A 110,216-nucleotide genomic window follows, 5' to 3' on the forward strand; every position below is an offset into this window, starting at 1 on the left:
TTCATACTGTCAGATGAATCAGTGTTGGCATTCAAGAGATTGACGAACAACATAAGAAACTGGTCAATTTGATTAACCGACTTTATGAAGCGATGACTCTTGGCGAAGACAAGGTTGCTGTGGCCAAGGACGTGTTGAACGAGCTGGTCCAATACACCATCATCCATTTTGCCGTGGAGGAGTGCCTGTTCCGTATTTTTGAATATCCCGATTACAGAGCGCATTGCGACATGCATGAAGATCTTCGGAACCAGGTGTATGAAATTAACAAAAAGGTTCAGGATGGTGAGCGTCTGATTACGCCGGAACTGCTCTTTTTCCTGCGCAAATGGATTACCAACCACATCATGGTGGAAGATAAGAAATATGGCCCTTTCCTGCTCAAAAAGGGAATGAAAAAGTCATTGGGGAGCAAATTCGGCTTGAGTAAATTCTGGAGACGCAATTGATCTGAATCTCACAAGGGTTCTTGTGAGAAATTCGGTTTAAGCTCTAAAAATTTTCGGGGGCAGCCTTTCCAAAAGGCTGCCCCCGATGTGATTCAAGACGATTTTTTAAAAGCTCTTATGCCAGTTCAATAAAATCGTGCATGTCTGCTCGCAGCAGATGGTCCAGCTCTTCCTGCTCATCGGACAGGGTATGGGCAAAGACAATGCCGAACACCGGGTAATTTCGATAATTCACCTTGCGCAGTTCCACCGGTTGCTCCAGTTCTTCCAAAACCGCCACATAGTCAAATCCCTTGATTTTATCAACAGGCACATCCGCCGGACGATCAAGAATAACGAAGCTGGTCAGGCGGTCACCGCTGAGGGCGGCAATTTGCTCCCAGTCCGGCTTCTGATTGTCAAAATAGTAAAAATAGGGATTAATGCCATGAGCATGATAGGCGATATCCGTCGTACACCAGCCGGCAAAACGCATGGGATTCAGTTCAATCGGCACAACCTGTCCTTCTGGCGTAATGCGCACTTCGAGGTGGACAGGAAAATGACTCAGCTCGGCTGAGGTGCCAATCACACTCAGTAATTCGTTCAGCGCATCGTGAAGTTCAAAGACCATCTCAGCCGAGGTGGTGTAGATCCGATCGCTGACATCATCCCCGCCCGTGAAACGGTGGTGAAGTACGTTGAGAATTACCGGTTCGCCCACATCATTATAGTAGGCATCAATCGCGTATTCTTCGCCCTCAATACATTCTTCAACGATAAAGCGACTGGCATCCAGTACCTGTTGCGGGTATTCCGTGCGAAACACATCGATTTCGTTGTGGATTTTTTCGACGATGACAGGCCACTGGTCGGCATTGTCAACGCGATGAACCGCCATGCTGAAAAAACCAACGGCCGGTTTGACGATGATTGGCCAGGACCATGTCGATGTATCTGTCTGTGCCAGTTGTTCAGCGGGAATCTCGGCATAGAAGAAATCTGGAAAAGCATCTTTAAGAAGATCGCGAAACGCACATTTGTCTTTAAATAAACGGATTTTCTCCGGCAAGGGCGTGTTGCTGAGGTGGTCACTGATCCAGCCAATCGAATTTTCCGAATTGCATAACAAGCGTGTGGATGGATCTGAGGACAACAGCTTGCTCGCTTCAGCCGTTGAGATGGTGTCAGGCTGTTGGGGCAATTGGAGTTGCTGAAGCTCTGGCGTGTCGATCGCGGCGATATGATGCTGTTGAAGGCTCTGCAGCAAAAAAGAGGAAACATAGGGGCGGTCAAGAAGGATCATGAGAGCAGCTTTCGGCAAAAGAGTGAAAAGATAAGAGGTCAGTATACGGTGACCGCTGTGGCTGGGCAAGTCGCATGGCGAGTGTAAACCACTTTTCCTGTGACGACGCTGGCCTGAAAAGCATTGCGACGCGTTGTGATAAGTGCTATAGAGGCGCAGCCTGAGACCGAAATATTTATCCGCATCCTTCAAGATTTGAGAAAGTTGTTGTTATGATCAGCGCCAGCAATATCTGCCTTGCCTACGGTAAGCGCACCATTTTTAAAAACGTCAATATCAAGTTCACTCCGGGCAACTGCTATGGTCTGATCGGGGCCAATGGTGCCGGGAAATCCACCTTTTTGAAGATTCTCGCCGGTGATGCCGATGCCGACAAGGGGGAAGTGACCATCGATAAAGGGATGCGTCTGGCGGTCTTACGCCAAGACCAGTTCGCCTTTGACGAAGAGACCGTGTTCAACACCGTCATCATGGGCCACGAGCGGTTGTACAAGGTGATGGCCGAACGCGAGGCGATCTACTCCAAGGGAGAGTTCACTGAGGAAGACGGGATTCGCTCCGGTGAACTGGAAGCTGAATTCGCTGAAATGAACGGCTACGAGGCCGAATCGGAAGCCGCCGTGTTGCTCAATGGTCTCGGTATTGGCGAAGAGCTGCGTCATAAAAAAATGAAAGAACTTGAAGGCGGTGAGAAGGTGCGCGTGCTGCTCGCTCAGGCGTTGTTTGGCAATCCCGACATTCTGCTGCTCGACGAGCCGACTAACCACCTTGATCTTAAATCGATTCAGTGGCTCGAAGAGTTTCTCGGCCGTTTTCAAAATACCGTCATTGTCGTGTCGCACGACCGGCATTTCTTGAATCAGGTGTGCACCCATATTGCCGATATCGATTTCAGCACCATCCGCACCTATGTCGGTAACTACGATTTCTGGTATGAAGCCAGCCAACTGGTGTTGAAACAGAAGCAGGATGCCAATAAAAAAGCCACCGACAAAGCCAACGAACTTAAAGCGTTTATCGCCAGGTTCAGCTCCAACGCCTCCAAGGCCAAACAGGCCACGGCACGGAAAAAGTTGCTCGATAAAATCGATATTGAAGAGCTGCCGGTGTCGTCGCGCAAATATCCGTTTGTCGTGTTTAAGCCGGAGCGCCCCTGCGGTGATATCATTCTTGAGGTGGAGGGTCTGACCAAGAGCATTGACGGCGTCAAAGTACTGGATAATGTCAGCTTTGTGGTCAACAAAAACGACAAAATCGCTTTTGTCGGCGGCGACGGCCTGGCCAAGACCACCTTGATGCAGATTCTGGCCGGAGAGATGAAGCCCGACAGTGGTTCCTTTCGCTGGGGCGTCACCATTACCAATGCCTATTTCCCTAAGGAAAACAGTGCTTATTTCGAAAAAGAGATGAGTCTGATTGATTGGCTGTGTCAGTTTCCCCCGCATGAAGGGGAGAGTTTTGCCCGTGGCTTTCTCGGTCGCATGCTGTTCTCCGGTGATGAAGCCACCAAGATGACCACAGTGCTCAGCGGTGGCGAAAAGGTGCGCTGCATGTTGTCGCGCATGATGCTCAGCAGTGCCAATGTGCTGCTGTTCGATGAGCCGACCAACCACCTTGATCTCGAGTCGATCACCGCTCTCAACAACAGCCTTGTTCAGTTCCCTGAAGTGATCCTGTTCACCTCCCATGACCACAAATTTGTTGCCACGGTTGCCAACCGCATTATCGAACTGACGCCGGCTGGGATTATTGATCGGGTGATGAGCTTTGACGATTATCTGGAGAGTGCTGAAGTCAATGCCTTGCGAGAACAGCTTTATGGTCAGGAGGCCGATCTGACGTTGTAATCAAGCTGTTCTCGGCAGAAATAATAATCCCCCGAAAGAGGCAACGCTCTTTCGGGGGATTTTTTATTTCGGGAACTAGAGCGAATTAACGTATCTCTTCCAGCAGTTCGTAATAGGCTTCGAGGTTATGAATCGATTGCAGGGTCATTTTGTACAGCAACCAACTAACAACGACAATAGCCACTGTTGAGAGAACCTTCCACTTGCGCGCCATGGTCGGGTGCCACCAGATCATCGGCAGCGCCAGCGGCCCGACACAGGCCAACGCCACCCAGATTGACGAGGTGCGAAAGTACCATGGCACACTGTTTGTCGGCGGTGAGAACTGAAAATTGCGGTTACGCCCGTCGAGAAACTCGCCGCAATGCTTGCATTTAATCGCTTCGTCTTGAATCAGCTCAGCACAAAAGGGGCATTTTTTCATCGGCAACTCGTTGTGTAGGAGAGAGGTGGCGACCACTTGCTTTTTAAGCGGGTCACCTTCCTTCTATTAAGTCACTGTCGCCCGGAGTATTCAAGCCTTGCATCCGGCAAAGATGGCGATGGGGTAGGAGAAGTGGATCTCATTGCCGACCTGCCGGGTGTTCATGCCCAGTTGATTTTCCCCAATATCGTCACGGAACAGAGCGCGGATCTTTTCCTCATCTCCCGGATTGGGAAATGACGCCTGCAACTGTTTCTCCAGCTCCATCTCCACCGTATAATGACCGCGCTTGAGGTCTTTCAGGCCGGACTGGCCGAGTGACTGTTGCCACTCTTCCAGAGCCAGGGCGCGGCTGTGAGAAGGATCGCGTAGTTTTTCCAGCCGATTGTAGGCTTCAACATTTTCTTTCGGCGGCGCTGCATCCGCAATCACGATCCGGCCACCCGGCTGGCAGACTCGAATCATTTCGTCCAGAGCCGCTTGCGAGTCGAGAAAGTGGTGAAAGCTGTACCGGGTTACTACGATGGAAAAACTGTGGTCCGCGTAGGGCAGGGGCTGGGCCGTACCGACCTGCCAGCTCAAATTGGTCAAGCCGAGTTCCTGCTGATGGAGTCGGGCCTGATCAATCATCGCCTGAGTCAGGTCAATGCCGGTGACGTGCTGGGCAGTTTTGGCAAACTCGCAGGCCACCAGCCCCGGCCCGCAAGCAACATCCAGCACATGATCTTTGTTGGTAACGTTGCTCATGGCAACGAGCATTTCAATGGCGTCCAGGTGGCCGGGAAGCTGGGTGAAGGGGATCGCCTGACGGCTGAATTGATCAACAATGGTGTCGTGGTGGCTTTGTTTGGCTTGGGTCATGAGACTTCTCCTTTGGCAAAATGCTTTAGCAGGGTGTTGAAAAAGTCCCATCCGGGGCCTTTTCAACGACGCAAGCCGAAAATGCGATTTCCGTCTTGCTTACAAAATCAAGCACTTGAAAACATGTCCTTGATTTTGGTCGCCCGTCCATGGGCTCCATAGGCTGTTTTTCAACAGCCTGTTAGGAGTAGTGTGACCGATATGGCAGACGTTATCTTGTATGAGACTGACGGGAATCCAAAAGACTTTTGCGGTAGCTGGCCGGACTGATCTGGAAAATCTCCTTGAACACCCGGCTGAAGTGGCTCTGGTCGTAAAAGCCACATTCCAGGGTGATCTCGGCCAGCTCCTTGCCCGAATCGATCAGCGCCTTGGCCTTGTTGGCTTTGCGATTGAGGAAATAACTCTGCATGGACAGGTGGTAGCTGCGGCGAAAGATCCGGTTGCAATGTTCCTTGCTGTAACCACACTGGCGGGCGATCTCATCATAAGGCGGTGTTTCTGCCTGACAGTGATCCAACTGCTCACGAATCGTCACCGCCAGTGGCTCGGCCATTGTGCTGCTGTCGATGCAAAAGGGGTAGCGGTTGAAGTGCTGGTGTAAATACGGCCCCAGCCAGGCGTTCAACAAGGCTGTTCTTTCAGCGTTGTCGCGTTCATCCAGCAGTTGCCGGCACAGCGTTATGAACTCCGCGTAGACCTGGGGCGTGGTCGTAACGCTTTGACCGAAGATCGACCACTGTGCTGGGGAAACTTGCTCATAGTCTGCTGGCTGTTCAAAAATTTCCAGCACATATACCCCGGAAAAATCTGCTGAAAAAGCCTCGACACAATGGACCACCTGTGGACCAACCGCAACAACCCGGCCCGTGGTCAATTCGACCCCGTTTCCGTTAATTTGTAACCTCAGTGCTCCTGCAGTAATGGCAGAAATGACCAGCGACGTGTGACTATGAGGACGTTCGCAGCCACGCGCCTGATCAATAAAGCGCACTTCGAATTGGTTGGCAATGTTAACGGCTTGAATCGTCATGATGGTCTCGTGGTTGAGAGTGTGTCTATTAAATGACGGAACTCTCTGTCGTTTGTCAAGAAAGCCTTTGCGATAGGGGGGGCGCCCGTTTGCTCCATTCGTAACATCTTGTATCTAATGACAGTTTTACCTGTTTATCACTGTTTGGCAAAGACTCCTGTGCTAAACTTGTGGTTCAGGGAGGAACGCTTATGTCACGCTGGATGAAAAGATCACTGATCACCGTTGCTGTTATCGTCGGGTTGTTGCTGTTATCGATGTTGGTCGTACCCTGGCAAGTTAAAAAACAGGGAACCGCCTGGATTGCCGAAAATACCGAGCGGACTCTTACCATTGAAAAGGCTTATTTCAATCCTTTTACCTTAAAGCTCGAACTTTCCGGTGTCACCCTGACCGAACCGGCCAGTGATCAGCCGTTTGTTTCTTGGGATCGCCTGATGGTGGCCGTCAGTCTGCGCTCGATCATTGATCAGGCGTTGATTTTGCGCCGCATTGAGATTGATCACCCCTATGTCAAGATCGACCTGCTCGGGGAGCAGCAGTTCAACTTCTCCGATTTTATGCACCTGGGCGACGATGCGCCTCCTCCGGTTGAACCTGTGCCAGAAGAAGAGTCCGGCCCGTTCCTGTTTTCGTTTAATAACATCGTCATCAGCGATGGCGAGATCGACTTCAATGATCAGGCATCGCCGCAAAGCTCTCACCATGAGATCCGTCAACTGGCCCTGAGCGTGCCGGTGATCGGCAATGTGGAATATCTGGCCGATGAATATGTCACGCCGGAGCTGGCCATGCTGCTCAATGGCGCTGATATTCATGCCGAGGGCCAATCCAAGCCGTTTGATAACTCTCTCGAAACTAACCTGTCGCTGGCGTTTTTTAATACCGATCTGGCGTTTTATGCGCAGAATGCACCGGTGGCGCTGCCTGTCGATGTGCAGAGTGGCATCCTTGATTGCGAGATCAATCTCACCTATCTGGTCACCAAGGATGAATTGCCTAAGCTGCTGGTTAACGGTGATTTTGCCCTCAGTGAGCTGGTGGTCAATGAGCCGGATGGCAAGCCGCTGTTTGCCATGCCGACCCTGCTGCTCGACGTTGAACAGGCCGATGTGTTCAAGCAGGATTTTACCTTATCCCTGATTGCCCTATTTGAACCCCATCTGTGGCTCAGCCGCGATGAACAGGCGCAATTGAACCTGACGCGGTTGTTCGCTTCCTCCGAGCCACAAAGTGAAGAGCCTCCGGCGGTGGAGGGTGAGGGTGAAGGGAGCATGCCCCTGTTGCTGATCCGTTCACTGGCACTGCATAACGGGCAACTGTCGTTTGATGATCAGTCACTCAAAACACCGATTGCCGAACGGATTCATGGTATCACTCTGACGGTGGACAATTTTTCCACCCATCCCGACCAACAAGCCACGCTTGATCTGCGCCTGCAGACGGATCATCAGCTGGATGTTGCCATCAATGGTCAACTCGGTGCCGTGCCCGCTCAGGCCGATCTGGCCTTCAGCGCCAACGGCTTACAGCTTGAACCTTATTATCCCTATCTTGAACAAGTGCTCACCGCACCGCTTTCCGGTCAGGTCGATGCCGCAGCTCAGCTTGTTTATGCCGATGGCAACACCCTGGTGCACGATGGCGCGGTGACGCTCCGTGATCTGGTGGTGCCGTTTTCCGGTGAGGATCGTTTTACCCTCAAACAATTGCAGGTGAACGGCACCACGGTGGATGTCAACGCGCAGCAGGTCAATCTGGGGCAGCTCAGTCTGACTCAGGGTGATATCAAAGCGACTCGAATGGCCGATGGATCGTTGTCACCGGAAAAACTGCTGCGCCCGGCACAACAGCAACCCCCGCAAACGACTGCAACACAACAAGATTCAAAGCCGTGGAATATCAACCTGGCCAGCTTCGACCTCGGCCCGTTTAAGCTGCAATTTCGTGATGACACCAGCGAGAAAAAACCGCTGCTTGTGGTCAACCAGATTGGTGTGCATGCCGAGAATCTCAGCTTTCCCAAGGCGACAAAGAGTCCGTTCAAGTTGACGGCTAAAGTGGGCAAAACAGGAGATGTGCGGGTTGATGGCTCCGTGGTGCACACGCCGCTGAATCTGGTGGCAACATCGCGCATCAAGGCGTTTCCGTTGGATGACTTCAACGACTTTATCCCTGCCGATCTGAAACTCAAGGTCAAAGACGGGCAACTGTTCTCCACGATCACCACTCGCCTCAATCAGCAGGGCTCTGACCTGAAAGGGACATTCTCCGGTGATGTCGCTGTCCACCGCTTTAATCTTCTCGATGGTTTCGGCGGTGAAATGGTGCGTTGGGACGGCCTCAACCTGTCCGGCATTCAGGGCGATGTCGCGCCGTTTGCCCTGCATATCAAAGAAGTCGCTCTCAACGACTATCAGGCCAATATCGAAGTGGCTGCCGATGGCCAGGTTAACCTGACCAGTGTTCAGGCTTCTGAGGCGGCTGAGACCGAAGGGGAGGCGGCTGTTGAGCCTAAGCCGGAACCGGCGGCTGTGGCCGAGGCGATGAAACCGGAATCCAGCGAGCCGCCAGCGGATATCCGCATTGATGCCGTCACCTTGCAAGGGGGCACGGTTTCCTTCACCGACCGCCATCTGCCCAGCACCTTTGCTACCACCATGTACGATCTGGGCGGGCGCATCTCCGGTCTGGCCTCCGATGAAGAGATGCAGGCCGATGTTGACCTGCGCGGTCAATTGGAAAACAACTCGCCACTGACCATCACCGGTAAACTCAATCCGCTCAGCCAAGATCTGTTTGCTGATCTGACCATCAGCTTCAAAGATATCGACCTATCGCCGATGACGCCGTATTCCGGCACCTATCTCGGCTATGCCATCGACAAGGGCAAGCTGTATCTTGACCTCAACTACACCATCGAACATCAGCAGATTGAAGCTGACAACAAGGTGATGATCGACCAGTTCACCTTTGGCGACTCCATCGACAGCGAACAAGCGACCTCGCTGCCGGTCGCCTTTGCCATCTCACTGCTCAAAGATCGCAACGACGAGATTCATCTCGATATTCCCATTTCCGGCAACCTCAACGATCCCGACTTCAGCCTCGCCAGCACGATATTTACCGTTTTGCGTAATCTGCTGGTGAAAGCGGCCACATCACCGTTTGCCTTGCTGTCGTCACTGATTCCCGAAGGCGAAGATGTCAGTAGTATCAGCTTCACTCTGGGGCGCTCCAATATCAGTGCAGATCAGACACATGTTCTCGACAGTCTGGCCGAAGTCCTCACTAAACGGCCATCGCTGATTCTAGAAATCAGCCCCTATGCCGATCAAAATAACGATCCTGAAGCGTATCGGCGCCAACAACTCACGGAAATGCTCCAGGCAGTTAAGTGGGAAGATATGGATGATGATGAACGTAAAAATATGACGGTTGGCGATGTGCAAATCACCGACGAGGAATATCCGGATGTACTCAAACAGGTCTACAAAAATGCTGAATTTCCCCGACCGCGTAACGTGCTCGGTTTCCTCAAATCCTTGCCACCGGAAGAGATGGAAAAACTGTTGCTGGCCAATATCCGCGCTGGCGATGAGGAGATGGCCGCTCTGGCCAAGGCGCGCGCCATGGCTGTGCGTGATGGCATCTTGGCTATCAATCCCGAATTAAAACCTCGACTGTTTTTGATGACCACGGAGATTTATGCTGAGCCTGAATCTGGCCCAGCCAGTCGGGTGGAATTTGGGATTAATGCGAAGTAGGGGAGCAGCGATTCTGGTTTAGGCGGTTAGATCTAAGCAGAATGTAAGCGCGCAAAATAGGACAAAAGAAAGCGGGGTCATCCAACAATGACCCTGCTTTCTTTGTTTTTATTATAGCCATCGAATAGACAATTAGAATTGTAGATTGTTTCATGTGAATTCGTTATTTTATGGGTCGTGTAAATCACGGACTGTGAGAGGCTTTTATCTACTTTTCACGACAATAGATGTGATTTTGGGTGAATTAATCAATTCTGCCTAGCACGGCGGTTTTTTCTAAAATGTGCAGATATTTTCTGTCTATCACGTTTTCTTCGAAGATGGGGAGTCGAGGTAGTGGATTGTAATTACAGCGGATATGCGTATCTAGCACGCTTAGATTCGAAGATTTAAACTTGCTAGGCAGAATCCGTCAATATGGTGATAGGCGGAAACGTTTCTGCCTAATACACTGTTAGCGAGATAAAATATGATATTTTCACGACCCAAAATAACTGAAGTGTTCACGCCAAGACGTGCTGAAGTGAACCCTAAAATGTATGTCAATCGTCCTTTTCACGAAAAGACGTTAAAGCGATCTGTCGATGGTTCACTTCATACGATCATTTCAGGCGAAAGTGGCAATGGGAAAAGTTGGTTATACAAGAAAGTCGCCTTAGACCAAAACTGGAAAGTATTTCCTGGCAATTTTAGTAATGCAGCAAGGTTAGGTTCACTAACAGCTGAAATATTTAATGCTATTGTCCCTAAAGGTTCCAAAGAATGGATTGCACATGAAGAAACAATTAATGCTGAGTTATCGGCGTTAGTAGCTAAGGGGGGAGCAAATGCAAAACGCTCCTACTCAATTAAGACAGCTGAGTTGCTTGAAAAATCTTTTGAAGTAGGAAGAAGAGAAGCTGGGAATCGAACTGCAGTACTTGTTTTAGATAATTTGGAGGCAATTTTTACCAAAAAAGAACTTATGACAGAGCTCGGCAATATACTGTTGCTACTTGATGATGAAAGATACGCTCAACACAAAATAAAAATATTAATAGTCGGAGTCCCTGCTAACATTGTTGAATACTACCAAAGTATCGAAAATTTAGAGCCTATTGGAAATCGAGTTGAAGAACTATTTCATGTCCAAAGCCTGAAAGAGGAGCAGGTAAAAATATTCTTGATTAAAGGTTTTCAGGAGCAACTCAAGGTAAAATTAAGCGACACTGCACTCGATGAATGGTCAAAGCACATATATAAATCAACTCTCGGCATAGCACAAAGGCTCCATGAATATTGTGAGCGCCTCTCATACATAATTGAAGATAATGGGTGGGAAATCCCATCTCATATTTTGGATGACGCAGACTGGGAGTTTTCTGCAAGTTCACTATACAAGGCATACTCAGTAGTTGATAAATGTATGAATGAACGTGAAACTCGCACTGCGAGAAGGAATCAAGTTTTATATGCCTTAGGCTGTATTGACCAAACGTCGTTCGACTATTCACTTGTTGAAAAAATTGTCAGGCAAGAATTTCCAAAGACAACTAAAGGAGTATCCCTAGGGATAAGCCAGATACTTTCTGATTTATCAAAAAGCGAAATGCACCTTCTCCGAAAAACTGCCAAAGGAAATGCTTATAGGTTTACTGATCCTAAGTATTTGATGTGCATTAGATTAATGCTCGTAATTGATAAAGAAAAAGAAACTATATCAAAGAAACATCTTAAAAGATAAATGGCTGAACTTCAGTGGAATAAAGAACGAACCGCTAACAAAAGCATTCACCAGACGGCAAGAAGCGCGGCGGCACTGACGCGGAAAGTTTGGGTGGGCCGCTGGTGATGCAGGTCGTTATGCGTAAAGGTGATGCGCGAGTCTTTTCCTCGGCAGCGTAGATTTGGGTAAAAATATGGCAAGTGATCTTTGGCAATGGAATTTCGTGGTTAACGACCTTCTTCATGAACAGATAAAGCTAAAACGTAAGATATGGCTGAAGAAGGGGGAGCTATTTCTAGAGAAGAAAGAAGATAAGCTTCAAGCTTTTTTGCTTGGTAATGATGAGGATAGATTCTCTCTAGATGAAACACTTACTTCCTACTTCAAGGAACCAAAGGGGTCAAGACCAAAGGGGTCAGATCTACGGTTGACTGATGCTGACAGGATTTGCTTAGATTTTTACTCGTCAGCGACCATTTTTTTAAATCGCAGCAGAACCTCTTGTGCAATCTCACGTGTTGGATCTCGTTCGTCGTCGAGAATTGGTGCATTGGTGTTACACAATACGGCCACGGTGGTTTGGGTGTGAGGGTCATGCCAGGCGTCGGCATGAAAGCCGATCACCGTACCGTTATGGCCAATGCCGAAGCTGTCATCTACCAGAATCCCTGCGGCATAGGTCACGCCTTGGGCAATTGGATAACCGGGAAAGTTTTGCGGTTGAAATTGGGATGTTAGCAGATTACCACTGGCCAGAGCCTCCATCCATATCGCAACATCCTCAGCGGTGGCAGCGAGACAGCCCGCCGACCAGACATAGGACATATTCATGTTTGTCCAGTCTTCATAGTGTCCGTCTTCATCAAAATCGTAGTAGCCACGTACAAGCTGTTGGGGTTGGTCGTCATCTTCCAGGACGAAGGTGTTTTGAAGGGCCAGCGGAGTCAGCAGGGCCTGCTGCAGATAGTCGTGATAACTTTGGCCGGAAACGGTTTCAATCAGTTGCCCAAGTAGAATGTAATTGGTGTTGTTGTAGCTGAACTCGGTTCCGGGCGGGTAGAGCAGTTCCGGTGAATTGAGCAGGGCGTTTTCGACTAGTGTGTGCGGTGGGTAGTCGGTTAAAGGCTGTGGCAGGACTGAATCGGTCAGAAATTGAGGGCTAAGGTATTCACCCAACCCGCTACTCATGGTTAATAGCTGGTTAACACTGATCTGTGCCAGCACTTCGGCATCGTACTGTTCGCCCAGGTAGTCGCTGATCGGGGCCTCGAGGTTGATCAGGCCATCTTGGGTCAGTTGGAGGACTCCGGTACCGGTGAAGCTTTTGGACAGACTGCCGATGCGAAAGCGGTGAGCGGCCGTTACCAGCGTCTTGGTGCTAAGGTCGGCATATCCCCAGGTTATGGCAAAATTGCCGTAGTCGGGCGAAATGATATAGACAGAGGCTCCTGGTACGCCAGTTTCTTGGCACACCGTGGCGACCAGGTCGTTCAACTCGCTGCTGAGTGTCGGCCGGTTGTTGCTGTCTGAAGAGCAGGCCGCAATTAGCAGCAGGCAGTATGAAATAAACAAAGTCCTGAAAAAAGTTCTCATCCTCTTTTCCTCTGAAAATGGCAATTTGATACCCCCGTAATTCCCACGTTGAAAGAAGTGCGTAGAAAGGGGAGGTCGATCATTGAGGTGCCCCGAAAAACAGGCAATCGTCAGATTTCTAAACTCCAGAGCGCCAGGTAAGAGTGATAAATTCACCGCCCACAGTCATATTGAAAAAATAAACCGAATAGGTCAAGTCTACGGTGGACTTATCGTTGTTGACTGAGGGTCACCTGAAATGGCAAGGCTGCTGATTTTGTGGATGAAAGTTGGTTGCGTGCAAGGTGAAATGAGTTCAGACGCAAGAGATCGCCCTTCTCGTAGGCCGTCCTGTGGCGGTAGTCAGCAACGCCCTTCGGCTGGATAAGGAAAATTGGTAAAATAGAGGCGAGCTGGTTTAAAATCGGTAGCGGCAAAACGTTCAATGATTTAACCTGTGGACTGGTGCGTAAGGGATTCGACATCCTTATCGCCAAAGATGTTTTTTTCCTTAAAAAATTCTGGTCAAAGCGAATGTGTTTCGGACTGGGTGGAACGTGACTGATGATAGCTATGAAGTTACAGAACGTTTCTGGAGAGTTTCTCAAATGGTCAAGCAGTTACCGTTCGTGAAACTCCAAGTTAAGGCGTTTTGGGAGATTTTGTGATGTTTGAAATCATAGAGAAACATATCAATGTCGACTTGCCTCTCGGTGATCCTTTGTACTACATGGTTTGCCAGCTTCCCAATCATTTGGGCTTGGCCGATTTTTCCTGTCGGCTGGCCAATCCTAAGAATAAGTGGGATGAACTGAAGACAGTGTTCGAGCTCGTTGCTACGGGTGAAGGCAACCTTAAAAAATGCCATTTTGTGGCTTTCCCAGAAGCGGCTATTCCCGGTGAATATGTCGACAGTGCACTGACATTTATCGAAGAAAGATTTCGGCCGAATTCAGTGACATTTTTTGGCGTGGACCATGTGCCACTGGTGGAGTACCGGGAGTTGCTGGAACGCTACTCTGATGACAACCCTGAAGCGCTGGCTTCGGTTATTCAGGATCTCGATAGCGGTGATATCGATGAGCTTCCAACCAACTGCAGTATTACCGCGGTCAAGGAAAATGATGGCAGGTTCAGGGTCTTCATGCAGGCCAAAAGTCATCCGTATGTCGGGGAGGAGCACCTTGATTCGCAGCACAACCTTTACCGAGGTAAGGTTTTCCCACTGTTTCATTGTCAGCCGACCAGTTTCACTTTTATGAGCCTGATCTGTTTCGACTATGTTTACCGCGATCTTCACCAGTCGAACATCAGCGCAATTGTCGACAAAGCCAATCACCTGTATTTTAATAGTCGCCAACAACTTGACCTGTTGATGGTTTTGGAATGCAATCCAAAACCCGAACACACGGCCTTTCGTGATGTGGTTAATGGTTTTTATGGCGAATATATGCAATACACGCCGGGAGTCCGAAATACCGTCACCGTATTTTGCAACACCTCGGCAGAAACGAGTGGCCTACCCAAAAAAGAAGCGTTGAGCTTCGGCCATTCGTCAGTTTTTATCCATAAGAGCCACAAAATGTCATCGGCAGACACCCCTGAGTACCTGGTTGACAATTTCGCTGGATTACCGGTCTGCCGTCTACGTTTCGGGGAAGAGACCAGACTGTACTATTTCAGCTTACCGATGTTTCACGAGCTTGACCCCCGGACCACTCGTACACCGATGAAAGTACACGGGATCTTCAAATCAATGAACAACAGTTGGCAGCGGATAGAAGATAAAGTCAGCAATTTTAGCGGAACAAAATCATGAGCTTGAAACGGATGTAAACAGTTCAATAAGCCAACTGAAAAAATACCATCATAAAAGGTTTCACATGCCGCGTACCCTATTGAGACCGCCTCTCAACGTCCTTTTCTTTTAAGAATTTTCTCTCGGACTCAAAAATACCAAAAGGGAGCAAGCCTGCGGTGGACTTACTCTTGTTGGCAAATGTTTAGCGTCCGGCAAGGGTTCCAGCCAGGCTTTGATGGTCTCGGGAGCGCTTTTGATCATGGATACCAAATCCTCTAATGTCTCTTCTGAGCCGTTCATCCGTTTGACCCGGTCGATAAAATTGTGACGTTTCGTCAGTTGGCGGGTTTGCTCAACCCCTAGTCCGTCGCTTGTGGAGTGCGTGGGGGGAAGATTAAAAGAGTCCCTCTGTGCTGAGGAATAAATATAAAACAAGAGAAGGCCAGGGCATCCTGTAATGCTCTGGCCTTCTCTTGTTTTTGAATCTGGATTAACGATTCTATCGTTTGCTAAAAGAGGGGGGATTGATTAAACTGCGAGATAGCAGTAAAGTCTCTATCTGTCTATTTTCACTAAGCAACTTTAGTGATAGAAATGAACGTTTTTTGAGGATGTGCCAAATGCGGAAGTCAATTTACATTGCGATTTTGTTTGTTCTCCTCCAAACCTCTTTGACTTTTGCTCAAAATAGCATCGACAGTGCCTCAGGACGTCCTATCAACAGTGAAGAAACACTGAATGTAACAGCATCTCTTCTGGAGTTAACAAACGAGGAAATAGCGTATCTTGCACAAAAAAAGACGATTAAAGTTTGTGTTGATCCTGGCTGGATGCCCTTTGAGGCGGTCTCTAATAATAAACATGTCGGAATGAGCGCAGACTATCTTGATTTGGTCGCACAAAAATTAGGAGTAAACTTTCAACTCGTTCCAACGGAGTCATGGCCGGAATCACTTGAGAACGTGAAATCTCGGAAATGCGATATTCTGCCACTGGCCATGGCAACGCCTGGAAGAAAAACATACCTGAACTTTACAACGCCCTATATCGTTATTCCTCTTGTCATTGCCACAACCAAGGAAAAGCCCTTCATCGCAGATCTGCCAGATGTGCTTCATCATCGCATGGGGCTTGTGAAAGGCTATGCTTTTACAGAATTTCTGAGGATGGAATATCCTGAAATGGATATTACAGAATTTGATACGATTTACGATGGCCTTACTGCACTTGAGAAAAATGAAATCTACGGATTTATCGACAACCTGACAACCATTTCATATGAAATTACCCATTACTTTTCATCGTCGATCAAAATTTCCGGACGGATCAATCGAAACTGGGAGCTTGGCATTGCCGTCAGAAATGACGATCCTGTGCTGTTGCACATCCTTGATAAGGCGGTTAAAAGCATAGGCAGTAATCCGGTCCAGGAAATTCACAGCAAATGGATTGCTGTCACCTATGAACATCAGTTTGACTATTCAATATTTTGGAAAGTGGTGGCAGCTGTCGGTGTTGTCGGTTTTTTGTTTCTCTCTCGCTATCGCAAGGTCAACAGGTTTAACAAAACACTCCAAGACCTCAATATGCGGTTAAAGGAGAGTGAAGAGTCTTTTCGCAGCCTGGTCGATAATGCCCATGAAGGGATTGTTGTCGTACAAAATAAGCGGTTGGTGTTCGTAAATCCGCGTGCGTGTGAAATGACTGGTTACGATCATGATGCACTGCTGAATATGGAAACCTTTTTACCTCTGATCGCCCCTGAAGCACGTGAGACAATGATGGCCAATCATCTGAAACGGCTCGCCGGTAAAGAAGCTCCTGTTCGTTATGAAAGCCAGTTTCTTAAGCGTGACGGGACTGTCTACCCGATAGAGCTGACGGGAGTGTTGATCCGTTGGAAGAACAACCCGGCCACCCTGAACATCCTTTCCGATATCAGTGAACGCAAGGCTTCAGAAGATGCCGTGCGGTTTATGGCTCTTCACGATAATTTGACGCGTCTGCCCAACCGTTACTTGTTGATGGAACGTCTGGAACAGTCTCTTGCTCAAGCACGGCGCTCCCGGCAGCCGATGGCCGTACTTTTTATGGATCTGGACGGTTTTAAACAGGTCAATGATACCTATGGGCATGATGTTGGCGATAAACTTCTCAAGGGTGTTGCGCAGCGGGTGCAGAAGCTGATGCGGGATTCAGATACTCTGGCACGGATGGGCGGTGATGAGTTTGTCATCCTTTTGCCTCAAGTCGATCACTTGTCGGGTGTTGAGACCTTGATTAGCCGTATCGATAAGGCACTGCAATTGCCATTTCAGTTCGATTCTTTAGAAGTGAAGAGCCGGGCAAGTGTCGGGTTTTCCCTTTTCCCGGAGAATGGGGAGACGGCAGAGGAGCTTTTGCGTGTTGCTGATCAGAACATGTATGTCGTTAAACAAAAAGGGCGGAGTAAGTCTGCATAATTCAACACGATTAAGTAGTCGTGCGAAGCATCGTTAAAAATGCCAAAAGGGGGGCAAGTCTACTTGGCTTACCTCTGTGAGCAAAGGATCAGCCTTTGCGCCCAACGACAATAATATGATGATTAACGAAGCTCGTTTCTATTCCACCGAAATGATCAGCATCCGGAAACGGTTTTTGCCAAGCCTTAACGGCATTGGGAGCGTTTTTCATCATGGCAACCAACTCATCAAGCGTTTCCTCCGTGCAGTTCATCCGTTTGGCCCAGTCGATAAAATTGTGGCGTTTGGTCAGTTGACGAGTTTGCTGGACCTGTAGGCCGCCAAGTTCAAACATCTGTCGCCACTGCTGCTCGGAATAGGCGCGAAAGTGGGATGGATCGCGCAGGCGTTCAAACTGATCCACATAGAGTGCGTGATTTTCTTCTGCTGGTAACACATGATCCTGCACTGCCAGCAACCCACCTTGTTTTAACACCCGAACACTCTCCGCAATAAACTTCTGACAAGCGGGAAAATGATGTGCCGCGATCCGGCAGGTGACGAGATCGAAGCTGCCATCCTCAAAGGGCAGGTTTTCGGCATCCGCCAGTTGGAAGGTGACATTGGTCTGGCCTTTTTCGTCGCAGACAAATTTCTTCGCCGTTTCCACCATGTTGGGTGTCAGATCGACGGCAATCACCTGTTGAACATACGGAGCCAGTATTAAGGCGGTATGGCCGCCGCCGGTGGCCACATCCAGAACCTTCCAGTCTTTTTGCGGCTGGACCATATTGAGAAGATAGTCGAGGTCAACGCCTTTGGCGTGAGTTTGACTGCGCACGTAAGCATCGCCGACCTGGCTGTACTGATCTCGACTCATTTCTTTGGATGTTTTATCCGTCATAACTGTTCACCGTTTTATTTTGATTCTGGTTCTATGGCGTCCATTTTTGCGGCCATATGTTCCGGCATCTGAACCGCGATCACTTTGCCTTGCACACAAACCTCTCCATCAGCACTGACCGTCACATTGACCACCACTTTGCGGCCTTTAAGTTCGCTGATTTTTCCCCTGATCTCAAGGGGGCCACCCAGCGGTGTGGGACGCAAGTAATCGACCTGTAACGAAGCGGTGACAAAGCGCAGCGGTGGGGCGGTGTCCATAGCGCGGCCCTCATTGCGGTAGGCGGCTGCTGAAGCCGTTCCCGTGCCGTGGCAGTCGATGAGCGATGCAAGCAGGCCGCCATACACGTAACCGGGAACCGCGATGTGGTAAGGCTTGGGTTGAAATAGGGCAACGGTTTCGTCTCCATCCCACGAACTTTTGAGTTGCAGACCGTGTTCATTGTGACGTCCACAGCCATAGCAGTAGCTGAGTTCATCGGGATAGTGATCCTGAAAGTTGTCGTTTTGCATGAGATGATCCCTCCTGTTGGTTCACTAGATAAAAGCATAATTTTAGCATCGAACATGGTAAAACCCGCATTGTTTTTCTTTGTTGCGTCTGAGAGTGGTCTGTTCTGCCAACGCGGACCTTTCTTATCCGATGAATGAAGTTATTGAATGATTCACTTTTGAAGTGTTGCCTCCCATTTTAGAGTTGTGATAAAACATTAAAAAAAGTATAGACAAATTAATGTTTATGGCTTGCCGAGAGCGTCAGCAATTTCTCGTCTCAATCTTGTGGTGTTGCATCCTGAATTGAACGAATTGAGCATATATGCGAACTGAAAATTTTGAAAGGCATCAACGTGTCATTATCGGGCCGGGCGAGCAGTATGTCTCGAATGTTCCTGTGACGATTACGACACTTCTTGGCTCCTGTGTTGCGGTGTGCCTTTATGATCCTGTCAATCACGTGATGGGGATGAATCATTTTTTGTTGAGTTCCAATCAGGCTGTTAATCATGGGCCGATCTTCCTGACGGAAGCAGGGCGCTATGGAATCCATGCTATGGAACTGTTGATCAATGAGATGTTGAAGCTTGGTGCGCGTCGCACCTGCCTTAAAGCGAAAGCATTTGGCGGCGGAAATGTGTTAAAGGATCTTCGTTCCATTCAAAACAACATGTCTGTTGGGGATGCCAATGTGGAGTTTGTCCGTGAATTTCTCGAATGCGAACAGATTCCACTTGTGGCGGAAAGTCTTGGTGGTGAAGATGGACGGGTGATTCACTTTTCTTTTGGCAGTTTTAAGGTCTATGCGCGTAAGATCAAAAACGTGAATCAGGAAAGACTGATTGCCCAACGAGATCGTGACTGTTGGCTTCACGCCATCCGCGAACAGGAAGACTATTTATCCAAGCCTGATCGTATTGAATTGTGGAATACGCAACGGCACCTTTCCAGATAGAACGCCTTGTCAATTATCTTGCAGAGATAATTCCTCACTGTTCCGCCCCTTCTTGGCGTCCGCCCCACAGTGATATCACATTCTTAATCTTCCACTTTTCTGCGGTTGCACCACAGATAGAGCTTGCTGCTGTGTTGTTTTATCGCGGTGGGCATTTTGCCGCTGTTACTGGGGCAAATCAGTGCGTCTATATTTTCTCTGGATAAGACTTTGCTCTCGTGGAGTAACACGAAAATAAAACCCCATGCAATTTTGACCACATGCAGCATTGTTTTTACCTATATTAGCTATTGGCACGTTTAATGATAGCTTTTAGTGCGAATGTTAATGAACAATGGTGTTTTGTGGGATATCCCCCGTGTTTATAGGTATGGGGGCATTTTTTTGTGAGGGGGGAGCGATGTTTTTAACATCGAGACGTGTGATTATTGTCGTGTTTGTCAGTGTCGTGGTGCTTTTGGTGCTGGCCCCAGATGTTCAGGCGGCGGTGACCGGCGCATGTTCTAACTGTCATACCATGCACAACAGTCAGGATGGTTCAGTTCTTGATGCAACCGTTAACGATACGTTGCTGGTGTCGAGCTGTATTGGCTGTCACTCTTCTTCGGGGAGTGAGACGATTGTCAACTTTGGGCCAACGCGTATTCCGATTGTTTTCAATACCACGGGTTATCCGACTAAGCCTCTGGCCGGGGGGAATTTTTATGATGTGGCAGCAGCTGGTGGCAACATCGACAGCCATGGCCATAATGTCTATGGCATCAGTAACCAGGATAGCGACTTGGATCATGCGCCGCTTGATCTTTGGGGTGGCGGGTGCACCAATTCGTGTCATGCGTCTCTGGCCATGCCCAAAAGCAGTATGACGGATACCCAGATTGATGGCTGTAAGATCTGTCATCAAAAATATAAACACCACGGCACTGATATTGCCGAGGGCAGCATGGAAACCGAGGAGAGTGGTTGGTATCGTTTTCTTGGTGGTCATGATGCGCGCTATGGCGGGGGGATTGTGATGCTCACCTCGTATGTTGCTGGAATTGAAGATGCTGATTGGGAGCAGGACCCTACTTTGGGGCACAACAGATATCAGGGGGCGGTGACAAACCACAACGACAATGTTCTGTTGCAAACCACCCATAGTATCAGCGCTTTTTGCACCGGGTGCCATGCCCAGGCTCATATGAATACGGAAGATGCCGCATCAGGGGTGTGGTTACGGCATCCGACCATGATCCGTTTGCCGACGACTGGTGAATTCGCCGACTACAATCCTGAGACCGACTACGATGCGAGTGTGCCGGTCGGCTGGCTTGATCCCACCACGCCAACCCGTAGTGATGCTGTGGTAACCTGTTTGTCTTGCCATCTTGTTCATGGTAGCCAGTATCCCGATATGTTGCGCTGGGATTACAGCGCCATGACTGCCGGTGGCGGTGATAATGAGACAGGCTGCTTTAAGTGTCATTCCAGTAAGGATAGTTAAAAACACTCTTTGGCCTGAGGGACGTGGAGAAGAATTGAAAGCGATGGTCACGCCTTGTTGAAACAACTTTTCCGCTCTATTTTGATTTTTTCGAAGCCTTGGACACTGTTGTCAGGCAGTCAACCAGATCAAAATATTTTTCGTCATCATAGGCCATCAGAAGATAATCGATGTCTGCGGCGGAGACACCGTGTACGTTTTTGAAATGTGGCTTGTTTTTTGATTGAATACGGGATTGGTTTTCCTTTGTCTATTGCCTGAGCCAAGTTATCCATTTTTGCCGTGAGCTTTATTGTCATTATATGGTAATAATTCTAATATTTGGAGTGCGTTATTGGCCTTCCAATGACGATGTTGACGGCACAGGGGCTTGTTGTGCTTCTACCGCGATCATTATCGTCACAATCTATCCGGATCACACAGGCAGACTTTTTATGAACTCTCTTGCACGAAGCTTACGGCTTCTCTTGTTTGTCGCATTAATTTTTCTCTGCAACGGTTGCTCGACGCTCCAAACTAAAAGCAGCCATCCCAGCCATGTCGGCCAGCCCTATTCAGGTGTTAAGAAAGCCGCAAAAAGTTTTGAGGACGGCCCTCCGTCAAAGCATGTCAACCATGACCCGAGTGGCCCCATCGGTGTGGGCGCCTTTTTTATCCCGGTGCAAGAATGCGTCTCAGGCGCCTTTTTTTATCTCTACACGACCATTGACTTGGTTTGCTCCCTGGCAGGCGATACGCTTACTCTCCCGGTCGATCTGATGTATCTCAACGATTTTGAAATCAACAAGGCGGTCAGCACCCAAGATATTCAAATGCTGCTTCAGCAGTATCAGATGCATAAGATCAGCGAACCGCCCCTTATTGGCGCCATTATGGCGGGAGATCATCAGAAAATTGCCACCCTGTTGCAGACTGAACCCGCGTGTGTCAATGACACGGGACCGCTTGGATTCAGCCCGCTCTTTTATGCGACTGCCATTGGCGATCAACCTGGCATTGATCTTCTTGTTCACGCGGGTGCCGGGCTAACCCCAGCCTATGCTGGTGTTGTGATCGCCTATGTAAGTGACGAAACGACGTTGCTTTACCTAATGGATCAGATGGATGTCGATCTTTCTTCAGTGGCTCCTGACGGCCCATTTCACGGTTCCAATCTGCTCACTGCGGCTTTACGTAACGGGCATCGGAAGCTGGCGCTGAAGGTTTTTGACGATGGCGGCAGTGATCTCAACTATCGGGATAGCGACGGCATGACGTCGCTGCTTTGGGCCATCCGCGCCGCAGATCTGGATCTGGCCGTGCAACTGTTGGAGCACGGTGCCACGCTGCAGGATACGGATAGACTGATGGAAGCCGCACTCGAACAGGAGGATCGCCGTTTTTTTGACCTTTTGCTCGACGAGGGCGCGTCCTTGCCCGTCAATGCGCTTTTGCTGGCGGTGGAGAATGACGATGTCACCTTGATGCAACGGCTTATTGAGATGGGCGCTGACCTCAATGCCCGCGATTATGCCGGTAATTGTGCACTTCACCTTGCTGCGTCGGCCAATAAGCCAGCGATGATCCAACGTTTGGTCGATGCTGGCCTGAGCATCAATTCGCGCAACGAGCGTGGTGCCACGCCGCTATGGACGGCTGTGCACGGCCACAACCCGGAAGCCGTGCAGCTGCTTCTGCAGCTCGGTGCCGACCCGAAAATCCCCATGAAAAGTGCTTCACGCGGTGATATCCGGCCCATGAAGGAAGCTCTGCGCCCGTTGTTCTCGGCGTATCAGAGCCCTGAGAATAGTGAAAGGCGGCGCAAAATCATTCAAATGCTGATTCCAAAAGCCGCCACGTACGATGACTTAACTTATGCCGTGCGCATAGGTGATCGTGCCGCTGTAACGTCATTAATCGATAGTGGAATCGACCCCAATGCCGGGGTTGCCATTTACTATGCTGAAGATGATGGTGTGCTTGACCTCCTGGTTGGCCATGGTGGTGATGCCAATGACCGCAAGCGTTTTTCCGCCTGCGTTGAACGGTGGCGAACCCAGTTCGCTAATACTTATTATTCGGGCACACCTGAAGAGAATTGCGAATACCATTGTCAACAAAGAACGGAAGGGTTTTGTCCCTAGGGGGCATTCGTTGTTTTCTGCCCGCGCCAAACCGTTGGCCGCACTTGGTTAAAGGTGTGGCCAACGGTTTTTCAGCACAAGTCTGCAGCTGGTTTAAAAGGTGACCACCTCGCCGTTAAAGCAGCACTCAAAGATCTGTTTCATCTCTTCTTCACTCGGCTGACGCGGGTTGGTGCCGGTGCACGGGTCGGCCAGAGCGTTGGTGACCATGGCGTCAAGCTTTTCCTGCCATGCTTCAGGCGTCATGCCATACGCTTTGAAGCTGTCTTCGATACCCACGGTCCGGCGCAGTTTTTCCACTTCGGTGGCAAACTCTTCAGCTGTTTCTTTGCCCAGCTCCTTGGCCATCAATTCATATTTATCAGTGGCGCGGCTGTTGAAGCGGATGACATTCGGCATCAGGATGGCGTTGGCGCGTCCGTGGGGAACGCCAAACATGCCGCCAATCTGATGAGAGATTGAGTGGATGATACCGAGGATGGCATTGGAAAAGGCCATTCCCGCCATGCAGGAGGCATCGTGCATGGCCTGACGTGCTGCCATGTCTTCGCCATTGGCGCAGGCTTGGGGCAGGGTGTCAAAAATCGTCCGGATGGAACGCAGCGCCATGGTGTCGCTATAGGTGCTTGCCAGGGCCGCAACCACAGCTTCTACATCGTGAGACAGGGCGTCCATGCCGGTGTTGGCCGTGATATCGGCAGGCATGCTTTTCGCCAACTCACCATCGACAATGGCGATGTCGGGGCAAATTTCATACGACACCAGCGGATGTTTGATCCCTTTTGCCGTGTCGGTGATAACGGCAACGCAGGTGGCTTCGGTTCCGGTGCCGCTGGTTGAAGGGATGGCAACGAAGCGCGCCTTGTTTCGCAGCGGTTTGATGGTGAACGGTGCCGTGATCTCCCCGAATGTCGCGTCGGGATACTCATAAAACACCCACATGGCTTTGGCCGCATCAATGGCCGAGCAGCCGCCCAGCCCGACAATCAGGTCGGGGTTCTCACGGTTGCACAGTTCCACACCTCTCATGACCGTCTCAACCGACGGGTCTGCTTCCACCCCTTCAAAAACCACCGAAGAAATACCGGCTTCTTGCAAGAGGTTGATGGTTTTATCGAGAAAACCAAGTCGTTTCATCGAACCACCACCGATAACGATAAGGGCTTTTTTGCCGGTTACTTGTTTCAGGTTTTCCAGAGAACCGGGGCCATGATAGATCTTTTGCGGAATGGTGAATGAAGCCATTGTTTTCTCCTTGATGTTGTCAGGGTGTTGTTTTCCCTGCTTGGTTGAAAAGGGGGATGGCAATGCGCTGTTGCCGTTAAAAGTGAGGGAACTGTACGTCCATTGACCGGAGAATGAAATGTCTGTTTCTGCTTAAAGTGTGCCCAATTCTGTCAAAGTTTGATTTTAAATGCAGTTTACGAGTGATTTTTATGACCAAAACTACTATGGTGATGGCCTGTAATTGATTTGGTGTCAGTTGTGGGGCATGAGTTCCAATCGTGTTTCATGAGTACGCGTGGCTTGGTGCCCACGTGACGCGGGCTTCCGCGCCCGCACGTCGGGTCCCTTTTGCGTCGTCAAAAGGGACGGAAAAACGACTCCCGACATTGCGCCCTGCGGGTTCCCTCACTTCAGTCGCTTACGTCGTGATGTCGGCAAAACTCGGTCTGTTTTCAACAGTCTTCAAACAGTTGCCGACGACCATCACGGCGACGCTCCTTGCGCTCGGCGCTGCTGAACGGGAGAGCTTGGTTGCGATCTGAAAAAAGAGGCGGATCAGCGGTAAGGATAGGTACACATATATAAGAGGAATGTGGCATGAATGAGATGGTCAAGCTGATAGAGCAATTTGAGTTGAAGGAGTTGTTTAACAAATCCCGCTTGAAAGGGGTGCGTTTTTTTAAATCCAGCAGCCATATTCCCCGCTCACCATTGCTTTATGATCCGGGGATTTTTATCGTCGCTCAGGGTCGTAAAATCGGCCATTTGGGAGAGCGCAGCTTTCAATATGATCCCAACAATTATCTGGTCACATCCGTTCCCATTCCGTTTGAGTGTGAAACGTTTGCGGATGCAGACGCGCCGTTTCTTGGTTTGTATGTCGATATTGATATGCCGGTGCTCCACGAGTTGATGGGATTGTTGGGGCAGAGCAGGGTGGCCGCTTCTGTCAGAATACGCGATATTCCCAAAGGGGTGGCTCCGGCTGAGATGGATGCGGCCATGCACGATGCGGTGATTCGGCTGTTGAAGTGCCTGCATTCAGAAGCGGATGCGCTGGTTCTCGGGCCGGGGCTTATCCGTGAAATCATTTATCGTGCTCTGTGCGGCACGCAGGCGTCTTCGTTGTATGCCCTTGCCGCCCAGGACGGCAGCTTTGCCCGCGTCTCAAAAACCCTGCACCTGATTCACCGCGAGTGTTCACGCAAACTCGATGTCGATCAACTGGCGAGTGTCGCCGGGATGAGCGCCTCAACGTTTCACCGGGCATTCAAAGAGATCACTTCTGAATCTCCCATTCAGTATCTGAAAAAAGTGCGCCTCAACAAGGCGCGTGATCTGATCGAACGTGAGCACATGAAGGTCTACATTGCGGCGGATAAGGTTGGCTACGAAAGTAGCTCGCAATTCAGCCGTGATTTCAAGCGTTTCTTTGGCGTGAGTCCTGCTGAGATGATGAGGGGGGCGAGGTAAGTGATACTTCTGTCATTCATCCAAGAAGTCTCAGAGGCGAAGCCGTTCAGCTTATCGCGAAAATCGGTTAGTTCGGTTATCCTTTTTGGCGTTACTTTATGAGTTTGCGCCGGATCTTTCATGTCTCTTCCTAATCCTTCAGCATCATTGAAATTGTCTCTTGTCGGAGCGGCTTCAGCCGCGAATTCCCATCATGAAAAGGATCCATGACCAGAACAATTCGCGAATAAATTCGCTCCTACAGGGGGTCACTCCGATGACAAAATTGACGGTGTTCAAGTACGAGTGACCAGATCCTGCCACACTTTTCGGCAAGCTGCACATGCACAACAGTGCTGTTCTGCAAGCCGAACCGGGCGCGGGTAAGACCTCCCGTGCGCCATTTGCCTTGCTCGAGGCCAAATGGTTGCAGGGCCAGCGTGTCATTATGTTGGAGTCGAGCCACCTGCCAACTTGAAACGGCTCAGCATGTGTTGTAAATACGCTGCTTGGCTGGAGAGTTCTTCGGAGGCTGCGGCAGATTCTTCAGCTGTTGCCGTATTCTGCTGTACCCCTTCGTCTATTTGTCCCAGCCCCTGATTAACCTGGGCGATGCCTTGGGCCTGTTCGTTGCTGGCTGCGGCAATTTCAGCGACTAAGTCAGTTACTTTAGTAATCGAGCCGACGATGTCCTCCAAGGCTTTGGACGTTTGTTGAGCAATCTGGGTTCCATTTTCGGTTTTTGTTACTGAGCCTTCGATCAACTCGGCGGTCTCGGAAGCGGCTTTGGCACTCCGTGCTGCCAAGTTGCGGACTTCCTCCGCAACTACTGCAAAACCTTTACCGTGCTGACCTGCTCGGGCTGCCTCGACAGCGGCGTTCAGTGCGAGAAGATTTGTCTGAAAAGCAATTTCATCAATCGTCTTAATTATTTTGCTGATGTTTTGACCTGACTCACTGATCTCTTCCATCGCTGCTACCATGGCCGCCATCTGATGCCCGCCGTTTTGCGCGGCCTTATTCGCTTCGCTTGCCAATTGGTTCGCGGTGTTGGCGTTATCAGCGTTGGTCTTGGTTTGACTGGCCATCTCACTCATGGAACTGCTGATTTCTTCAAGAGATGCTGCCGTTTGAGTGGCTCCTTGCGAAAGTGTCTGGCTTGAATCAGAAACTTGACTGCTGGCAGAATCAATTTGTTCTCCCGCAGACTGGATTTGTGACATGACGTCAGTTAATGACCGGTTCGCTCGACTCAGTGGATCTTTTATAAGGCCGCTGGCCACAAAAGTGAGATCACCATCGGCAATCTTATTGAACGCCGTGACCACCTCATCTTGCAGGTTGTCAGCAAAAGCGTCTAAGGTTTTTGCCATTTCCCCCATCTCATCTTTGCGGACCATGTGCAGGCGGTGACTGAGATCTCCTTTTCCAAGGTTGTTCAGCATTCGGTTGACCTCTTTTAACGGATTGACGATGCTGCGGGTTGTGAAATAGGCCATCACCAGCATGGCAAAAATCGAAAGCAATAGCGCTGTATAGATCGCGTTTTTTGATCTGGATGCAGTAGATTCGATATCCGATTCAATTGCGTGCATGCGCTTGGTACTCGCAGAGTGAATCAATGCCGCGTTGTTAATCAGTGCCCGGATTGACTCTTTTAACGGTCCCATAGCCTTGTTGCCAGCTTGTGGCGTTCTGATTTCTCCGGCCTGTATTCGTTGAAAAATCCCCTCAAATCCTTGCTTATATGATTTTGCTCCACTGGCCATTTTTTTTACGGCAGCTTGCTCATCCGGTAGATAGGCAACCTTTTCCAAAGCCGTAATGCTCTTGGTCAGCTTGGTATACTCCTGTTGCCATTTGTCAAAATAGGTGGAAGTTTTTTCTGTTTTACTGATGTTGAGAAAAATATCTTTCTCATAACGCCTCAGGCCCAATGCCTGGCTGGACGCTGTGGCAATATGTTCGGCGATAGCGCCATCGGTTTCAAGAGTCGTGATGATCCGTTTCGAAAGGCTTGTCGAGCCCCAGATGCCGGTCCCACCGGCGATCACTAAAAAAAGAAGTAGTGTGCCGAAGCTGCCGCTGAGGCGTATCCAGACTCGAAGGTTGTTAAGATTCATGATTTGCCTCCTTGGGATGTCCGCTGGAAGTGGGATGAACATTGCTGGAAAACTATTTACAGCAACAGCGTTTCTGCGCAGTGTGTTGTTCGATATAAATTGGTTGAGACGTTATCCTTTGCGTTGTGAAACATTCGTTGTGCAGAGAGTAAATGTTAGCTGGGTGGTAATTGTTAGTTTGTTTTTCATGAAGCTATAGCTTTTGCAGGTTTGGTTTTTGTTAGGATGTGAATTTTTTTGTAAATAATGTGTTGTGTTTGTTTAGTTGGTTAAATGCGCGTTTGATCAGGTACGATGAAAGGGTGTCGCGAAATTTTCTTGATTTGGTTACACTTCCGACATTTATTTGCGCTATTGACCGGATTTTATGATGCCCCTTCCCATAGACCATATCCTGCCGCAATTGCTGGCCGAGCTGCAAACGCACGACAGCGTTGTTCTGCAGGCCGAACCGGGCGCGGGTAAGACCACGCGGGTGCCGTTGGCGTTGCTGGATGCCGAATGGTTGCAGGGCCAGCGGATTATCATGCTGGAGCCGCGCCGTCTGGCTGCGGTGCATGCGGCGCGCTATATGAGCCGTCAGCTCGGTGAGGAGCCGGGGCAGACCGTGGGCTATACCATTCGCCATCAGCAGGCGGTGAGCAAGCAGACACGTATTGAGGTGGTGACCGAAGGGGTGTTGACGCGACGCTTGCAGAATGATCCGACTCTGGACGGGGTAGGTCTGATCATCTTTGATGAATTTCACGAGCGGGCATTGCAGGCCGATCTTGGCATGGCGCTGGTTGGTGATGTGCGGGCGGCCTTGCGTGATGATCTGAAAGTGCTGGTGATGTCGGCGACGCTTGATGGCGCGGCATTGGCCGATTACTTCGGCGGTTGCCCGGTGGTGCCGAGCGACGGGCGCTGCTATCCGGTAGAGGTGTTTCACCTCGGCGATGATGATCGGCTGGAAGTCCAGGTGAGTCGGGCGGTACACAAGGCGGTGGCGGAGCAGCCGGGCGATGTGCTGGTGTTTTTGCCGGGGGCGCGGGAGATTCAGCGTTGTTGTAATGCTCTGGCTGGACGGTTGGATGGCGATATCTTGGTGTTGCCGTTGTACGGTGCTTTGCCGTTTGAACAGCAACAGCAGGCCATTCAGCCGACAACTCGGCGCAAAGTGGTGTTGGCCACCAACATTGCCGAAACCAGTCTGACCATTGAAGGGGTTCGGGTGGTGATCGACAGTGGTTTGGAACGGCTGATGACCTTTGAACCGCGCACCGGCATGAACCGGCTGGTGACGCGGCGTATTTCCCAGGCCAGCGTGCGCCAGCGCAGTGGCCGGGCCGGCCGGACCGCTGCCGGAGCCTGTTACCGGTTGTGGTCGCCACAAGCGGAGGCGGCCATGATCGATTATGTGGCACCGGAGATTTTACGCAGTGATTTGACGTCCCTGGCTTTGGAGTTGATCGCCTGGGGCGTGACCGAGGCCGATGCGTTGCCGTGGGTGGACGCGCCGCCTGCGGCCCATATGAATGCCGCCTTCAACTTGCTGCTCCAACTGGATGCGATTGATGAACAACGCCGTCTGACCACAGTTGGTCGAGCCATGACCCGCTTGCCGCTGCATCCCCGGTTGGCGCGGATGCTGGTGGCGGCTGAAGATGAAAATGAGCAGGTTTTGGCGTGTCAGTTGGCCGTGGTGCTCGAATCGCCGCAATGGTTTCGCAGCGGGCAGAGCGATACGGTGAGTGACAGTGATCTGCTTGACCATCTGGAACAGTGGCAGCCGCATGGCAAGAAATCTTCGTCGCGCATCTCACCATTAGCCCATCAAAGCTATCGTCAACTGTGCCGACGTTTAGGTTGCTCGCCGACCACAACCCCGAGCCGTAATAGCGTTGCTTTGGGGCGTTTACTGATTGCCGCTTACCCGGATCGGGTTGCCCAGAAGCGGGATGGCAGTATAGAAGGCAGCACGGATCACTTCCTGCTCAGCAATGGCCGTGGTGCCCGCCTGTCGCCGCGCTGCCGGGTACGGCAGCATCGTTGGCTGGTGGCGGTGGATGTAGAGTTTTCCGCTTCTGGTGAGGCCTTGATCCATCGTGCTTCGGCGCTGGATGAGCGTCAGTTGGACAACATGTGGCCACACCCTGTGAACTGGCAGATGGAAACCGTGTGGGATGACAGCGGACAACGGGTGGTAACGCGGGAAGCGCGGCGTTGGGGAGCGTTGCTCCTGTCGTCACGTCCGCATGCACTGGATGCGGAACAGGCTCTGCCGATTGTGCTCGAACAGATCCGCTCTGGTGGTTTGGAGCGACTCAATTGGACCAAAGAGACGCTGTGTTTGCGTCAGCGGATGGCGTTTGTGCAACAGCATCAACTGGTCGATGATTGGCCACAGGTTGATGATGCGGCACTGCTGGATTCGTTGAATGTCTGGCTGGCACCGTGGCTCAATGGCATGAGTCGTCTGGACCAGGTGGCCAAGTTGAACCTGCTCGAACCGCTCTGCAGCCTGTTGAGTTGGCCGCAGCGTCAGCAACTGGATGAACTGGCCCCGGAGCGTTTGACGGTGCCCAGTGGTTCCAGGATTGCCGTGGATTACAGCGATCCGCATCAGCCGGTGTTAGCCGCGAAATTACAGGAACTGTTCGGTTGGCAGCAAACGCCGCGGATTGGCAAAGGCCGCGTGCCGGTTATGCTGCACCTGTTGTCACCTGCCCGGCGTCCCATGCAGACCACCACGGATTTAGCCAACTTCTGGGCGACCACCTATGATGAAGTTAAAAAGGAACTCAAAGGGCGTTACCCCAAACATCCGTGGCCGGATGATCCGCTGCAGGCTCCGGCGCAACGCGGTGTGAAGAAACGGTCAGATCGCTAACGTCCTGTCCCGGTTCGTTTTTTTTCTTGGCGGTAGCGCCAATTGCCGTTACACTGGCGCCTCTTTTGACATCACGAACAGAGCCCAACAAATAAAAGGAGTCTACTCATGGCCATTGCCAGTGCACGCCACATTCTTGTTTCCAGTGAAGAGAAATGCCTTGAACTCAAATCGCAGATCGAAGCCGGTGCCACCGACTTTGCCGAATGCGCCCAGAAATTTTCCCAATGTCCGTCCGGTCGCAAAGGCGGCGATCTCGGTCAGTTTGCTCCCGGCCAAATGGTCAAAGAGTTTGACGAAGTGGTGTTCAGCGGCGAAGTGGGCAAGGTACTCGGCCCGGTGAAAACCCAGTTTGGCTATCACCTGATTGAGGTGACCAAGCGCTCCTAAAGGTGTTCACCGCGGAGGCACAGAGACACGGAGAAAGATCAAAACCCAGGGTTCTTAGGTCTTCTCCGTAGCTCCGTGTCTCTGTGGTTCATAGGTTTTAAAGCTTAAACTCACCAGAAAATTTAAAGAACCACTGAAAAGCCGGAGCAGGGAATTCCTGTTGCGGCTTTTTTTGTGTTGACGGGCCATGATTTATTTAGTAAGTAAACGTTTACTTACTAAATGGAGAACGCCATGGGACGACCCAATTTGAAAAAAGAAGTGATTGAGGAAGCGGCCATTCGCCTGTTTGCCACTAAGGGGCTGGCGCGCACGGTGATTCGTGATATTGCCCGCGAAGCCGGGGTGACGGAAGGTGCCTTGTATAAGCACTATCCCAGCAAAGACGCGATGGCCTGGGCACTGTTTCAGCGTGAGATAGACCGGTTTACCGCGCCGTTTGCCGAAGTTCTTGCCGAGCAGATCCCTGCATCACAGCGGCTGGTGAAAGCGATCCATTACACCTACGACTATTATCTGCAATTTCCCACTCGCTTTACCTTTATCCTGCTCACGCAGCACGGTTTTCCTGAGGAAGATCTTGAAGCGCAGACCAACCCCAATGATGTCATCATCCGTTTCGTTGACGAGCTGCATGGCGAGAAGCAGGGCGATGCCGTTTTAATGGCGGCCATGGTGATGGGCGCTGTCATGCAGCCACTGGTGATGCACCGTTATGGGCGGATTCCCTTGTTGACCGAAGAGGTGATTGATCACGTGAGTCGAGTCGTGTGTCGGATGCTGGAGGTGGATGATGCGCACTGAGACCAAAGCGTGGGTATGGCTGACGCTGTGGCTGGTGTTTCCGGCCCTGGCGACCTGGACCTCGTTTACCTTGCAGTGGTGGCCGCAGGTACTTTATCCGCTGTCCAAGGTGGTACTGGTGGTGGCTCCGTTTGTCGTCTGGCGTCTTCGTTCGGTGATCGTGGCGTCACGTCAGGCTGGCGTGAAGAAGACACATGGACTTTGGGGCCTGCTCAGCGGTGCTGTGCTTGGTGTGGTGATTTTTGCCGCCTGGCAGGGGCTGTTTCAGGGCCAGATTAATGGTGACGCCATTGCTACCAAACTGACTTCCCTTAATCTACTTGACCATTACTGGAGCGTGGCGCTGTTTATCGCCATGATCAATAGCCTGCTGGAGGAGTGGTATTGGCGTGGGTTTGTCTTTGAACGCCTCAAAGAACGCAATTTGGCAGCCGTGTGGGTTGTGTTGCTGGGTGGTGTGGGGTTTGGTTTTCACCATTATTTTACTTTAATTGTTTATTTCTCGTTGCCGATTACGTTATTTTTCACCTTTGCCACTATGGTCGCAGGAGCTCTGTGGAGCTGGATGCGATGCCGTGGGGTTTCACTTGTCGACTGCTATATCAGTCACCTGATTGCCGATGTCGCTCTGTTATGGATCGGCTGGCAATTACTCGGAGGGACTCATGTCATATGACCCGCACGTTCAGGAACAGATTCGCCAGGGACGCAGCAAGTTTATTGCCATGGCCGCGACCTATTTTCTCGGTGCCTTTAACGATAATTTCTTCAAACAAGCTGCGTTGCTGCTGGCCGTCAGCACGGCCATGACCCAATTGCAGGGCACGGCCACCACCTTGTTTGCGCTGCCGTTTATCCTGTTTTCCGCCGGGGCTGGTTGGTTGGCCGATCGTTACAGCAAGAAGCACGTGGTGATTGGCGTCAAGTTTCTCGAACTGTTGGCCATGCTGGTGGGCGCCTGGGGCGTGATTACCCTGCACTGGAACGGAATTCTCGCCATGGTGTTTATCATGTCATTGCAATCGACCCTGTTTGGCCCGGCCATCAATGGCTCTATTCCGGAACTCTACCCCAGTACCTATGTGACCAAGGCTAATGCGGTGCTCAAGCTGGTGACCACTCTGGCGATTCTTATGGGGATTGCCTTAGCCGGGATTGCATTGGATCGCGGTATTGCCGAGGACCATTTTTACGATGGACGGCTGGTGGTTGGTATCGGTGTGGTTGTGGTGTCTCTGATTGGCGTAATGTGCAGCTTTGGTGTGGTTAAACGTCCGGCACAGGGCACAAAGACACCGTTTCCCTGGCTGGGACCGTGGCATTCGGCTTGTGATCTGTGGCGGCTGCGTCAGGACCGACCCTTGTTTCTGGCCATTATCGGTGATGCGTTCTTTTATTTCATGGCGTCGCTGGTGGTGCTGGTGATCAACACCCTCGGTGTTCAACAGTTGGGCTACAGCTCAACGTTGACCAGTCTGCTGATCGTTGCTTTGATGGTGGGGATCTGTGCCGGGTCGTTCCTGTCCGCACGGCTGACCCGAGTCGATCGTTGGACTCATGTGGTGGTGCCATCAGCGGTGGGGCTTGGCATTGGGTTGACGGTCAGTGGTCTGGCACCGCTTTTACCTCAGGTGGTTCAATTGCCGGTGCTGTTCGTGGCCCTGTCGGTCAGCGGCTGTTGTGGCGGCATTTTTATTATTCCTCAGTCCAGTTTTATTCAGGTTCGGCCTGCCGATCATGAACGCGGCCGGGTGATCTCGGTGTCCAACTTTGGCGCGTTCAGCGGCATCCTGTTTTCCGGTCAGTTGTTCACTTTATTAGACGCGACCTTGAGTCCCGCCTGGGGCATGGTAGTGTGTGGTATGTTAACTTTGACAATGGCCGTGGTGTTTTTTCAATTGCTCACCAAGGAGGCATGGCGTGTTTAGATCATTTATCCTGTTTATCTTGCGCACCCTGTTGCGCTTGCGCTATCGCATTGACATAAAAGGTCTTGATAGAATTCGTCGTGACGGCAAGGTGGGGATGTTGTTTTTGCCCAACCATCCGGCATTGGTCGATCCACTGATTGTCAATGTGGCACTGCAGCAACATTTTAGCGTACGCCCATTGGCAGACCGGGCGCAGGCAGATCATCCGGTGACCGGGTTTCTTCTTAATAAAATGCAGGCGTTATTGATTCCCGACCTGAGTCAGCAGAGCAATCAGGGCGAGCGTGGTGATGTTGCCGAGGCGTTGCAGTTGATGGAGCGCAGCCTGGAGCAGGGCGAGCATTTGCTGGTGTATCCGGCTGGCCGGATCTATCGTGGTCCCAATGAGGAGTTGCGTGGCAGTAGTGCCGTCGATCGTCTGGTCAAAGCCGTGCCTGAAGCACGGGTGGTACTGGTGCGTACCTCGGGATTATGGGGCAGTCGTTTCAGTCGTGCCCACGGCGACAAACCCCATTTCTTTAAAACGTTGTTGGCTATGTTGCCGAAACTGCTGGTCAATGGTCTGGTGTTTATGCCCAAGCGCACCGTGACCGTCGAATTTATCGAAGAGGCGGATTTTCCGCGCCAGGGCAGCCGCCAGGAGATCAATGGGTATCTGGAAACCTTTTATAATGAGGTGGCGCAGCCGGCTTTTACCGTGCCCGATTATTTCTGGCAGGGCAACCAGACCCGTGAGTTGCCTGCACCGACTCAAGCGCAGTTTTCCAGCGATGCCAGTCATATTCCAGCGGCCACACGGCAACTGGTGGAAGAAAAACTCAAAGAGATCAGTGGGCATCATAAGATTAAAGATGACATGACCCTGGCCTACGATCTGGGACTCGACAGCCTGGCGGTGATGGAATTTTTGACCTGGCTCAATGAGGAATTCAGTGTTGATGTTGAAAATCTCGATGCGTTGCAGCGGGTCTCCGATTGTCTGCTGGCGGCGCGTGGCGAAGGTCTTGGTTTTTCTGCCGAACCACTTAAGCCGGTGGCGGATGGCTGGTTTGATCAGCGTTCGGATAAAACGCTGGCGTTTCGTCAGGCGGATAACCTTGCCGAGTTGATCCTGTATCAGGCCAAAAATAACCCGGATCAAGTGATCGTCGCTGATCAGCAAGGTGGGGCGAAGACCTGGCGGCAACTGTTGACCGGCGTGTTGGCGCTGCAGCCGTTATTGCGTGAGATTGAAGAGGATTCCATTGCCATCATGCTGCCGTCATCGGTAGCAGCTTGTCTGTGTTGGCTGGCCGTGGTGTTCAGCGGCAAGCGGCCCGTGTTGCTCAATTGGACCACCGGCGAACGCTATATGTCCCATGCTTTGGAACAAACCGGCACAACCCGCGTGTTGACATCGGCCCTGTTGATCGAAAAACTCAGGACACGTGGGGTTGACGTGGGCAAGGTGAATGCCGTGTGGCTGGCCATGGAAAACCTGGTGGGTCAGTTAACTCTGGTCGATAAACTTAAAGCGCGGTTGAAAGGTCAGTTCTTCAGCTTCTTTTTATCCACCAAAAAGATTCATGATACCGCTGCCGTGTTGTTCACCAGCGGCAGCGAAGCGTTGCCAAAGTCAGTATCGCTGAGCCATCGTAACATCCTCACCAACATGGACGACATGACCCAGGTGATTCCGCTCAAAGAAAGTGATCGCCTGTTGGGGATGCTGCCGCCGTTTCACTCTCTCGGTTTATCCGGCACCATTGTCATGCCGCTATGCCTGGGACTGCGTACTGCCTATTATCCTAACCCGACCGATGGGGCGATTTTGGCGCAACATGTGGAAGCCTATCGCTGCTCGGTGGTGGTTGGCACACCAACTTTTCTGGCGGCTATTGCCGGTTCAGCCCATGAAAACCAGTTGCAGAGTCTGCGCATGATCTTTACCGGGGCGGAGAAGTGTCCGGAAGCAACCTATCAGCTACTCGCCGAACGTTGCCCGCAGTCCATTGTTTGTGAAGGCTATGGCGTAACGGAGTGCTCGCCGCTGGTCAGTGTGAATTCGCCGAACAACCCGGTGCCGGGCACCATCGGCCAAGTGATGCCGTCGATGGACTACCAACTGGTTCATCCGGAAACCCTGCAGCCATTGCCCGAGGATCAAGCCGGTATCTTGGTGGTGCGCGGGCCCAATGTGTTTAACGGCTATCTTGAGAAGAGCGTCAAGTCACCATTCATCGTGCTGGACGGTAAAGCCTGGTACAACACCGGCGATCTGGTTCGGCGCAACAAACAGGGGGGATTGACGTTCTGTGGACGGCTCAAGCGTTTTGTCAAACTCGGTGGTGAGATGATCTCTCTGCCCGCGATTGAGGAAATCATTGCTTCTGCTCCTGAACTGCAAAGTCGCTCAGTTGAAGGAGATGGACCGCTGATTGCCGTGGAAGCGATCAATCCGGATAGCCATGCCGAGTTGGTGTTGTTCAGCCGAGTTCCACTGGAACGTGAGCAGGTGAATCAGGTGATTCGTGATGCCGGGTTGTCGCCGCTGCATAATATCCGTCAGATTCGTATGGTGGATGAGATTCCCGTGTTGGGGACCGGTAAGACCAATTATAGGGCTTTGCGGGAGATGTTGGCGGAGTAGGGGATTGTTGAAATAGAGGAAGGGGCAGGCAGAGAGGATTGATTCAGCTCTGCCTGTTTTTGTTTTGGAACTATGTGCGCTGTCGAGCGTCTTCCGTTCGGCGCTACTGAACGGGAGGACTTTGATGCTAAATAACCCACTGCTGAAGGGTGGGCTCCGCCCCACCCGTTTGATCGGTGCCACGGAAGAAGTAGAACGAGCCGGGCGGTTGTTATCAACGTTTTACGCCATGGCTGTCGAGACGCAAAATTCGCCGACCTAAAGGGCGGCGAGCCGAATTCGTGAAGCATTACGGAAACAGATTCATTGTCGGTTGATCTAGGTTCAGGAGGTGTTCAGCTGGCTTTTGCATACTTTTGAGCGGCTAGTCAAAAGTATGTCGGCCGCCGGGACGAGACCCGGCGGTCTTGACTTTGATCTTCAATGGTTCGTCATTCGGAAAGGATTGCTCTGTCTAACCTCATCCGTTTGCAATGATGGTACCCACATGACGCGGGCTTCCGCGCCCGCCCGTCGGCTCCCTTTTGCGTCGACAAAAGGGAGGCAAAATCGACTCCCAAGGGGTTGTCATCAATCAGGTTCACGGCGCTATTGCAGATCTTTTTCACGTCTGCGGCGTTATCAGTCGTCGCCATAGAATGACTATGGCTCCTTCTTCTGCCTTGCTGACGCAAAAAATCTCAAGCAACATCTCTCGTTCACCTGATTAATTACAACCCCAATGCGCCCTGCGGGTTCCCTCTCTCCATTCCCTTACATCGCGATGTCGGCAAAACTCGCTACGCTCAAACAGGTTGCCGACAACCATCGCGCTGACGTTCATTGCGTTCGGTGCTGCTGAACGGGAGGGCTTGGTTGCAAAATAACAGAGAGTAGAGATTTAAAAGAGAAGACTAACCGGAAAACTCCACAGACGTCACCCGATTTCGCCCCGTTTCCTTGGATTGATACAACGCCTCATCCGCTGTGCGAATCAGATGCTGTGGCTGCATGTCGCTTTGGGGAATAGTGCAGGAGACTCCGAGGCTCAGCGTGACATTGTCAGCGACTTCGGACGCTTGGTGCTCAAGAGCCAGTTGCTCAATGTTATTACGTGCTGTTTCCGCATGGGCGGTCGCTTCTTCCACCGAAGTGGCCGGCAGCAGAAAGATAAACTCTTCACCGCCGTAACGGGCAACCAGACCGCTACTCTGCTCAGACAGGGTCTGTTCCAAGGCTTGGGCCACACTGGATAGACAGGTATCGCCCTGTTGATGGCCGTAGGTATCGTTGTAACGTTTGAAAAAGTCGATGTCGCACAAGATGATGGAGAGCGGGGATTGCTCGACAAGGCTTTTTTGCCATTGCTCGGTAAAGCTTTCATCAAAAGTGCGGCGATTGGCAATCTGGGTCAGACCGTCAATGCGGGCGATGCGTTCCAGAGCAGCATGGGCTTTTTCCAGGGCCTGCTCGGCTTTTTTGCGGTCGGTGATATCTTTGTATTGGGCGAGGGTGCCGGGGGTGCCATCGAGGGTGACCAGTGGTGTTGTGGTCATGATAAAGTTGCTGACCTCACCGCCTTCGTTGGTGATTTCGATATCGGTCTGACTTTTTTTCTTATGGGAGTTTGCCAGTTTACATTCCTGCTCACTGAGCAGTTCCGTGCAGGAATGACCAATGACGTTTTCGCAACAACAGTCGAGATGTTCCAGCATGCTGCGGTTGGCGCGAACGATGATTCCGTCGTCGCGGATCACCATCATTGGATCGGCGCAGGCGGAAAAAATCTGTTCCAATTCCATATCGGACATTTCGGATTTGAGCAGTTGTTCGTTTGTCCGGCCGATATATTCTTCCAAAGCGGAGGTCATCTCTTCTAACTCGAGGCATTTTTCGCACACTTTACGGCCTTGAGTTTTTTTTTCCTGAAGAGACGAGGATGCTTCCTGAGGAAATGAAGACACTGTCTGCTCCTGCAATGAAAGAAATTCATTAGAACGCCTACTTGGTTGTTCTAGCATATTCGTCCTGGGTTTAACAACCGTGTTTTCATTTCGTAGAGAACAGACTCCTGCTACACTGCTGACAGTACTCCATGGCCCACAAACTTGACGAAATTGACCACCTTTTGCTGCTGGACAGGACCCGATTGACCATGAGTCTCAGTGAATTTGAAATAATCCGATTAAAGCGGCTGTTTAATGCCTATTGTGAGATAAGGATTCCCCGTGAATTGAATACGAAACTGCGTCTCGATTACCGGATTCGCGGTCGTCATCTGACCTTATATGAATCCCGTCACCACCATGAAAAGGTGGACTTGTGGTATTCCACGGCCATTGCCCGTTTTGAAAAAGATCCTCACCAGCAGGTCTGGCGGTTGTTCAGTGCCGACCGCAATGAAGACTGGCTTCCCTACCATCCGCACCCAGAGGATCGGGATATTGAACGGTTGCTTGATTGTGTCACCGATGATCCCACCGGCATTTTCTGGGGATGATGTTCTTGTGGCGGCATTACCAAAATCATTGCTTTTTTCTGCTTAAACTTTGAGCAGCTTAGCTGCCCTAAAATGAGGAAAATGGTCAGCCTTTGTGCATGCGCGTCCATCACTTCAAGATAAAAATGCGCTTTTTCAGGTGGTTATCTGAACTGGCCAGCCTTTTGCAGATATCACAGCACGAGTATTATTATTCTTCAGGTCGCCTGTTGCCGGTTTGGTATGGCGACCCTGTTCTGTTGACGGCATCCCCTCGGTTATTCCGTCAACAGAATGCCTGCGCAATGCAACCTTCCCCTGGTTGAGAGACTCAACGGCGCGTTTCTCGGCAAGAGGTTTAACGACTCTTGTGAAAGGACATGCTGTGTCTGATAAACCAAAAATTAAAGATCTGCTTGATGAAAGTGCCTGCGAGCACAACGCGACCAAAAAGAAAGCGTGCAATACGACAACGCCCGGTGCCACCAGTGGTGGCTGTGCGTTCGAAGGCGCGCAAATTTCCCTGTTCCCCTATGCGGATGCCGCCCATCTGGTGCATGGTCCGCTGACCTGCTTGAGTTCTTCCTGGGAAACCCGGGCCACTCCGACCAGTTATGAGGGCCGGGACATGACTCAGATGGGCTTTACCACGGCTGTCACCACCAATGATGTCATCTTTGGCGGTGAAGATAAGCTGTACGATGGCATCGTCTATGTGATGGAGCACTATGATCCGAAGGCGATATTTGTCTATTCCACCTGCGTAACGGCGATGATCGGTGATGATATTGATGTTGTGTGTCGCCATGCTGAGAAGAAATTTAACATCCCGATTGTGCCGGTGCATGCGCCGGGGTTTGTCGGCGGCAAAAACCTCGGCAGTCGTCTCGGTGGTGAAGCCGTGCTCAAGAACCTCATTGGGCGCAAGGAGCCGCAGGGCGATGTGAGCCATGCCATCAACCTGATTGGTGATTACAATGTCACCGGCGATATGTGGCAGTACAAACCGATTCTCGATGAACTGGGTATTCGTATCCTCTCCACGTTGAGCGGTGACGGTCGAATTGATGAAATCTGTACCGCTCATCGCGCCAAACTTAACGTTATTGTCTGTGCCAAATCCCTGGTCACGTTTACCCGCAAGATGAAAGAGCGTTACGGCATTCCGTTTGTTTCGGTGTCATTTTACGGTCAGCGCGATACCACCAACGCCATCATGGCGATTGCTGAGGGGATCGGTGATCCGGAGCTGATCGAACGTACCCGCAAGGTGTTGGCTCGTGAGGAGCAACGCCTCGATGAACAACTCACGCCTTACCGGGAACTGTTTAAAGGCAAAAAGGCGGTTCTCAACACCGGCGGTAACAAGTCGTGGTCGATTGCTTCGGCGTTGCAGGATCTTGGTATTGAGGTGGTTGCTACCTCAGTGCGCAAAGCGACGGAGGCCGATAAGGAAAAGGCGCGCGAATACCTCGGTGAAAACGGCGTGCTGATGACCAACCCCGGTGCCGAACAAGCCAAGATGATCGATAAGTTCAAGGCTGATCTGTTGTTGGCCGGTGGTCGCAGTCTGTACACGGCGATCAAAAAGGGGATCTCGTTCATCGACGTAAATCAAGAAAAAAAGAAAAGTTACGGCGCTTACAATGGACTGCTCAGCCTGGCTGAGGATGTGAAGAATGCGCTGGAGAATCCGGTATTCCGTTGTGTGCGCAAGGAGGTTCCATGGGAGAAATAATTCATAAAAATACCAAGCCGTTGCAGGTGAATCCGTTTCGTCTTACCCAACCGATGGGAGCGGTTCTGGCCTTTCTCGGTGTTGATCAATGTATGCCTCTGATGCATGGGGCGCAGGGTTGTACGTCGTTTACCAAGGTGTTCATGACCCGCCATTTTTGTGAGCCCATCGCTATTCAGACCACTGCGGTCAGTGATGCGGTGGCTGTGCTCGATGGTGGCGATTACAGCATCAGTGAAGCGGTGAAAAATATCACCGGAAAAATCTCTCCGTCTCTGGTTGGCCTGCACACCACCGGATTGCCGGAAACCAAGGGCGACGATATTCGCGGCGTGTCGAAATTGATTGATTTTCCCTTGGTTTATGTCAATACGCCGGATTACGAAGGGGCCATGGAAAGTGGCTGGGCGTTAACCACCAAAGCATTGATTGATCAGTTGACCGAAGAGCAGAGCGCCATCAATGAACGCAAGGTGGTGTTGTTGCCGCATGTCAGCCTGACACCGCTGGAGGTGGAGAAGATCCAGCAGTTCATTGCCGCCTTCGGTCTTGAGGTGGTCGCCGTTCCGGATCTGTCCACCTCATTGGATGGCCATCTCGGTGACGGGCAGGCCGCGTTGAGCAAGGGCGGTGTGACGGTTGACGCGATCCGCATTCTAGCCGATGCCGGTCATGTGCTGACCATTGGTGATTCAATGCGTGATGTGGCCAAAGCGCTGCAGAAAAAGAATCCGCAGGTGGCGCATGAGCATTTTCCCCATGTCAATGGGCTGGATGCCACGGATGCCCTGGCCGCGCATCTGTTGAAGATCACCGGCATGCAGCGTCCACCGCAACAGATTATCCGTTGGCGACAGCGGTTGCAGGACGCCATGCTCGACAGCCATTTTTCACTGGGACAGACCCGGTTTATTTTGGCGGGTGAGCCCGACCAGATGGCGGCATTGTCCCAATCGCTTTACGATGCCGGGGGGCGGATTCCTTTATGCGTGGTCAGCAGTGATTCGTCCATTCTTGATAAAATCAAAGCGGACCGTGTGGTGGTTGGCGACCTCGAAGATGTTGAAGTGGCATTGGATGAAGCCGACGTCGTGCTGAGTAATTTTCATGCGGAACGGCTGGCGCATCATGCCGGAAAAGGGTTGATGTTACGTGGGATGCCCAACTGGGAGCAGGTGGGTAATGCCCTGAAGGTTGACGTGCTCTACGAAGGGGGCGCGTACTTTTTATGTGAGGCGGCGAATCTGGCCGAAGAATGGCGTGTTCAGCATGTTCGGCGCCGCGACGAAGACGCTTTGAAAAAAGGATGTCAAAAATGACTGTGACTCAAGAACCGGACCGCTATGTGTCCTTCGAAGGGATCGATTGTGAAGGCAACTCGAAACTGTTGATGTGCATGCTGAAAAAACATCTGGAAGACCCCAGTAAAAACAACGCGTTCTGGGAGATGTTTACCGATAAACTCGGTAAGGCCGAACGGGGTGAGACCGTTAATGGCATTCAGATCGATGAGTTGTTCCTGATTCATGCCTACATCAATAATTTGCAGGATTTTTTCGAAGACCACGAAGATGATGTGGCCATGACTCTGTTGAAAAAAATTGAACGAGAGTGTTGTTGATTTTTTTTCGATAAGTTATGAAAAACAGAAATAATTATCGCTTATTGTGAAAAATGTCGCTGGAACAGTCGGTTCCAGCGACATTTTTTTTGAAAATAATCTTGACAAAAATACTCAGGTGTTTATCCTTGAAACCATGCATTAAGAGAGGCGTGGCGGCATGAGCCAAGCGCCCGGCAACCTGACAACCAAGGTGCCAGCATGTTTTGTGAACACGGTGTTTGCAAAACAGCGATGCGCCCCGTAAGGGGAAAGTTGACCTACCGTACACGTTGTACTTTCGTCATCTCTCGCGTCGCCTCTCTCGCAACATTTTTACCAGGCTTTTTCGGCCGTATCAAAGAGAGGATTCACCATGAGCACACACATTGAGACCCAGGTTCTCCACGCGGGCTATCAGCCTGATCCAACCACCGGCAGTCGCGCGGTTCCCGTGTACCGCACCAGTTCCTATCAGTTTCGTGATACCGAACATGCGGCCAATCTGTTTGCCCTCAAAGAGCTGGGCAACATTTATACGCGTCTGATGAACCCGACCACTGATGTGCTGGAACAACGGGTTGCCGCCCTGGAAGGTGGTGCCGGTGCTCTGGCTCTGGCATCGGGCACCAGTGCGATTTTCTACAGCATTATCAATCTGGCCCAGGCCGGTGACGAGATCGTCGCTTCCAGCCATCTTTACGGCGGCAGTTACACCCAGTTCAATGACATCCTGCCGCAATTGGGGATCAAGGTGGTGTTTGTCGACCCGGCCGATCCGCACAATTTTGCCGAAGCCATCACCGACAAGACCAAAGCCGTGTTTACCGAGGTGATTGGCAATCCCAAGCTGGATGTGGCTGATATCGAAGCTCTGGCCACCATTGCCCACGATCACGGCCTGCCGCTGATTGTTGACAGCACCTTTGCCACACCGTATCTGCTGCGGCCGATTGATCATGGGGCAGATATCGTTATTCACTCGCTGACCAAATGGCTCGGCGGCCATGGTGCCGGGATTGGTGGTATTGTTGTTGATGCCGGTCGCTTTGATTGGACGACGGGCAAGCATCCGTTGCTCAGTGAGCCTGATCCCAGTTACCATGGGATTCGTTATGCGACAGACCTTGGAGAACTCAATCCACTGGCCTATATTCTGCGCATGAGACTGGTGCCACTGCGCAACCTTGGTGCCTGCATTTCGCCGGATAATTCGTGGTTTTTCCTGCAGGGCATTGAGACCTTGCCACTGCGCATGGAGCGACACAGCGAAAATGCGCTGAAAGTGGCGCGTTTTCTCAGAGACCATCCGCAGGTGGATTGGGTGAGCTATCCCGGTCTTGAAGATGATCCGTCTTACGCCAAGGCGCAGAAATATCTGAAAAAAGGCTGTGGTGCGATGGTTGTCTTTGGTATTAACGGTGGCGAAAAGGCGGGCCAAAATTTTATTGAACGGCTGCAACTGTTTTCGCACCTGGCCAATGTCGGTGATGCCCGCAGTCTGGCGATCCACCCGACGTCGACCACCCATGCCCAGTTGACCACCGAGCAGCAGGCGTCTGGTGGTATTACGCCGGAGCTGATTCGTCTGTCGATCGGTGTGGAGCATATCGAAGATATTCTGGCTGATCTGGAGCAGGCTCTGACGACTACAGCTTGACGTACAAATAACCCCTCGGCCGCCCGCAGTGACTCACTGAATTGCGGGCGGCTTTTTTCTCTTGAAACGTATTATGGCGATTTCTCGTTATTGCTCAAAACTGGTTCTGCCCCATGCCCAGCCACCTTACCCTGATCTGGTGGCGTTTCTGGCCGGATATTTCCCTCATGTTACGTACGAGGAATGGGCCAGACGGGTGGACGACGGCAAGGTGCTTGACGCCGATCAACAGCCGCTGGGGCGTGACGGCTATCGCCCCCAACAGGTGATTTATTATTACCGTGAGGTGGAGGAACAGCCGCTGATTCCGTTTGCCGAAACCATCCTGTATCAGGATGATGCGTTGCTGGTAGCGTGCAAACCACATTTTTTGCCGGTGCATCCCGGAGGCCGCTATGTCACGGAAAACCTCGTCTATCGCCTGCGGCTGGCGACGGGAAACGATCAGTTGGCACCGGTGCATCGCATTGATCGTTTTACCGCCGGGTTGGTGTTATTTGCTCAACGCTCCGAAGATCGCGCGCGTTACAATGCCCTGTTCAGCCAGGGAAACATAAAAAAACGCTACGATGCCGTGGCGCATTGCCCTGAGGAACCGCAGCAGCGTCATTGGCAGGTGGCAAATCGCATTGAGCAGGGCGATCCCTGGTTCCGTTGGCAGGTGGTTGCCGGTGACGTGAATGCCCGATCATCCATTGAACTCCTCGACTTGCGCCAGGGCTATGGGTTGTTTTCTCTGCAACCGATCACTGGAAAAACCCACCAGTTACGCCTGCATATGAGTGGGCTGGGGTTTGGCCTGGTCAATGATCGCTACTATCCGAACCTGTTACCGGAACAGCCCGATGATTTTTCAACACCGTTGCAACTGTTGGCTAAAGAGGTCATTTTTACTGACCCGGTGACCGGGAAGCATCATCATTTTGAATCACCACGGACGTTAGCATGGGCGTTTTGATGCCATTGGCGAAACCATGATTTCTAACAGGTGGTTGAAAAACAGCCTGTGGAGCCCATGGACGGATGGCTAAAATCTAGGACAGGTTTTCAAACCCTTGATCTTGTAAGCAAGACGGAAATCGCATTTTCGGTTTGCGTCATTGAAAAGGCCCCGGATGGGACTTTTTCAACATCCTGCCAAGATTAAAGGTTGTGAAGTGGCCCTGGCGAGATAAAATGATCTATATGAATTATTTACTGCTGAGCGATCGATCCTGGTCGAAGGAGGGGGTATGAAATTTTATGCCATTGTTTTGGCTGTTTGTGTGGTCTCTTTATCTGGATGCAGCGTTTTAACACAAGGTGGGGATGGGAAAGCTCCTCTTGAAGAGTGTCGCCATCAAGGGGATTCGCCGGCTGTTGCGCCGGCTTAGCGTGAGGCTCAAATCCCTTTTTCGGAATTCCTGTTTCGATTGATCTATTTGCGCGGTTTGCTCACTATAGGATGTGAGTTTACACGCTCACGGGTCGGACCACTTTTGTGTCACAACGGTGGCGTACAATCGACTCCTGCCAGCGCTTCCTGTCTGGTTTTATCGCCTAAAAATATCTTACGGGCATCGCCGATAAACAGGCGACAATCCTCACGCAATTGCGAATAATGTCTCTCCAGTTCACCGTAGCCCTCTGCGAGTGGATTGTCATGGCGGATTCTTCCGGCGGTATGAATCAGAGCGCGTTGCATCACCGTTTTATCCCGGTAACTGGTGAGCCAGTCTTTTTCCACCATGCGTGGCAAGAGGGGCAGAAAGGTTTTCGGCAGGATATTCTGATGGTGTTGCAACGTGTGATAGAGGGATTGAGAGAAGTGCTCAAGAGGGACTGGATGGTAATCGTTCCAGTCCCGTGCGGTAAAATGATCGTAAAACAGGTCGATCATGATGCCGCGGTAGCGACCGAAGCGGTCGTCGAGACGGTCCTGACTGCGACAGAATGCCGGATGATCGTGGGCGAAGCGGTCAAGCTGACGATGTTGCTGCAACCCGTGTAACAGCCTGTCGGGAAAACGTCCTTGCGTCAGACGGCCTTTAACAAAGTCGCCCAGCAGGTTGCCTGCCCGGACCAGTGGGTCATCGTCACTGAGCAGGGCGTGCAGCAGGTAATTCACAGCGTGGTTTTGGCTTCGTCACCCGTGGTTTCTTCATCAGGTAACAGGGCCAGTTGCTGTTTGGCCTGGGTCAACTGTTGCATCAATTCGACGGTCAACTGATCAAATTCAGCCCGGTTGGCCTTGGAGATCGGCTTGGCCGGTTCCGACTTGATTTTGAGAGGGTTGATCGGTCTGCCGTGATGAAAGACCCGGAAGTCGAGATGCGGACCGGTGGCAATTCCGGTACTGCCGACGTAGCCGATCACTTCGCCCTGTTTGACCCGTTTGCCTTTTTTCATGCCGCGAGCGAAACGCACCATATGGATATAGGTGGTCTCGTAGTCGTTGGGATGGCGCAGACGAATCTTGTTGCCGTTGTTGCGGTCATAGCTCTTTTGGGTGATGGTGCCGTCGGCCACAGCCTTAATCGGCGTACCGGTTGGCGCGGCATAGTCGATGGCCAGATGGGGTTTCCATCTATTGAGCACGGGATGGAAGCGACGTTTCGTGTAGCCGGAAGAGATGCGGGTATAGGAGAGCGGTGCCTTGAGAAACGCTTTGCGCAGGCTTTTTCCGTCCTGATTGTAGTAGCCGCTGTCGGTGCCATGCGTGTAATGGAACGCATAGAAACTCTGGCCCTGATTGTTGAATTCTGCGGCAAGGATATCGCCATAGCCTGCCAGATTGCCATCACGATAGCGTTTTTCCACCAGGGCGGTAAAATAATCGCCTTCACGGATATCGCGGATAAAGTCAATATCCCAGGCAAAGATATTCATCAGCTCTGCGGCCAACTCTGAAGATTCTCCGAGTTGAGCGACTGTTCCGAACAGACTTGAGTTGATCACACCGCCCACTTGTTCGACATCAACCACATAGGGAATGGGTTGGCGCTCAATAAAGAATTCACCATCTTCCTGACGGATGATCAGTTGATCATCACGATTGATGTCGTAATAGAAGCTGACAAAGCTCTCGTTTTCCACCTCAATCTGGTAAGGGTGACCGGCGCATAGTTGGCTGAGAGGAAACACGTTTTCACTCTGGCGGGCGATGACGAGTATCTCCTGCGGGGAAAAATAGTGGCCGAGAATAGCAGTGATCGTGTCACCGGGTTGTACCGATTGACAGATGGTCTCCCGTTGGATCTGAATAACGTGCTCAGGTGCCGGTTCATGAAAGGCTGCCGGAGCGGGAAGGGTACTGTCAGTGGCGGTGGTGGGAGCGGAAGGACTCGTGAGTTTCGATAAGATAAAAACGACCAAGACAGCACTTGCCAGAACCAGAAGCAACGTCGTATTCTGCTTGCGCTGGCGGCGGGAGGTTGCCATGGATCGGAACGACCTGCGGTTATGACGCGACATGGGTATAAGTATCCGTCCTGTTGATCTGTGTAAGTGGTTGTGATCAATGAATCGGCTAAAGATAGCAGTTTTGGTTTACGGGTGTCCAGAAGTTGTCCATGAGGATCGTCCCATGTGAAAATGGCTTGTGGGTGAGGGGGCTGGTTAATGAAGTTTATGGCTCTGCTCTGGTTGAGAGCAGCTTAGGGAAAGAGTGGATATGATCAATCGACAGCGTATCAGTGATGAGTTTTTTCGTCTGGCTTCTATCTGCAGTCCGTCGTTCCACGAAGCGGAAATTGCTGATTATCTGGCTCAGCGCTTTCGCGAATTGGGCGCCGAGGTGGAGATGGATGAAACGGCTGGCGCCATTGGCGGTGAGGCGGGTAATCTGATTGCCCGTTTTGCTGCGCATCAGTCGTCGGCACCTCCGTTGTTATTGTCTGCGCACATGGATACCGTATCGCCGGCAGACGGGGTGCAGCCGGTGCTTGAAAACGGTGTGTTTCGCAGTGCCGGTGAGACTGTTCTCGGGGCCGACGATAAGTCGGGCATTGCCGAGATTCTTGAGGCAATCTGTGTTCTCAAGGAACAGAATCTGCCCCATCCGCCGCTGGAAGTGGTGATCACGGTGTGTGAAGAGGTTGGCCTGCTTGGCGCCAAGCATCTCGATGTGTCACAGCTCAGCGCACGCTTCGGATTGGTGTTGGATACCTCCGGTGTCGGTACGGTTGCCTACAAAGCGCCCTGTGCCAACAAACTGCGTTTTCTTATTGAAGGGGTGGAGTCTCATGCCGGTCTCGACCCGGAGCACGGTATTTCAGCTATCCAGGTGGCGGCCAAGGCGATCTCGGCCATGAAACTGGGGCGCATTGACGAGCAGACCACGGCCAATATCGGCATCATCCAGGGCGGTCAGGCGACCAATATCGTACCGCGCCATGTTCAGTTGCTTGGTGAAGCGCGCAGCTTTGATGAGCAGGCGTTGCAACAACAGACCGAGCATATGATCGATTGTCTGCGTCAGGCGGCCGATGCCAGTGTGGTGGAGATCCACGGTGAATCGACCCAAGCGCAGTTGACTACAGAAGTGATGGCCGATTATCCGTTGATGGATGTTCCGACGGATGCACCGGTGTTGCGGCGCCTGTGTGCGGCCGCAGAACGACTCGGCCAACCGCTGGAAGCGGGCAGCTCAGGGGGAGGCAGCGATGCCAACCTGTTCAATCAATACGGTATTCAGACTGTTAATTTGGCCAGTGGCATGCAGAAGGTGCACTCGGTCAATGAATTTGTCCTCGTCGATGATCTGGTGAGCGTGGCAGATCTGGTCGTGGCGTTTGTCCAAGACATGGCAGAAGTGTGATGAAGCGGTCCTCTCGCCTTGATGCTGTGACGTTTCCACCGATCACTGAGGTGAAAGGGTGGCTGGCTGGTCGTGATTTTCCAGCGGACAAGCCACTGGTTGATCTGTGTCAGGCGATTCCCGATTATCCGCCGCATGATGACCTTGTCGCTCATGTTCAGCAACGTATGGGCGCAGCGGAATGTGCTGTCTATTCACCGGATGAGGGCTTACTTGAAACGCGCGAAAGTGTCAGCCGCTGGTATCAGCGTCGCTGTGGGCACGGACCGACACCGGCGCAGTTGTGTCTGACCATTGGCGCCAGTCAGGCGTTCTGGCTTACTCTGCTGTTGCTGTGCGAGGACGGGGATGAAGTGATTGTTCAACTTCCGGCCTATTTTGATCATCCCATGGGCATGGAAGCGTTGGGGATCGTGCCGCGCTATGTTCCTTTTGATGCCGAACCTGAAGCGTTTGCAGAGGCTGTCAATGCACGGACCCGGGCAATTCTCATGGTCACGCCAAGCAATCCGACTGGGGCGATTCTCAGCCCGAAAAAAATAGATGCATTGTACGAACTGGCCTGCCGGCATGATATTGCTCTGGTGCTCGATGAAACCTACCATGCCTTTGTGCCGTCGGGACAAGCGCCACATACGTTGTTTTCACGCTCCGATTGGCCGCAGAACCTGATCCATTTTGCCTCGTTCGGCAAAACCTTTGCTCTGACCGGTTATCGTGCCGGGTGTCTGGTGGCTGATGAATCGCTGATTCGTCAGGCTTTAAAGGTGCAGGACAGCATGGTGGTATGCCAACCACGGGTCACGCAATATGCCGTGGCCTATGGTTGTGACAACCTGGATGACTGGGTGGCCGAGAACAATCATACGATGCAACAACGCCATGATCTGTTCTGCCGGCTGTTTGCGGAGCAGAACGCCTTTGACCTTTGTGCCAGTGGCGCCTTTTTCGCCTGGGTGCGTCATCCCTGGCCGCAGATGTCGGGACGTCAGGCGGCGCGGCGATTGGTGGATCATGCTCATGTCGCCTGCTTGCCGGGTGAGGTGTTTGGTCCAGGACTGGAAGGGTATCTGCGTCTGGCTTTTGGCAATGTCCGCCTTGAACAGATTCCCATGGCTGTCGATCGCTTCAAACAGGTTGATTCTACGTTATAAAACGCTACACTTGAAAGACATCTTTTCATCTTTTTAAGTGGAGCGCCTGCCTATGCCCCGAGCTTTTATCCTCGCCTGTTGTCTGGTTATGGCTTCGTTGTCCATGGTCTGGGCCGAAGCGGAACCCATTCCCTTTGCTGCTCCTGAAGAAAACTCAATTCCCGCCGGTCCCGATGGCGATCTGATTCGCCGTGGTCTTTTGATTCTCACCGATACTCCGCGTCAACTTCCCGATCTTGTTCACAGCCGCCTGCGTTGCAGCAATTGTCATCTCAAGGCCGGGACTGTTGCCTATGCCGCACCCTGGGTGGGGGTGACGACTCGGTATCCTCGCTATAGTCGCCGTTCTGCCGGTGATGTGTCGCTGCCGCAACGGATTCAGGGGTGTTTTCGCCGAAGTCTTAACAGTGAGGCTCCGGCAGTGGACAGCGAACCGATGCAGGCGATTGTCGCCTATATGACCTGGCTGTCTGAAGAGATATCAGAGGGGTATCGACTCGAAGGGTGGGGCTTCCCCCGTTTGGCTGAAATGCCGCCCGCAGACCGCCAGCGCGGTGAGCAGTTGTTTGTGCAGCGCTGTGCCGTTTGTCACGGCAAAGAGGGGCAGGGACGCCTTGATGAGACCCCTCAGCGCTATCCTTACGGTTTTCCCCCTCTGTGGGGCAAAGATTCCTTTAACATTGCCGCCGGGATGGCGCGGTTACACAAAGCCGCTGCGTTTATTCAGCGCAATATGCCGTTTTCTTCCGGGGGGATTCTGACCATTCAGCAAGCCTATGATCTTGCTGATTTTGTCATCCATCAGCCGCGGGAGGATTATCCGCCGAAAGTTCATGATTGGCCTGAAGGAGGAAAACCAAGCGATGCCCGTTATTAAAACCATCCTTTGTCTCGTGGTCTCTGGCGTTGTTTTGAGTGGGAGTGCGGTGTTCGCTCAAACTGAGTCGGAGCCCTCCTTGCAGGATCAGGCTCGCTTCTATTTTGATGTGATTCCTGATCAGGTGCCGCGCCAGGAGCTGGTGGACCATTTTGAGGAGAAAGTGGCTTTGGGGCAGCGATTATTTTTTGATCCCCGTTTATCGCTGAGCCAGACAGTCAGTTGCCATTCCTGTCATAATCTGTCGCTTGGTGGCGACGATGGTCGGTCGGTGTCCGTGGGGCATGGTTGGCAGACCGGTCCACGCAATGCGCCGACGGTTTTCAATTCCGTGCTGCAGATTGCCCAGTTCTGGGATGGTCGGGCGCGTGATCTGATCGAGCAGGCCGGGGCACCGATGACCAGCCCGGTGGAGATGGCCAGTACTGATCCCATGATCTGTGATGTCCTGTCGAGCATGCCCGATTATGTGGAATGGTTTAGCCGGGCTTTTCCCGACCGGAACAATCCGATCTGTTTTGCCACCACGCGTCATGCCCTGGCTGCTTTTGTGTCAACGTTGCTGACCCCGGATGCGCCGTTTGATTGTTATCTGCAGGGGCAACAGTCGGCGTTGACGCGTGTGCAGAAGGAGGGGTTGCGTCAATTTATCACACTGGGCTGCACGCAGTGCCACATGAGTACCAATCTCGGCGGCAACAGTTATTACCGCTTTGGGGTCAAGCATGAACCGGAGCAACGCTATCGGCCTGTGGCAGATCTCGGACGCCGTCAGGTCATGGAGACCATCCGTGAAGATTATGTATTTAAAGTGCCGACGTTGCGTAATGTCGCGTTGACCGCCCCTTACTTTCATTCCGGCAGTGCCTGGACGCTTGAGGAGGCTGTGGAGGTGATGGCCTGGGTGCAGTTGGATAAAAAACTGAACCCAACGCAGGTTGATTCCCTTGTGCTGTTCATGGACAGTCTGACGGGCATTCGCCCGACAGTGACGCTGCCGTTGTTGCCGGCATCAACCCCACAAACGCCACATCCTTCATATTAGGGGGATGACGCCGTGCGATTAAGCATTGTTTTGCCGGCGGACGCAGTTACGACCATCATGTTTAGCCTGATAGAGAGCGGCATCTGCACGGGAGACAACGCGGTCGATTTTTGTTTCACCCTGCCATTGGCTGACGCCAAAACTGGCGGTGACCGAAACGTTGCCCTCTGCAGTGGGAAACGATAGATCTTCTATGGCTTGGCGGATTTTCTCAGCATGGGTTTGCGCCCCATTGAGGTTTGTCGACGGCAGAAGAATCAGAAATTCCTCTCCACCAAAGCGACTGACTAGATCCGATTCTCGGCAGTGGCTGCGGCAGGTCTGGGCAACCTCCATCAAAACCTGATCACCCACATGATGGCCATAGGTGTCGTTGACTTTTTTAAAGTGGTCGATGTCCATCATTACCACGGACAATGGTGTTCCTGTCCGCTGGTTGCGTTTGATTTCCAGAGCGGCCTGTTCCAGGGCATAGCGGCGGTTGGCAATGCCTGTCAGGGGGTCTGTGGTGGCTTGCTGTTGAAGTTGCTGTTGAATGCGGAATTGTTCCTGTTGTGAACGAACCGTCAGAATCGACAAGGTGAACAAAATGGCTCCAACCACGAGGCCGAATCCTCCCATTAAGAGGCTGTGGCGTCGCCAGTCGGCAAAAAAATTATCTTCGTTGATGGAAACAGCCGCGATCATCGATGTGTCGCCGACCCGTTCAAGACTGGCGAATAAACGCTCGCCATTAATTGGTGAAGCGCCGTGGAATATCTTACTTTTTTTCAGATTGCACAGCAATTTAGTGCCACCTGGAAAATTTTGGCCGACCACCTGCTCATGGCCTGGAATCCGGGTATAGATTGTGCCATCCTCGGAGGAAATGGTGATGATCATATCTTCCGGCAGGTCGAGTTCTCGATAACGGCCATACAGGTGGTCGATGTCGATAATAGCAACCAGTATTCGTTTTAACCGGCCGTATTGGTCACGCTCCGCTTTACTGAAACCAAAAAACCACCGCTGGTTATGGACCTTGGAGAGTTGTGGCTTGCCGATGAAAAAGGCGCTGTTTTTATGATCAAGATGGTAGCGCAAATAATCGCGCTCCGTGATGTCCGGTGGCGCTTCCGACCTGCTCCAGTTGACGATCTCTCCTGATGGCGCAACGATAAGCAGGTCCATCAGGTAGCTGTTGTTAGTTTTGAGTCTCAGTAGAACATCGTTGATTCCGTTCAGATGCGTTTTATCGTTGTTGATCAGCAGGTTGTCGAGGCCGACAAACATCTGCTCGACACCGTAAAACATCCGTTCAATATCCATGGCCAGAAAACGCACCAGACCTGTTGTATCGGCGTAGGCTTCGCGAATCGCAACCTTGTGCGCCGAATAAATATTGCTGCCGATGAACGACATGGTCAGAATGATACTGAGAAATCCGAAAAAGCAGGTGCGTTTCACAACGTGCCTTCCTGAAAAAAGTCTACATAAGTTCATTATACGATATCGCTTCATAAAGCCCAGCGGAAAAAGCGTCTATTTTTCAATTACATAAGAGAAGGTTCATATGATGACGTTATTTATATATGGACATTAATCGGTAAATAAAAGACTTTTTTGGTAATATTTATCTTGACAAGAAGAGGGGTATTTGTAAAATAAGACGAAATTTGTCCTCTTTGCCAAGGCGGCAAAAAACGACAGCAAGATGCTGTAAATGTTAAAAATTGCGCTAGGCTATTTTTATCCCTTAATCAGTTTCATATCCGTGGAGAAGTCTGATGGTCTCAGTCCGTTCGGTCGTGAATTTTTATGTCGAAGGGTTCCGTTCCATGAAGCTGGGTAAGACGCTGTGGAAGATTATTCTTCTCAAGCTGCTTGTCTTTCTGACGGTTTTGAACCTGTTTTTTCCCGATTACCTGAATACGAATTTTGAAACAGACCAGCAGCGTGCTGATCATGTTTTAAACCATATCGCAGCGCTCCCTGCCACGGGACGCTAACGCTCAAAGGAGGTTGTCTGTGCTAGAACAACTTGATGTGTCACAATTGAATTGGGCCAGGGCACAATTTGCCTTGACGGCCATGTATCACTGGATCTTTGTCCCTTTGACTCTGGGGCTGTCCTTCCTGCTGGCTTTTTTTGAAACCCTGTATGTTAAAACCGGTAACGAGCAGTGGAAAAATATCACCAAGTTCTGGATGAAGCTGTTCGGTATCAACTTCGCGATCGGTGTTGCCACCGGTATCATCATGGAGTTTGAATTCGGCACCAACTGGTCGAACTACTCTTGGATGGTTGGCGATATTTTCGGTGCGCCTCTCGCTGCTGAAGGTATTTTTGCTTTCTTTCTTGAGACCACATTCTTTGCCGTTATGTTTTTCGGCTGGAACCGGGTTTCAAAAAAATTCCACCTGTTATCAACCTGGTTGGTCGCCATTGGTTCCAACATGTCAGCCTTGTGGATCCTGGTAGCCAATGGTTGGATGCAGCACCCGGTCGGTATGGCCTTTAACCCGGATACCGCACGGTTTGAGATGGAAAATTTCTGGGATGTGCTGTTTTCACCGGTAGCCATGAGTCATTTTGTCCATACAACAAGCTCCGGTTTCTTGCTGGCGAGCCTGTTTGTTGTTACCGTCTGTAGCTGGTATCTGCTTAAGGGGCGCCATGTGGACATGGCCAAGAAAAGTTTGGCTGTTGCCTGTACCTTTGGTGTGATTTCCGCCAGTTTCGTTGCCTTTACCGGTGATGAGTCCGCCTATGTCGCTGCCCAGGTTCAGCCGATGAAACTGGCTGCCATGGAAGGGTTGTGGGACGGTGATGTCAACGCCGATCTGGTTGCTCTGGGTATTGTTAATCCGGCCAAAAAACCGGGAGATGATCAGGATGCGTTCCAGATCGAAATCAAGATCCCTTACCTGTTGTCTTTACTGGCCAACCGCGAACTGGGCAGCTTTGTTCCCGGTGTCAATGATCTGGTTTATGGTAACGCTGAACACGGTGTCATCGGTACCGATGAGAAGATTGTTCTCGGCAAGCAGGCCATCCACCAACTGGCTTTGTATAAAAAGGCCAAGGATGAGGGGGATGATGTTGCCGCCGCCGCAGCCCTGGAGGAGTTCAATAAAAATCAGGAACACCTCGGTTACGGATATCTGACCAGTGCTGAAGAAGCGGTGCCCAATGTTCCTCTGGTGTTTTACAGTTTCCATGTGATGGTGGTTCTTGGCACTCTGTTCCCACTGTTGTTTCTTGCTATCCTGTTCTTCCTCTACAAAAAGAACCTCACCGAGCAGACATGGTTCTTGCGTCTCGGTGTTCTCTCGGTCTTTCTTGGTTATGTGGCTTCTCAGGCCGGTTGGGTTGTTGCCGAGGTCGGTCGTCAGCCCTGGGCGATTCAGGGCTTGCTGCCCGTGTCCATTGCCCGGACCAACCTGACCACGACCACGGTACAGATGACCTTTTTCATGTTCCTGATCATTTTCACGACGTTGCTGATTGCCGAAGTACGGATTATGACCAGACAGATCCAAAACGGACCGGAGGGAGAATAAAATGGGTAGTCTCGATCTTTCACAATTGCAACACCTGTGGTGGTTGCTGGTATCCGTCGTCGGTGCACTGTTTGTCTTCCTGATGTTTGTCCAGGGTGGTCAAGGACTTCTGTTGACCATCGCTCGTACCGAAACGGAAAAATCTTTGATTGTTAACTCTCTCGGTAAGAAGTGGGAGCTGACTTTTACGACGCTGGTATTGTTTGGCGGTGCTTTCTTCGCGGCATTTCCCCTGTTTTATTCCACCAGCTTCGGTGGTGCGTACTGGGTGTGGATGCTGATTCTGTTCACATTCATCGTTCAGGCAGTCAGTTACGAATACCGCAGAAAGCCGGACAATTTCCTCGGTGCCAAAGTCTATGAAGTGTTCCTGTTCATCAATGGCACGGTTGGTGTTCTGCTGATTGGCGCGGCTGTCGGTACTTTTTTTACCGGCTCCAATTTCAGCCTCAGCGACTATAATTTTGTGACCTGGGAGCATCCGGGGCGTGGTATTGAGGCAGCGTTCAGTCTGTTCAACCTGAGCTTTGGTATCTTCCTGGTGTTCCTGGCCCGTGTTCTCGGCGCTCTGTATCTTAATAACAACATTGAACATGAGGTGTTGATTGAGCGGACTCGCAAAGCAGCCTTTAAAAACCTGCTGCTGTTGCTGCCGTTCCTGCTCTATGTGCTGATCCAATTGCTGGTAATGGAAGGGTATGCCGTTGATCCGGCAACTGGTACGGTGTTCATGGAGAAAGGCAAGTATCTCAATAACCTGCTGGCCATGCCGGTCAATGGTCTCGGCTTCCTGCTTGTCGGTCTGGTGCTGGTGGTGTGGGGTGTTATTGCCACACGCTTCATGGCCAGTCGCAAAGGAATCTGGTTTGCCGGTCTCGGTACGGTGCTGGTGGTCTTGTCGGTGTTCTCCATTGCCGGGTACAACAATACAGCGTTCTATCCTTCCAAGTTTGATCTGCAGAGCAGCCTGACCATTGCCAACGCTTCAAGCAGTCACTATACGCTGACCGCGATGAGTTACATAGCGCTGGCGATTCCGTTCGTCCTGGCTTACATCTGGTATGTATGGAGCCTGCTTGATAAGCGCAAGCTGACTGAAGAAGATATTCTTGTTGAAGGTAGCGACGAAAAATACTAAGGAGAAAATCATGACGTTTCTTTTGATTGCCGGATGGTTCGCTGTCGTTGTCGGCTCACTGATTGCTTCAGAAATCGTACTTAAAAAACTCAATCTTCTTGATTGATTATCCTTCGGGCGGCGCGGATGTTTCGCGCCGCCCTTTTAAATTCCCTTGTAGTATGGCTGTGCGAATAGCGCTTCCCTTCATGATTTTTCCCTGCCTAGATCGTTTTATGAGTCAAACTCTGTTTGAAACCAGCTAGAAAAATTTGACACTTTCCCTTCGCTCACGTATACAAGACGACCAATATCTGACTGATACATATTCTCTTGAAAAGAGTGTTAATAAATCCCTGTCCAATAAAAAAGGTCTTACGATGAATTTAAAACCTGAGATGATTGAACAACTCGAACGGGTGCTCAGTTCTGTTGAGCAACTGCTCCCCAAGCCGGTCAAGTCAGTGGATTGGTCAACATGCCATGCGGCCAACTGGCGTCGTCACTCGTTTTCTGGATTTCTTGAGCCGGTCAAGGTGACGGATACCACCCGTTTAGAAGAGTTGCTGGGTGTCGAGGAGCAAAAAGAGATTCTGGTCAATAACACCCGACAGTTTATTGCTGGACTGCCGGCTAACAATGCCTTGCTGTGGGGCTCACGCGGCACCGGGAAGTCCTCATTGGTCAAAGCCCTGTTGAATGAGTATGGCGTTGAGGGCTTACGCGCTATACAGGTGGAGAAAGAGGATTTGATCTATTTGTCGGAGATTTTCGCTGCCGTTGAGAACGAGCCGTATCGCTTTATTCTGCTGTGTGATGATCTGACCTTTGAGGTGGGCGAGCTGAGTTACAAGATGCTTAAAAGTGCGCTTGATGGCTCGGTTTACTCCGCTCCGGAAAATGTGCTGATTTACGTTACTTCCAACCGTCGGCATTTGTTGCCGGAATACGAAGGTGACCATCTCGGCGGTAAATATGTCAAAGGGGAATTACAGCAAAGTGAAGCCATGGAAGAGAAGGTTTCTCTGTCTGACCGTTTCGGGCTGTGGATCGCTTTTCATGTTTTTACTCAGGAGCGTTATTTGGATGCCGTTCGCTTGTGTGTGGAGCGTTTCGGTCGTGAGCGCAACATCGATATTCCATGGAGTAAGACTCTGGAGATGGATGCCATCCAATGGTCGCATGACAAAAGTAAGCGCTGTGGTCGCACGGCCTACCAGTTTGCCAAAAACTGGGTTGGTCGTACCCTGTTGCAGCAACAGCAGCAGAGTGCGCAATAACGCAGCCATCATACTCGTCAGCTGCGAATAATGTCACGACAAGCCGCAATCTTTCGATTGCGGCTTTTTTTGTTCATCATTGTTGTCTAACACAGCTGAATTATAAGCTGTGCAGCGTATACTTGAGACTGATGATATGACAAGGGGGGAACTATGTCGGAAATTTATGTACGCAGTTGGTCGCAACTGCATGACATGTTGTTTGCAGAGTCATGGGATGACGAGATTGGGCGGTTTCGCTCGCGGTTGGCCTTTCGTGGTTTATCCGATGAGAATTATGAGCTGGCCACTACGTTGATGCGGCTCGGTGGCGATTACAGCATTCTTGAGCGCCATCTGCTGCGCAATTTTAAGAAATATGCCCACCGCAGTATGGTGGAGCGGGATTCGGTCTGGCACTGGTTGGCCCTGGCCCAGCATCATGGCTTGCCGACCCGACTGATGGACTGGACTTACTCGCCGTACATCGCGCTGCATTTTGCCACGGCCAATCTGGAACGTTTCGATTGCAATGGGGTGATCTGGTCGGTCAACTATCTGCTGGCACACCAGAAGTTGCCGGAGCGCTTTCGTCTCAAGCTGGACGAGGAGGGGGCGAATGTGTTTACCATGGAGATGCTCAGCCAGTGTGTTGGTTGCCTCAACGAACTCCCCAAAATTGGTGAGGGTGATTACCTGATTTTCGTCGAGCCACCGTCTATTGATGATCGGATTATCAATCAGTACAGCATGTTTACTGTGATGCCGGACTCCATCATGCTGGTCAACGATTGGCTGCAACAGCATCCCGAACTATGGCAGAAGATTATTATTCCCGCTGAGCTGAAGTGGGAGATACGCGATAAGCTTGATCAGGCTAATATCACCGAGCGGGTGCTGTTTCCCGGTCTTGATGGTCTAAGCCATTGGCTCAAGCGGCATTACAGTCCTAAGAGTGAATATGGGAGGTAGGTGAGTACGCGTTCCGAAAGAATGTGCATAAGGGACTGTTGGTTTTTTATATTTCATTCGTACGTCATGCTCTCACAATGCTTGGTACGCACGTGACGTGGGCTTCCGCGCCCACACGTCGGGTCCCTTTTGCGTCGTCAAAAGAGACGGAAAAACGACTCCCGGGCTTCGCGCTCTTCGAGTCCCCTCACTTCAGTCGCTTACGCCGTGATATCGGCAAAAACTCGCTGGCGCTCAAACAGTTTGCCGAAAACCATCACGACGACGCTCCTTGCGTTCGGCGCTGCAGTACGGGAGGGCTGAAGTGCAAAAAAACAAGCCTAGGCAGGGTGGGCACTGCCCACCCGTTTAACAGGTGCCACGGAAGAAATAGAGTGAGGCGTAAGACGGTTATCAACGTTTTACGCCTGTGCTGATGTGGCGCGCGATTTCCGTCTTGCGTTATTGGGAAACACAGGACGTGTTTATCCAATATTCTCCTTGTTGAGGCGAGCCGAATCTGTAAAGCAAGACGGAAATAGCCTCATTATCGGTTGATTCAGGTTCAGGAGAAGTTCAGCTGGCTTTTGCATACTTTTGAGCGGCTAGTCAAAAGTATGTCGGCTGCCGGGACGAAACCCGGCGACCTTGACCTTGCTTTTTAAAAGAGAAGAAGCCGTTACTCTTTGCTGCTCTCCTGATACAGGTGCACATCCCGCTGCGGATAGGGAATGCTGATCCCCTCTTCATCAAAACGGATCTTGACGGTTTCCATCAGGTGAAAGTAGAGATCCCAGTAATCCTTAGTGGCGGCCCAGGGTCGCACAACAAAATTGACACTGCTGTCACCCAGCTCGGAAACGGCAATGACCGGAGCCGGATCTTTGAGAATCCGCGTGTCAGACTCCAGAATCTCCTGAAGAATTTTCTTGGCCTTGCGCAGGTCATCGTCATAGCCAATACCAAAGACCATATCGATACGGCGTGTATGATTGGCGGAATAATTAATGATGTTACTGCCCATTAGATTGGCATTGGGGATGATCACCAGTTTGTTGTCCGGGGTGCGCAACTCGGTGGTGAAGATTTGGATCTGCTCGACCAGCCCGGCGACACCAGCCCCTTCGATATAGTCGCCGTTTTTAAACGGGCGGAAAATGATCATCAGCACACCGGCGGCAAAGTTGGACAGCGATCCCTGTAATGCTAAGCCGATGGCCAGACCGGCGGCACCGAGGATGGCAACGAATGAAGTGGTCTGAATACCCAGCTGGTTGAGCGCGGCAATGATGACAAAGGCCAGTACGCCCATGTAGGTGAGGCTGCCGACGAATGAGATTAACAGATCATCCACTTTGCTGCGTCTGAGGATCCGGCGCACCGCATTGCGGATGATGCGGGCGAACACACGACCAAGGATGAAAATGACGACGGCGGCGATAACCTTGGGGCCGTACTGAAACAGCAAGTCAAGAATGCGTGGTCCCAAGTGTTCCATATCGAGTAATTGAGAAAAATCCATGCTCCCCTCCATTGATTAAAACAGTTCGTTTCTCCATCATTATTTATCATAAAAAACTCTTAAGAACACCTCTAATTATTGCGGGAAATTGAAAGAGGGTCGCTTTTAAGGCCGTTAACGATTCCGACCCATTAGAAGCGTGTTCTGTCCGTTGGACCGTCATGGAAAATCGTTGATCGCGATCAGATGATTGTGCAGCCATTTTTGTTATGGCCGACACGCTTCTCTTTACACATTTGTGTTAGGATAACCCGCGAAAACAACGACACCGAACCCAGAGGTGATATGGAAGAGAACAGTACCGTAGAAAACAGCCACCCATTTCATGGCTTGACCCCCGATAGCGTGATGGATGCTGTGGAATCGCTAGGTTTTGTCTGTGACTGCCGGGTATTTGCGCTTAACAGTTATGAGAATCGCGTCTATCAGGTTGGTATTGAGGATCATGAGCCACTGGTGGTGAAGTTTTACCGGCCACAACGCTGGAGCGATGAGCAAATTCTTGAAGAGCATCAGTTCTGCTTCGAGTTGGTCGAACAGGAGCTGCCTGTTGTTGCTCCGTGGCGCAATGACGATGGCCAGAGCCTGTTTTCTTTCGGAGGAAACCGTCTGGCGGTGTTTGAGCGGCGTGGCGGTCATGCGCCGGAATTCGACAATCTGGACAACCTGCGCGTGCTCGGTCGCATGTTGGGCCGTATGCACGCGGTTGGTTCGCGATGTGCTTTTGACCATCGTCCCACCCTTGATTGTCACACCTTTGGTTCCAGCCGGGTGGCGCTGATCAGTGAGCACTTTATGCCGGTGGAATATCAGGCCACCTATGATGCGGTGACGCGGGATCTTCTTCAGGGTGTCGATGCCATCTTTGGTCGTCTTGAAGGTGCGTTAACACCAATCCGTGCGCATGGCGATTGTCATGCCGGTAATATTCTGTGGCGTGATGGACGCCCCAACTTTGTTGATTTTGATGATGCCCGCATGGCTCCGGCCATTCAGGATTTGTGGATGATGCTCAGTGGCGACCAAACCCGCCAACATCAACAGTTGCAGGCATTGATGGATGGATATGAGTTGTTTCAACCGTTTCCCGTAGCCCAGCTTCCGGCCATTGAGGCATTACGCAGCCTGCGCATGATTCATTACGCCTCGTGGCTGGCGGAGCGTTGGGATGATCCGACCTTTCCCGTGCATTTCCCCTGGTTTAATACCATGCACTATTGGGGAGAACATGTTTTGCAACTCAGAGAACAACTGGCGGCCCTGAATGAGCCGCCATTGTCTGTGCTTTACTGAAGCGTATCTTGTGGAACGGATTTGTGGATAGATCCGCTGCTTTTATTTACCAGGGAAAGTGGAGAACAACACGCGGGATCGGAGGTGCCGGAAGTACGATGGTTGTCCGCTGGTCACGATAGCCCCTTTTATAAATGTTGCAGGTTGGTTGACGGTGATGACGGTATTCGGCCAGATGATGACGGCGGTGGTGCTTGTTATGGCGGCTGACTTTAACCGCATGTTTGCCAGGGTGGCGCTGGTGTTTCTGATAGCGTTGGTCATGGCCGTGATCGTATCGGGCATAATCACGATGGTGTGAATTATACGTTTGAACAACATGTGGGCGGTTGCGAGAGTCCTCATCGCGATGATGTTTGGCAAAACTGGTTGACGCCATTACAGTGAAGGTCAGGGCTAAGGTCATGAGTACGAAAACGATGCGTCGCATAAGTTCCTCCTTTTTGTCGGGTACGAGTGAGTGATCTGATTGCATTGCGTTGTGTTGCGCTTTTGAGTCAAGCCTAGCCCCGGCAAAACAGGTTTGCATTCGACATCGCGGCAAATCCGGGTCGATGTCGGGTCGCATTTCTATGATTTCAAGTGGTTATGTTTGGCTGGTTCCCAGGTTGATTTTGATAAAAACGTTGTTGGGCAGGAAAGAATTCTATGAAAATCGACGAATGTTATCTCAATTTTAAAGCCGTTCGCTCGCAAGGTGCAGGGGGACAGCATGTCAATAAAACATCGACGGCGATCATGTTGAGTGTTGATCTGAAGGATTGTGGTCTGCCGCCGGCGGTGGTGGAACGGCTGCTGGCTCGGCGCGACCGACGCATCGATCAGGATGGTGTATTGACCATTAAGGCGCAGAACTCACGCAGCCAGGAGCGCAATCGCCAGGAGGCGTTGCAGCGTTTGGAGGAGTTGCTTGAGGAGGCGAGTCGGACGGTCAAGAAACGGCGGCCGACCAAGCCCAGTGCTTCGGCCCGGCGTAAGCGGGTTGACAGTAAAAAGCATCGCAGCAGTATTAAGCAGTTGCGGGGGAAGGTTGATCCTTCCTGACGGATCTACTTCTCGCTACCGCTCAAACAGGTTGCCGACGACCATCGCGATGACGATTCTCTTCGTTCGGCACTGCTGAACGGGAGAGCTTGGTTGCTCAATAACACACGACTGCAGGGCGGGCACCGTCCCGTCCGTTTGATCGGTGCCACACCAGAGATAGAGCGCAACTTAAGATTGTTATCAACATTTTACGCCAAAGATGATGAGTTGCATGATTCGCCGACCAAAAGGGCGGCGAGCCGGATCTGCAAAGCATAGCGAAAACAGACACAGTGTCGGTTGATTTGAGGTTCAGGAGGTGTTCAGCCGGTTTTTGCATCTGTAGTGGTCTACTAAACTTGGACACCCACAAAGGTGGTAACATCCACCTAAACGAGAAAGGGGTCTAAGGACTATGGGAAGAAAAATATTCACAAATGAATTCAAGGTAGAATGTGCCAGCCTTGTTTTGGATCAGGGATACAGTGTCCCAGATGCTGCCCGAGTTATGGATGTTGGAGAAACGGCCATGCGTCGTTGGGTAAAGCAGCTCAAACAGGAACGAGCTGGGACGACACCGGAAACTCCAGCCCTTACAGAGGACAAAAAGCGTATCCAGGAACTCGAAGCCCATATTCGTCGTCTGGAGAAAGAGAAGCAAATCCTAAAAAAGGCTACCGCTCTCTTAATGTCGGAAGACAAGCTTCGTTTGAGTTGATCAGTACATTGAGAGAGCATGACTGCGTTTGTGTCCTTTGCCGTCTTTTTGATGTTTCGCGTTCTAGCTACTATGCCTATTTGAATCGTCGAGCTCATCCAGATACTGAACGCATCAAGTTACGTATTCGGATCAAGGAGTTGTTCAATAAAAGTCGTTATTCAGCTGGAAGCCGCAGTCTTACCAACATGTTACGCAGTGAAGGTATCACCATAGGACGTTTCAGAGTACGTCGTCTGATGCGTGAGGCGAGCTTATTCAGTAAACAACCTAAACCACGTTTGTACAGAATTGCCAAAGTAGAACATCCAAAGATTCCGAACCTGTTGAATCGGGATTTTGATGCGAAGAGGAAAAACCAGACATGGTGTAGTGATATTACCTATGTTCGAGTTGGAAAACGGTGGATTTATGTCGCTGCGGTATTAGATCTTTACACTCGGCGTGTTGTTGGGTTGAGCTTATCAGAAAACTGTGACGCACAACTTGCAGTTAACGCTATCAAAAGCGCTTATCGGACAAGGAAAAAGCCAACTGGGGTTTTGGTTCACACAGACCAGGGACAACAATATGGCAGTGATTTGTTCTGTCTCCAGCTTCGATGCTATCAGATGAAACAGAGCATGAGTCGGCGAGGAAATTGCTGGGATAATGCACCAATGGAGCGTTTGTTTCGCAGTTACAAAAGCGAATGGATGCCAAAAGGTGGCTATCAAACGTTTGCAGAAGCACAGCTCGACATAGAGCACTATTTTATGAACTATTACAACTGGAGCAGACCTCATCAAAGAAATAAAGGAATGGCTCCGGCTGTAGCGGAAAAAGAACTTATATCTGTGTCCAAAAATAGTTGACCACTACAATCCTTTTGAGCGGCCAGTCAAAAGGATGTCGCCTGCCGGGGCGAGTCCCGGCGACTTTGACTGTGATCTTGATCTTCAGTGGTTCGTAATACGAAACGAATCGCACCAGCGAACTTCATCCGTTCGCGATGTTGGTACCCACGTGACGCGGGCTTCCGCGCCCGCACTTCGGGGCACTTTTGCGTCGACAAAAGTACCGCAAAATCGACTCCCGTCATTGCACCCTCCGGGTTCCCTCTCTCCATTCTCTTACATCGCAATGTCGGCAAAACTCGCTACCGCTCAAACAGGTTGCCGACAACCATTGCGCTGACGTTCATTGCGTTCAGTGCTGCTGAACGGGAGGGCTTGGCTGCTAAATGACACTCTGCCGCAAGAGTGGGCACCGTCCCGCCTGTTTGATCGGGGCCACACCAGAGATAGAGCGCGACTTAAGATTGTTATCAACATTTTCCATCAAAGCTGATGAGACCCGACCAAAAGGGCGGCGAGCCGGATCTGCAAAGCATAGCGGAAACAGACACAGTGTCGGTTGATCCAGGGTCAGGAGGTGTTCAAGCTGGTTTTTGCATACTTTTGAGTGGCCAGTCAAAAGGATGTCGGCTGCCGGGACGAACCCCGGTGGTTTGACTCTGATCTTGACCTTTGTTTTTACAACTCAAAACCTATCAAACACCCCAACAAACGCTTCCCCCTTGATGTTCTCGGAACAGCACGGTATAACCCGTGATGAATTTATCCCCGTTCATGACGACCAGGAAAGATTAATCCAGCATGTTGCAACTTAAAGACGTTGAAGTCGATTTCTCCGGACGCAAAATTTTTGCCGGAGTCAACTGGCATATCCGCCCCGGAGCGCGTATCGGTCTGTGTGGCGAAAACGGTGCCGGCAAATCGACCCTGTTAAAACTGTTATGTGGCATCAACCACTGCGATAAAGGCGATGTAATCGTCGCCAAAGGGACCACCTTCGGTTATTTGCCTCAAGATGGCTTGAGCTACAAAGGAAAAAGCCTGTTCGAAGAGGTGCGCAGTGCCTGCGCCGAACTGTTGGAGATGTCCGAGGAGATCAGCCGCCTGGAGACGCAGATCTCCCAGGACGCTGACGAAAAATTGTTGGAGCGTTACGCCCACCTGCAGGATCTCTACAGCCAGCGCGGCGGATTTACCCTGGAAACCGATATCGCCAAGGTGCTCAATGGCCTCGGCTTTTGCGAAGACGATTGGCAGAAACCCTGCGAACAATTTTCCGGCGGCTGGCAGATGCGTATCGCTTTGGCGCGCCTGCTGCTGCAGCGCCCCAATTTGCTGCTGCTCGACGAACCCACCAACCATCTTGACTTGCCGGCACGCAACTGGCTGGAAAGCTATCTGTCCCAGTATCCGTTTTCTGTTGTGCTGGTGTCGCACGACCGCTTTTTTATGGATCAGGTGGTGGAGCGGATTGTCGAAGTGTGGAACGGTGCTCTGAGCGAATATCCCGGTAACTATTCCCTCTATCTGATTGAACGTGACCGTCGCGTCGCCGCTCTACGTGAGCAGAAACAACGTCAGGATGAAGAGATTGAACGCATTGAGGCGTTTATCAATCGCTTCCGCTACCAGGCCAACAAGGCCAGCCAGGTACAGAGCCGGGTGCGCCAACTGGAAAAGATCGAACGGATCCAGATCCCGCCGCAGCGCAAAAAGATCGCGTTTAAATTCCCTCAGCCGTCACGTGGCGGCAAGGATTTGCTTGTGCTGGAACAGGCTGGCCAGCGTTACGGTGACCATCAGGTGCTCAAAGACGTTGATTTGACTGTAACCCGTGGCGAGCGTGTGGCGCTGGTTGGAGCGAATGGCGCCGGCAAATCAACCCTGATGCGCTTGCTGGCCGGCAGTGAACAACCCAGTGAAGGGCAACGCATTGAAGGCCATAATCTCGAACTGGCCTATTTTGCTCAGGATCAAGCGGCGGTTCTCACACCGGAGCGAACCGTGCTGGAGGAGATTACTGCATCTTCACCGGTGGATATGGTGCCCCGTTTGCGCGATGTGCTCGGCACCTTTCTGTTCAGCGGTGATGATGTGCATAAGCGGGTCAAGGTGCTGTCCGGTGGCGAGCGCAACCGGCTGGCTTTGGCCATTTTGCTGTTGCGTCCGGCAAATCTGATGCTGCTCGATGAACCGACCAACCATCTTGACCTGCAATCCAAAGAAGTGTTGCTCGACGCCCTGAAAAGCTATACCGGTACCCTGGTGTTTGTTTCCCATGATCGCTATTTTGTCGATCAGCTGGCCAGTCGTATCATTGATGTATCCGGTGGTGGTATCAGTTCCCATCCCGGCAACTATGCGGACTTTCTTTCTGCCCGTCAGGCTGAAGGCTGTGATGACCATTCGGAACAGCGCGTTGAGCACCTGAACAGTGCAATCGCATCAGAGATTCCGGCTGCGACCAAGGAACAGCGAAAACAGGAACATGCTCAACGCAAGGAACAGCAAAAACAGCAGCGCAAGCTGGAAAAGCAGCTCCAACAGCTTGAAGCCGATATCGAAACCGCTGAAACGCATCAGGCTGATCTTGAACAGCAGTTGGCTGATCCCGAACTGTATCAGGATCAGGCCCAGTTTTCCCAACTCTCTGATCAGCATCGTGACCAGGCCGAAGCTTTGGAAGGGATGTATGAGCAATGGGAGAAACTTCAACATGACTTGACAACCCTGGCCGAGTGATGGATTCTTTCTAAATTCAACACGTTATTTATTGAGGTGAGACTATGCTCGTGCTTCCCCGCGGACGGGTGGTCAAAGAAGGGCTTGATCCCAAACGGCTGAAAATGCCCGATGCCCTGATCAAAATGTGCTCTAACGGATTCAGTGGTTATCTGTCTCTTGCCGGTGAAGATGATGCGGCGGTTCTGTGTTATGAGGCCGGTAAAATAGTCGCCGGGCTGTGGGGGATTGGTCAACGCCGTCTGACCGGAGTGGCGGCGTTAGAGCAGATGTTTCGCATGATTCAGGGCGATGATTGGGCGTGTCGTTTGGATATTTATCGTCTTGACGCCCGACTGGCAGCCCTTGTTCACAAAGCGTGTGAAGGTGAACCTGTCTTTGAAGCACAAGCCATGACTCTGCTGGATGTGGATCGGTTGATGGACTATATCGATCAGCACAAATTCAGTGGTGTGTTACGCCTTACTGTCGAATCTCAAGCGACCATGATTTTCTATCACGAAGGGGCGGAGCTGGGTTTTTTTCACGACACCCAATCCGAGCTGAGCTATCAGGCTGATATCAAGCATTCCATCGCCGCTCTCGAAGGCTGTCAACTGGATGTGATCCGTTTTGTTGAACAGTCGCAAGTCAATCAACTGTTAGCCGGACTGAATCTGGAAAAGACGTGGTTACAGATCTGGCGGGAGCTTAATTTATAGCAGCCACCCGATTGAAGCGGGATCTCTTAGTGAAAAGAGGCGGCATGTCATTCAGGCTATGCACCTCTTTTGAGGTGTGAGTTTTTAAAAAACAGGATGTTACCGTTGTGACATCCTGTTTTTTTGTTTCATGAATATCAATCTGTACATCGGGGTGATTCTACCGTTCTGAAGCATTCAGCTCTTCTCTGTCTGGTCTGCCGTTTTCTACCCACTTGTGGTCATCCCTCGTGCGACCTTTACGCTTATTTCGATGTCGAAAATCTTTACATTGTCTTCGGTAAAATCTATATGAATTTTCAGAAAAAGCTATCAACTGGATATTGCTAGCTTTTTTCTTGTTCCTTTTTTCCCGGGCTCTATTGGTATGATCTATGCTGTTCTTTTATCAATAAAACTCCTCGGTTTCACAAAGATGAACTGTACGATGAAGAAGGAGGTACAGCATGTTAAAAAGAGTTTTCGTGATTTTGAGCGTCCTTGTTTTGTCACTTTTTTCAGTGAATGCTTTTGCCTATGTGATGACTTGGGATTACACCGTGTCGTCTGTATTCATAGACAGTACATTTTCTGCAGGCAATGGTGATGCCCCCGTGATAACGGATACAAGTCTGTCTTGGGGCAACACCACGTTGCAGTATCCGATACAAAGCAGCCTGGTGCTTGATCCGGCCGTGGTTGTTGATAACGTGGACACCTATGTTGGTGGTGGCGCCGTTCCCAACATCAACAATTATTGGGCTCCAGACATTTCGATTACCCATAACAACTATGTTATTCCCGGCGATTCTATTTCGCTTTTGAGCACTGTTATCCATTCGACAGTGGCCTTGGCTCCAAATCCGTTTAATCCTTTTCCTGCAGCAACCTTTGACGTTGATATCGCTTTTTTCGAAACACCTAATGACGGGACTGATGAGAACGATGTTTTTGCTCTGCTCAGTGGTTTTCCAAACTTCAATTTTTCCTATGATAATGGTGATGGTGACGGTTTGGTGGATTATTTTGTCAATGTTTTCCCCAGTAATGGTGAGGTGCTATCCCTGCTGACTGGCCCCTATGCCGATTTCGTGGGTGTCGATGATAACACCACAATGGGCTTTACCACTGTTGAAGGGCAATCAACAACTTTGCCATTCGTGTTTACCATCTCAACCGAACCTTTGAATGTTGTCCCGGAGCCGGGGACATTTGTTCTGTTTGGTGGTGGATTGTTAGGTCTTATCTTCTATGCACGTCGTCGTAGACAGTAGCTTTTTTAGCCGGGGAGTTTGTTTTATCAAGGAAAAAGCTAACGATGAATGCTGGCACGTTCTGCTAATAATCTATTTGAGTGATACAAAACCAATACCCGCAATGCTTGTAACCCAGGCGTTGCGGGTATGTTATTTGGCCCTCAGGTCCACTGTCAGGTGAGGTGTTATGCAGCGCACTGCGTTGCTCAGAGCTCTGTACCTGATAAGTCTGAGGTTCAATTGTGTTGGAACGGCTATTTGTTAAGAAAACCGACGATTCTATCCTATGCTGAGTGTTTTTGTTGGGTAGAGGGAAAGGTGGCAAGGTCAGTGATTGAGCCAGAGAGCTAGGATGCAACACAGAGCAGACGTGTAAATTTTACCGACGCAAAGCCCGGTTAGATCACGTGATCGTTCATATCCTTTGGTTGCAAAAAAATCCTGTTCCGTCATGATTGGATGCAAGGTGCTTTCGACCCGTCCTTATCGGGAATCTGTTGATTGCACGTGTTATGATATGAGTTAAAAGAGGGGGGAGCGATGATGGGGGCTTTTTCTAAAAGCTGGCAACGAAGGGTATTGCTGTGGTGCTGTCTTTTATTTCTGGGGTTCAGCGTAGCCACGGTGTCAGCCCGTTGGGCCTGGGGCGACAGTGGCAATGATCTTGTCCTGACGCAACAACAGGCCAAAGAGATGACCTCACTGATGATGGCAGCCAGTCGCTTCAAAACCCTGGCGCAACAGGATTTTCCTCTCGCCATCATGACGTTTGCGGCAACACGTGGACTGGCCGAACTGCACGAAATTGATCAGACCTTGTGGAGTCCTGAGCAGTCGGTACCAGGTTGGGAGCTTTTTTTGAATGGGGCGATTCAACTGCATGTTCTGCAAACGTCTGACCGCCCAGTTGTCGGGTTCTACAATCCCTTTGATGACACTGTTCTGCTGACAGTGTGGCAATCACGCGATGACCTGTTTCAGATCGTTGGTGCAGAACTGGTGATGGGCGATTGGCTGCGGACGAACAGCTCTGGATTCGATCTGGTACCTCAATGGCTCCGACAAAAGGCCTTTTTACCGACTATGCTCGGGATGGAGGTCGCGACGACCACCTGTGCGTTTGAAGCTGTTTTTTCAAAAAAAAGGACCTCATGGCGCTCTGCTTTGCCGATACTCAAGCCTGAATCCGACAAATCTCTCAATTATCACAGTGTTACTCTGATGTTGAATGATCATCTCCTCAATGTCCTGCAGTTCAGAGTTCCCGCACCAGATAATCTCACGCTGAAAACTTGCCATAAACTGACTTTAGAGCTGCTTACCGTAGCAACGGCGGGGCAACTCGGCCGTCTACTTCCGTATGTGAATCTCACACTTCCCAATACCGTAAAACGCCTTGAGGTTCTGCCTCCGGAGTGGTTTCGCGGGCTTCGCACCAGTTATTATGTTGAAGGGGCGTCAGGATGTCAGGTGTTTTTGACCTCGGCTGAACAGGGGGGGGCGTGTCTGGTGCTGTCCTTTTCCGGGCATGACGATCGGTTGCGGTTACGCCGGGTTGATCTGGTTGATTATCAGTTTTTCTATCAAGAACACGCCATGCATAAAAAACACCTGAAAGAGGGGGCATGATGAGAGCTGTTGTTGTGCTGCACCTGATTGTTGTGTCTGCTCTTCTCGGTGCGTTCATGATCTCCAGTGGTTTTTGCTACAGCCATGATTTCAGAGCGATTCAGCACCATGAAGAACCGCCGTCTCGAGGTTTGTTGGAGTTTGAAATCCTGAAACGGCAGGAGCAGGAGCAAGCAGATCAACGAATCAAGGCGACCAGGAAAGCGATAGCGGATGGCGCGGAAACGGTCAACGCGGCCAGTGGCCCGGTGACCAATTCTGCGGGTGGGGTCAAGGATGCGCTGTTAAAAGAGCTGAGCAGAGCCAATCGCGGTCGGCAGATCAAGATCATCAAGCAGGTTTTCAAAACCGATAAGAAGGGTGCTGTTGAGATTTTGCAAAAGGGGGGCAAAAACTTCACCGCAGTCGCCGACAAACTGGACGCTCTGGATAAAGCCGGCACTCTGGCCTCCGTTGCCGGTGCGTTGTCCGGAGGAGATGTTGTCGGGGTTGCTGAGGCGGTTGGCAATGCCACTGCTTCCGGTGCTCTTGCCGGTGCCAGCGCTGCGGCTGGGGCCGCTGCCGGGGCAGAGGCCGGAACCTTTGTCGGTGCGCTTATTGGCGGGCCGGTCGGGGCACCGGTGGGCGCTGCTGTTGGCGCTACCACGGGTGCCGTCGTAGGCGCGATCGGTTCGTCTGTGGCGTACAACGAGTATATTGCGCCGAATGTGGAGAAAGTGGGCGATCATATTTCAAAACAGTATCAAGCCTGGCAGGAAGAGGGTGAAACGAAGCGTCGGCGCATCCGGACAGATTTTAATCTCGTTTATGGCCATGGTCATCTGTCTTCAACCGGGTACATCGACACGGATGAGCTCCATGAACAGGCGCAGCAAATTCGCGACCAACGCAATAGCGAGCGCATGGAACGCCATAAACAGCAGGTCCTTGATGAAATCAATTCAGTTAACGGTATGCTGATCGTGCCGGATGTTGCCGGTAAGAGCAAAAAGGATGCTGAAGGGCTCATTCGAGGAGCCGGATTTACCGCCAAGGTTGTTGAGGAACAGGCGGCCCCACGGCAGGAGTTGGTCGGTAAGGTTTACAGCCAGATGCCCAGTGCTAAAAGTGCTTATCCTGTCGGCTCATTTGTCACTGTGATTGCCCTGGTTTACAGTGAGATCACCATTGACATGCCCGGCGTCATCGGCTTGAAAGCCCAGAAAGCACGCGATGTCCTTGAAGCCGCCGGTCTGACGGTTGCGGCTCAGGTCGGAAAAGAGGCACCTGATCCGGACAGTGAATATAAGGTGTTTGCCCAGAAACCTGAGCCGGAGAAGCCTGTGGCTGTTGGACAGAGCGTGTCTTTATCGCTCTATGGACGTTATCAGGGCGAAACCGTTCCTGCTGTTGTGGGATTGGGCAAACTTGAAGCGACGTTACAGATGGAGGCTGCCGGGCTGCGGGTTACAACAGTGCCCGGTAATGCGGCGTTGTCGACGGACAAAGTAAGGACTGTCCAGAAACAAAGTCTGGTGGCTGGAAAGCCCGTTTCATCTCAAGGGGGAGATGTCGTCCTGACTTTGTTTGCTAGCTGTGAAAAAAGTGATCGATGCAAAACAAATCAACACGCCTTTTACGCAGCATATCAGGTCAAAAATTATGATCGTTGTCGCGAAATTCTCACTCAGTCTCAGGATTGTGCGTTTCATGACAGTGAATTGGCCGCGATAAACCAGCTTGAACGTCACAAGGAACAATCGCAGTTTTGTCAGGAACAATTGGTGGCCATGGACAGTGCTCTGCGTGTTTACAATTGGGACCGATTTAAAGGCATTCTGGCGCAGTCAAAAAGCTGCTCATTTTATGCCGATTATCTGGGCATGGCCACAGAAGTGGAAAAACGCGCAGAACAACGTAAGCAACAGCATGACCGCTTTCATGAGGGCATGGCGCAGATCTTTGGGTCAGCGGTTCATAGTGCTTTGAGCCAAAGCGTGTCTTCGCACAAGTCTAAAAATCCTTCAAAGGGTTCAAAAAATCGTTCTGGCTCGTATCGGACATACCAAGCTGACTCTCCTAATTATTTGGAGAGCTTGAGCCGGGATTGATTTTTTATTTTTTCAGAGGTTAATACGTTAACGGCCTAATTTTCTTGCATTGCTTTGGGCATATTTTTTGATTTTTTTATGGGTCCTCGTTTTTAATATGTCAAGCAGAGGTTGGCGGTAACGCGGATCACCGGAAGTACCGAGAATATTGCACAGCCAGGCCATGGCATCAATATGATGGCCATCGCGCAAGTTGGTGGTACAACCGGACAACAGCAGCTCTTTGACTTGGTCAAGTACGGCACGATTGTTTTTATACGTGGATTGATAAAGTTCCTTGGCAGCCCGTTGTTGTGTGCGGCCGTCGGTGGATTGTAATTGCTGTAGGTACTGTTGCGCTTGTTGCGGAATAGGATCAGGTGTCAGTTCGGCGACTTTTTGGCGGGCTTTTTCATGACCCTGGTCAGCCGCTTTTCGGTACCAGGTAAGAGCGTCTTGGCGACTTTCAGGGATGCCACCCAGGCCGGATTCATAGTAAAGACCTACAGAAAACTGGGCATAGCGATCGCCCTGTTCGGCAGCTTTTTTATACCACTGGTAAGCCTGGCGACGGTCTTTGGCCACGCCCCTGCCGTTAAATAATGCTGACGCGACCTGAAACTGGCTGTCGCCATGGCCCTGTTCTGCAGCTTTTAAGTACCAGTTGTACGCGGTGGTTGTATTACGGTTCACCCCTTTGCCTTCTTTATAGAGACGGCCAAGAGCGTAATAGGAAGGCAGGTCTTTTTGAGCTGCTGCCTTGCGGTACCAGGAGAGGGCTTGTCGATAGTCCTGTGCTACACCATGCCCCCAGTAATAGGCAGCTCCCATTTTGCGCATCCCTTTGACATCCCCTTGCTCGGCAGCTTTGCGATACCATTTTGTTCCTTCGCTCAGATCTTTTTCGATGCCCCAGCCGGAATAGTAATACAGTCCCAAATTGTATTGTGCGTCTTTAAGGTTTTGTAACGCTGCTTTGCGAATCCATGAGAATGCGAGTTGATGGTTCTTTTTCACACCTTTACCGGTTTGATAGAGGTGGCCGAGTCCGTTTTGTCCTCTGGGATGGCCTTGGTCGGCGGCCTTTTTAAACCACTCGAATGCCATGGTTGGGTCGCGCGGGACGCCAATTCCTTTGCTGTACAAAGACCCCATATTGGCTTGGGCGGGTGCGTAGCCCTGATTGGCGGATTTCTGAAACCATTGGGCGGCCAGGGCGGGATTTTTGGCGACATGTTTTGCGAAATAATAACAATAGCCGACTTTGAACTGCGCCTTGGCATGGCCAAGGTGTGCGGCTTGTGAAAAGAGATCAAAGGCTTTTGCCAAATCCTGTGTGATATCGTCGTTGCCCTCAAAGTACGCCAGCCCTTGTTGATAAAGGGTGTCAGCTTTTGTGTAGGACGGGTCTTCATGTTGTGGCTGAGGGGAGTTGACTGAGACGACTTGATCGACAAATGGGGTGCTCTTTGTGGCGCCGGTGGCGACAACGTGATCTGGAGTCGCTGTGGAAATAGTCCACGTTCCCTCCAGAGGAATTAACCCGATTCCGGGCACGGATTCAAAAACTGTGACCTTGTCGCCAAGTTGTGGCAGGAGTTTTTGTTCGAGGCTGATATGGATGGCATTGCCCGAGACGTTGGTTATTTTTCCCTTTAATTCCTCGCACTGCGCAGTTGGTTGCATTGTGATGATGAGCAGAATCACAACTCCGATCAGCGTTGAAAAGCGTTGCTTCATATTTTTGCCCCCCTTTTTTATAAAATGACAATTTATCTATTGAGGATAACAGGAAATAAAGGCAGCAAATAAAAGAATTTTATAGAAGATTAAACAGGTGTTGTCATGTCGGGAAAAGCAATTTGAACAGCGCAGACGTTAAAAAGCCCCTGAAATGTTGTCATGTCAGGGGCCTTGGTCGAAAAAATGAATTACGCTTGTGCAGGAGGAACCAGAACGATCTGGATGCGCCGATTCTGGGCGCGGCCTTCAGGCGTATCGTTGCTGGAGACGGGATGGAAGGGACCGTATGCGCCGATCTCCAGCTTTTCGCCGGGGATGCCGACCTCCCGTTGTAGAACGCGAACCACATTGGCGGCACGGGCAGCGGACAGCTCCCAGTTGCTGGGGAACTTGGCTTGCAGCGCCTTGCTGATGCCGAGGTTGTCGGTGTGGCCTTCGACGCGGATATCTTTGTCGTCAACCTCCTTGAGGATGTCACCCACTTGACGGATCACCTTAATCCCGGCCGGAGTGAGGTCCGCAGAACCGGATGGGAAGAGAATCTTTTCCACCAGGTTGACGGTCAGCTTGTCTTTGAGCTTGTTGATGGTGATCTCACCGCGCTCAATCTCCTGCTCCAGATTGGCCACCAGAGAGTTGTAGGTGTTGGCCATCTTGGCCAGACGTGCTTCGCGGGCAATGCGCTCACGTTCGAGTTCCTGTTCCAGTTGCTGTTTATTGTCGAGTAATTGCTGATAGCGTTGCTGTTGCTGTTCTTGCTGGGCTTCGAGTTCCTGTTGCTGTTGCTCAAGTGCGCTGAGTTGTTCCTGTTGCTGTTGGCTACGCGCTTGAAAGATGTTTTTCAGCCGGTCGATTTCGGCCATGGCTGCAATGTTCTGATCGTTAAGCGCCCTGTTTTGCGCCATGGCATCTTCAAGCTGCTGTTCCACGATGTCGTAACGAGCTTGCAGGTTGTTGAGCTTTTCGGTGGTGCCATATAGATCGGTCTGCAGCGTCTGGTTCTGATCCAATTGTTGCTGATAGGTGGCTTTTGATACGCAGCCGCTGGTTGACAGCAGTGCGAACAGGCCGATTATGGTCCAAAGAGAAACAGGTATCATGGTTTTTGATTTCACGAGTATCCTCCGGTGTTGTTTTGTTTAGCAATCCGCTTACATTTATCATATTCTGAGGGTTCCATCATCCTTTTTAGCGCCTTTGCTTGTCGGGTTTTACAATTGCGACAGATGGTGAAAGTGTGGTATAAAAACCGAATTTTCAATAAGTTATGGAGATTGTCTCGTGTTTGAAATTGATCGAATTATACAAATGGCCCTGACTGAGGATATTGGCTCCGGCGATATCACCACCTTATCCACGGTTCCCAAAGGCACACCGAGCCGTGCGCAATTGGTGGCCAAGGAGGATTTTGTTTTGGCAGGGATGGAGGTTGTCGAGCGCGTGTTTACGCTGTTGGATGGCACCGTTTCTTTTGAAGCGCTGAAGCAGGACGGCGAAAAGATTGCTCGTGGCGATGTGCTGGCCTGGATCAAGGGCGATGCCCATACTCTGCTGCAGGGTGAGCGGGTGGCGTTGAACCTGATGCAGCGTATGAGTGGTATTGCCAGCCACACGGCAGCATTTGTTGCGGCTGTGGCCGGAACCGATGCCATCATCGTCGATACCCGCAAAACCATGCCCGGGCTGCGAGTTTTGGACAAATACTCGGTACGTATGGGCGGAGGCCAGAACCATCGGACATCTCTCTATGACGGCGTACTGATCAAAGAAAACCATATTGCTGCGGCAGGTGGTATTACGGCGGCGATTGAAGGTGCGCGCAATCGGGCGCCTCATACGCTGAAAATTGAGGTGGAGACGGAATCGCTGCAAGATGTCCAGGAAGCTCTCGACGCTGGGGCTGACATCATCATGCTTGATAACATGAGTCTCGATATGCTGCGTGACGCCGTGGGTCTGATCGGTACGCGTGCCGTTACGGAAGCCTCGGGTGGTGTGAACCTCGATACGGTGACTGATATTGCTAAAACCGGCGTCAACCTGATCTCTGTCGGTGCTTTGACCCATTCGAGTTGCGCTGTCGATATCTCGATGTTGTTTGAATAGGGAGCAGTTGTGGCGGAACACACGATGCGTCAGCAGATTCTCGAGCAGTTTCTGGCCGATCCCGAGGTGATACTGTCTGGGGAGGATCTCAGTCAACGCCTTGGCATCAGTCGGGCGGCGGTATGGAAACATATTCGCCAGTTGCGTACTCTGGGCTATCAAATTGATGCGGTGCCGTCGCGTGGCTACCGTTTGACCACTCAGGCGGATCTGTTACTGCCCGCCGCTGTGCAGTCTGGTTTGGAAACCATCAGTATTGGCCACCGGGTTGAGTATTTTGCTGAAACGGATTCGACCAATCTGCGGGCCATGGAACTGGCCGAACAGGGTGCGCAAGAGGGCACCGTGGTCATTGCCGACTGCCAGAACGGTGGCCGTGGTCGCATGGGACGTCGCTGGAGTTCCCCGGCAGGTGTCAATCTGTACACGTCAATCATTTTACGACCGGACATGGCGCCGATTCAGGCTGCACAACTGACCTTTCTCTCTGCCGTTGCCACAGCCCGTGCTTTTGAAGCGGTAGCCGGGATTGAGGTGCAGGTGAAATGGCCCAACGATATCCTTGTCAATGGCTGTAAAATTGCCGGTTTGCTCAATGAACTCAGCGCTGAGACGGAAGGCGTGCATCACGTGGTGCTCGGTATTGGGGCCAACCTGAATATGAGCCGTGAGCAGTTTCCCGATGATCTGCGCCGTCCGGCTACTTCCGTGTTGTTGGAAACAGGACAAACCGTGAGTCGCGTGGCTTTTGCTCAGGAACTTTATCGCCAGTTGGACCGCCTCTATCCGCTGTACCAGCAGCAGGGTTTTGTGCCGATCAGGTTGGCCTGGGAGGCGTTGTTTTATTTGCAGGGCCACAAGGTTGAGGTTGATTGTGGGGCGGATGTTTTTACCGGTATGGTCGCCGGTCTAGCTGACGATGGTGCATTGCTACTGGATCTGGAGCAGGGCGGGCAACAGGTTATTTATGCCGGTGACGTGAGCGTTGCCGATTGAGTAGAGACTCCGTCGGTAGATGCTGTCGACGGTATGAAGGAGAACGATGACCATGTTATTGGTGGTTGATGTTGGAAATACCAATACGGTGCTTGGTCTGTATCAGGAGCAGCAGCTTCTGCACAGTTGGCGCATCCGTACCGATAAATCGCGCACCGATGATGAGTACGCCATGCTGCTCAACGACCTGCTGACCTTCAAGGAGTTGCAATTGTCCATGGTTAAGGCGGTGATCGTCTCCTGTGTGGTCCCGCCCATGCTGGATGCCCTGACACGAATGTGTCGCAGTTATCTCAATACTGAAGCTTACGTGGTCGGACCGGGGCTGAAAACCGGTATGGCCATTAAATACGATAATCCCAAAGAGGTGGGGGCGGATCGGATTGTCAATGCTGTCGCCGCTTACGCCAAGTTCAAGCGTAGTCTCATTGTGGTCGATTTCGGTACCGCAACAACGTTTGATTACATTTGTGATAAGGGGGAATATCAGGGTGGTGCGATTGCTCCGGGTTTGGGGATTTCCGCCGATGCCTTGCATGAGCATGCCAGTAAACTGCCGCGTGTTGAAATCAGTCGACCGCCGCTGGTAGTGGCAAAAAATACTGTCAATAGCATTCAATCAGGCTTGTTATTCGGTTATGCGGGGCTGGTTGATGGCATTGTCCAACGCATGAGGCAGGAGGTGGGCGGCGATCCTCTGGTTGTTGCCACCGGTGGTTTGGCTGAGCGGATAGCCGAGGCTTCAGAAACCATTGATGAGGTGGATGGTCTGTTGACGTTGGATGGTCTGCTGCTCATTTATCAACTGAATCAGAATAACTGAAGAGTTTTGGTCGGTTGCTCCATCATAGACGTATGACTACTTAAACATGAGGTAGAGACGAACTGAATAGTTACAATTATTTAACGACCGTTTTAATTTCCGAAAAAGCGTGTAAACTCAAGAATGTGTACCTGTCTTGTAGTCTTTGTGATGTCATCCTCTAACCGCTGTCATGAAAGGGGTAATCATGGGAAAGTACGACACTGCGAACTTGAGAAACTTGGGAATTGTGGCTCATGGAGGGGCGGGAAAGACCTCCCTGGTTGAGGCGATGCTGTTTAACACCGGCATGACCGATCGTCTGGGGAAGGTCGATGACGGTAGCTCCACCATGGATTTTGAACCCGAGGAAATTAAACGTCAGATCACCATCAGTTCCAGCCTTAATCATTGCGAATGGCAAAATCACAGCCTTCACCTCGTTGACACTCCCGGTTATTCCAACTTTCTTCATGGTACGCGCAATTGCCTGCGCATTCTTGGCGGTGGGATTCTGATCGTTTCCGCGATCTCCGGCGTCAAAGCCCAAACACAAAAAATCTGGGGATGGAGTCAGGAATTTGAAGTTCCGCTCATCGCCTTTGTCAATAAAATGGATCGTGAACGCGCCGACTTTTTGCGCGCTGTTGACGATATGGAAAAAATGCTCGGCAGCCGTGGCGTTCTGGTCAACATGCCCATCGGCCAGGAAGCTGATTTTCGTGGCATCATCGACCTGGTGACCATGAAAGCCCGGATTTTTCAGTTTGATGAAAAGGGCACCTACAACGAAGAGGAGATCCCTGCCGAATATCTGGATGAGGCTCAACGCCTGCGCACTGTGCTGCTTGAGGCGGTTGCCGATGCCGACGATGCTCTGATGGAGAAATATCTCGAAGAGGAAGATCTTTCGATTGAGGAGATTCTTCACGGCTTGCGCGAAGGGACTCTGACCGGTGTGTTTACCCCGGTACTGTGTGGGAGTGCTACGGCCAATATCGGCGTGCGTCAGTTGCTCGACTATGTGGTGCACTGTCTGCCGTCACCTTTGGATAAAGGGGTGCAGATGGGGACCGTGCCCGGCAGCGAAGAGATTGTTGAACGCCAGCCCAGTGAAGACGATCCGTTTTCAGCGATGGTGTTTAAAACCTTCAACGATCCATTTACCGGCAAGCTGTCGTTGTTCCGGGTGTATTCCGGGGTGCTGAATTCCGATTCAAGCGTGTACAATTCCACCAAGGAGGAGACAGAGCGGATTGGCCAGCTCTATCAACTGGAGGGGAAAAAGCAGGTCGCGATTGATCAGGCCGTGGCCGGTGATATTGTCGCTGTGGCCAAACTCAAAGCGACGGCAACCGGCGATACCCTGTGCCAGGAAGATCAACCGATCATTTATGAAAGTCTGTTGCAGCTTCAGCCGGTGATCTCTTTTGCGATCAAGGCGTGCAGTAAAAGCGATGAAGATAAGATCAATACCGGTTTACAGCGCTTGATCGAGGAAGATCCCACCCTGAAGATCTCCCGTGATGAACAGACCCATGAGATGATTCTGTCCGGTATGGGGCAGGTGCATATTGAAGTGGCCGTTGAAAAGCTCAAGCGTAAGTATGGTGTCGATGTTGAATTGGAGCTGCCCAAAGTGCCGTATCGTGAAACCATCAAAGGCAACACCAAGCTGCAGAATAAATATAAGAAGCAATCCGGCGGGCGTGGGCAGTATGCTGATGTCTGGCTTGAGATTGAGCCGTTGCATGCCGGCGGCGGTTATGAGTTTGTCGATAAGATCGTCGGTGGCGTGGTGCCGCGTCAGTATATTCCTGCGGTGAGTAAAGGGATAGAAGAAGCCATGGGTAAGGGCACTCTCGGTGGCTATCCGGTCGTTGATGTCAAAGTGACCCTGTATGATGGTTCTCACCACTCGGTGGATTCCTCGGAGATGGCGTTTAAAATTGCCGGATCCATGGGGTTCAAAAAAGGGATGGAGCAAGCCCGACCCGTGTTGCTCGAACCGGTGATGAAGATGGAAGTTGTGGTGCCGGACGACTGCGTCGGCGATGTGATTGGTGACATGAACTCCCGGCGTGGCAAAGTGCTTGGTGTCGAACCGCAGGCGGGCAGCCAGGCTGTGGCGGTGCAGGTCCCCATGGCCGAAGTGTTGCGCTATGCGCCGGAGCTGCGTTCCATGACGTCAGACCGTGGTTTATTTACCATGGAGTTCTCCCACTATGAGGAAGTTCCTTCCCATTTAACCGCCAAGATATTGGCTGCACGCAATGATGCATAAAGGATAAGATTTGACAGAACACCCCGCACAAAAAACCGAACGACTTCAGGTCTCTGCTGAAGTCGTTCGATTACTTTCCCCGGAAACACCGCACAGCGTCAAATTGAAAGCTGCCCGTGGTGGCTTGCAGTTGTCGATCATTGACCAGGTTCATGCCCAGTTATTACTGTACTCACAGGGCAACGCGGAATTAAAAAATGCCGCAATGGAGGCATTGAAAAATAGTTCCAACAACGCTCTGAAACCTGTTTTGGAAGACCCCCATCAGCATCCGAAAGTCCTCGACTTTCTGGCTAAAGTAAGAATGCATGATCTTGGCACATTGATTTTGATCCGAACCAATCCAGCCGTGGAAAACAGTACTTGGAAATATGTGTTCAGACACTGTAACTACGAGGTGCTGGATTATTTTTGTGATGATAAATTTGTCCGAAATTTTCCGCGCGACGTGTGTGAAGCGATTCTTGACAACAACCAAGCCAGTAAGCAGATGAAAGAGCTGTTGGCAGTCCCTGCTCAAAAGGTTGAGGACAAAGCTGATGAAGACCTAGACGATTCAGATTCGGAAGAATCTGTCGAAGAGGAAGATTACAGCGACGATTTTGAAGAGACCAGAAATGTGACCAAACAGCAGATGGTTCTCGAGCTGGATATTTCCGAAAAAATCAAATACGCCATGACCGGTGACAAGGAGTGGCGCACCATTTTGATCAAAGACAGCAACAAACTGGTCAGTGGTGCCGTGTTGAAAAATCCACGTATTACCGAGGGCGAGGTGTTGTTTCAGGCTCAGAACCGCAGTGCCAGTGAAGAGATCATCCGCCTGATCCTTCTCGAACGGGAGTGGATGAAAAATTATGGTATTCGCCATGCTCTGGTCATACATCCTCGCACCCCTGTGTCGACTGCGATGCGTCTGCTTAATACGTTGCATGAGAAGGATATCCAAAAACTGGCTAAAAGCCGCAATGTTTCCTCTGCTATCACCAATGCCTGCCGCCGCATGTTAGCAACTAAAAAACGGTGATATTTTTTTCCATATCAGGTGTATTTTAATCGACCGTTTTTTTGGTTTGACTGAACTTGACCCCTATGTTATTCAGGAAAACCCCTTAATCTATTGATGTTTGTTGGAAATAAACTCCTGTTTGCTGTGGCGGAACAGGGCTATTTTGGAAGGAAAGTTTTTTATGTCTGAAGCTCTGCATTTTACTGTTGGAGGATTGGTTGAAGAGATGGCGCGTCGTTTTCCTGAAAACGATGCTCTGGTCTACCCTGATCGCAATTTACGCTATAACTATGCGCAATTCAATGCGTTATGTGACCGGGTCGCCCGTGGTTTGTTGTCCATGGGAGTGAAAAAAGGTGACCATTTGTCGATCTGGGCAACCAATGTTCCTGAGTGGGTGATTTTGCAGTTTGCTTCGGCCAAAATTGGTGCTGTTCTGGTCACTGTTAACACCAGCTACCGCTCTGCTGAGCTTGAATATATCCTTGAGCAGTCGGATTCAACAACGTTGTTTCTGGTCCAGGGGTTCAAAGATACCGATTACGTCGACACGGTTTATGACGTGGTGCCAGAAGTGAAATCATCCGCCGTCGGTGAACTGAACAGCGAAAAATTGCCTTTCCTGAAAAATGTCGTGTTTATTGGTGAAGAAACCCCGGCCGGCATGACGAATTTCAGTGATCTTGAAGGCTTGGCGGATCAGGTGTCAGAGCAGCAGCTTGATGCGGTGAAGGCCACCCTCGATGAGCATGAAGTGATTAACATGCAGTACACCTCCGGAACGACTGGCTTTCCGAAAGGGGTAATGCTGACGCACCACAATATTGTCAATAACGGTTTCAATATCGGTGAGTGTATGCGTTTTACCGAAAAGGACCGGTTGTGTATCCCGGTGCCTTTTTTCCACTGCTTTGGCTGTGTGCTTGGTGTCATGGCCTGTGTGACCCATGGCTCAACAATGGTTCCGGTGGAAACATTTGTTCCCGAGGAGGTCCTTAAGACCATTGAAATGGAAAAATGTACGGCAGTTCATGGTGTCCCGACCATGTTTATCGCCGAGCTGGAACATCCGAATTTCGGCAAATACGATCTGAGTACATTGCGTAGTGGCATCATGGCTGGATCCCCCTGTCCGATTGAGGTGATGAAGCGGGTTATTCGTGACATGAATGCATCAGAGATTACCATTGCCTACGGTCAGACTGAGGCTTCCCCCGTCATCACCCAGACCCGTACCGATGATCCGATTGAATTACGGGTTTCTACGGTAGGGCGTGCGTTACCTGATGTTGAAGTGAAAATTGTCGATATCGAAACCGGTGAAGCCCTGCCTGCTGGAAAACAAGGCGAATTGTGTACTCGCGGTTATCTGGTCATGAAGGGCTATTATAAAATGCCTGAGGCCACGGCTTTGGCCATTGATGAAGACAACTGGTTACATACCGGTGACCTGGCGGTGATGGATGAAAACGGCTATTGTAAGATTACCGGTCGCATCAAAAACATGATCATTCGCGGTGGTGAAAACATCTATCCGCGTGAAATCGAAGAATTTCTCTACACCCATCCGGCAGTTTCCGATGTTCAGGTCTATGGTGTTCCTGACCGCAAGTACGGTGAGCAGGTCATGGCCGCGATCAAGATCAAGGACGGTGTGTCATTGACTGAGGATGAAGTGAAGACATTTTGTACCGGTCGTATCGCCAACTACAAGATTCCTCGCTATATCAAGTTTGTTGATGAGTATCCGATGACGGCCAGCGGTAAAATTCAAAAATTCAAGCTGCGTGAGATGGCGATTAAGGATCTGCATCTTGAAGATGACGAAGGTGTTGAGACAGCTTAATGTATTCTGACGATTGGAAAACGCCACAGGATGAACTGCTTCGCCGCTGTCAGGTGTTTCAACGCCACTTGACCGCGCAGCAGATTGACATGGCCATTATTGTTCAAAATGCCGATCTGTTTTACCTGACCGGTTCCATTCAGCAGGGGATGTTATTCGTCCCCTGTTCGGGGGAGCCGGTTTATTGTGTCCGTCGTGATCTGGACCGAGCACGTCTTGAGTCAGCGTTGTCCCAGGTGGTTGCTGCTCCAAGTCCGCGCCAACTGGCCGACTTTGTCCGCGAGCAATTCGGTATGACTCCCGAGACTTTGGGGTTTGAACTGGATGTTTTGCCGGTCACTTTTTATGAACGATTAAAACGTTCCTTTGCCGAGGTGGCGGTCAAAGACGTTACGCCTTTGTTGCGACGCGTGCGTATGATCAAGTCGCCCTTTGAATTGGGGCGAATGCGCAAGGCTGCGGATCAGTTGGCTGTAGTGTATGAAGCGGCTAAAAATACACTTCGCGAAGGGATCAGTGAACTGGAATTGTCTGCCCACCTTGAGTTGGCGGCCCGCCTGGCCGGGCATCAGGGTATGACTCGTATGCGGGCGTTCAATGGTGAGTTTTATGGCGGTCATGTGCTGTCTGGCGCTGCCGGGGCCCATCCGACGTTTTGCGATACACCGTTAGGTGGTACCGGCCTGACACCTGCGGTTGCTCAAGGTGCCGGACAACGGGTGATTCAAGCCAATGAGCCGGTGATTATTGACTTTCTTGGGGCGTATCAGGGCTATCTCTGTGATCAGACACGGACCCTGTGCCTTGGCGGTTTAGCGGATGAATTGCGGCAGGGCTATGAGGATATGGTGGAAATTCTCTGGCACATGGAGAAGATTGCCAGGCCGGGTGTGTCCTGGGGGCATATCTATGATTCCTGCCTGGCTCTGGCGTGTGAGATGGGGCACAAGGACGCCTTTATGGGCAGTGCGGGAGCCCAAGTTGGTTTTATCGGACATGGCATTGGTACCGAGATCGATGAATTTCCGTTTATTGCGAAAGGATTCAATGACGATCTGCTTGAAGAGGGGATGACTTTTGCCTTTGAACCGAAGCTGGTTTATCCCGAACTTGGTGCACTTGGTATTGAAAACACCTATCTGGTTACGGCTGACGGTGTCGAGGTCCTGACACGTTGTCCGGAAGAGCTTGCTGTCGTGTAACTCACACAAAGATCAGAACTGCGGGCACAGCCAGACAAGTAAAACACAGTGCAGTCGCCCGTAACATTTGTCGTGTTCCCAGTGCCGCGACCATGCCCAGTTTGAACATCAGGTTAGCCAACATGGCAATAAGGATACTGTTGGCTGCCTGAACCTGTTCCAGATCGCCCATCACTGATAAACGGGCGTTTGTCAGCGTGATGGCATCCACATCGGTAAAGCCGGAAATAAATGCCACCAGATAAACCCCTTGGGTCCCCAGATGTTGTTTGGCAAATGAAACCGCCAGCAACACTCCCGCATAAAGCAATCCAAACAGTAACGCTTGAGAGAGTTCGGCCGGATTGCGGCTTTCCATATGCAGGGCGTCCTCGCACGTGCTGTGACGCCAGTAAAAAACAATAGGAACCAAGCCGCCAATGAACATACCGCCCATCGGCAACCACAGATGTTGCATTAACTCCGGATTGATCAGATAGATAAACGCGGTGATACGCACCAGAACAACGGTGGACGCCAAAGCGACCACGATGGTTGCGGTTCGGGAGATATTCCTGATAGATGAGGACTGGCGGCTGAAGGTCAGGGTGGTCGCGGTACTGGAAACGATGCCCCCGAGGATACCAAGAACCGGGCTGCCCCAGCGCTGCCCAACCAGTTTCAAGGTGATGTAGCCGACTAGGTTAATCGCACTGATCAATACCACCATCAGCCAGATATTGTAAGGGTTCAGAGCCGCATAGGGGCCGAAGTTCTGATTCGGCAATACCGGTAAAATAATGAACGCCACCAGAATGAACTGAAAAATGGCGTATAGGTCACGCTGTTGCAGGCGGCGGGAAAAAGCGTGCATCTGCGGCTTGAAATACAGAATCAGGGTTGTGGCCAGACTTAGGCTGATGGAGGTCACGGTGTGCCCCAATGTCAGCAGGATGCCGACCAGATAGGCAATGAGCATGGCGATTGCCGTGGTCATCCCGGACGATGTGTGTTGTTTAAGGCGCACAATATGGCCCATCATCCCCTGAGCGGCAATGGTGGCCAGGCCAACCACCATGATCCATTCGCCACCGGATTCTGCAGAAATATTGCCGCACAGGCTGCCGAACAGAGTCACCAGGATAAAAGTGCGCAATCCGGCAAAGCCGCTTTCGCTGCGTTCGCGTTCCAAGCCCATCAGAGCGCCGAGCAGCAACGCCAGGGTGTAGGTTTCCAGTGGCTGAAGCGACGAGCTTTCCAGTGTGATCATCATAACTTACAGCATAGCCGATTTTGTTGATGATGCCAGTGAGCAGGTGATAACGGATCTGTTTTCGTTGGTGTTTTTCTCTTCAGGTTAAAAATAACGACCGACTTGAAACATAACTGAGTTGATGCCGTGATTATCGCGGTGCAGTTCACCATTGGACACATGATGTAGACGTGCTGAGACAAACCAGCGCTGACCGTTTAAAGAGGAAAATTCACCGCCGATACCGAGTAGTGGGTTGAAGTTGATACGCAGGCCCTGATCTTCAATCTGATAGTCGGTGTAGATCAGACCGATACCAGCTTCAATAAATGGCCTTAGCCCACAGCAGGTCAGCGGCTCCAGAGGATAGACCGCCAGCATGTTGGCGCTGATGATGGCCCGACAATGTGGCGTTGAGGCCAGTCCCGCAGCTCCTTCGAGTTTGAATTTTAGCTTTTGCGGGGCACGATGTGCCCAGATTTGAGCATAATTCCATTCCGCACTCAGACCCAGTTGACCAAACTGAATTTCATTGCCGGGAGAATAGCTGTTAGCCAGATTGGCGGTGGCGGCCCAATGAGCCTTGTTCCACACGCTTTCTTCAGCCTGCGACAGGGACGGGAGTGAGAGGAGCGCCAACAACACCAGAGTTACCGATACGCGGGTCACAGTGTTCTCCTTATGATGGCTTACAGGTTAAAATCGGCAGCCATGCGCCAGCCTTGTTCCGTTTTGATCAGTTTAAATTTCTCATGATGGGGAATCCGGTCTCCCGCTTTGAACTGACCGTACTTCATCAGTTGTGTCAGCAGTTCCATACCGGAGCCGAATGCTGCCAGCGGGTTGTCGTTGCTGGCGCGGTTGAGTTCTGCCGATAACTCTTCGAGTCCTTTCCGGAAGACCAAGTCGTATTCCACTTCGGCAATGTAGGTTTGCTTGTCAACACTGAGACCGTTGACCTTGTGGAAGTTTTCCAGACTGAAAATCTTTTCGTTGTTATGACTCAGGACTTGTTTGGCCACCTGGATCTGGATCTCCGCATCCGTGGGCACGGACTGACAGCCACCGAGGCCAAGCATGGCAAGCAGCAGAATCGATAATGAGATGAGGCTACGCATGGGACTCTCCACACTGATGAGTAGCGGGGGCGTCGCGAACGATGCCCCCGCTGATTTTAACGTTTTTCGTTAAGTAGTTTGTAGTAAGCACTGTCGGTTGACAGAATCAAGCGGTTGTTTTTATTGACTGTCTTCTGGTACGACTCCAGGGTGCGCAGGAAGCGGTAAAAGTCTGGTTCCTGGTTATAAGCCGCCGCATAGATTGTTGTCGCCTGCGCATCGCCATGCCCTCGGATTTCCACGGCCTTGCGGTATGATTCGGAGCTGATTTTTTTCAGTTCTTTATCCATCTGACCGAGGATGTCTGCTTTCTCGCCTTCACCTTCAGAGCGGTACTGGGCAGCGACTTTTTTACGTTCGGAGATCATCCGCTCATACACGCGCTTACGCACCTGTTCGACGTAGTTAATTCGCTTGATTTGAACGTCGATCAGTTCAATGCCGTATTCCGGTGTACTCAGCTTGGCCTGGGCGAGGATGTTCGCGAGAATATCTTCACGTCCCACCAGTTCTCGGTTTACCTGAGCGGTTTCGACAATGTTATCGGTAAGGTCCTCTGGTGGCTGATAATCATCTCCGCGAACCAGTTCCACCAGCAGGTGACCGGATACTGCGTCACGCACAACCGAATCAATGATATCGTCGAGGCGACTCTGGGCGCCGCGTTCGGTGGCAACCGTGGTAAAGAACCGCAACGGATCGACAATCCGCCAGCGGGCGGTGGTATCGACCCAGATGTATTTTTTGTCGCTGGTGGGAATCTGGTTGGGATCGGCATCCCAGTTAAGGATCCGTTTGGAAAAACGATGCACTTCCTGGATCACCGGAATTTTAAAATGAATCCCGGCATTACGTACCTCACCCACCGGTTTACCGAATTCGGTGACCAGGGCTTGCTCGGCTTCATTGACAACGAAAAAGGCACTTTGGGCGACCAGAACCACAAGAACAATGATGGGGATGATCAGACGCTTCATTTGGCACCTCCATTCATGTTTTGTTTGCCCAATGGAAGCAGGGGAAGGATGCCGCCGCTCTTGTCGTCAACCACATAAATTTCATCGACCTTGGGAAGAATCTTATCCATGGTTTCCAGAAACAAGCGTTGTTTAGTGACTTTGGGGGCTTTGCGGTATTCAGCCACCAGAGAATTAAAACGCTCTGCTTCGCCCTTGGCGCTGTTGATGCGTTCAAGAGCGTAACCTTCGGCTTCGAGAATGCGGCTACGCGCCACACCACGGGCTTTAGGGACTTCACGGTTGTATTGCTCCCGTGCCTGGAAAATCAGGCTCTCTTTTTGTTGCTCGGCTTCGTTGACCTCGTTAAACGCCGCTTTGACTTGATCTGGCGGGTTAACGTCTTGGAATTTAACGGTGACGACACGGATACCAATGTTATAGCTGTTGAGGATGTCCTGCAGCCCCTTTTCAACGGCCATGGCCAGGTAGGCACGCTCTGTGGTCAACACCTGAGTGACATTGGAGTTGCCGATGATGCGGCGCACCTCGGCTTCGGACAGATCGCGGATCGTGGCACGGGGATCGGCAATGTTGAACAGGTATTTTTCCGGATCTACGATCTGATACTGGACAATCCATTCCACATCACTGACGTTCAGATCGCCGGTCAGTGTCAAGGATTCTTCACTGTAATCGCGATTGCTGTAAGTGGTGCGTATACCGGCTTGCTCAGTGCGAAAGCCGAACTCTTCTTTGAGAACGCGTCCGGTTTTGACCCGGTAAACCTGATCAATGCCGAAAGGCAGTTTCATGTGCAGACCGGGTGGGGCGGTGCCGATCGATTTTCCCAGACGCAACAACACGCCGGTCTCTTCGGTATCAACTTTGTAAAAGGCGCTTTGTCCGCCAATGACGACGAGAAAAACAATAACCAGGCCGATAATCAGTTTTTTCGGTGGGCCGCCGCTGGTCTTGATTTTCTTGGCCGCCATTCTCAGAGCTTGTTCCAATGGATCCTGTTTGGGTTCCCAGGGACTTTGAGACATTCGGGGTCCTCCTGAAAAAGGGGTGTGAGGTTAGTTTAGGGGGAAAATGTTCGCTTAGCCTACTTCATTGTAAATACGGGTGCGGAATTCCACACCCAATTCTTCGGCCAGTTGTTCACAGGCCTTGATATCAATGCCGGGCACCGTGACGGCTGACGCAATCACTTTGGGAATGTAGGTCGGTGCCTGACGAATGAATTCCTTGACGCCGTCGTACCCCTCATCGCCGAAACAGGATTGGCAGATCCGTTGGTAATCGGCTGTGTTTGGTGCGTTGAGGGAGATACTGAGTTCATCAACCAAGTCTTCGAGTTCCGGCAGAATATTGCGCTGATAGACAAGGTTGGCTTGGCCATCACTGTTGATGCGCACCTTGATCCCGCGTTGTTTGAGCCACGTCGCCACCTCTTTCACCAGATCAAGTCGCAGTAGGGGTTCGCCATAGCCACAAAAGACGACCTCCTCATAACCTGACGGATCGCCAATGGCGGCAATCACTTCATCAAAATCGGGTTCATGGTCGAGCTTGAGCTGATGGCCTTTGACGTGAAAGTCGCGGAATTTGGCGCAGAAACTACAGCGGTTGCTGCAGCGGTTGGTGATGTTGAGATACAGCGAGTCGCGGATGCGATACGCGATTTTACTGGCCTGGTCCACTTCACCGACACCGAACAGCTCAAACGCATTAAGGCTGGTGATGCGCGCCACATCGGTCAGGGTCAGCCCCTTGATCTCAGCAATTGTTTCGGCGGTTTTGACAACGTAGGACGGCTCATTGCGCTTGCCGCGCCACGGTTGGGCGGCAAGATAGGGACAATCTGTTTCGACCAGGATGCGCTCTGTCGGCACTTGCCGGATCACTTCACGCAGAGCGTCGTTTTTCGGGTAGGTTATCGTGCCGGTAAATGACAGGTAGAAGCCGAGGTCCAGGCACGCTTTGGCCATTTCGATATCGCCACTGAAGCAGTGCAGTACACCGCCGATCTCCTCGGCCTTTTCTTCGCGCAGGATGGCCAGTACGTCATCATGTGCATCGCGGTCATGGATGACCACCGGCAGCTTGCTCTGGCGTGCTAAGGCCAGTTGTTGGCGAAAGGCTTTTTGCTGCTGATCGTGCGGGCAGTGGTTGCGATAGTAGTCGAGGCCGATTTCACCGATGGCCACTACTTTGTCTGCAGTCGCCAGTTGGGCCAGTTCGTCAAGCAACTGCGGGGTGACGGTGGCGGCGTCGTGTGGGTGGATACCGACCGTGGCATAGATGCCTGGATACCGTTCTGTCAGATCGACGCTGGCACGAGAACTTTCGAGGTCGCAGCCGACGGTAATGATGGAGTGAACCCCTTGATCATCGGCACGTTGAATGACCTGTTCAAGGTCTTCAGCAAAACGATTGCCGTCCAGATGGGCGTGGGTATCAACGAGGGAAGGGTGAGACATGGGAACTCCAGAAATAAGACGTTGGCGTGTTGTTTTTGTGCTACGACACGATGGATCGTTTTTGGGGCAAAATCTTAAGGTCAAGAGCTAAGTCAAGGTCGCCGGGACTCGCCCCGGCAGGCGACATCCTTTTGACTGGCCGCTCAAAAGGATGCAAAAACCGGCTGAACTTCTCCTGGACCTAGGTTAACCGACAATGAGTCTGTTCCGTTTTACGCCACCGCTTCAGCTTGCCTCCCTTTAGCTCGGCAAATCTTGCTTCTCATCACCTCTGGCGTAAAACGTTGATAACAAACTTTTGTTTTTATCTATCTTTGGTGTGGCACCGGTTAAACAGGTGGGACGGTGCCCACCCTACAGTTGTGTGTTATTTAGCACTTCAGCTCTCCCGTTCAGCAGCGCCGAACGTAAAGAGCGTCGCTGTGATGATCGTCGGCAACCTGTTTGAGCGTCAGCGAGTTTTGCCGACATCACAGCGTAAGCGAATGCAGTGAGGGAACCCGCAGGGCGCAATGGTCGGGAGTCGATTTTGCGCCCCTTTTGTCGACGCAAAAGGGGCCCGACGTGTGGGCGCGGAAGCCCACGTCACGTGCGTACCCAAAATGCAAACGGATGAACTTTGCCGGAGCAATCCGTCATAAGGGCTGTAAGCCTGCTCGCAGCAGCATATTTAAGTTTTAGTTTTCCTCAATCCGCGGAAACATCGGCGGCGCTTTTTCAATGGTCGTACCGGCTTGCAGTCCACCCCATTGATCCTGCCCATCAAGCATCAGATTGTCGCTGTCCTGACCCAGAATCTCCATGATTCGCTTGCCTGTATCCGGCAAGAATGGGGCCACCATCAGGCCGATCAGACGTACGGCTTCAAGCAGGTTGTACATAACCGTGCCGAGACGTTCTTTTTGGGCTTCATCTTTTGCCAAACCCCAGGGCGCTGTGTCGTCGATGTATTTGTTGGCGCTACTGATCAGCTCCCAGATGCTGAGCAGGGCCTTGTTGAAGGCCAGATCATTCATTTGTTTATCGATCAGTTCCAGCTTGGCGGGGAATTGATCGATGAACGGTTGGTCGATGTCGGCCATTGCTGTTGGCTCAGGCAGAGTGCCACCGAAATACTTGTTGAGCATGGCCGTGGAACGGCTGACCAGGTTGCCGAGGTCATTGGCCAAATCCGAGTTGATGCGGTGGATCAGCGCCGAGTGAGAGAAGTCGCCGTCGAGGCCGAACGGCACTTCACGCAGCAGGAAATAACGGATTGGATCAATGCCGTAGGTGTCGACAAGCATGTTGGGCTCGACGACATTCTGCAGGCTTTTGCTCATCTTCTTACCTTCGACGGTCCACCAGCCGTGGGCGAACACTTTTTCCGGTAGAGGCAAACCGGCAGCCATGAGGAAGGTCGGCCAGTAAACGGTGTGGAAGCGCAGGATGTCCTTGCCGATAACATGGACACTGCACGGCCAGAATTTTTCAAATGTCCCCTGTTTATCATCCGGGTAACCCAGAGCGGTGATGTAGTTGTTCAACGCGTCAAACCACACATAAATGACATGCTTGTCGTCACCGGGAACCGGGATCCCCCAAGAGAAACTGGTGCGGGAGATCGACAGGTCACGCAGCCCTTCGCGCACGAAACTGAGTACTTCGTTGCGGCGAGAACGCGGCTGGATAAAGTCGGGATTGGCCTCAATATGATCGAGCAGCTGTTGCTGGTATTTGCTCATGCGGAAGAAGTAGGACTCCTCCTTGAGTTTATCCGTCGGCCGGCCACAGTCCGGGCAGCAGCCGTCGATGAGCTGTGTCTCAGTCCAGAAGGTTTCACAGGGAGTGCAATACCAGTCTTCATAGGCCCCGAGATAGATATCACCTTGTTCCTGTATCTGGGTAAACATTTTCTGCACGCCCTCTTTATGGCGTTGCTGGGTGGTGCGGATGAAGTCGGTGTTGTCGATGTTGAGCTTTTGCCACAAGGCCGCAAAGCGTTGCATCACCCGATCCGCCAGTTCCAAAGGTGTTTCACCCGCAGCAATGGCGGCCTTTTCCACTTTTTGGCCGTGCTCGTCTGTACCGGTGAGGAAAAAGACCTCATAACCGCGCGCCTTTTTATAGCGGGCCAGAACGTCACAGGCCAGTGTCGTATAGGCGTGGCCGATGTGGGGCACATCGTTGACGTAGTAGATGGGGGTGGTGATGTAAAATGTTTTGTCCATGGTGGCTCCTGCTATGGTTTGCGCGGCGGCCGACGACGATTGCGGCTGCGGCGTTTATTGGGTTTTTTATCCTGTGGGTTCTTTTCCTGATTTTTATCGTTATTCTCGCCGGTCGCGGGCGTTGCCTGTGATTTATCCTTGGCCGGGCCTTTATCCGGACGGGGTTTTCTGTTCGGTCGTTGGCTATTCTCCTGGCCCTGTTGTTCCTGCGGCCCGGAAGTTTTTTTGGGGCGATTCTGTTTTTCCTGACCCGGTTTACCCCCACGTTTGTTCTTACTTGGCCGCCCTTCAGCGGATTTTCCCCGAGCCGGACGTTGTGGTTTCCCGTCACGCGAGGCTGGTTTGCCCCCCTTGCCTTTGTTGCCTGTTTTGCGTTCCCCTTCTTTGGCCTGACGTTTTTCAGGGGCCGGCGAACTTCCTCCGCTTTTTTTCGGCTCCTCTTTGGCTCCCGTTTTGTTGGTGCTCAAACTTGCTACAGGGATGTTGCTGATGGTTTTACCAGAGCAGCGTACCGTGACGGTTTGACTGAGTGTCTGACCGCAGACAACCTCAACGGGTTGTCCGTCAAGACTCGCCTTAGATCCCGGTTTCGGTAACTGCTTGGCCATTTTGCAATAGGTATCGTACTCATACCCAAGACAGCACAGCAAGCGTCCGCATTGTCCGGAAATTTTGGTGGGGTTCAGTGCCAGACCCTGTTGTTTGGCCATGCGGACGGATACCGGATGAAAATCCGTGAGAAAAGTGCCACAGCACAATTCACGTCCGCAGATGCCAATGCCACCGATCAGTTTGGCTTCGTCACGTACACCGATCTGGCGCATTTCAATGCGGGTGTGGAAATGGTGGGCGAGGTCTTTAACCAGTTCACGAAAGTCCACCCGGCCATCGGCGGTGAAATAGAAGATGATCTTTGACCCGTCAAACAGGTATTCAGCCTTGACCAGTTTCATCGGCATGTTGCGTTGACGAATGCGCTCCATGCAGTGATCAAAGGCTTCTTTTTCCTTGGACGAGCTGATGCGCGCCATGTTGTGGTCAGCTTCAGTGGCCAGACGCAAGACTTTTTTCAGATCCTGGGGAAGATCTTGTTTGGCAACGTTTCGGGGAGGGCGAGCAACCGTGCCGAGTGCGCGGCCTCGATTGGTTTCCACTACAACGCTGTCCCCCTGATTGAGTTCCAGCCCGTTGGTATCAAAGTCATATTGTTTTCCTGCCGAGCGAAATTTGACGGTGGCTATGATTTTTTCGCCCGCTGGAGTTGTGGTGTGTTCCTCGTTGTTCTGAGTCATTCGGTCACTTTATATGTTGATCGTTTCCATTGGTGCATCGTGGCCAAGGCCATTGGCGTCAATATGTGGAAACGAAGGGTTCAATCGATAGGGCAAATTCCCTGAAACCATGTTCCTCGCGGTAGAAGAAAAGTGGTTGTTTTTCTTTTCTCATTCCCGAAATCAGGTAAAGAGATAATCTAACGTATTCAGGGACGACAGGCAATGTCTTAGTTGCCGTCAATGCGGGATTTCTCTCTCGGATGAAAGGTGGTTGACCTTCTCGGTTTGCTAACGGATTTTACATTGCTGCTTTGGGTTGGACAAGCTGGATCAGCAAGCGCTCGACAGCAAGTTGTCGGTTGACGTTGCGGCGTAAATGGTACTGAAAATCAAGAAGTGCATCCAGTTTATGCTGGATGGAGGGCAGGCTTTCACGGCCAGCCTGATGGATAATGCGTTCTTTGAGGTCAGTATTGGCCAGCAGGGAGCTGGACCCCTGACTGACAACAAGAAAGACATCGCGATAACAGCTGAGTAGAACCGTTCCGAGGTCTTCGAGTTGGTCCTTGTCCGCCGCCCATTTTTCCGCCAGTTCCAACATCGGAACGATGCTGCCCGGTGACAGGGTGCAGACGGCTTTGAACAGTGTCTTACGTTGTTCAAGGTAAAACTCACGGTCGCTGCCGAGAGCTTTTTTGAGGCTGCCTTCGGACAATGAGGCGAGGATTCGGCATTCATCGTTACTAAATTCCTGCTGCTTGAGGACTTTGGCAATCATGGCCTGATCAAGTCGGGCAAAGGGCAGTTGCTGACACCGGGAACGAATGGTTTCCAGAACCGCTTCCGGATGGGCGCTGATCAAAATCAACATGACATCGTGGCGTGGTTCTTCCAACGTTTTGAGCAGCGCATTACCGGCCGCCGGGTTCATCTTGTCCGCTCCGTCAATCAGGCAGATCCGTCGTGGTGCTTCCAGCGGAGGATGTTGCAGTTCCCTTTGCAGCTCACGGATGGCGTCAATTTTGATGAAGCTGCCTTCCGGTTCAAGGATGTGGAGGTCCGGGTGGTTGTTGTGGTCAATGCGTCGACAGCCGGCACAGGTGCCGCAACCGGTTTGGTGTTCACAGAAGATCAGGCGAACCAGGGCGGTGGCCATCAGACGTTTGCCGATCCCTTCGGCACCGGTAAACAGATAGGCGTGGGCCATGCGTTGATTGTTCCACGCCTGACGCAGCAATTTTTTCTGCCGTTCATGGCCGATGATGTTGTCAAAAGTCATGACGAAGGCACCGGTTGGATTATGGTGTTCATTGCCGATGCAATGCGTTCAGCCACGGTTTGCGGTTTTCCCTGAGCATCAATGATCAGAAAGCGCTGAGGCTCGTTGTCTGCCAGTTGCAGATAGGCTTGACGGATGCGCTGGTGAAAGTTGAGAGATTCCTGTTCAAAGCGGTCTTCATTGGGGCCGCTGTGTTGTTCATTGCGCTGGCGGGCGCGTCCGAGACCAATCTCTACCGGAAGATCGAGCAGCAGAGTGGTGTCGGGCCGAACCCCTTGGCAGGCATACGCATTGAGTGTTGTGATCTGATCAATGTCGAGCTGACGGCCATAGCCCTGATAGGCGAGGGTGGCGTCACAAAAGCGATCACACAGGACTGTCTTGCCGGCGTCAAGGGCCGGACGGATCACTTCAGCGACATGCTGGGCACGAGCCGCAGCATAAAGCAGCAGTTCGGTCGGGCTGGTCATGCGGTTGTTTTTTGCATCAAGTAATACCGCGCGAATCTGGTCAGCAATATCACAACCTCCCGGTTCCCGTGTTTCTATGACGTCGTGACCCTGGTGGCGCAGTGCGGTGGCGAGCAGACGGATCTGGGTTGTCTTTCCACACCCTTCAATACCTTCAAATGTGATGAATTGTCCCATAACTTCCGTGGTTTGTGGAGTGGCTGGTTTTTCGGGGCGTCTTTAGCGGGATGTTGAAAAAATCCTGTCCGGGGATTTTTCAACGACGCAAGCCGAAAAAGCGATTTCCGTCTTGCTCGCAAAATCAAGGATTTGAAAACCTGTCCTTGATTTTGATCGCCCGTCCATGGGCTCCACAGCTTGTTAGATCTCCCGATTTTGTTCAGAGTGCCCCATTATAAAGAGCGCGGTCAGGGACGCAAGGAGAAAAGCGTATCGGCCAGCCATTGCGTTATGGTGCGTTTTTCAGTATGTTAAATCGTTTAACAGTTGACATTGATGGAGATCTGTCGGCAGAATGCGCGGCTTGTCCGCAGGGCAGGTCATGATTGTGGAGAGTGAATCTGGTGGATTTTGATAAAGAGCTGAGCCAATTTGAAGAGCGATTAGGGTACCGGTTTACAGACCGGCATTACCTGCAGACAGCTCTGATCCATAAATCCTATGCCAATGAACAATTGCGTGATCCGGCGGCATGTAATGAACGACAGGAATTTCTCGGTGATGCGGTTCTTGATCTGGTGATGGCGGATTATCTGTTTTGTACTTATCCGCAGTTACCGGAAGGTGAGTTGTCACGCATCCGCTCCGAATTGGTCAGCGCCCGTGCTCTGGCTAAAGTAGCCCGTCGCCTCAATCTGGGCCCCTGTCTGAAATTGGGGCGTGGTGAACGCCGTAGTGGCGGTCAAGACAAAGACAACCTGCTGGCTGATGCGTTGGAAGCGGTGTTTGGAGCGGTGTTTCTCGATGCCGGTTGGGATGTGGCGCGGGATGTCCTCGGGCGGATGTTTGAAGGTACGGCCGTCCAGGCGGCGCGGCGTAAGTCACTTGACTACAAAACTCGCTTTCAGGAATTGGCTCAGGCGCGTTTTGGGGCTGCCCCCGAATACGAACTGGTGGCCACGGAAGGTCCCGATCATCAGCGCGAATATACGGTGATTGTCTCCTGTGAAGGACGACATTTGGGGCAGGGCAGTGGCGGCAGTAAAAAAGCGGCCCAACAACAGGCGGCATGTCAAGCGCTGAAAGCTCTTGATGATGAATGCGACGGAGGGACGGCATAGGCTGTTCCCCCTTACGTTATAGAGCCTTGTGCAACAGGGTAGCGATACCATTTTCGCAACAACTTTTTCACTAAGAAAGAGATGATCACGTGACAGATTCAACCCGAACAGAGTCCACTTTCCGATCCGGATTTGTATCGATTGTCGGTCGACCCAATGTGGGGAAATCCACATTGCTCAATCAGATCCTTGGTCAGAAAATCGCCATTACAGCCAATAAGCCACAGACCACCCGTAACCGGATTCTCGGTATCCACAGCGAGGACAATGCCCAAGTATTATTCCTCGATACTCCGGGTATTCACAAGGCAACCGGTAAGCTCAACCAGTACATGGTTGACCAGGCGTTATCCGCCTGCCGTGGTGTTGATGTGGTGGTGTTTCTGGTTGAAGCCACTGACCGGGTCGGTGGTGGTGATGATTTCATTCTTGATGTGCTTGCACAGAGCGACATCCCGGTTGTGCTGGTGATCAATAAAGTCGATCTGGTGGAAAAAGACAAGTTGCTGCCTTTAATCGCCCAGTATGCTGAACGCTTTGACTTTAAAGAGATCATTCCGTTGTCGGCCCTTAATGGCAGTGGCGTGGAGCGCCTGGTGGCGTCGGTTCGAGACATGCTTCCCGAAGGCCCACCCTACTACCCTGAAGAGATGGTCACGGATTTGCCGGAGCGGTTTATTGTCGGCGAAATGATTCGTGAGAAAATTTTGCGCAAAACCCATCAGGAGGTGCCGTATGGGGTTGCAGTGCAGGTCGATAATTTTGAAGAGCGGCCCGGCAAGAACCTGATCGCGATTCAGGCGACCATTTATGTGGGTCGTGATGCGCATAAACGGATTCTGGTTGGTAAGGGCGGCAGCATGATCAAGCAGCTTGGTCAGGACGCCCGCAAGGAAATTGAACAGTTCCTTGATGCGCGGGTGTTTCTTGAACTGTTTGTTAAAGTGAAGAAAAACTGGATGGATTCTGAGCGCTTCTTGCGCGAGTTCGGGTACGAATAAAGTTTTCTGAAAAAGCCTTCCATGGCTTTTGAAAAAGAGGCGAATAACGCCCCTTTTAAGAGCTTAATTTTTTATACAGGTGAAACGTTATGTCTGTCGTCGCCATTGTCGGCCGCCCCAATGTGGGTAAATCAACCTTGTTTAACCGCATTCTCGGCGAACGCAAAGCCATTGTTGAAGATTATCCCGGTGTGACCCGGGATCGTAATTATGCCGATGTGACTCGTTACGATAAGCCGTTCACACTGATTGATACGGGCGGTTTTGAACCGGTCAGTGAAGTGCGTATGCTGGTGCAGATGCGTGAGCAGTCGCAATTGGCCATTGAAGAGGCCGATGTCATCCTGTTTGTCATGGATGGTCGCGATGGTTTGACGCCGTCCGATGAAGAGGTTGCCGAAATGTTGCGCCGGGTCGATAAGCCGGTGTTGTTTGTCGTCAATAAGGTTGATGGCGACAAGCAGGAAGAGCAGGCGGCTGAATTCTATTCCTTGGGCATTGAGCATTTTTTCGTTACCTCGGCAGAGCATGGTCGTGGCATGGGCGAGCTCATGGCCGCGATTCTTGATGAGTTGCCTGAAGTGAAAACTGTCGAGGACGATAGTGCTGAGGTGCGACTGGCAGTGATTGGGCGCCCCAATGTCGGCAAGTCCTCTTTGGTTAATAAGCTGCTTGGTTACGAACGCGTGGTGGCAAACCCGACGGCGGGAACCACGCGCGATAGTGTCGATACCCCCTTTACTTACAATAATCAGCGTTATGTGCTGATTGATACGGCCGGAATTCGACGTAAGGGAAAAGTCAGCCAGAAACTTGAAAAGTATTCCGTGGTTCAGGCCCTCAAAGGGATGGATCGGGCGCATGTGGTGATGGTGGTGATCGATGCCGAAGAGGGGATTACCGAACAGGATCTGACCATTGCCGGCTATGCCTATGACCGCGGCCGGGCCGTGGTGCTGGTTGTCAATAAGTGGGATACTCTGACCAAAGATAACCAGACCATGAAAAAGTTTACTGACGAAGTCCGTGGCCAATTTAAATTTTTGTCTTTTGCGCCGATTATGTTTGTTTCCGCGCTGACCGGCCAGCGCGTGGCCAAAATTATGGAGACAGTTGAGGACGTGGCCCAGCAGTTTAACCGCAAGATCTCCACAGCGGAGTTGAACCGGGTTCTCAAGCAGGCTGAGGAGGCTCACCCACCGGCCATGTATCATGGCAAGCGGGTTAAACTGTTTTATATTACCCAGACAGCGGTGCGGCCGCCGAGCTTTACCATCTTTGTCAACAAAGAGAAAGGGGTTCATTTCTCTTATCGCCGCTACCTTGCGAATAAAATCCGCCAGCCGTTCGGTTTTAGTGGCTGTCCGATCCGGATTACCTATCGCGATCGGGAGCATTAATCTCCTGAAAAAGGAAACGTGCAGGTAAATACATTTCTGGTGGTTTTGGCGCAGTCTGTTAAGGACAGGTTGAGGTTTTGTGCTATACTCCTGATAGTGTATTCATAATACATTAAAAATGATGCTCTGACAGGGAGGCCATTGTGGCGAAACGAACCATACTTGTTGTTGAAGATGAAGAAAGTTTGTTGAAGCTCGAAAGTATTCTGCTGACCTCCAAGGGGTACGAAGTTATTGGTGTTCCCAACGGATTAGCCGCATTGGATGTGTTGGACAAAGAGAAGGTCGACCTGGTTCTGCTCGATATCATGCTACCTGAGATCGATGGCTTTGAAGTCTGTCGTCGCATCAAGAACAACCCGGAAACCCAGAAGTTGCCGGTCATTATGCTGACCGCTAAGAAGAGTCATGAAGATATGTCTCGCGGAGATGAAGTGGGTGCCGATTGGTATGTCACCAAGCCTTTTAAGTCAGCAAAGGTGATTGAGACCATCGAACGATTCATCGAAGGGGCTCCCTAGCGGGAAGCTGTTTACGCGACAAACGGCGAAATGGGGGAGCTTGTGCCCACGGATAACACGTCGTTTGCTTGACAACTCCTTGAGATAAGTGTTATATGCTGTCACGCTCAAACGAGCGTGACTTTTCTTTTTTTATACTACGTGTTTGGAGGTTCCTTTGGCAAAGGAAGAAGCAATTGAAGTAGAAGGTACAGTCATTGAGCCACTGCCCAATGCCATGTTTCGCGTCAAGCTAGATAACGACCATGTTGTTCTAGCCCACATTTCCGGGAAAATGCGCAAATTTTATATCCGCATTCTGCCTGGTGACCGTGTCACGGTTGAGTTGTCACCTTACGATTTGACGCGCGGCCGGATCACTTACCGGGAAAAATAAGATTCATTTACCGCCTTCATAGATCGACGTGTATCCAGGCGATTGAATCCATATACGTAAAAAGCCGGCCAAGGCCGGTTTTTTTCATTGAATAACGACCTTGCTCTTGCGCACGGAGGCAACATGGAAGAGCGTTACGAACCGATCGGTATTGAACTGGCCTGGCAAAAAGCCTGGGCCGATTCCAATAAGTTTTCTGTATCTGAAAAATCGGATAAGGAAAAATTCTATCTTCTGGAGATGTTCCCGTATCCCTCCGGTCGAATTCACATGGGCCACGTCCGCAACTACTCCATTGGTGATGTCGTTGCGCGATTCAAGCGTCTGCAAGGCTACAATGTCCTTCATCCCATGGGCTGGGATGCCTTCGGCATGCCGGCGGAAAATGCCGCCATTCAGCATGGCATCCACCCGGCCAAATGGACGGTTGAGAACATTGCCAATATGCGTCTGCAGCTCAAGCGCATGGGGCTGTCCTACGATTGGGATCGTGAGTTTGCCACCTGTGATGTCGACTACTACAAGTGGGAACAGCTGATCTTTCTCAAGATGTTTGAGAAAGGGCTGGCTTACAAGAAGAGTTCGTCGGTGAATTGGTGTCCGACCTGTCAGACCGTTCTGGCCAATGAGCAGGTGGAAGACGATGCCTGCTGGCGTTGTGGCACGGTGGTGGAAGATAAAGAACTCGATCAGTGGTTCTTTAAAATCACCAATTATGCCCAGGAGCTGCTTGACGAGATCGACAAAATGGCTGGCTGGCCGGATTCCGTCCTGACCATGCAGCGCAACTGGATCGGTCGCAGCACTGGTTGTGAAGTTGCCTTTCCACTGGAAAATACCCTCGATAAAATCAAGGTTTTCACCACCCGGCAGGACACCCTGTACGGTGCCACGTTTATGAGCTTGGCCCCCGAGCATCCCAAAGCACTGGAGCTGACTACCGATGACCAGCGCGAGGCGGTGGAAGCGTTTATTGCCAAGGTGCGTACTCAGGATAAAAAGAATCGCACCAGTGAAGACTTCGAAAAAGAGGGGGTCTTTACCGGTTCCTACTGCATCAATCCGCTTACACGGCGCAAAATGCCGATCTATCTGGCTAACTTTGTTTTGATGGACTACGGTACCGGCGCGGTTATGGCCGTTCCGACCCATGATCAACGAGACTTCGAATTTGCCAAAAAATACGATCTGCCGCTGGTGGTGGTGATTCAGCCGGAAGATGAGAACATCGATCCGGAAACCATGGCCGAAGCCTGGACAGGACCCGGCAAGATGGTCAATTCGGATCGCTTTGACGGCCTCGATAACGAAGCTGCCAAAGAACAGATTGCCGATTACCTGGCCAAAGAGGGGATTGGCGAGAAAACCGTTAACTTCCGTCTGCGTGATTGGGGCGTTTCGCGTCAACGTTACTGGGGCACACCGATTCCCATCATCTATTGTGATCAGTGCGGTGTGGTTCCGGTGCCGGAAAAAGATCTGCCGGTAGTTCTGCCTACCGATGTTGAATTTACCGGTGAAGGTGGTAGTCCGCTGGCTAAGCATAAAGAGTTCTATACGGTCAGTTGTCCGCAGTGTGGTGAAGTGGCGCGACGCGAAACCGATACGTTTGACACCTTTGTTGAGAGTTCCTGGTATTTCGCCCGCTATGCCTGCCCTGATTTTGCTTCCGGACCCATCGACCGTGCCGCAGCGGAATACTGGTTGCCGGTGGATCAATATATCGGCGGTGTTGAACATGCGGTCATGCATCTGCTTTATGCGCGTTTCTTCACCAAGGTGATGCGCGATCTGGGATTGATGGATGTCGATGAGCCGTTTACTAACCTGCTCACTCAAGGCATGGTGTGCAAGGAGACCCAATCCTGCCCTGAGCATGGCTGGCTGTATCCTGAACAGGTGGAAAACGGTAAATGTACTCAGTGTGGCAAACCGGTGACCATTGGTCGTACCGAAAAGATGAGTAAGTCGAAGATGAACGTTGTTGATCCTGACAAACTCATTGCCACGTATGGTGCCGATACGGCACGTCTGTTCTCACTGTTTGCCGCTCCTCCGGAAAAAGACCTCGAATGGAATGATCAGAGTGTTGAAGGGTGTTACCGTTTCCTAAATCGAGTGTGGCGGGCCGTCTATGACAACCAGGATATTCTCAAAAATGCCGCTGCTCCAGAGACCGAGGGCGATGCCAAGGCATTGCGTCGCATGACTCATCGCACCATCAAAAAGGTGACTGAAGACATTGATGGCCGTTTCCATTTCAATACGGCGATTGCCGCAGTTATGGAGTTGGTTAACGCGATTTACGGTTTCGAAAAGAAAGCCGAGTATCCCGGTGCGGTAAAAGAAGCTCTGGAAGCCGCGGTTCGTTTGTTGGCACCATTTGTTCCTCATGTTACTGAAGAGTTGTGGGCTAACCTGGGGCATGAAGAGGATTTGGAAACCGCTGGTTGGCCAGAGTATGATACGGCTGCCATGGTCGAGGACGAAAAGCTTATCGTCATCCAGGTTAACGGCAAAGTACGCTCCAAGATCACGGTTTCCGCGTCAGCCGGCAAGGATGAGGTCGAAAAGGCCGCTCTGGCCGATGAAACGGTCCAGCGCTTCATTGGTGACGGCACGGTGCGTAAAGTGATCGTGGTTCCCGGTAAACTGGTTAATGTGGTGGCATCATGAGACGTCTGACGCTCCTGCTTATCGGCATCACGTTGTTGGTCTGTGCGTGTGGCTACCATCTGCCGGGACGTGGCGATGCGTTGCCGGAAGATATCCAGACGGTCTATGTGGAACCGTTTCAAAATAAAACGACCGAGCCGTTTCTGGAAACACCGCTGACCAATGAAGTGCGTGACCAGTTTTCCCGCCGCCGTACGGTGGAAATTGTCGCCAGCGCTGATCTGGCTGATGCGATTCTCACCGGCACCATTGTCAGCTACCGCGCCAGCACTGTTTCTTATGATCGCAACGATGATATCACTGAATATCGTGCGACTATGATCGTTGATGCGGTTCTGACGCGGGCCAATGGCGAGGAAGTGATCTGGCAGGGTACTGTGAGTTGGAAAGAGGAGTTCTATGCCAATGATGATCGTGCTCAGCAGGATTACAACGAAACACTGGCTCAAGAAGACCTGCACCGTCGTCTGGCTCAGGAACTTTATAACAGTTTGACCGATAACTTCTGATTGCGGCTGCCATGACTCCGGCCGATCTGAATAAAGCCATTAGTGCCAACAAGCTTCCTTCCCTGTTGTTTCTCTACGGGGAGGAAGCTTTTCTGTTGGAACAATCCCTCAAACATCTTCTTAATACTGCCGTAGACCCGGCAACGCGTGATTTCAACCTACTGGTTCTTTCCGGTAAGGATGCGGACCCGACTCTGGTCATGGATACCGCCCGAACCTTTCCGGCGTTTGCCGAGCGGCGAGTGGTCGTTATCAAACAGGCTCAGGATCTTTCCGCAGGGACACTGGACGCATTAGTTCCTTACATTCAGGAACCTGCTGCCGAATGTTGTCTGGTGTTTTGCGCCAACCGGATCGATAAACGGAAGAAATTTTTCCAGAGTTTCAAGAAAACCGGTGAACTGATCGAGTTTAAGCCGCTGTTCGCCAATAAAATTCCAGCGTTTGTGCGTGATCAGGCGCGCCAGTTCGGCAAACAGTTCAGTGAAGATGGTTTGTCGTTGTTCTGTAAACGGGTAGGAACCTATCTGACGGAAATACACGGCGAGTTGCTGAAGTTGGCCAGTTACCTGGGAGACAAACCCGTCATTGACGTTGATGATGTGGCGGCCGTTGTTTGTGACACCCGGGTGGACAGCATTTTTGATCTGACCGATGTGGTTGGTGCACGCAAGCTGCCGCAAGCGTTAACGCTAAGCGAACGTCTGCAACTTGAAGGGGAAGCCCCGCTGAAAATTCTCGCCATGCTGACGCGTCATTTCCGTCAGTTATGGAAAACCCGGTCTTTGTTGGAGCAAGGGGCATCTCAGCAGGATGTGGCTAAAGCCGTGCGCATTAATCCTTATTTTGTTGAGCGGATTATGCGCCAATCGCGCCAATTTGACATGGCAACCTATCCGAAAGCGTTTGAACTGTTTTTGCAGATGGATCTGGCCATGAAGTCGAGTGGCGCTCATCCTCAGGCTTTGCTCCAGAAGTTGCTGACAGATCTGGTGTATCTGAGCTAAAAACAACTACGGTCAATAACAAGGCAAGAGAGACTCCCTCGTTTTTGTTGTGACCGGCGGTGATTGTCAGGCAAAAAAAAAGGAGCCCTCAGGGCTCCTTTTTTTAACTCATTGTTCGGTAAAGCGATTAGGCGAGAGTGTTGACCAGTTTGGTCAGACGGCTGATCTTACGGCTGGCAGTCGCTTTGTGAATGATGCCGCGAGTTGCCATTTTGTCAATGTAGGGAACCGCTTGGGTCAGAGCCGCGGTCGCTGCGTCTTTGTTCTGTTCAGCAACAGCCAGGCGAACATTCTTGACCATGGTGCGCATGGTGGAACGGGCTTGAGTGTTGCGGTCACGACGAACGATGCTTTGCTTGTTACGCTTCAGGGCAGACTTATGATTAGCCATTGAATTTCTCCATCAATTGGTGTTGTTGTTTTTAGGTAACGAAGAGAGGTTATAGCACTGCCTTGAGGTGTGTGTCAATATTATAACTTGCTAACCGTATTGTTAAATACTTAACAATATCAAAGGACTACGATTTTTCCTGTTGGTATTAAAATAAAATAATCCCTTTTGGTGCTTATGTCGGAACAAAGAAAAATTACACTGGCAGCCGGAATACTCAGTCTGGCAACTCTGATCAGCCGTTTTGCCGGATTGGCGCGGGATATGGTGATCGCCACTCTGTTTGGTGCCGGGCTCGGCAGTGATGCCTTTTTTATGGCGTTCACCATACCGAACCTTTTGCGACGTTTTTTCGCTGAAGGCTCGCTGACCGCAGCTTTTGTACCGACTTTCAGTCAGGTGCGTGAACAACAGGGAGAACAGGCCGCGCAGCGGGTGATGGTGTTGTGCTGGTCTCTGCTGGCCACAGTTATGGTTGTCGTGACCATGCTCGGCATTGTTCTGGCCCCAGGGCTGGTACAGATGATTGCCCATGGTTTTGGGGAGATCGCCGGCAAACTGGAATTAACCGTTTCTCTGACCCGCATTATGTTTCCTTACATCTTCTTCGTCAGCCTGCTGGCGTTGTTGACCGGTGTGCTGAATGTCTACGGTCATTATTTCGTGCCGGCCATCTCTCCGTTGGTGCTTAATCTGGCAATGATTAGCAGTGCCTTGTTGCTCCATCACCGTTTTGTCATGCCCATCGAAGCACTGGCCTGGGGTGTCATTACCGGCGGCGTGTTGCAGTTGACCATGACGTTACCGGTGTTGCGACGCTATGGTCTTCGACTCGGCTGGCAATGGAACTGGCACGATTCCACAGTGCGGCGCATCATTTTATTGATGGTGCCGGGCATTGCCGGTGTCGCTATCTACCAGATCAACGTGGTGGTCACCCGGTTGTTGTCATCCTTTCTGGAACAGGGCAGCGTCTCCTATCTCTACTACGGCCAACGCCTGTTTGAATTTCCCCAGGGGATCTTTATTGTTTCGCTGGCTCAAGCCGTGTTGCCGACCATGAGCCGTCAGGCCGCCGCAGGCGAGGTGGATGAGGTCAAGCGGTCGCTGCGTTATGCGTTAAGTCTTATTGTCCTGGTCACGTTGCCCGCAGGCGTGGGGTTGATTGTCTGTGCTGAACCGATCTTCAGCCAGTTGTTCATGCAGGGCGCCTTTGGATTTGCGGATGTTCAACAAACCGCCCTGGCTTTGGCTGCCTATGCACCGGGTCTGGTGTTCGTCGGCATCAGTCGGGTGATCGTTCCGACGTTTTATGCACTTCAGGATACCCGGACCCCGGTGTGGATTTCGTTCTGGACATTGCTGGCTAATGTGGCTTTCGGTCTGCTGTTGATGGGACAATTCCAGCATATTGGTTTGGCGGCTGCCTTGACACTGTCCTCGGTGGTCAACAGCGTGATACTGCTGGTGATGCTGCGCCGAAAAATTGGCAGATTGGGCTTGAAAGCGCTGTGGGTGACGAACCTCAAAGCCCTGCTGGCGTGCGCTGTTATGGCGGTGGTGGTTGATAGGGTGTTATTGCTGGGAGAGTGGTCGGCCGGTTTGACGCCGGTCAACGCGATGATTCTTAGTGGGAGTATCGTCGGCGGTGTGGCCAGTTACCTGCTGGTTGGTCGTCTGGTGAAAATTGCCGAACTCAAGGAGTTGCAGGCCATTGTCCAGCGCAAACTGCGGCGGGGTTAATCCCAACTAAGCGTTTTCCAGAGCACCAACCTGACGTAAAGCTTCGTAGAGCACAATGCCCGCCGAGGTAGACAGGTTGAGGCTGCGTACGGCATCACAACTCATGGGGATGCGCAGGCAACGTTGCGGGTGGCGCTCAAGCAGCTCTTTGGGCAGTCCCTTGGTCTCCTTGCCGAATACGATGAAATCTCCCGGGTGAAACGTCGCCTGACTATGGACAAGGTGGGCGGTTTTCGAGGTGTACCACCAGCGACCCTCAGGGTAGGCCTGTTCCAGTTGTTCCAGACTGTCCCAGCGATGCAGAGGCACGTGGGGCCAATAATCGAGACCGGCGCGTTTCAGATAACGGTCATCCAGAGAAAAACCCAACTTGCCTACCAGGTGGAGATGGGTCTGGGTTCCGGCACACAATCGGGCAATATTACCGGTGTTGGGTGGGATCTCCGGTTCCACCAGTACTATATGAAAAGGCGGATCAATCATGATGTCTGTCGCTCTGCTGATTTGCGCCAGCGCCGGTGCACCCAGAACCACTGGTCCGGTTGTTGGCGGATGGCTTCTTCAACAATGTCGGTGAGTTTTTGGGTGCAGTCCTGAACCGCTTGCTTGGTGGCCGGCCCGTCAAAGACCAGCGGCGGATGGATAACGACCCGGTAATTATAATCTTCCTGACGATAGACAAACACCGGGACGATGGGTGTTTGATTCTTCAGGGCGATCTGTGGAATGATCGGTGTGGCGTAGGCGGGCCGGTTAAAAAAGTTGACGACGATTCCCTGCTTTTTGGAGACATGCTGATCAAGCAGCAGACACACCATGCGCTGATCCGTCAGGGCACGGATGATGCGACGCGCCCCTTTTTTACTGTCGAGGCACCGACCGCCGGCACCTTCACGTTGATTCTGAATGAAGCGGTCGACAAACGGGTTGCGGATTTTCTTAGCGACAAAATCGACTGGATAGCCGAGAATCGGCATAAAAAAAGTGCCCGCCTCCCAGAAACCGACATGACCGGTGAGTAGAAACGCTCCCTGCTGTTGTTTCTTGAGGGCTTGCAGATGTTCCAGACCATCAAAGGTGAAATGGTCATCGACATCACGACGGGTGGTAAAATGATTGAGGCGTAGCATTTCCATGCTGCTGATGCCGAGGTGTTCAAACACCTTACGGATCATGGACTCAATCCACGCACTGTCTTTATCCGGATATGCTTTGCGCAGGTTGTCACGCGCTGTGGCCACGCGCTTGGGCTGAAAAAAACGGCTGGCACGTCCAAGCTGGCGCCCGAGTTTGAGTGCCCACAGGCGGGGCAGCAGGCGGGCAATACCGACAAACAGGAAGAACGGTGCCGCTTCAAGATAATTCTGTAAGGTTTCTTTATTCATAAGGTCTCAACGGTGTTAGCAGGCTGTGAAAATCAGCCTGAATGAGGCGTGTTCATCCTCGTGATTAGAACCGACCGGATACTACCACGGTGAAAAAGGTTCAGCAAGCAAGTGCTCTGTCTACACCAAATCTTCATGTTGACAGCAATGCATGTAACAAACAAAGTGAAGGCTATGGATTACTTTTTTCTCGATGCCCTGATTCGGCAGATTCAACCGCAATTGCACGGGGCTTTGGTCAATAAAATATATCAGCCGCAGTCTGATACCCTGGTGTTTAAAATGTGGAACGGTCGCCAGGAAGTGCGTTTGGTGATGCGACTTGGTCCGGCTGCGGCAGAACTTTATCTGACCGATCAGAATGCGCGTAACCCAATGCGTCCACCGCGCTTCTGCCAACTGCTGCGGGCTCGGCTGCATCGCCTCGAATCTATCCGCCTTGATCCCATGGATCGGATTGTCCGGCTGCATTTCAATGGCAAAGAGGGGCAGAGCTCTACGTTGGTAGCAACCTTCTTTGGTCGTGATGCCAATCTGAGCTTACTCAATGACGAGGGTCAACTTGTCGATGTATTGCATAGACAGAATGCCCGGTTTCAAGAACCGTCCGAACTCTTAGCCGATCAAATTGCCCTGATCGATCTTGTCCAATGGTTACGGGATCACGAGCCCCCGGAATCCATACAAACGTTTTTGAGTGAGCGCGTTGTGCCCATGAGTCGTGCTGTTGCGTCTTCACTGGTTACGACAACAGAGCAGAATCCTCTGATTCAACAGGTTGGAGCCTTTGTTACGGCGTGGCAGCAGGGACAACTTAAACCTCGCTGTCGTGGAAAGCGACTGACCATGTGGTTAACCGGTGACGATGAGGCGGCATCAAACCTGAGCCGCTATGCCCGTGAGCATGGTGCTGGAAAAGGGCCGGATGATCTGGGCAGGGTGGTCCAAAAAGCTCTGAAGCGTCTTTACAAACGTCTGGCGAGTATTGATGCCCAATGGCAGGAGTGCGAACAGGCCGATCTTTTCCGTCAGCAGGCTGACCTGCTCAGTGCCCAACGACATCTTCTCAAGCGAGGCATGACAGATGTTGAGGTGACAGACTATTATCAGGACCCACCTGTGATGTGTCGTTTAAAGCTGGACCCGGCAAAGGCACCGCAGGAAAACATCGATCAGTATTACAAACGCTACAGCAAGGCTAAGCGAGGTCTTGATCATTGTCTGCGCCGTCATGAGCAGACGGAGCAGGAAATCGCCTGGCTTGAAGAGATTACCGAGCAACTGGAAAGTGACTCTGCCGGCGACCTGGACGTCATTCGCCAGGAGTTGATCGAAGCCGGGATCTACCGCCCGCAAAATACCCTGAATCGTGAGACGCGGCGGACTTCTCCGGCGGATCTGATGCGTAAGACGGTTTCGCCCGCTGGGTGGCCGGTGTTGTGGGGACGTAACAATAAAACCAACGATTATCTAAGTAAACAGATGCTTAAAGCCAATGACCTGTGGTTCCATGCGCATCTGATGCCGGGGAGTCACGTGGTTCTCAAATGTGATGGCGCAGACGTAGCCGAAGAGGATGTGCTGTTTGCTGCGGCCATTGCCGCCCGTTTTTGTCGTGGAAAAAACAGTTCCAAGGTTGAAGTGATGGTGGCCTACGGCAAGCATGTTAAGCGGGTGAAAAATGCCCCTCCCGGATTGGTGACCGTGGATGAATTTCGCACGGTGATGGTCGCTCCGGCACAAGAGGTCAAGGAAGCGTAAGCGGCAACCATTTTTTTGTTGCATTTCCCCATACTGTTTGTTATAAAACGTCTCGCTTCAAGCCGAAGTGGTGGAATCTGGTAGACACGCATGATTCAGGTTCATGTGCTCGTTAGGGCGTGGGAGTTCGAGTCTCCCCTTCGGCACCAAAATAAAATAACCCGCTACCGTAAGGTGGCGGGTTTTTTATTTTGCAAAAGCAGTCGTAAGACTCGAAGCGGAGCTAGCGCCACGCCAGAGTTGCCGTGACGGCAACGCCAGAGTGGGCGAGTCTCCCTATGGGGATCACATCGAAACGATAAAAGACCCTGCACAACTGTGACAGGGCCTTTTATTAGATTAACCAAGCATGGTCGCCATATCATCACTGGCATTACCAATCGGTGTCAGGTTGAAGTTCTCAACCAGGAAATTGAGAACATTCGGTGAGATAAACGCGGGTAGCGAGGGTCCAATGCGCATGTCTTTCAGGCCTAATGACAGCAATGATAACAAAACCGCAACCGCTTTTTGCTCATACCACGACAGGACAATGGACAACGGCAAATCGTTGACCTCGCATTCAAACGCTTCAGCCAGTGCCAGGGCAATCGAATGCGAAAGATGCC

The 110,216-nt window shown here is 51.4% G+C and carries 88 protein-coding genes, 1 tRNA gene, 1 pseudogene and 1 riboswitch; of the genes and pseudogenes, 58 read left to right on the forward strand and 32 right to left on the reverse strand.

Features of this window, described 5'->3' with window-relative positions; translation table 11 throughout:
* The first annotated feature begins 29 nt into the window (after window positions 1-29).
* Entirely contained in the window at window positions 30-449 is a 420-nt protein-coding gene (locus tag DACE_RS12290; RefSeq protein WP_272940875.1) for a bacteriohemerythrin, read from the forward strand.
* Window positions 450-564: 115 nt separating this feature from the next.
* Here DACE_RS12290 and DACE_RS12295 read toward each other — a convergent pair whose 3' ends face one another.
* Window positions 565-1,734: an ATP-grasp domain-containing protein gene (locus tag DACE_RS12295; protein WP_006001730.1), complete on the reverse strand. Its 1,170-nt coding sequence runs from the start codon at window positions 1,732-1,734 to the stop codon at window positions 565-567.
* A gap of 212 nt (window positions 1,735-1,946) precedes the next feature.
* On the opposite strand from DACE_RS12295, the gene DACE_RS12300 reads away from it, so the two are divergent.
* Window positions 1,947-3,581 (forward strand): ABC-F family ATP-binding cassette domain-containing protein, encoded by a 1,635-nt coding sequence (locus DACE_RS12300; protein WP_006001732.1) that lies wholly within the window; start codon window positions 1,947-1,949, stop codon window positions 3,579-3,581.
* Between the two features lie 85 nt (window positions 3,582-3,666).
* Here DACE_RS12300 and DACE_RS12305 read toward each other — a convergent pair whose 3' ends face one another.
* From DACE_RS12305 to DACE_RS12315, 3 genes are all read right to left on the reverse strand, one after another.
* Complete coding sequence (locus tag DACE_RS12305) at window positions 3,667-4,005, reverse strand: zinc ribbon domain-containing protein (protein ID WP_006001734.1); 339 nt, start codon at window positions 4,003-4,005, stop codon at window positions 3,667-3,669.
* A 90-nt stretch (window positions 4,006-4,095) separates the two neighbouring features.
* Complete coding sequence (locus tag DACE_RS12310) at window positions 4,096-4,866, reverse strand: class I SAM-dependent methyltransferase (protein WP_006001736.1); 771 nt, start codon at window positions 4,864-4,866, stop codon at window positions 4,096-4,098.
* Between the two features lie 211 nt (window positions 4,867-5,077).
* On the reverse strand, window positions 5,078-5,899 hold the full coding sequence (locus DACE_RS12315; RefSeq protein ID WP_006001738.1) for a helix-turn-helix transcriptional regulator: 822 nt from the start codon (window positions 5,897-5,899) through the stop codon (window positions 5,078-5,080).
* Window positions 5,900-6,090: 191 nt separating this feature from the next.
* Here DACE_RS12315 and DACE_RS12320 point away from each other — a divergent pair, with 191 nt between their 5' ends.
* Window positions 6,091-9,666 carry a DUF748 domain-containing protein gene (locus tag DACE_RS12320; RefSeq protein WP_006001740.1) on the forward strand — a complete coding sequence of 1,192 codons (3,576 nt, stop codon included), beginning with the start codon at window positions 6,091-6,093 and terminating at the stop codon, window positions 9,664-9,666.
* Between the two features lie 469 nt (window positions 9,667-10,135).
* Window positions 10,136-11,389: an AAA family ATPase gene (locus tag DACE_RS12325; RefSeq protein WP_006001742.1), complete on the forward strand. Its 1,254-nt coding sequence runs from the start codon at window positions 10,136-10,138 to the stop codon at window positions 11,387-11,389.
* A gap of 441 nt (window positions 11,390-11,830) precedes the next feature.
* Here DACE_RS12325 and DACE_RS12330 read toward each other — a convergent pair whose 3' ends face one another.
* Entirely contained in the window at window positions 11,831-12,964 is a 1,134-nt protein-coding gene (locus tag DACE_RS12330) for a serine hydrolase domain-containing protein (protein WP_006001744.1), read from the reverse strand.
* 209 nt (window positions 12,965-13,173) lie between these two features.
* Window positions 13,174-13,428, reverse strand: coding sequence for a hypothetical protein (locus DACE_RS18190; protein WP_155809117.1), 255 nt, complete (start codon window positions 13,426-13,428; stop codon window positions 13,174-13,176).
* A 182-nt stretch (window positions 13,429-13,610) separates the two neighbouring features.
* On the opposite strand from DACE_RS18190, the gene DACE_RS12335 reads away from it, so the two are divergent.
* Window positions 13,611-14,762 carry a hypothetical protein gene (locus DACE_RS12335; protein ID WP_006001746.1) on the forward strand — a complete coding sequence of 384 codons (1,152 nt, stop codon included), beginning with the start codon at window positions 13,611-13,613 and terminating at the stop codon, window positions 14,760-14,762.
* Between the two features lie 602 nt (window positions 14,763-15,364).
* Window positions 15,365-17,206 carry a diguanylate cyclase domain-containing protein gene (locus DACE_RS17455; RefSeq protein ID WP_006001747.1) on the forward strand — a complete coding sequence of 614 codons (1,842 nt, stop codon included), beginning with the start codon at window positions 15,365-15,367 and terminating at the stop codon, window positions 17,204-17,206.
* A gap of 88 nt (window positions 17,207-17,294) precedes the next feature.
* Here DACE_RS17455 and DACE_RS12345 read toward each other — a convergent pair whose 3' ends face one another.
* Window positions 17,295-18,089: a methyltransferase domain-containing protein gene (locus DACE_RS12345; protein WP_006001749.1), complete on the reverse strand. Its 795-nt coding sequence runs from the start codon at window positions 18,087-18,089 to the stop codon at window positions 17,295-17,297.
* Between the two features lie 14 nt (window positions 18,090-18,103).
* On the reverse strand, window positions 18,104-18,601 hold the full coding sequence (locus tag DACE_RS12350; RefSeq protein WP_006001751.1) for a PaaI family thioesterase: 498 nt from the start codon (window positions 18,599-18,601) through the stop codon (window positions 18,104-18,106).
* Between the two features lie 304 nt (window positions 18,602-18,905).
* Between DACE_RS12350 and DACE_RS12355 the strand changes: the two genes are divergently transcribed.
* The 3 genes from DACE_RS12355 to DACE_RS12365 all read left to right on the forward strand — a co-directional run bounded on the left by DACE_RS12355 (window position 18,906) and on the right by DACE_RS12365 (window position 23,147).
* Window positions 18,906-19,538 carry a chemotaxis protein CheD gene (locus DACE_RS12355; protein ID WP_006001753.1) on the forward strand — a complete coding sequence of 211 codons (633 nt, stop codon included), beginning with the start codon at window positions 18,906-18,908 and terminating at the stop codon, window positions 19,536-19,538.
* Window positions 19,539-19,938: 400 nt separating this feature from the next.
* Window positions 19,939-21,024 (forward strand): cytochrome c3 family protein, encoded by a 1,086-nt coding sequence (locus DACE_RS12360; protein ID WP_006001755.1) that lies wholly within the window; start codon window positions 19,939-19,941, stop codon window positions 21,022-21,024.
* Between the two features lie 434 nt (window positions 21,025-21,458).
* A complete protein-coding gene (locus tag DACE_RS12365) occupies window positions 21,459-23,147 on the forward strand; it encodes an ankyrin repeat domain-containing protein (protein ID WP_040367327.1) in 1,689 nt (562 codons plus the stop codon).
* A 93-nt stretch (window positions 23,148-23,240) separates the two neighbouring features.
* Here DACE_RS12365 and DACE_RS12370 read toward each other — a convergent pair whose 3' ends face one another.
* Window positions 23,241-24,392, reverse strand: a complete 1,152-nt coding sequence (locus DACE_RS12370) for an iron-containing alcohol dehydrogenase (protein WP_006001758.1) — start codon at window positions 24,390-24,392, stop codon at window positions 23,241-23,243.
* 579 nt (window positions 24,393-24,971) lie between these two features.
* Here DACE_RS12370 and DACE_RS12380 point away from each other — a divergent pair.
* Window positions 24,972-25,847 (forward strand): AraC family transcriptional regulator, encoded by an 876-nt coding sequence (locus tag DACE_RS12380; RefSeq protein WP_006001760.1) that lies wholly within the window; start codon window positions 24,972-24,974, stop codon window positions 25,845-25,847.
* 425 nt (window positions 25,848-26,272) lie between these two features.
* On the opposite strand, the gene DACE_RS12385 is transcribed toward DACE_RS12380, so the two are convergent.
* Window positions 26,273-27,949: a methyl-accepting chemotaxis protein gene (locus tag DACE_RS12385; protein WP_006001762.1), complete on the reverse strand. Its 1,677-nt coding sequence runs from the start codon at window positions 27,947-27,949 to the stop codon at window positions 26,273-26,275.
* Between the two features lie 367 nt (window positions 27,950-28,316).
* Between DACE_RS12385 and hrpB the strand changes: the two genes are divergently transcribed.
* The 7 genes from hrpB (at window position 28,317) to DACE_RS18195 (ending at window position 36,837) form a co-directional block, all read left to right on the forward strand.
* Complete coding sequence (gene hrpB, locus DACE_RS12390) at window positions 28,317-30,821, forward strand: ATP-dependent helicase HrpB (RefSeq protein WP_006001764.1); 2,505 nt, start codon at window positions 28,317-28,319, stop codon at window positions 30,819-30,821.
* 108 nt (window positions 30,822-30,929) lie between these two features.
* Window positions 30,930-31,211, forward strand: coding sequence for a peptidylprolyl isomerase (locus DACE_RS12395; protein ID WP_006001766.1), 282 nt, complete (start codon window positions 30,930-30,932; stop codon window positions 31,209-31,211).
* Between the two features lie 234 nt (window positions 31,212-31,445).
* A complete protein-coding gene (locus DACE_RS17460) occupies window positions 31,446-32,015 on the forward strand; it encodes a TetR/AcrR family transcriptional regulator (RefSeq protein ID WP_006001768.1) in 570 nt (189 codons plus the stop codon).
* Complete coding sequence (locus DACE_RS12405; RefSeq protein WP_081450017.1) at window positions 32,002-32,691, forward strand: CPBP family intramembrane glutamic endopeptidase; 690 nt, start codon at window positions 32,002-32,004, stop codon at window positions 32,689-32,691. The genes DACE_RS17460 and DACE_RS12405 overlap by 14 nt, the downstream gene beginning before the upstream one ends.
* Window positions 32,681-33,943, forward strand: coding sequence for an MFS transporter (locus tag DACE_RS17465; protein ID WP_006001772.1), 1,263 nt, complete (start codon window positions 32,681-32,683; stop codon window positions 33,941-33,943). The genes DACE_RS12405 and DACE_RS17465 overlap by 11 nt, the downstream gene beginning before the upstream one ends.
* Window positions 33,936-36,575, forward strand: a complete 2,640-nt coding sequence (locus DACE_RS12410; protein WP_006001774.1) for an AMP-binding protein — start codon at window positions 33,936-33,938, stop codon at window positions 36,573-36,575. Before DACE_RS17465 ends, DACE_RS12410 begins: the two co-directional genes overlap by 8 nt.
* A gap of 124 nt (window positions 36,576-36,699) precedes the next feature.
* Window positions 36,700-36,837, forward strand: a complete 138-nt coding sequence (locus DACE_RS18195; protein WP_155809120.1) for a hypothetical protein — start codon at window positions 36,700-36,702, stop codon at window positions 36,835-36,837.
* A 631-nt stretch (window positions 36,838-37,468) separates the two neighbouring features.
* Here the strand turns inward: DACE_RS18195 and DACE_RS17470 are convergent.
* Window positions 37,469-38,518 (reverse strand): sensor domain-containing diguanylate cyclase, encoded by a 1,050-nt coding sequence (locus DACE_RS17470; RefSeq protein ID WP_050770024.1) that lies wholly within the window; start codon window positions 38,516-38,518, stop codon window positions 37,469-37,471.
* 131 nt (window positions 38,519-38,649) lie between these two features.
* Between DACE_RS17470 and DACE_RS12425 the strand changes: the two genes are divergently transcribed.
* From DACE_RS12425 to DACE_RS12450, 6 genes are all read left to right on the forward strand, one after another.
* Window positions 38,650-39,054, forward strand: coding sequence for a DUF3024 domain-containing protein (locus DACE_RS12425; protein ID WP_040367334.1), 405 nt, complete (start codon window positions 38,650-38,652; stop codon window positions 39,052-39,054).
* A gap of 364 nt (window positions 39,055-39,418) precedes the next feature.
* Complete coding sequence (gene nifE, locus DACE_RS12430) at window positions 39,419-40,771, forward strand: nitrogenase iron-molybdenum cofactor biosynthesis protein NifE (protein ID WP_040367337.1); 1,353 nt, start codon at window positions 39,419-39,421, stop codon at window positions 40,769-40,771.
* Window positions 40,759-42,090, forward strand: coding sequence for a nitrogenase iron-molybdenum cofactor biosynthesis protein NifN (nifN, locus tag DACE_RS12435; RefSeq protein ID WP_006001782.1), 1,332 nt, complete (start codon window positions 40,759-40,761; stop codon window positions 42,088-42,090). The genes nifE and nifN overlap by 13 nt, the downstream gene beginning before the upstream one ends.
* On the forward strand, window positions 42,087-42,392 hold the full coding sequence (gene cowN, locus DACE_RS12440) for a N(2)-fixation sustaining protein CowN (RefSeq protein WP_006001784.1): 306 nt from the start codon (window positions 42,087-42,089) through the stop codon (window positions 42,390-42,392). The genes nifN and cowN overlap by 4 nt, the downstream gene beginning before the upstream one ends.
* Before the next feature lie 133 nt (window positions 42,393-42,525).
* Window positions 42,526-42,659: riboswitch (SAM-I-IV-variant riboswitch) on the forward strand.
* Window positions 42,660-42,747: 88 nt separating this feature from the next.
* Window positions 42,748-44,031, forward strand: a complete 1,284-nt coding sequence (locus DACE_RS12445; RefSeq protein WP_006001786.1) for an O-acetylhomoserine aminocarboxypropyltransferase/cysteine synthase family protein — start codon at window positions 42,748-42,750, stop codon at window positions 44,029-44,031.
* Window positions 44,032-44,104: 73 nt separating this feature from the next.
* Window positions 44,105-44,989, forward strand: coding sequence for an RluA family pseudouridine synthase (locus tag DACE_RS12450; protein WP_006001787.1), 885 nt, complete (start codon window positions 44,105-44,107; stop codon window positions 44,987-44,989).
* Window positions 44,990-45,514: 525 nt separating this feature from the next.
* Here the strand turns inward: DACE_RS12450 and DACE_RS12455 are convergent.
* Together DACE_RS12455 and DACE_RS12460 are read right to left on the reverse strand one after the other, a co-directional pair.
* Window positions 45,515-46,138, reverse strand: a complete 624-nt coding sequence (locus DACE_RS12455; protein WP_006001789.1) for an acyl carrier protein phosphodiesterase — start codon at window positions 46,136-46,138, stop codon at window positions 45,515-45,517.
* Window positions 46,135-47,451 carry a peptidoglycan DD-metalloendopeptidase family protein gene (locus DACE_RS12460; protein WP_006001790.1) on the reverse strand — a complete coding sequence of 439 codons (1,317 nt, stop codon included), beginning with the start codon at window positions 47,449-47,451 and terminating at the stop codon, window positions 46,135-46,137. The genes DACE_RS12455 and DACE_RS12460 overlap by 4 nt, the downstream gene beginning before the upstream one ends.
* 232 nt (window positions 47,452-47,683) lie before the next feature.
* On the opposite strand from DACE_RS12460, the gene DACE_RS12465 reads away from it, so the two are divergent.
* Genes DACE_RS12465 through DACE_RS12480 form a run of 4 tightly spaced genes read left to right on the forward strand, consistent with a single transcriptional unit; the run spans window position 47,684 to window position 51,905 of the window.
* A complete protein-coding gene (locus tag DACE_RS12465) occupies window positions 47,684-48,829 on the forward strand; it encodes a M20/M25/M40 family metallo-hydrolase (RefSeq protein WP_006001793.1) in 1,146 nt (381 codons plus the stop codon).
* A complete protein-coding gene (locus DACE_RS12470; protein WP_006001795.1) occupies window positions 48,829-49,983 on the forward strand; it encodes an aminotransferase in 1,155 nt (384 codons plus the stop codon). The genes DACE_RS12465 and DACE_RS12470 overlap by 1 nt, the downstream gene beginning before the upstream one ends.
* 52 nt (window positions 49,984-50,035) lie before the next feature.
* Window positions 50,036-50,860, forward strand: a complete 825-nt coding sequence (locus DACE_RS12475) for a c-type cytochrome (protein ID WP_006001797.1) — start codon at window positions 50,036-50,038, stop codon at window positions 50,858-50,860.
* Window positions 50,847-51,905: a cytochrome-c peroxidase gene (locus DACE_RS12480; protein ID WP_006001799.1), complete on the forward strand. Its 1,059-nt coding sequence runs from the start codon at window positions 50,847-50,849 to the stop codon at window positions 51,903-51,905. Before DACE_RS12475 ends, DACE_RS12480 begins: the two co-directional genes overlap by 14 nt.
* 18 nt (window positions 51,906-51,923) lie before the next feature.
* Here the strand turns inward: DACE_RS12480 and DACE_RS17475 are convergent, their stop codons facing one another.
* Complete coding sequence (locus tag DACE_RS17475) at window positions 51,924-53,351, reverse strand: sensor domain-containing diguanylate cyclase (RefSeq protein ID WP_006001801.1); 1,428 nt, start codon at window positions 53,349-53,351, stop codon at window positions 51,924-51,926.
* Window positions 53,352-53,671: 320 nt separating this feature from the next.
* On the opposite strand from DACE_RS17475, the gene DACE_RS12490 reads away from it, so the two are divergent.
* The 5 genes from DACE_RS12490 to DACE_RS12510 all read left to right on the forward strand — a co-directional run bounded on the left by DACE_RS12490 (window position 53,672) and on the right by DACE_RS12510 (window position 58,796).
* Window positions 53,672-53,893 (forward strand): DUF4492 domain-containing protein, encoded by a 222-nt coding sequence (locus DACE_RS12490; RefSeq protein WP_006001803.1) that lies wholly within the window; start codon window positions 53,672-53,674, stop codon window positions 53,891-53,893.
* A gap of 19 nt (window positions 53,894-53,912) precedes the next feature.
* Complete coding sequence (locus DACE_RS12495; RefSeq protein ID WP_006001805.1) at window positions 53,913-55,448, forward strand: cytochrome ubiquinol oxidase subunit I; 1,536 nt, start codon at window positions 53,913-53,915, stop codon at window positions 55,446-55,448.
* A 1-nt stretch (window position 55,449) separates the two neighbouring features.
* Window positions 55,450-56,586: a cytochrome d ubiquinol oxidase subunit II gene (gene cydB, locus DACE_RS12500; protein ID WP_006001806.1), complete on the forward strand. Its 1,137-nt coding sequence runs from the start codon at window positions 55,450-55,452 to the stop codon at window positions 56,584-56,586.
* A 359-nt stretch (window positions 56,587-56,945) separates the two neighbouring features.
* Entirely contained in the window at window positions 56,946-57,845 is a 900-nt protein-coding gene (locus DACE_RS12505; protein WP_006001808.1) for an ATP-binding protein, read from the forward strand.
* A 153-nt stretch (window positions 57,846-57,998) separates the two neighbouring features.
* Window positions 57,999-58,796, forward strand: coding sequence for an FRG domain-containing protein (locus tag DACE_RS12510; RefSeq protein ID WP_006001810.1), 798 nt, complete (start codon window positions 57,999-58,001; stop codon window positions 58,794-58,796).
* Between the two features lie 658 nt (window positions 58,797-59,454).
* Here DACE_RS12510 and DACE_RS12515 read toward each other — a convergent pair.
* Window positions 59,455-60,297 (reverse strand): mechanosensitive ion channel family protein, encoded by an 843-nt coding sequence (locus DACE_RS12515; RefSeq protein WP_006001812.1) that lies wholly within the window; start codon window positions 60,295-60,297, stop codon window positions 59,455-59,457.
* A gap of 285 nt (window positions 60,298-60,582) precedes the next feature.
* Between DACE_RS12515 and DACE_RS12520 the strand changes: the two genes are divergently transcribed.
* Window positions 60,583-61,590, forward strand: coding sequence for a serine/threonine protein kinase (locus DACE_RS12520; RefSeq protein WP_040367351.1), 1,008 nt, complete (start codon window positions 60,583-60,585; stop codon window positions 61,588-61,590).
* Window positions 61,591-61,636: 46 nt separating this feature from the next.
* Here DACE_RS12520 and DACE_RS12525 read toward each other — a convergent pair whose 3' ends face one another.
* Window positions 61,637-62,020, reverse strand: a complete 384-nt coding sequence (locus tag DACE_RS12525; protein WP_040367354.1) for a hypothetical protein — start codon at window positions 62,018-62,020, stop codon at window positions 61,637-61,639.
* A gap of 218 nt (window positions 62,021-62,238) precedes the next feature.
* Between DACE_RS12525 and arfB the strand changes: the two genes are divergently transcribed.
* From arfB to DACE_RS17480, 7 genes are all read left to right on the forward strand, one after another.
* The gene (gene arfB, locus DACE_RS12530) at window positions 62,239-62,634 is read left to right on the forward strand and encodes an alternative ribosome rescue aminoacyl-tRNA hydrolase ArfB (protein ID WP_006001819.1); all 396 of its coding nucleotides are present in this window, start codon (window positions 62,239-62,241) and stop codon (window positions 62,632-62,634) included.
* 397 nt (window positions 62,635-63,031) lie between these two features.
* A protein-coding gene (locus DACE_RS17950) for an IS3-like element ISDac1 family transposase (protein ID WP_155809012.1) occupies window positions 63,032-64,188 on the forward strand; the annotation gives its coding sequence in 2 pieces (ribosomal slippage) (window positions 63,032-63,281 and window positions 63,281-64,188; 1,158 coding nt in all).
* A 783-nt stretch (window positions 64,189-64,971) separates the two neighbouring features.
* Window positions 64,972-66,912, forward strand: coding sequence for an ABC-F family ATP-binding cassette domain-containing protein (locus DACE_RS12545; RefSeq protein ID WP_006001821.1), 1,941 nt, complete (start codon window positions 64,972-64,974; stop codon window positions 66,910-66,912).
* A gap of 44 nt (window positions 66,913-66,956) precedes the next feature.
* Complete coding sequence (locus tag DACE_RS12550; RefSeq protein ID WP_006001823.1) at window positions 66,957-67,613, forward strand: hypothetical protein; 657 nt, start codon at window positions 66,957-66,959, stop codon at window positions 67,611-67,613.
* Window positions 67,614-68,059: 446 nt separating this feature from the next.
* Window positions 68,060-68,866 carry a THxN family PEP-CTERM protein gene (locus DACE_RS12555; protein ID WP_006001824.1) on the forward strand — a complete coding sequence of 269 codons (807 nt, stop codon included), beginning with the start codon at window positions 68,060-68,062 and terminating at the stop codon, window positions 68,864-68,866.
* A gap of 522 nt (window positions 68,867-69,388) precedes the next feature.
* Window positions 69,389-70,477: a hypothetical protein gene (locus DACE_RS12560; RefSeq protein WP_006001826.1), complete on the forward strand. Its 1,089-nt coding sequence runs from the start codon at window positions 69,389-69,391 to the stop codon at window positions 70,475-70,477.
* Window positions 70,474-72,567: a PASTA domain-containing protein gene (locus DACE_RS17480; RefSeq protein ID WP_155809122.1), complete on the forward strand. Its 2,094-nt coding sequence runs from the start codon at window positions 70,474-70,476 to the stop codon at window positions 72,565-72,567. Before DACE_RS12560 ends, DACE_RS17480 begins: the two co-directional genes overlap by 4 nt.
* A 27-nt stretch (window positions 72,568-72,594) precedes the next feature.
* Here DACE_RS17480 and DACE_RS17485 read toward each other — a convergent pair whose 3' ends face one another.
* On the reverse strand, window positions 72,595-74,286 hold the full coding sequence (locus DACE_RS17485; RefSeq protein ID WP_006001830.1) for a tetratricopeptide repeat protein: 1,692 nt from the start codon (window positions 74,284-74,286) through the stop codon (window positions 72,595-72,597).
* A 191-nt stretch (window positions 74,287-74,477) separates the two neighbouring features.
* Window positions 74,478-75,404, reverse strand: a complete 927-nt coding sequence (locus DACE_RS12575; protein WP_050770025.1) for an OmpA/MotB family protein — start codon at window positions 75,402-75,404, stop codon at window positions 74,478-74,480.
* A gap of 166 nt (window positions 75,405-75,570) precedes the next feature.
* Between DACE_RS12575 and nadC the strand changes: the two genes are divergently transcribed.
* The 7 genes from nadC (at window position 75,571) to DACE_RS12610 (ending at window position 84,534) form a co-directional block, all read left to right on the forward strand.
* Window positions 75,571-76,395, forward strand: a complete 825-nt coding sequence (gene nadC, locus DACE_RS12580; protein ID WP_006001834.1) for a carboxylating nicotinate-nucleotide diphosphorylase — start codon at window positions 75,571-75,573, stop codon at window positions 76,393-76,395.
* A 9-nt stretch (window positions 76,396-76,404) separates the two neighbouring features.
* Window positions 76,405-77,391, forward strand: a complete 987-nt coding sequence (locus DACE_RS12585; protein ID WP_006001835.1) for a biotin--[acetyl-CoA-carboxylase] ligase — start codon at window positions 76,405-76,407, stop codon at window positions 77,389-77,391.
* Between the two features lie 52 nt (window positions 77,392-77,443).
* Window positions 77,444-78,214 (forward strand): type III pantothenate kinase, encoded by a 771-nt coding sequence (locus DACE_RS12590; RefSeq protein ID WP_040367397.1) that lies wholly within the window; start codon window positions 77,444-77,446, stop codon window positions 78,212-78,214.
* A gap of 187 nt (window positions 78,215-78,401) precedes the next feature.
* Complete coding sequence (gene fusA, locus DACE_RS12595; protein WP_006001839.1) at window positions 78,402-80,477, forward strand: elongation factor G; 2,076 nt, start codon at window positions 78,402-78,404, stop codon at window positions 80,475-80,477.
* Window positions 80,478-80,487: 10 nt separating this feature from the next.
* Window positions 80,488-81,504 (forward strand): hypothetical protein, encoded by a 1,017-nt coding sequence (locus tag DACE_RS17490; protein ID WP_006001841.1) that lies wholly within the window; start codon window positions 80,488-80,490, stop codon window positions 81,502-81,504.
* 163 nt (window positions 81,505-81,667) lie between these two features.
* A complete protein-coding gene (locus tag DACE_RS12605) occupies window positions 81,668-83,332 on the forward strand; it encodes an AMP-binding protein (protein WP_006001843.1) in 1,665 nt (554 codons plus the stop codon).
* A complete protein-coding gene (locus DACE_RS12610; protein WP_006001845.1) occupies window positions 83,332-84,534 on the forward strand; it encodes a M24 family metallopeptidase in 1,203 nt (400 codons plus the stop codon). The genes DACE_RS12605 and DACE_RS12610 overlap by 1 nt, the downstream gene beginning before the upstream one ends.
* Before the next feature lies 1 nt (window position 84,535).
* On the opposite strand, the gene DACE_RS12615 is transcribed toward DACE_RS12610, so the two are convergent.
* The 10 genes from DACE_RS12615 to tmk form a co-directional block, all read right to left on the reverse strand.
* A complete protein-coding gene (locus DACE_RS12615) occupies window positions 84,536-85,786 on the reverse strand; it encodes an MgtC/SapB family protein (protein WP_006001847.1) in 1,251 nt (416 codons plus the stop codon).
* An 84-nt stretch (window positions 85,787-85,870) separates the two neighbouring features.
* Window positions 85,871-86,434 carry an acyloxyacyl hydrolase gene (locus DACE_RS12620; protein WP_006001849.1) on the reverse strand — a complete coding sequence of 188 codons (564 nt, stop codon included), beginning with the start codon at window positions 86,432-86,434 and terminating at the stop codon, window positions 85,871-85,873.
* 20 nt (window positions 86,435-86,454) lie between these two features.
* The gene (locus tag DACE_RS12625; RefSeq protein WP_006001851.1) at window positions 86,455-86,883 is read right to left on the reverse strand and encodes a hypothetical protein; all 429 of its coding nucleotides are present in this window, start codon (window positions 86,881-86,883) and stop codon (window positions 86,455-86,457) included.
* Between the two features lie 56 nt (window positions 86,884-86,939).
* Window positions 86,940-87,860, reverse strand: a complete 921-nt coding sequence (hflC, locus tag DACE_RS12630) for a protease modulator HflC (protein WP_006001853.1) — start codon at window positions 87,858-87,860, stop codon at window positions 86,940-86,942.
* Complete coding sequence (gene hflK / locus DACE_RS12635; protein WP_006001855.1) at window positions 87,857-88,888, reverse strand: FtsH protease activity modulator HflK; 1,032 nt, start codon at window positions 88,886-88,888, stop codon at window positions 87,857-87,859. Before hflK ends, hflC begins: the two co-directional genes overlap by 4 nt.
* Window positions 88,889-88,942: 54 nt before the next feature.
* Window positions 88,943-90,325: a TatD family hydrolase gene (locus tag DACE_RS12640; RefSeq protein ID WP_006001857.1), complete on the reverse strand. Its 1,383-nt coding sequence runs from the start codon at window positions 90,323-90,325 to the stop codon at window positions 88,943-88,945.
* 677 nt (window positions 90,326-91,002) lie between these two features.
* Complete coding sequence (gene metG / locus DACE_RS12645) at window positions 91,003-92,535, reverse strand: methionine--tRNA ligase (RefSeq protein WP_006001858.1); 1,533 nt, start codon at window positions 92,533-92,535, stop codon at window positions 91,003-91,005.
* An 11-nt stretch (window positions 92,536-92,546) separates the two neighbouring features.
* The gene (locus DACE_RS12650) at window positions 92,547-93,827 is read right to left on the reverse strand and encodes a PSP1 domain-containing protein (RefSeq protein ID WP_006001860.1); all 1,281 of its coding nucleotides are present in this window, start codon (window positions 93,825-93,827) and stop codon (window positions 92,547-92,549) included.
* A gap of 280 nt (window positions 93,828-94,107) precedes the next feature.
* Window positions 94,108-95,088: a DNA polymerase III subunit delta' gene (holB, locus tag DACE_RS12655; protein ID WP_006001861.1), complete on the reverse strand. Its 981-nt coding sequence runs from the start codon at window positions 95,086-95,088 to the stop codon at window positions 94,108-94,110.
* A complete protein-coding gene (gene tmk, locus DACE_RS12660; protein WP_006001863.1) occupies window positions 95,085-95,735 on the reverse strand; it encodes a dTMP kinase in 651 nt (216 codons plus the stop codon). The genes holB and tmk overlap by 4 nt, the downstream gene beginning before the upstream one ends.
* A 386-nt stretch (window positions 95,736-96,121) precedes the next feature.
* Here tmk and rnc point away from each other — a divergent pair, with 386 nt between their 5' ends.
* From rnc to holA, 8 genes are all read left to right on the forward strand, one after another.
* Window positions 96,122-96,838, forward strand: a complete 717-nt coding sequence (rnc, locus tag DACE_RS12665) for a ribonuclease III (protein WP_040367409.1) — start codon at window positions 96,122-96,124, stop codon at window positions 96,836-96,838.
* Window positions 96,839-96,927: 89 nt separating this feature from the next.
* Window positions 96,928-97,839 carry a GTPase Era gene (gene era / locus DACE_RS12670; RefSeq protein ID WP_006001866.1) on the forward strand — a complete coding sequence of 304 codons (912 nt, stop codon included), beginning with the start codon at window positions 96,928-96,930 and terminating at the stop codon, window positions 97,837-97,839.
* Window positions 97,840-97,928: 89 nt separating this feature from the next.
* Window positions 97,929-99,239 (forward strand): ribosome biogenesis GTPase Der, encoded by a 1,311-nt coding sequence (der, locus tag DACE_RS12675; RefSeq protein WP_006001868.1) that lies wholly within the window; start codon window positions 97,929-97,931, stop codon window positions 99,237-99,239.
* Between the two features lie 143 nt (window positions 99,240-99,382).
* A complete protein-coding gene (locus tag DACE_RS12680) occupies window positions 99,383-99,760 on the forward strand; it encodes a response regulator (RefSeq protein ID WP_006001871.1) in 378 nt (125 codons plus the stop codon).
* 157 nt (window positions 99,761-99,917) lie between these two features.
* Window positions 99,918-100,136, forward strand: a complete 219-nt coding sequence (gene infA / locus DACE_RS12685; RefSeq protein ID WP_006001872.1) for a translation initiation factor IF-1 — start codon at window positions 99,918-99,920, stop codon at window positions 100,134-100,136.
* A gap of 123 nt (window positions 100,137-100,259) precedes the next feature.
* On the forward strand, window positions 100,260-102,812 hold the full coding sequence (gene leuS / locus DACE_RS12690; RefSeq protein WP_006001874.1) for a leucine--tRNA ligase: 2,553 nt from the start codon (window positions 100,260-100,262) through the stop codon (window positions 102,810-102,812).
* Window positions 102,809-103,321, forward strand: coding sequence for an LPS-assembly lipoprotein LptE (locus DACE_RS12695; RefSeq protein WP_006001877.1), 513 nt, complete (start codon window positions 102,809-102,811; stop codon window positions 103,319-103,321). The genes leuS and DACE_RS12695 overlap by 4 nt, the downstream gene beginning before the upstream one ends.
* An 11-nt stretch (window positions 103,322-103,332) precedes the next feature.
* Window positions 103,333-104,328 carry a DNA polymerase III subunit delta gene (holA, locus tag DACE_RS12700; RefSeq protein ID WP_006001879.1) on the forward strand — a complete coding sequence of 332 codons (996 nt, stop codon included), beginning with the start codon at window positions 103,333-103,335 and terminating at the stop codon, window positions 104,326-104,328.
* A 127-nt stretch (window positions 104,329-104,455) separates the two neighbouring features.
* On the opposite strand, the gene rpsT is transcribed toward holA, so the two are convergent.
* A complete protein-coding gene (gene rpsT, locus DACE_RS12705; RefSeq protein WP_006001881.1) occupies window positions 104,456-104,719 on the reverse strand; it encodes a 30S ribosomal protein S20 in 264 nt (87 codons plus the stop codon).
* Between the two features lie 177 nt (window positions 104,720-104,896).
* On the opposite strand from rpsT, the gene murJ reads away from it, so the two are divergent.
* Window positions 104,897-106,462, forward strand: coding sequence for a murein biosynthesis integral membrane protein MurJ (gene murJ, locus DACE_RS12710; protein ID WP_006001883.1), 1,566 nt, complete (start codon window positions 104,897-104,899; stop codon window positions 106,460-106,462).
* 6 nt (window positions 106,463-106,468) lie between these two features.
* Here murJ and DACE_RS12715 read toward each other — a convergent pair whose 3' ends face one another.
* Window positions 106,469-106,945 carry a tRNA (cytidine(34)-2'-O)-methyltransferase gene (locus DACE_RS12715; protein ID WP_006001885.1) on the reverse strand — a complete coding sequence of 159 codons (477 nt, stop codon included), beginning with the start codon at window positions 106,943-106,945 and terminating at the stop codon, window positions 106,469-106,471.
* The gene (locus DACE_RS12720; protein WP_006001887.1) at window positions 106,942-107,847 is read right to left on the reverse strand and encodes a lysophospholipid acyltransferase family protein; all 906 of its coding nucleotides are present in this window, start codon (window positions 107,845-107,847) and stop codon (window positions 106,942-106,944) included. The genes DACE_RS12715 and DACE_RS12720 overlap by 4 nt, the downstream gene beginning before the upstream one ends.
* Window positions 107,848-108,021: 174 nt before the next feature.
* Between DACE_RS12720 and DACE_RS12725 the strand changes: the two genes are divergently transcribed.
* Window positions 108,022-109,608: an Rqc2 family fibronectin-binding protein gene (locus DACE_RS12725; RefSeq protein WP_006001889.1), complete on the forward strand. Its 1,587-nt coding sequence runs from the start codon at window positions 108,022-108,024 to the stop codon at window positions 109,606-109,608.
* Between the two features lie 61 nt (window positions 109,609-109,669).
* A tRNA-Leu gene (locus tag DACE_RS12730) sits at window positions 109,670-109,757 on the forward strand.
* Between the two features lie 190 nt (window positions 109,758-109,947).
* On the opposite strand, the pseudogene DACE_RS12735 reads toward DACE_RS12730, so the two are convergent.
* Window positions 109,948-110,216, reverse strand: a pseudogene (locus tag DACE_RS12735) (hydroxylamine reductase); the annotation flags it as partial.

The sequence above is a fragment of the Desulfuromonas acetoxidans DSM 684 genome (genome assembly GCF_000167355.1).
GTDB lineage: Bacteria > Desulfobacterota > Desulfuromonadia > Desulfuromonadales > Desulfuromonadaceae > Desulfuromonas > Desulfuromonas acetoxidans.

Coding starts and splice junctions, on each gene's coding strand:
- DACE_RS12295 (WP_006001730.1), bottom strand. CDS start 1,734: ATGATCCTTCTTGACCGCCCCTATGTTTCCTCTTTTTTGCTGCAGAGC.
- DACE_RS12300 (WP_006001732.1), top strand. CDS start 1,947: ATGATCAGCGCCAGCAATATCTGCCTTGCCTACGGTAAGCGCACCATT.
- DACE_RS12305 (WP_006001734.1), bottom strand. CDS start 4,005: ATGAAAAAATGCCCCTTTTGTGCTGAGCTGATTCAAGACGAAGCGATT.
- DACE_RS12310 (WP_006001736.1), bottom strand. CDS start 4,866: ATGACCCAAGCCAAACAAAGCCACCACGACACCATTGTTGATCAATTC.
- DACE_RS12315 (WP_006001738.1), bottom strand. CDS start 5,899: ATGACGATTCAAGCCGTTAACATTGCCAACCAATTCGAAGTGCGCTTT.
- DACE_RS12320 (WP_006001740.1), top strand. CDS start 6,091: ATGTCACGCTGGATGAAAAGATCACTGATCACCGTTGCTGTTATCGTC.
- DACE_RS12325 (WP_006001742.1), top strand. CDS start 10,136: ATGATATTTTCACGACCCAAAATAACTGAAGTGTTCACGCCAAGACGT.
- DACE_RS12330 (WP_006001744.1), bottom strand. CDS start 12,964: ATGAGAACTTTTTTCAGGACTTTGTTTATTTCATACTGCCTGCTGCTA.
- DACE_RS18190 (WP_155809117.1), bottom strand. CDS start 13,428: ATGTCGAATCCCTTACGCACCAGTCCACAGGTTAAATCATTGAACGTT.
- DACE_RS12335 (WP_006001746.1), top strand. CDS start 13,611: ATGTTTGAAATCATAGAGAAACATATCAATGTCGACTTGCCTCTCGGT.
- DACE_RS17455 (WP_006001747.1), top strand. CDS start 15,365: ATGCGGAAGTCAATTTACATTGCGATTTTGTTTGTTCTCCTCCAAACC.
- DACE_RS12345 (WP_006001749.1), bottom strand. CDS start 18,089: ATGACGGATAAAACATCCAAAGAAATGAGTCGAGATCAGTACAGCCAG.
- DACE_RS12350 (WP_006001751.1), bottom strand. CDS start 18,601: ATGCAAAACGACAACTTTCAGGATCACTATCCCGATGAACTCAGCTAC.
- DACE_RS12355 (WP_006001753.1), top strand. CDS start 18,906: ATGCGAACTGAAAATTTTGAAAGGCATCAACGTGTCATTATCGGGCCG.
- DACE_RS12360 (WP_006001755.1), top strand. CDS start 19,939: ATGTTTTTAACATCGAGACGTGTGATTATTGTCGTGTTTGTCAGTGTC.
- DACE_RS12365 (WP_040367327.1), top strand. CDS start 21,459: ATGAACTCTCTTGCACGAAGCTTACGGCTTCTCTTGTTTGTCGCATTA.
- DACE_RS12370 (WP_006001758.1), bottom strand. CDS start 24,392: ATGGCTTCATTCACCATTCCGCAAAAGATCTATCATGGCCCCGGTTCT.
- DACE_RS12380 (WP_006001760.1), top strand. CDS start 24,972: ATGAATGAGATGGTCAAGCTGATAGAGCAATTTGAGTTGAAGGAGTTG.
- DACE_RS12385 (WP_006001762.1), bottom strand. CDS start 27,949: ATGAATCTTAACAACCTTCGAGTCTGGATACGCCTCAGCGGCAGCTTC.
- hrpB (WP_006001764.1), top strand. CDS start 28,317: ATGATGCCCCTTCCCATAGACCATATCCTGCCGCAATTGCTGGCCGAG.
- DACE_RS12395 (WP_006001766.1), top strand. CDS start 30,930: ATGGCCATTGCCAGTGCACGCCACATTCTTGTTTCCAGTGAAGAGAAA.
- DACE_RS17460 (WP_006001768.1), top strand. CDS start 31,446: ATGGGACGACCCAATTTGAAAAAAGAAGTGATTGAGGAAGCGGCCATT.
- DACE_RS12405 (WP_081450017.1), top strand. CDS start 32,002: ATGATGCGCACTGAGACCAAAGCGTGGGTATGGCTGACGCTGTGGCTG.
- DACE_RS17465 (WP_006001772.1), top strand. CDS start 32,681: ATGTCATATGACCCGCACGTTCAGGAACAGATTCGCCAGGGACGCAGC.
- DACE_RS18195 (WP_155809120.1), top strand. CDS start 36,700: ATGCTAAATAACCCACTGCTGAAGGGTGGGCTCCGCCCCACCCGTTTG.
- DACE_RS12425 (WP_040367334.1), top strand. CDS start 38,650: ATGGCCCACAAACTTGACGAAATTGACCACCTTTTGCTGCTGGACAGG.
- nifN (WP_006001782.1), top strand. CDS start 40,759: ATGGGAGAAATAATTCATAAAAATACCAAGCCGTTGCAGGTGAATCCG.
- cowN (WP_006001784.1), top strand. CDS start 42,087: ATGACTGTGACTCAAGAACCGGACCGCTATGTGTCCTTCGAAGGGATC.
- DACE_RS12445 (WP_006001786.1), top strand. CDS start 42,748: ATGAGCACACACATTGAGACCCAGGTTCTCCACGCGGGCTATCAGCCT.
- DACE_RS12450 (WP_006001787.1), top strand. CDS start 44,105: ATGGCGATTTCTCGTTATTGCTCAAAACTGGTTCTGCCCCATGCCCAG.
- DACE_RS12460 (WP_006001790.1), bottom strand. CDS start 47,451: ATGGCAACCTCCCGCCGCCAGCGCAAGCAGAATACGACGTTGCTTCTG.
- DACE_RS12465 (WP_006001793.1), top strand. CDS start 47,684: ATGATCAATCGACAGCGTATCAGTGATGAGTTTTTTCGTCTGGCTTCT.
- DACE_RS12470 (WP_006001795.1), top strand. CDS start 48,829: ATGAAGCGGTCCTCTCGCCTTGATGCTGTGACGTTTCCACCGATCACT.
- DACE_RS12475 (WP_006001797.1), top strand. CDS start 50,036: ATGCCCCGAGCTTTTATCCTCGCCTGTTGTCTGGTTATGGCTTCGTTG.
- DACE_RS12480 (WP_006001799.1), top strand. CDS start 50,847: ATGCCCGTTATTAAAACCATCCTTTGTCTCGTGGTCTCTGGCGTTGTT.
- DACE_RS12490 (WP_006001803.1), top strand. CDS start 53,672: ATGGTCTCAGTCCGTTCGGTCGTGAATTTTTATGTCGAAGGGTTCCGT.
- cydB (WP_006001806.1), top strand. CDS start 55,450: ATGGGTAGTCTCGATCTTTCACAATTGCAACACCTGTGGTGGTTGCTG.
- DACE_RS12505 (WP_006001808.1), top strand. CDS start 56,946: ATGAATTTAAAACCTGAGATGATTGAACAACTCGAACGGGTGCTCAGT.
- DACE_RS12510 (WP_006001810.1), top strand. CDS start 57,999: ATGTCGGAAATTTATGTACGCAGTTGGTCGCAACTGCATGACATGTTG.
- DACE_RS12515 (WP_006001812.1), bottom strand. CDS start 60,297: ATGGATTTTTCTCAATTACTCGATATGGAACACTTGGGACCACGCATT.
- DACE_RS12520 (WP_040367351.1), top strand. CDS start 60,583: ATGGAAGAGAACAGTACCGTAGAAAACAGCCACCCATTTCATGGCTTG.
- DACE_RS12525 (WP_040367354.1), bottom strand. CDS start 62,020: ATGCGACGCATCGTTTTCGTACTCATGACCTTAGCCCTGACCTTCACT.
- arfB (WP_006001819.1), top strand. CDS start 62,239: ATGAAAATCGACGAATGTTATCTCAATTTTAAAGCCGTTCGCTCGCAA.
- DACE_RS12545 (WP_006001821.1), top strand. CDS start 64,972: ATGTTGCAACTTAAAGACGTTGAAGTCGATTTCTCCGGACGCAAAATT.
- DACE_RS12550 (WP_006001823.1), top strand. CDS start 66,957: ATGCTCGTGCTTCCCCGCGGACGGGTGGTCAAAGAAGGGCTTGATCCC.
- DACE_RS12555 (WP_006001824.1), top strand. CDS start 68,060: ATGTTAAAAAGAGTTTTCGTGATTTTGAGCGTCCTTGTTTTGTCACTT.
- DACE_RS12560 (WP_006001826.1), top strand. CDS start 69,389: ATGATGGGGGCTTTTTCTAAAAGCTGGCAACGAAGGGTATTGCTGTGG.
- DACE_RS17480 (WP_155809122.1), top strand. CDS start 70,474: ATGATGAGAGCTGTTGTTGTGCTGCACCTGATTGTTGTGTCTGCTCTT.
- DACE_RS17485 (WP_006001830.1), bottom strand. CDS start 74,286: ATGAAGCAACGCTTTTCAACGCTGATCGGAGTTGTGATTCTGCTCATC.
- DACE_RS12590 (WP_040367397.1), top strand. CDS start 77,444: ATGTTATTGGTGGTTGATGTTGGAAATACCAATACGGTGCTTGGTCTG.
- fusA (WP_006001839.1), top strand. CDS start 78,402: ATGGGAAAGTACGACACTGCGAACTTGAGAAACTTGGGAATTGTGGCT.
- DACE_RS12605 (WP_006001843.1), top strand. CDS start 81,668: ATGTCTGAAGCTCTGCATTTTACTGTTGGAGGATTGGTTGAAGAGATG.
- DACE_RS12610 (WP_006001845.1), top strand. CDS start 83,332: ATGTATTCTGACGATTGGAAAACGCCACAGGATGAACTGCTTCGCCGC.
- DACE_RS12615 (WP_006001847.1), bottom strand. CDS start 85,786: ATGATGATCACACTGGAAAGCTCGTCGCTTCAGCCACTGGAAACCTAC.
- DACE_RS12625 (WP_006001851.1), bottom strand. CDS start 86,883: ATGCGTAGCCTCATCTCATTATCGATTCTGCTGCTTGCCATGCTTGGC.
- hflC (WP_006001853.1), bottom strand. CDS start 87,860: ATGAAGCGTCTGATCATCCCCATCATTGTTCTTGTGGTTCTGGTCGCC.
- hflK (WP_006001855.1), bottom strand. CDS start 88,888: ATGTCTCAAAGTCCCTGGGAACCCAAACAGGATCCATTGGAACAAGCT.
- DACE_RS12640 (WP_006001857.1), bottom strand. CDS start 90,325: ATGTCTCACCCTTCCCTCGTTGATACCCACGCCCATCTGGACGGCAAT.
- metG (WP_006001858.1), bottom strand. CDS start 92,535: ATGGACAAAACATTTTACATCACCACCCCCATCTACTACGTCAACGAT.
- DACE_RS12650 (WP_006001860.1), bottom strand. CDS start 93,827: ATGACTCAGAACAACGAGGAACACACCACAACTCCAGCGGGCGAAAAA.
- holB (WP_006001861.1), bottom strand. CDS start 95,088: ATGACTTTTGACAACATCATCGGCCATGAACGGCAGAAAAAATTGCTG.
- tmk (WP_006001863.1), bottom strand. CDS start 95,735: ATGGGACAATTCATCACATTTGAAGGTATTGAAGGGTGTGGAAAGACA.
- der (WP_006001868.1), top strand. CDS start 97,929: ATGTCTGTCGTCGCCATTGTCGGCCGCCCCAATGTGGGTAAATCAACC.
- leuS (WP_006001874.1), top strand. CDS start 100,260: ATGGAAGAGCGTTACGAACCGATCGGTATTGAACTGGCCTGGCAAAAA.
- DACE_RS12695 (WP_006001877.1), top strand. CDS start 102,809: ATGAGACGTCTGACGCTCCTGCTTATCGGCATCACGTTGTTGGTCTGT.
- holA (WP_006001879.1), top strand. CDS start 103,333: ATGACTCCGGCCGATCTGAATAAAGCCATTAGTGCCAACAAGCTTCCT.
- rpsT (WP_006001881.1), bottom strand. CDS start 104,719: ATGGCTAATCATAAGTCTGCCCTGAAGCGTAACAAGCAAAGCATCGTT.
- murJ (WP_006001883.1), top strand. CDS start 104,897: ATGTCGGAACAAAGAAAAATTACACTGGCAGCCGGAATACTCAGTCTG.
- DACE_RS12715 (WP_006001885.1), bottom strand. CDS start 106,945: ATGATTGATCCGCCTTTTCATATAGTACTGGTGGAACCGGAGATCCCA.
- DACE_RS12720 (WP_006001887.1), bottom strand. CDS start 107,847: ATGAATAAAGAAACCTTACAGAATTATCTTGAAGCGGCACCGTTCTTC.
- DACE_RS12725 (WP_006001889.1), top strand. CDS start 108,022: ATGGATTACTTTTTTCTCGATGCCCTGATTCGGCAGATTCAACCGCAA.